Origin of the sequence: Ralstonia sp. RL (genome assembly GCF_001683835.1) — a bacterium.
In the GTDB taxonomy this organism is placed as follows: Bacteria; Pseudomonadota; Gammaproteobacteria; order Burkholderiales; family Burkholderiaceae; genus Ralstonia; species Ralstonia mannitolilytica.
Genome location: NZ_LWRX01000001.1, coordinates 287247 through 402589 on the forward strand (window position 1 = coordinate 287247; position 115343 = coordinate 402589).

The window sequence follows — 115343 nt, forward strand, 5'->3', positions numbered from 1 at the left end:
GTGTTGTTTCATGGGTGTTCTCCTTGATTGAACAGGTGTCGTTGAACGGCTGGCAGGGCGGAGTCCCTCGCCGTACGGTGCACTGCGGCATCGCGCAGATGTGTTCCGTGCACCTTCGTCGGCGCATGACAGCGTTCCTGACACGGAGAACAGAAATTTTTTTGAGTTTTTTTTTGGGGGGGGAGGGCAAAGAAGGCGAGACGAACCGCCAAGAAAAAAGGCGACCCCAACGGGCCGCCTTCAGGCTGGACAGGAAAAATTTACCGGGCGTGCGCAGCGCGTGTGCGTGCCGCCTTCTTTGCGGCAGCGGAACGACCGGCCGCGCCCTTGGTGGCGGCGCCCTTCTTGGCCGCCGCCGAGCGCTCGCTGCTGGATCGCTTCGACGCCGCGCTATGCGCCTGCTTGGACAGCGACGACTTGGATGCCGCCGAATGGCCTTCCTTCTTCAGCGTGCGTGTCGTGGTCTTGCTGCGCTTGGCCGTGGATTCCTTGCTCGCACTGGCGTGGCTAGTCTTCTTGCCGCCAGTCTTGCTGCCGGCCTTGACGTCGTGTTCTGCCTTCTTGCGGGTGGCGGCTGACGCCTTGCCTTCCCCAGGCGGCTTGACGGCAACGCCGGAGCGGCGCGCCTTGGACAGCCCGATCGCAATGGCCTGCTTGGTGTTTTTCGCACCGTGCTTGCCTTCGCGGATGTGATCCATCTCTTCCTTCACGAAGTTGCCTGCCTGCGTCGAGGCGGCCTTGCCGTGGCGCTTGTCGGTGCGCGCACGTTCTACGGTCTTGCGTTCCGGCATGATGTCCTCCGTTGGGTTGGAGCGTCGGCCGGGCGGAGCAGTGGATCAACAGGACAAACCGGCCGCGCTTGCACTTGCAACCACGCAACAGGCGTACCCGCACGGCGCGGGCATCAGCCCACGCGGAAATGTTCGATGCTCTGTCCTGCGTTGACGGCGCGCTGCAGCCAGTCTGGCATTTCGCCGGTGCCGTCCCAATGCTGGCCGTCGGCGCTCATGTAGACCGGCCCGGCGGGCGGGGGCGGGGCGTCGAAGCAGCCGTGCGCCTGCAAGTCTTCGACGGACAGATCGTAGGTTTGCATTTGCTCCTGGATCCAGGCAATCGCGGCTTCGCGGCCTGGTTCCGGCGGGTGACCTTCCTTCATCTTGTGCGTATGTCTGGAGTTCTTCTGTCCGCCGGCTGCCAGAGGAGGAGAGAGGCAGGCGCAGGGCGCGCCGGGGCGCCAGCGGAAAACGCACAAGAATAACAGCAGTTTGGCGCCGCTTCATGGCGGAGCCAAACTGCGTCCCGAGCCTCGCGCTACTGGGCGGCGGAACCCGTGTGCCCGCGCAGCCACCGGTATGGAGACCACCCGAGGTTCATGCCCGCGGCCGCCAGCAGGATGGCCGTCGCCCCCAGGAACTGCGCAAGCTGCAGCCGATGCCCGAAGGCGACGATGTCCACGATGATCGCCACGATCGGATAGATGAACGACAGCGAGCCGGTCAGATGCGTCGGCAGCCGCTGGATGGCGCCGTAGAGCAGGATGTACATGAGCCCCGTATGCACGACGCCGACGGTGATGAGGATCACCCATGTGTGCGCATCGGCAGGCGGATGCGACAGGTTAGCGAGCGGCGCCAGCATCAGCACGCCCACGCACACCTGGATGAGCGCGATCAGGTGCGGGGGGGTACCAGCCAGCTTCTTTGTAATGATGGCCGCCACCGCGTAGGCGAACGCGGCGCCCAGCGCCAGGGCAATGCCCGTCAGGTAGTCCGATCCGGTGCTGGCCGCAGGCCCCACCTGCACGATCAGCACCACGCCGATGAACGCGATGGCCAGCCAGGTCAGCTTGGTTGCGGTCAGCCTTTCCGACAGGAACAGCGCGCCGAGCCCGACGAGCATGAACGGCTGCGTGTTGTAGACCGCCGTGGCGATCGAGATGGACGCCCGCGGATACGCTGCAAACAACAGCAGCCAGTTGATGACAATGGCCACGCCGCCCAGCGCCGCGATGCCGGTGCGCCGCCACGTGATGGCCCCGCGCAGCAAACCGAGCGCCGCACAGACCGCCAGCAGCGCCAGCGCGCCAAACGCGCAGCGCCAGAACACCACATCCATCACCGGTTGGCCCGAGCGGACGACGAACCAGCCGATCGTTCCGGAAATCGTCATGGCGGCGGTCATTTCCACCGTGCCGCGTGTCTTGTCGTTCATGTGGATTGCCTCGTATGTCGATGTTGGAAGGATCGCATGCGACTGGGCTGCCTTCCATGTGTTTTCTGAGGCAAAATTCCGCTTCCTGCTAATGAAATAAGGCAAAAGTCCTCTGGAGGCGCGATGAACGCAATCGACGACGTGGACCAGCGGATCCTGGACGTTCTGCTGACCGATTCCCGCATCTCGCTCAAGCAGCTGGCGGAGCAGGTCGGGCTCTCGGCGCCGAGCGTGTCGGAGCGGCTGCGGCGGCTGGAGGAGCGCGGCGTGATCCGGCAGTACACGGTCGACCTCGACCCGAAGGCGCTCGGCTACCCGCTGCAGGCCATCGTGCGGGTACGGCCGATGCCCGGCAAGCTGCATATCGTGCAGCGGCTCATCGAAGAGATTCCGCAGATCAGCGAATGCGACAAGGTCACCGGCGAAGACTGCTTCATCGCCCGGCTCTTCGTGCAGTCCATTGACCAGCTCGACCAGATTCTCGACCGCGTGGCCGATCACGCCGAGACCAACACCGCCATCGTGAAGGCCCAGCCGGTACGCCGCCGCGCACCGCCGGTGGCCCGGGGTGGCTGAACCGACCGGCGGCGCGGCAGCGGTGCGGCGGCGCGATTCCGCCTGCCCCCACGCGGAACGTTCGGCGTGCATCGGCGGCGCGGTGCGTCAATACGGGGATGAGGCTATAGTGCGCGAGCGCGCGGCCTGATAACGTTCGCGCGCCAATAACACGCACGCCGGCACAACCGGCGTCCATGAAGGTACCGAAGGAGCTCCTATGCAGAATCCAAGAACAGGCATGCGGTGGATCGCCGCCGCCATCGCGTCGGTCAGCATCACAGCCGTCGCCCCGTCGTACGCCGCATCCGTGGCGCCGGTGGCCGCAGAAAACGGCATGGTCGTCTCGGCCCAGCATCTGGCCACCAAGGTCGGCGTGGATGTGCTCAAGCGCGGCGGCAATGCCGTGGACGCCGCCGTGGCCGTGGGCTACGCGCTGGCCGTGGTCTATCCGGCCGCAGGCAACCTGGGCGGCGGCGGGTTCATGACCATCCAGTTGGCCGACGGGCGCAAGACCTTCCTCGACTTCCGTGAAGTCGCGCCGAAGGCCGCCACCGCAAACATGTACCTGGACAAGGACGGCAACGTCATCAAGGGCGCCTCGACCAAGGGCCACCTGGCCGTGGGCGTGCCGGGCACCGTGTCGGGCATGGAATACGCCCGCCAGAAGTACGGCACCATGCAGCGCGCCGCGCTGGTCGAACCGGCCATCCACCTGGCCGAGAAGGGCTTCGTGCTCGACCAGGGCGACGTCGACATGCTGCATACCTCCACCAAGGACTTCCAGGAAGACGCCGCCACGGGCGCGATCTTCCTGAACAAGGGACAGCCGTTCCAGGTGGGCGAGAAGCTTGTGCAGCGCGACCTGGCCAAGACGCTGCGCGAGATCAGCAAGAAGGGCACCGACGGCTTCTACAAGGGCTGGGTCGCCGAGGCCATTGCCGCATCGAGCAAGGCCGGCGGCGGACTGATCACGCAAGAAGACCTGGCCAGCTACAAGACCCGCGAACTCGCGCCGGTCGAGTGCGACTACCGCGGTTATCACGTGGTGTCGGCCCCGCCCCCGAGCTCGGGCGGCGTGATCATCTGCGAAATGCTCAACATCCTCGAGGGCTATCCGCTCAAGGAACTGGGCTGGCATTCCGCGCAGGCCACGCATTACCAGATCGAAGCCATGCGCCACGCCTATGTGGACCGCAACAGCTACCTGGGCGACCCCGACTTCGTGAAGAACCCGCTGGACCGCCTGCTGAGCAAGGACTACGCGGCCAAGATCCGTGCCGTGATCGACCCGAAGAAGGCGGGCGTGTCGAAGGACATCAAGCCAGGCGTCGAGCCGCATGAGGGCAGCAACACGACGCACTACTCGATTGCCGACAAGTACGGCAACGCCGTGTCGGTCACGTACACGCTCAACGACTGGTTTGGCGCCAAGGTCACGGCCGCCAAGACGGGCGTGATCCTGAACGACGAGATGGACGACTTCACCGCCAAGGTCGGCGTGCCGAACCTGTACGGCCTGGTGCAGGGCGAAGCCAATGCGATCGCCCCGGGCAAGCGCCCGCTGTCGTCGATGAGTCCGACCATCGTCACCAAGGACGGCAAGCCCGTCATGGTGGTGGGCACGCCCGGCGGCAGCCGCATCATCACGGCCGTCATGCTCACCATGATTAACGCCATCGACTACGGCATGAACGTGCAGGAAGCGGTGGATGCGCCGCGTTTCCACCAGCAGTGGTTGCCGGACGTGACCAACGTCGAGCCGTACGCACTGTCGCCCGACACGCGCAAGATCCTGACCGACATGGGGCACAACCTGGGTGCACCGCAGCCGGCTAACCATCTGGCGGCGATCATCATCGGTGCGCCGTCGCTGGGCGGCAAGCCGGTCGGCAACAACCGCTTCTATGGCGCGAATGACCCGCGTCGCAACACGGGGCTGGCAGCCGGCTATTGATCGGCATTGCAGCACCCGCAGTACGAAAAAAAGCCCGCCGAAACCTGGCGGGCTTTTTTTGTTTGCGATCAATGCAGCGGGCAGTCTCGCGCGATCACGTCGCCCACCATGGCAGCGGTCGCGCCAGACAGCGTCCAGCCCAGGTGCCCGTGGCCCGTGTTGTAGAACACGCGCGCGTGCCGCCCACGGCCAACGCGCGGCATCATGTCCGGCATCATCGGGCGCAAGCCGGCCCAGGGCACCACACGCGATGTGCCAATCGCAAAGTTGCGGCGCGTCCATGCCACCAGCGGTTCGATGCGGTCCGCACGGATGTCGCGGTTGTAGCCATTGAACTCCGCCGTGCCCGCCACGCGGAAGCGGCCTGCGCCCAGCCGGCTTGTCACGATCTTCGCGCTCTCATCGAGCAAGCTGACCCACGGTGCGCCTTGAACGCTGGCATCGTCGTCCAGGTGGACCGTGATCGAATAGCCCTTGACCGGATACACGTTGATGCGATCGCCCACCAGCTGTGCGATATGCCGACTGCCCACGCCCGCGCACACGACCATCGCATCGGCGGCAAGGTCCTGTATGACATTCGCCGCGCTGGTGGAAAGGCGGTCATCGAGCGTGGTTTGCAACAGCAGGCGCACGCCGCTTGCGGTGGTTTCCACATCGCGCACATCCACGCCGTGCATGAACCGCACGCCGCGCTTCTCACACGCCTGCGCCAGGCCGCGCGTGAATTTGTGGATGTCGCCCGTGGCGTCGGATGCGGTGAAGTAGCCGCCGTAGTAATTGCCGCGCAGCGTCGGCTCAATGGCGGCAATCTCCTCGGGGCTCACGGCGTGGCGCTCAAGCCCGCCGGCGACGAGCAGTGCGTTGGCCTTGCCTGCCGCCGCAAAGCTGGCCTTGTCGTGATAGACGTGCAGAATGCCGCGCTTCTGCAGGTCGAAATCGATCTGCTCCCGTTCGGCCATCGCAAACAGATGCTTGCGTGCCTCGATGGCCATGCGCGTGGTTTCGATGGTGTTGCGCCGGTAGTGCGCGATGTTGGCGACGAACTCGCCGATCCAGGAGTATTTGTGCCACGAGGGCTTGGGGTTGAGCAGCAGCGGAGCGTCGTTGCGCAGCATCCATTTGATGCCCTTGAGCAACGTGCCGGTGCTGTTCCAGACTTCAGCGTTGCTGGCGGAAAGCTGGCCGCCGTTGGCGAACGAGGTTTCCATGGCCGGATACAGGTGGCGGTCGAGCACCGTGACCTGATAGCCGAGTTGCGAGAGCGTGTAAGCGGTCGTGACGCCGGATATGCCGGCGCCGACGATGACGATGTGCGTCATGGCGATCCCTATGGAGTGATGTCATGACCGGACGATCCGGTCGGCTCACCCCATCTGTCTTGGGACCTGAGAGCTTGGGCATCAGCAGCGCTGGCGCCTTCCCCTTCGGTGGGCGCGCGTGCACGCCTCTCTCCAGATTCGCAGTCGACGCCACAGTCCTTTTGCCTGAGAGTTTCCGGGGTGGTTGCTCCATCGGCGCCGGGCGGTGCGCGTATGCGCGTTGGGCCCGGTCTCTCCTGCGGCGTGTTGCAGCTGTCGTTGGTGCGTCAGCCGCGCCTGCGTGCTGCCGGTGTGGGCAGCGGGAGGGAGTGTGTCATGGGCTCTGCCGTTCGGCAAGTCGGGCCGTACCCGAGGCAACCGCAGGAACGGGTGGGGTATCGTCCTTCAGGTCGACGCCGCTGCGGCCGAGCGCCAACGCGCCGTTGAGCAGGAACACCAGCCGGCTCGCTGCCTGGTCATAGGACAAACCTGCCGGCCGCACATTGGAGATGCAATTGCGTTCAGCATCGGAGCGGCCAACACGCGGCGCGTAGGTCAGGTAAATGCCCAGGCTGTCAGGCGAACTCAGCCCCGGCCGCTCACCGATCAGCATCACCACCTGCCGCGCGCCCAGCAGCGCACCGATCTCATCCCCCAGCGCAACGCGGGACTGCTCGGCGATGGCGACTGGACCGATCGACCGGCCGGCCGGCAGACGCTCACGCACGCTGCAAAGCAGCGGCACGGCATGGCTTTGCACCGCCAACGCGGAGAGCCCATCGGCAATCACGAACACCACATCGAACGGCTGCGCTGGCCGCAATGCGCTGAGTCTTGCGCGGCTGGCTTCGTCAAGACGGCGGCCAAGGTCGGGACGGCGCAGATATTCCGCGCGATCCGCAGCCGCGCTGTGCGCCGTCACCGCTGTGAAGCCCGCTTCCCCAAGTGCGACCGCAACTGCTGCGCTATCGAGCGGCAGGTGCACGGCATCGCGCGCCTGGGCATGCGCTACGCCGAATGCCAGCACGGCGTCGGTCGTCTGGCTGTTGCCGGCGCGGCCCAGCGCGATACGGGCGTCGGTAAAGGCGCGCAGGTGCGCCCACGGATTGGGTTGAACGAGCGGGTGTTTCGGCATGTTCGGCTTCTCCACCGAGTTCACAGTGCGTGAGCCAATTGCAGCAGCGGTTGCCGCGCCGTGGCGTCTTGCAGGCGGCCGGCAGCATCGACGATGCCCATGCTTTGCAGCCACGCCTCGAACTCCGGTGCAGGCCGCAGGCCGAGCGTGTCGCGCAGATAAAGGGCGTCATGAAACGACGTGCTCTGGTAGTTCAGCATGATGTCGTCAGCGCCCGGCACGCCCATGATGAAATGGATGCCCGCCACGCCAAACAGCGTCAGCAGCGTATCCATGTCGTCCTGATCGGCCTCTGCGTGGTTGGTGTAGCAGACGTCGCAGCCCATCGGCAGGCCCAAGAGCTTGCCGCAGAAGTGGTCTTCCAATCCGGCGCGGATGATCTGCTTGCCGTCGTAGAGGTACTCCGGGCCGATGAAGCCGACGACCGTATTCACCAGCAAGGGCGAGAACGCCCGCGCTACGGCATAGGCCCGCGCTTCCATCGTTTGCTGATCGACGCCGTGGTGCGCGTTGGCCGACAGCGCGCTGCCCTGGCCGGTCTCGAAATACATCACGTTGTTGCCGACCGTGCCGCGCGAGAGGCTTTGCGCTGCGTCATGCGCTTCGCCCAGCAATGCGAGGCTGATGCCGAACCCCGCATTGGCTTGCTCGCTGCCGGCCACCGACTGGAATACCAAGTCGACCGGGGCGCCTTGGTCAATGGCGCGTATGGTGTTCGTCACGTGGGTCAGCACGCACGACTGCGTGGGAATGGCGTAGCGGTTGCGCATCTCATCCACCAGTTGCAGCAGCGAAACGATGGCGCCGAGATTGTCGCTGGCGGGGGTGATGCCGATGGTCGCGTCGCCGCAGCCGTAGAGCAGGCCATCGATGATCGACGCAGCAATGCCTTTGGGATCATCCGTCGGGTGATTGGGCTGCAGCCGGACTGACAACCGGCCCGGCAACCCGATGGTGTTGCGAAAGCGCGTGACCACGCGGCACTTGCGGGCTACGGCGATCAGATCCTGGTTGCGCATCAGCTTGCTGACCGCGGCGGCCATTTCCGGCGTGATACCGGCGGCGACGCTCGTCAATGTCGCGCTGTCGGTCTCGTGCAAGAGCAGCCAGTTGCGAAATTCGCCCACGGTGAGCGAGGCGATCGGCTCGAAGGCCTGCGCGTCGTGCCGATCCAGAATCAGGCGCGTGACCTCGTCCTCTTCATACGGCACCAGCGCTTCGTTGAGGAAGACCGACAGCGGCACGTCCGCCAACGCCATCCGCGCAGCCATGCGTTCGCCCTCGCTGGCCGCGCCCAGGCCCGCCAGGTAGTCGCCGGAGCGAGCTGGGCTGGCTTTGGCCAGGAGCGTCTTGAGATCGTTGAACACATGACGCTGTGCGCCAATGGTGTGGGCAAAGTGCATGATGGGATACGCGGCAGAGTCCGATGACGGTGACGGTGACGGCGAGGCCTATCCTGCCACTTTAGTGGCCTTCCAAGCCATGGCGGCAATGTTCTAATACGCGTTTCTTAAACATCGATATCCCGCCCCGATGACCGCTTCCGCCACACCGTCCCGTACACATCGAGCGGGCTCTGCCATGGAAGTGCTGACGGTCTTTCTCAAACTGGGCCTCACGAGCTTTGGGGGCCCTGTGGCGCATCTGGGGTACTTCCGCCGCGAGTTCGTGGAACGGCGCCGCTGGCTCGATGACGAGGCCTTCACCGACCTCGTCGGGCTGTGCCAGTTCCTGCCGGGGCCGGCCAGCAGCCAGGCGGGGTTTTCCATCGGGTTGCTGCGTGCGGGCTGGCTGGGCGGGCTGGCTGCATGGTTCGGTTTCACGCTGCCTTCTGTCTTGCTGCTGCTGGCCTTTGCCATGGTCGCGCCCAAGCTCAATGGGATGCTCGGAAACGGGCTCGTTCATGGGCTCAAGCTGGTGGCCGTCGCCGTCGTCGCGCAGGCGGTCTGGGACATGGCCCGGCGGCTGTGCCCGGATCGCAGGCGCGCCGCCATCGCGCTGATCACCTTGGCATTGCTGGCCCTGCTGACGACGGTCTACGCCCAACTCATCGTGATCGCCGTCGGGGCTCTCCTTGGCTGCGCGTTGTGCCGCCCTTCGCAGCCGGTGCCGGCAGCGCAAGGAGGAGCAGGGCAGAGGCACGCATTCCACGTCGCGCATGCAGCGAGCATCGGCAGCCTGATGTTGTTCTTCGCGCTGCTGTTCGGCCTTCCTGCCCTGACGCAGGCGTACCCGCTGCTGCCCGCCGAGGTATTCGGTGCGTTCTACCGTTCAGGCGCGCTGGTCTTCGGCGGCGGCCACGTCGTACTGCCGCTGCTGGAACAGCAGACCGTCGCCACAGGCTGGGTGACATCGGCAGACTTCCTGGCCGGCTACGGCGCCGCGCAGGCCGTGCCGGGGCCGCTCTTCACCTTCGCGGCGTTCCTGGGCTGGACGATCGGGCCCGGGCTGAACCACTGGGTGGGCGCCGCACTCGCGACGGCGGGCATCTTCCTGCCCGGGTTGCTGCTGGTGGTGGCGGCGTTGCCGTACTGGCAGGCACTGCGCGCTCGGCCATCCATGGCGGCATTGCTCGCCGGAGTGAACGCAGCGGTGGTCGGACTGCTCGCCATGGCGCTTTACTCGCCGGTGTGGGTGAGCGCGGTGCGTTCGGGCCGGGATTTCGCCATTGCGGCGGTCGCGCTGTTGCTGCTCACGCGGTGGAAAGCGCCACCGTTGCTGGTGGTGGGGCTTTGCGCTGCGGCGGGCATTGCGCAGGCGGCATTTGGGTGAAGACGGTGCCGGCCGGCCATGTCAATGAGGCGGGGGAGAGCGTCCGGGCTGTATTTAACATAAGACAGATTATGCGAAAAAAGGTACCAATTCTCCCGATGCGAACGGTGCGCGTGTCAAGGCAGACCACCACCTCCGCAGAGCTGTTGCGCGCCGAACACGCGCCGGGATTTCTCTGTGCATTCCGAAACGCATTGCATAGACTCCCTTTTCAGGCCGTCTCCTCACCTTGTTTGAAAGGCAATGCATCATGTGTCGCTGGCTGGCGTATTCGGGCAACCCCATTCAGATGGAGACGGTGCTGTTCCGGCCCCGGCACTCACTGATCGATCAGAGCCTGCGGGCGCGCCTTGGCGGCGAGATCACCACCAACGGTGACGGCTTCGGCATCGGCTGGTATGGCCGCCATTCCGATGTGCCGTTCCGCTATCGCTGCCTGCATCCCGCCTGGAACGACACGAACCTGCGTGAAGCCGCCCGCGCAATCCGTTCCCCGATGTTCATCGCGCACGTGCGTGCCGCCACCGATACGCCCGCGCAGGAAACCAACTGCCACCCGTTCCGCTACGGCAGATGGCTCTTCGCGCACAATGGGCTGATCCGCGAATATCCGATGCTGCGGCGCGCGCTGATGATGGAAGTCGCGCCGGAACTGTTTCGCTGGATCGAGGGCTCGACCGATTCGGAGATCATGTTCTTCCTCGCGCTGACCTTCGGCCTGGACCGCGACCCGCGTGGCGCGCTGGAGCAGATGGTCGGCCTGATCGAAGACATCGGCCATCGCCACGGCGTGGAATACCCGCTGAACATGACCGTGTGCGCCACGGACGGCACCCAGATCGTCGCCGCACGCTACTCCAGTGAGCGGGAATCGCGCTCGCTCTTTCACAGCACCTCGTTCAAGCACCTGCACGAGCTCTATCCCGAAGGAACAGCCATCGACGAGGCGGGCGAGGATGCGTTTCTCGTGCTGTCCGAACCGCTGATCGACCTGCCCCACGCCTGGGCCGAGATTCCGGAGGAAACCATCGTCATCGCCAAGGACGGGGTTGTGCAGCACCACCGGTTCGTCCCCCGGCGGCCGGGGCCAGACTTTGCCCTGCCGGCCAACCAGGCGTCTTACGGGCGAGCGGCCAGCTGACGCACCTGAGGAAAGTGGTCACAGCACCACTTCTGCCTCGCTGCCTTCCTCCGCCTTCCACTGAAAGCTCCTGACAAAACGCTGTCAGGAGCCCTGCGCTACCCTCCCCGCCCGGGATTCGTTTCACGCACGAAGCGGATCTCAAGAATCCGTTACAGTTTACGGCTCGAATTCTGATTGCCAGGGCGGCGCGACCGTGTCTCTGCGCTGGCAATTTCCCCTACCTCCAAGGAACACCCTCCATGTCCTCCGGTGTCATTCGCCTGCGCGGAGCCCGTCAGCACAATCTCAAGAACCTCGATCTGGACCTGCGCACGGGCGAGATGACCGTTGTCACCGGCCCGTCCGGCTCCGGCAAGTCCAGCCTGGTGTTCGACACCTTGTACGCGGAAGGCCAGCGCCGCTACGTCGAGACCTTCAGCGCCTACGCGCGCCAGTTCCTTGACCGCATGGACCGGCCGCAGGTCGAGCACGTGGAAGGCGTGCCGCCCGCCATCGCCATCGACCAGACCAACCCGGTGCGCAGCTCGCGATCGACGGTCGGCACGATGACGGAGCTGAACGATCACCTCAAGCTGCTGTTTGCCCGCGCGGCGCAATTGTTCGATCGGGAAACCGCGCTGCCCGTGCGGCACGACACGCCGGAAACCATCTATGACGAGCTGCTGGCACGCACGCGCGAGGCTGATCCGCGCCTGGTCGTGACGTTCCCGGTGGAGCTGCCGGCCAACACGAGCGCCGAGGAGATCGCGCAGTGGCTGTCGGTCAGCGGCTATACGCGCGTGCAGGCCGAGCGCGTGAGCGGCGAACGCAAACTGCTCGACGTGGTCGCAGACCGCTTCCGGCTGCAAGGCACCGAACGCGCCCGCGCACTGGAGGCGATCGAGTCGTCGCTCAAGCGCGGCGGCGGCCGGGTCAACGTCTACGTATTGCCCGCCGACGATGCCGCCGAGCCCGAGATCTGGCGCTTTTCGACCGGCCTGCACTGCCCGGAGAGCGACCTGCGCTACGCCGATCCGCAACCCGCCCTCTTCTCGTTCAACTCTGCGTATGGCGCGTGCGATGCCTGCCGCGGTTTCGGTCGCGTGATCGGCGTGGACCTCGGCCTCGTCATCCCGGACGAGCGCAAGACGCTGCGCGAAGGCGCCATCAAGCCGATGCAGACCCCGGCGTGGAAGGAGTGCCAGGACGATCTGATGCGCTATTCGGCGGCGGCCGGCATTCCGCGCGACACGCCCTGGGCTGAACTCACGCAGGCGCAGAAGGATTGGGTCATCCATGGCGACCCCACGTTCAAGCGCGGCGGATGGAACAAGCAGTGGTACGGCGTGCGCCGGTTCTTCGATTACCTGGAATCGAAGGCGTACAAGATGCACATCCGCGTGCTGCTCTCAAAGTACCGCAGCTACACGACCTGCGAAACCTGCGGCGGTGCACGACTGAAAACCGAATCGATGCAATGGCGCCTCGGCACCAAGGAAAACGCCGATGCCGTGCTCGCGCCCGAACACCGCTTCATGCCGCGCGGCGTGGCCTGGAGCCGCGCCCAGCTCGAAGCCTTGCCCGGCTTGACCGTGCACGACCTGATGCTGCTGCCGATCGAGCGCATCCGCCGCTTCTTCGATGAACTGACGCTGCCGTCCACGCTGCTCGACGACGCGCTCAAGCTGCTGCTGGACGAGGTGCGCACGCGCCTGGCCTATCTGTGCGACGTCGGCATCGGCTATCTCACGCTCGACCGCCAGAGCCGCACGCTGTCGGGCGGCGAAGTGCAGCGGATCAACCTGACGACGGCGCTGGGCACATCGCTCGTCAACACGCTGTTCGTGCTGGATGAACCCAGCATCGGTCTGCACCCGCGCGACCTGGATCGGATTGTCCAAGCCATGCAGCGCCTGCGCGACGCCGGCAACACGCTGGTGGTGGTCGAGCACGACCCTTCGGTGATGCTGGCGGCTGACCGCCTGATCGACATGGGCCCCGGCCCCGGAGAGCGCGGCGGCAATATCGTCTTCGACGGCACGCCGGCGGCGATCCGCCAGGCGGACACACTCACGGGCGCGTATCTGTCGGGCCAGCGCCGCGTGGCCGATGCGACGGACTGGCAAGCACGTCCCGTTAACGATGCCACGCCGCGCTTGGTACTCGAAGGCGCGTCGGAACACAACCTGCGCGATGTCACGGTCGAGATTCCGCTGCAGCGCCTGGTGTGCGTGACCGGCGTGTCCGGCTCGGGCAAGTCGACGTTGATTCAGGACGTGCTGCACCCCGCGCTGGCGCGGCACTTTGGCAAGGCAACCGAATCGCCCGGCGCATTCCGCGCGTTGCGCGGCGCCGATCAGATCAGCGACGTGGTGTTTGTGGACCAGTCCCCGATCGGCAAGACCGCGCGTTCGAACCCGGCCAGCTACGTGGGCGCGTTCGATGAAATCCGCAAGCTGTTCGCCAAGGCGCCGATGGCGCTGCAGCGCGGCTACACAGCTGGCACGTTCAGCTTCAACTCGGGCGACGGCCGTTGCCCGACGTGCGGCGGTTCGGGCTTCGAACATGTCGAGATGCAGTTCCTGTCCGACATCTACCTGCGCTGCCCCGATTGCGACGGCACGCGCTATCGCGCCGAGATCCTCGAGGTGAAAATCGCGCGCGCCGGCCGTGCATTGTCCGTGGCCGATGTGCTCGAGCTGACGGTGAGCGAAGCCGCCACCGTCTTCGCCGATGACGCTGATGTGCTGCGCGTGCTGCAGCCCATCGTCGATGTGGGCCTGGAATACGTGAAGCTCGGCCAGCCTGTGCCGACGCTCTCGGGCGGCGAGGCGCAGCGCCTGAAGCTGGCGGGCTTCCTCGCCGAAGCCGCGCAAACGGCCCAGGCGGCCGCACGCAAGCGCGTCAAACCCGATGCGCCTGCCAATGCCGGCCGGCTCTTCATGTTTGACGAACCGACCACCGGGCTGCACTTCGACGACATCGCCAAGCTGATGCGCGCGTTCGGCAAACTGCTCGACGCCGGGCATTCGCTGATCGTGATCGAGCACAACCTCGACGTGGTGCGTGCGGCGGATTGGATCATCGACCTCGGCCCCGAAGGCGGCGATGCCGGTGGCCTGCTCGTGTGCGCCGGCACCCCCGCTGCGGTCAAGGCGTGCGCCGCTTCGCACACCGGTGCGGCGCTCAAGCAATACGAGGCCAGCATCGGCAAGCCCGAGGCCACCGAAGGCGTGCCGCTGCAAACGGCACTGGCCGACCGCCGCGCCAAGCGCACGGCGCTGGCGGAAGTCCAGGGCGAGAACGTCGTGCGCATCGTCCACGCGCACGAGCACAACCTCAAGGGCCTGAACGTCGATATTCCGCACGGCAAGTTCAACGTGGTGACGGGCGTGTCGGGTTCGGGCAAGTCGACGCTGGCGTTCGACATCCTCTTCCACGAGGGGCAGCGTCGCTATCTTGAATCGCTCAACGCGTATGCGCGTTCCATCGTGCAGCCAGCGGGGCGGCCGGAAGTCGATGCCGTCTACGGCATTCCGCCCACCGTGGCCATCGAGCAGCGCCTGTCGCGCGGCGGCCGCAAGAGCACGGTGGCGACCACGTCCGAGGTGTGGCACTTCCTGCGCCTGCTGTATGTGAAGCTGGGCGTGCAGCACTGCATCCACGACGGCACGCCGGTGTCGGCGCAAAGCCCGGAGGCGATCTTCGCGCAGCTCATGCGGGATCATCGCGGCCAGCACATCGGCCTGCTTGCGCCGCTGGTCGTGAACCGCAAGGGCGTCTACACCGACCTGGCCAAATGGGCCAAGGCGCGCGGCTATACGCACCTGCGCGTCGATGGCGAGTTCCTCACCGTCGACCCATGGCCGCGCCTGGACCGCTTCCGCGAGCACACGCTGGAACTGCCCGTCGGCGACATCGTTGTCGCCCCGGAAAACGAAGCCGCGCTGCGTGCCTTGATGGAACAGGCGCTGGAATACGGCAAGGGCATCATGCACGTGCTCGCGCCGCTCGACGGCCTGCAGCACGCCATGCACAACGGCGACACGGCGCATGTCGGCAGCGTCAAGGTGTTCTCGACCAAACGCGCCTGCGCGACGTGCGGCACCAGCTACCCCGAGCTGGATCCGCGCATGTTCTCGTACAACAGCAAGCACGGCTGGTGCGCGAGCTGCGTCGGCACGGGGTTGGCGTTGACGCGCGAGCAGCGTGCCGCGTTTGACGATACGGTGCTCGGCGGCGACGACCGCGGCCGCGAGCAGACACTGCCCTCGGAGGAAGTCGATCCGGAAGGCATGACCGACCTGCCCTGCCCCGACTGCCACGGCACGCGCCTGAACCCGACGGCGCGCGCGGTGACCTTTGCCGACAAGCCCATCGTCGACATTGCGCAGTGGACGGTCAGCCAGACCCGCCGCTGGGTCGAGGGCTTGGACCTGACCGGCCGCGACGCCGACATCGCCCGCGACGTGGTGGCCGAGATTCACAGCCGTCTGTCGTTCCTGGAGGAAGTCGGCCTGGGCTACCTGAGCCTGGATCGTGCCGCGCCGAGCCTGTCGGGCGGCGAAGCCCAGCGTATCCGTCTGGCGGCGCAACTCGGCAGCAATCTGCAGGGCGTCTGCTACGTGCTGGATGAGCCGACCATCGGCCTGCATCCACGCGACAACCAGATCCTGTTGGACGCGTTGCGCAAGCTGGGCGACAAGGGCAACACGCTGGTGGTGGTCGAGCACGATGAAGACACCATCCGCCGCGCCGACCACATCATCGATATCGGCCCGGGTGCCGGCAAGCGCGGCGGCACGCTCGTCGCGCAAGGCGGCGTGGCAGACCTTGCAGCGCAGCCGGATTCGCTCACGGGCCGATTCCTGTCGCAGCCGATCGAGCACCCGCTGCAGCCGCGCCGCCAGGTGATTGCGCCGCGTGCCGGCAAGCAAGCCGTGCCGGAGCAATGGCTGACGGTGCACGGCGCCAAGCTGCACAACCTGCGCAACGTGACCGCAACGATGCCGCTGTCGCGTCTGGTGGCGATTACGGGGGTGTCAGGCTCGGGCAAATCGACGCTGGCGCGCGATGTGTTGATGACAAACCTGCTCGATGCGGTCGGCCGTTCGGTGCTGTCTTCGCCGGCAACCCGCCGCGCACGCAAGGCCGCGCAGGCTGAGACGCCTGAGGCGAAGATGCCGCGCAAGCTCGACGTCAAACACGACTGGCATGGCTGCGACAGCGTCACCGGCTGGGAAACCATCGACCGCGTGCTGGAAGTCGACCAGACGCCGATCGGCAAGACGCCGCGCTCGTGCCCCGCCACGTACATCGGCGTGTGGGACACCATCCGCAAGCTCTTTGCCGACACGCTGGAGGCCCGCGCACGCGGCTACACCGCCTCGCGCTTCTCGTTCAACACCGGCGACGGCCGCTGCCCCGCCTGTGAAGGCCAGGGCGTGCGCACCATCGCCATGAGCTTCCTGCCCGACGTGAAAGTCGCATGCGACGTGTGCCACGGCCAGCGCTTCAACCCCGAGACGCTGGCCGTCACCTGGCGCGGCAAGAACATCGGCGAAGTGTTGACCATGGAGATCGACGAGGCGGTCGAATTCTTTGGTGCGATGAACAGCATCGCCCACCCGCTGCAACTCATGAAGGACGTGGGCCTTGGCTACCTGACGCTGGGCCAGCCGTCGCCCACGCTATCCGGCGGCGAAGCACAGCGCATCAAGCTCGTCACGGAACTTGCCAAGGTGCGCGACGACATCACACGCCGCGGCCAGAAGGCCCCGCACACGCTGTACGTGCTGGACGAGCCGACCGTGGGCCTGCACATGGCCGACGTGGCCAAGCTGATCCGCGTGCTGCATCGGCTGGCGGACGGCGGCCACAGCGTGATCGTGATCGAGCACGACCTCGACGTGATTGCCGAGGCGGACTGGATTCTCGATCTCGGCCCGGAAGGCGGCGACGGAGGCGGCACGATCGTCGCGGCTTGCGGGCCGGAGGCGCTCACGCGGGTGAAAGCCAGCCATACCGGTGCGGCACTGGTGCCGGTGCTGGCGCGTGGCAAGCAGGTCGATCCGAGCAAGGAAGGCGCGACGGTCTAGCCTGGCGCGCGGCGGTGTCCACCTTGGGGGCCATCGGCCCTGCCCAGCGCTTCGTGTGGGGCAGCCCTGCCTTCCGCTGAAAGCAGAGTCGCCCTGTTTTTAGGTGGACAGGGCTTTTCAGTTCGGGGGGTGATGGTTCCGCTGCGAATACCGGCCGTCGGGGCTACGTAGCGCATACGACTTGCTGCGTTGGTGTGCAGTGGGCCGAGGCTGTCCTAGACCGCACGCATTTCCTTATCGATGGACGGGCGCTCGCATGCCGGCAAGCGCCGACCTCGAAGCTGCCAAGCCTCCAGTTCTACTGTTGTGGCTTTCCCCACAACGGGTTTTTGTTATCAGAGCCCAACACCTGGGCGAGCACTTCTGCATCGCCGTCGCTCGCCACCGGAGCGCCTTTGCGCGCGCGGGTAATCTTGGCTCGCTTGCCGTGCTTCTTTGCGTGCACGGCCTTCTTGATTCCGCTTTGCGTGGCATCGCCTGATGCCGGCTCGGTGGAGGTGTGCTGGGCGCAGGTGCCTGCGGTGATCCAGGCGGTGGTGAGGAGGGCTACGGCGAGTTTGTATTGCAGGTTCATTTGAGAGAGTCAGGTTGTTTTAGGGTTGAATTCACAACGACGTCGCCCGGTCATCCGGAAAACGCGTCAATGCTCTTCTGGTTGGTGTTGTCACAAATCCGCTCAGCCCGTACACCTACGGGGACGCCCGTGGAGACCGTTCTCTGGTCTCCGCCGAGAAGGTTCTGTGTCAGAAACTGCTCCGCGGCAACGACGCCACCATCCAAAAAATACAATCGAACGTTACGGACAGATGCTTGCATAGCCCGTGACGTCGCCCCTTGAAAGGCGGGAACGCTTACGCTTGCCTCGTGCCAACGGGCCGGATCGTCCAGCGTCTGCCAGCGCACTGTAAGCGGCGCTTGGATGTCCAGCAGCGCACTGCCAACAAAACTCGAACGTCGATCGCACGGCGCTTCAAAAACGCGCTCATTGTCAGTTCCAATCACCAGAGTCTGACCATCGATCTCAAGTCTCGCCAAACCTCGCGGGTATTGATCGGACAGATAGAAGGACACGACATTGCCCACCAGGCCCTGTAGTTCATCCAATTTCGATGCGTCCAATCTACCAAGCCCTGGCGCGACGTCTACATGATCGTAGTAATGAAAGTACTGATACACCAGCAAGTCGCTCTCGCGAAGGTCCCACCGAAGTGTGCCGAGATCTGGGTATGGGCGTAGCAGCAGTGGGCGCGGGCGTACCGCAACAGGTTGTCCTGCCTCGTCCGTATCGGCGTAGGCGTATGAATGCTCGCTCTCACGCAGGCGGCTTCCCGTATATGGAAAGCGCCCCTGGTTGACGTCGTCTTCCTCAGGATGACGTATGAAGCCGGCAAACCTTGCCTCTGGCCCCGACAGCAACGGCATACGCGGCCATGAACCTGCGCCTGTCTGAGCGCTGCCTACTGCAAGCCACAACGGTCTTCCGCTGAAGTTGACATGCAGTTCCCGGATGTCCGGGTGCGCTTCACTGAACCACCTTCGCGCTGTGTCCTGCACTCCCACTCCAATCGGAAGAACGCCCAACGCTGCCAGCGTTGGCAGAAACATGGCTGCATGCAACTTCGCCGGCAAGGGTGTTGATGCGCGACGCCGATACGTGAACCACGTAAGCAGCAAAGCTAAGCTCAGCGGAACACCGACCACGATGGCCACTAGGATGAGCATCACCACGCCGTAATCGAGATTCGGCGTGAGGAGCGCAATCAAGCTCAGCGTGCTCAGTAGGATCGAGAGGGCTGCGCTAAGGGTAATGCCAAGCCGATAAGGTTTCAGGGATAAATGCCGCAGGCCTTTTCCTGTGGCGTCGGCACTGCTCATGGCGGGACTTTCAAAAAGATTTTCGCGGTCACAGCCTTGGAATACCCCCACCGGTAAAGCGATCTAACGTGTCTTTCGCGCCACGAATAAGGCTCTCTTTACCGGCTTCCAAGATTTTGCCTGCGGCCTCCGCCGCCTTTTCCTCAGCGCTATGCGCAACGTCCTTGGCTTTATCCGTGATCTTGTCGGCGACTTTTCCTGGAATCTGGGACGCCTTGGTCCACGCCGCCTGCGCGCGCTCGCGCACAGTCAGTGTGGGAGCAAAGTGGGTTCGCCAGCGCAGATAACCCCACACAGAACTGAATTCGCGGCCTGTTTTTTCCAGTGGTAGAGAGCCGTCCTTCAAATACCGGTCCAAGTCGGTGCGGTCCTGACCGACCAGCAGCGGCGGATATATGTCGCGCTGCCCACCCTCGTCGACCGGCGCGAAGCGCTTGCGCACCCCCTCCGGATCTCGCGCGGATGCCGCATTGATTTCGGCTCACTGGGCTTTCCACTCGGCGTCCTTGCGCTTCAGATCTTCCAAGCGTGCCTTTTGCCGGCGCTTCCAGACCTCCTCGTTGGTGGCGCCGGTTGGTTTGAACCAAGCACGTGAGTCGTGGACGTAGTCATCGAAAAATTTGACGATGCGGGCATCTAGCGGCGATGTGTCATTCCAGTATGACTTGACCTCCCTCCATTGCTTGACTTTCTCACCCCAGACGAACTGCTGGATCTCGGCAACCACCCCGCCCGGGCCCGGAACGTTCCGAAAAACCTTGCCCATCCAGCCATCCGAGTAGACAGGAGAGCTCTCCATCTCCGCCATGATCTTGGCTTCTTCGCGTAGCTCTTCGTTAGCACCGGCCAAATCTTGTGCACACTGGGCACTGAACTTTTGCGCTCGCTTGAAGAAGGGCTGATTCTCGAAGGCCTGCGCGCCCGCGTTCAAGCGTAGGCGGCGCCACCGCAGGTACAACCCGTATTGCACACGTGCCGCGCCGGTGGTTCCTCCGCCGTGCTTGCGGATCAGTGGATTTACGGCATCGACGTAGTCGTTGTAGTCCTTGATAAGTTGCGGCGATATTTTCAGGGCGTCTAACACTCTTGGCGGAAGGTCCGTTGAAGGCTTCAACGGCACGCCAGCCGCAACCGCTTCGCGGTACATCTTCGCTAACGTGACTTGGGACGTCTTCATACTGTCATCGGGCGTCCCATCGGCACGGCAGCCGCGCCCTTGATCCCCTGGTTGATAGGCTCCTCCCACATCGGTATGGACCCCGGGGTAGGCCAACTCCAGACAGTTCTTGGACTCCGCCTTGTCCAGCGGGAACGAACCGCGTATCTCATGTGAAGAGATGAGATGCACTGTTCGCTCGACGTAATCGGGAATACGCAGGAACTCTTCGTTACCCCAGCCACCATGGCCGCTGGCGATCATGAAGCTCTGGGCGAAGCCCACCGACGCTACGGTGTCGAATATGCCGAGAAAATCCACGCTGACCTTTACGCCCGCCAGCGTCATGTCTTTGCCTAGTGCATCCTGCAGCCAGCTGCAAAAAACACGAGCCTCGGCCGCGCCCCGGGAGAATCCGAACACGTAAAGTCGAATCTTCTTCAGCGTCGGCTTTCGACCATCGATCAGTGGTTTGAGCTTTTGCTCAACAAACTCTCGGCGACGCGCCAGCTCTTGCCGACGGGCCTGATGGTTGGGGGCAAGCGTAGCAGTGTCCAGGGTTCCTGCCAGCGTACCAAACGTGCCAGCGTTGTTGAGTTCATCCACTTCGTCGCTGCCAGCCGAAGCTCGGAGGTGGACCGGGAGATTGATGTCTGTGGACATCTTTCGAACGAGCTTCAGATCGTCGCTCCCCATCTCGACACTAAGAACGCGATTGTTGTATCGCTGATAGAGTGCGTTGGTGATTTGTAGTAATGCCCAATTGATGCGGGCTTCCCCACCCCAACCAGAACCAAGCCCCGCTCGAGCATCGTAGCCTCGACCAGTATCTCCAATCTCCCTATCAAATGTTGTCCCGATGCCTGGCACGTAGAAACGCACTTGATCTGGCGTCGCCTCAAAAATGTCATACAACCGGGCCACGTTGCTGTGAGCCTGTTTTGGCATATCCCGGTCTTTATTGTTGTTGGTTCCATCAAAAAAGAAACCAATACGGAATTCCTGGGTGCATTGCCCCGAAAACTCACCTAGCTGACTTGCCATGCACCTCCCCTTTTCGTCTTGGGTCAGCGCAAAAGGGGTTGCGTCCAGCCGTTCCAACTCCGCCATTTCATCGCTCCTGATTGGACGGTGATATTTTTTGGTGATAGAACTTGGCTGCACACCCTGCATCCGCCATACACACATCGAATGGGAACTTCCAGTCGGCAGGGAACTTGGAATGGCCGGGCCCATAGCTAGATGCGATAGCTTTGATCTTGTTGTCCGACATGAATGCAAGCCACAGCACAGCAGGATGATCTTTTTTCACGTCGTACGGCTCGATCGGCACTTGGGCCTTATACAGTGCGTCACGATCCTTCCGATACAGAGTGTCGTCCTGCCACTCAACTTCTACTCCTAAACCGGGGTGCCACTTAGCGGGCAAGCCAACCGATCCCGCGACGCTCGTGCCTCCTGCATGGTTCCGCATACTGCCAGCCCATACGCCGTTCACATAGACCACGCCAAGCCCTTCGTCCGTGTAGTTGAGTATTTGGATCTGCAATCCAAGATCTTCATCCTGTGGCGCCGCTTGCGCTTGCTGCGAGGGCTTACAGCCGGTAGCGAGCAGTACCAACACGAGTGCCATCCATGTTCGTATTTTCATAAGCATTCTTTATGGGTTACCGCTGTTGGGGGCGCGTGGGATGCGCTGCGGATAAAACGTGGCGGTACACACTGAATTCGCCCGACAAGTGTCTTCCGGATAGTTCCAATCCGCAGGAAACATCAAATGCCCCGGCCCGTAGCTGGACGCTATGGCTTTCATATTGTTGCCTGGCATGAATGCAAGCCACAGCACGGCAGGATGGTCTTTTGTTGCGTCGTACGGCTCAACCGGTACCTGGGCCTTGTACAGAGCATCGTGATCTCTCGAATAGAGCGCATCGTCCTGCCATTCGACGTCCACAGTCAGCCCCGCGTGCCACTTGGCCGGTAGACCAACTGAACCGGCGGCGCCGAAGCCTCCTGCGTGGCTTCGCATACCTCCAGCCCATATCCTGTTCACATACACATCTCCAAGGGGCTCATCCATGTAATTCAGAATTCGAACCTGTAGCGCAAGGTCTTCACTTTGTGAAGCCAACTGTGCCTGCCGCGAGGGCTTGCAGCCGGTAGCCAGCAGCACCAACACGAGTGCCATCCATGTTCGTATTTTGATAACCATTGTTTATGGGTTACCGCTTCTGATCGGGACGCGCTGCGGATAAAACTTAGCCGCGCACGCTTTGTCCGCCATGCAAACATCGAACGGGAGCTTCCACTTCGCAGGGAAATCGGGGTGCCCGGGGCCATAGCCGGACGCGATTGCTTTGATCTTATTGTTCGGCAGGAATGCGAGCCACAAGTCCGACGGACGGTCATCTTTCACATCGTACGGCTCGATCCGCACTTGCTCCTTATACAGCGCATCATGATCCTTGCGATACAAGGTGTCGTCCTGCCATTTGACTTCGACTGTCAAGCCCGCATGCCACTTGGCAGGCAGACCAGCTGATCCAGCGACACTTGTGCCTCCAGCATGACTAGGCATTCCACCTACCCATATTCCATTTACATACACGTCTCCAAGCGGTTCATCCCTGTAGTTGAGTACTTGGACATGCAGTCCAAGATCTTCATCTTGGGGCGCCACCTGCGCCTGCTGCGATGGCTTGCAGCCGGTAGCCACCAGCACCAACACGAGTGCCATCCATGTTCGTATTTTGATAACCATTGTTTATGGGTTACCGCTTCTGATCGGGACGCGCTGCGGATAAAACCTGGCTGCACATGCTGGGTCCGCCATGCAAACGTCATATGGAAACTTCAGCCCGCCCGGAAACTTAGGGTTGTGAGGCGTATAGCGCGACGCAATCGCTCTTATCTTGTTACTAGGCATAAACGCTAGCCACAACGTGGCGGGCTCACCCGTTTCGTAGGGCTCCACGGACACCTGCGTCTTGTGTAGAGCGTCATGGTCTTGTTTATACAGAGTGTCGTCCTGCCACTGAACTTCGACTGTTAGGCCAGGGTGCCACTTTGCAGGCAGGCCAACCGATCCAGCGACGCTTGTGCCTCCCGCATGGTTTCGCATACTGCCAGCCCATACGCCGTTCACATAGACTACGCCCAGCCCTTCGTCCGTGTAGTTGAGTATTTGGATCTGCAATCCAAGATCTTCATCCTGTGGCGCCGCTCGAGCTTGCTCCGAGGGCTTGCAACCGAGGGCAAGCAGCGCCAACAAAAGCGCCGCCCATGTTCGCGCCTTCATGACGATTCCGTCGTGACTCCGGACGGCACCGGTTGCTGTTGCGACTCGAGCAATCCTGCGTCAGTCAATGCACGAGCGACAAGCCGAAAAGATGTCGCATCGTGCTCGACTTCGGTCGCGTCGAACGATTCAAATACTGATCGAATGCACGCATGCGCTTGGGATGGCGTGCCAACAAGTGTGCCGAACCAATGCGCGTTGGTCTGGATGAGCCGCAGGACGCCATCTGGGCGAGCCAGTGCGGCAAACCGGGCCATTTGATGGCGAGTGAAAACGTAGGGGGCATCGGTCGGTTCGAGTGCCCTTGCATCAGTGGTGCCGACGTGCTGCAAAGCGCCGTCGCGCGAAAAATACCACCATTGCAAACTGCCGAGAAAGCGTCTGCGCTGCGCGTCATCAAACACCCGCAACAACATATCGAGCGCGCGCGTATCCGCAAAGCGAATGAGAAACATCTCTCCATCCGGGTCAACCGCTTTCATTTGGTTGACGAGATGTGCGTATGGGTCGCATGTTGATACGCTCGATTGCAGAAAGCTCAGCATCGGGTTGCCCGATGTCTCGCGCAAAGCGATGTCAAGAAAGGCACGCCGCTCGACCGCACGGTCTGGAATGCGGATGATGGAAGGTGCGATTTCCGCCAAACCGGGCCCTTCGTAGCGGCCGGCGTAGAGCGATTGCGGTTGTAGCGTCGGAAACCTTGAGTAAAGCCGCTTGGCGAGACCGCTATCGAATGCGTTGTCAATCAAGGCGTAGACGTTCACTTCCGGCAACGCAGCGTGCAATTGCTCCAGAGCCGCGTCAGGAAAGTCATCAATCCATGCTGGATTGGCTGAGCGCAAACGCTGAGTCTGGTAACGAGTCGCCATACTTCAATGCTCTCTAAGTACACGGCCACGTCAGCCGTTCATGCTGCCAAGCGGATGGCCACCAGCCATCGCTCGCAGCATGCACTCGACGCAGATACTCTGGGGAAAAGACGGCAACGGATAGTTGCTGCTGACCGGCCCCTCAAACTTGCGCTGCGCCGCCTTATACGTAATCGGCCCAGGACACTCCACAGTGATATTCCCACCTTCCAGCGTAATCGACGCCCCGCCCGCCGTAGCAATGCGGACCCGCTTGGCCGCCGCAAAATCCACATTCATATTCGCCGACACCAGCTTCAGGTCCTGCTTGGCCATCAGCTTGAGCACGTCGTGCTGGGCTTGCACGTCGATGTTGTCTTGCCCCGCCGTGAGCTGCAGGCCGATGTTGTTGTCACCTGCCTTCGACAAACCGGCAGCCACGCCGATCGCCTGGCCGGCGTGCATGCGCGTCTGCTTGCCAATCGCGAGGTTGGTGTCCTGCCCGCTGCCCAGCGCGATGCTTTCGCCATTGGCCAACTGCAGGTCTTGCCCCGCCACCATGACGAGGCCCGCGCGGCCGGCCAGGTGTGCGATGGCTTCGCCTTGGTGCGGCACTTTGCCTTGCGCGCTGGCGGCGTTGTCGCTGCGTTGCTTGTAGAGCGCGGTGCCATCGCTCTGGCCGGAGGCGCCCTGCCCGCCTGGTGTGGGCGCAATGCCCGCTTCGCCTTGGCCGTTGTAGAGCGCCGATCACGACGGGCCGGTCAATGTCGTCTTCGCTGAACTTGACGAGTACCTCTTGTCCGATGCGTGGTAGCCATTGCCAGCCCATGCCGGAGCCGGCTTCACTGCTGCGGTTTGCCCCACAACGGGTTCTTGTTGTCCGACCCCAGCACCTGGGCCAGGACTTCTGCATCACCATCACGCGTGCCTGCTTTGTTCTTGCCCGAGCGTGCTGCCTTGGTTTTCTTGCTCGGCTTCTTAGCATGCACTGCTTTTTTCGCTCCGCTTTGCGAGGCATTGCCCGATGCCGTGGACGCGTGCTGCGCGCAGATGCCGGCGCTCATCCATGCGGTGGTCAGGAGGGCTACGGCGAGTTTTAGTTTTCTCTCTGTTTTGTTGTTAATTGAGATATTGAACATTATTCAAATGCTTCTGTGCAATTAATCTTGTTCACCCCTGCCTCCGTCTTTCTTTCGCAAGATGAAGGAAATTTGCTGTATCGCCCCAATTTCCTATCAAAACTATAAGTAATCAAGTTGGACGAATACCCTCCGAGATTGAGCTGGCTGAATTGCTGCGTGGTGGCGAGCTGCGTGCGCAACTGGCCGTCGGATAATTACAAAAGAGCCTGAATTTCTTAACCGGAAGGTGGGTAAATAATTCTTGGCCATGTTGGGCCGCGTAGCGGACAAGCATAAACCCGTCTGGAGACTAAGTAATCTACATAGAAATTCCGACCTCGCGGAGAATGTCAACTATTTTATTAACGTCTGTTCTTTTGAGTCGTTCTGTCTGGTTGATCTCAACGGAAAAACAGCTGACCGCTTTATTGTCGGGGCACGCAATAAAATAGCCCGTTTCCGGAATGGCTGTCTGGTCACCAAAGACTTTGTCGGAATACGCTATTGTTCCGTGCCAGTTCGTCGCCGCGAATTTCTTTTCCCAATTTACTTGGCGCCCATATCGTCCGCCAGCGTCTTGTTCTTGAATAATCGATTTCGGACTTCGTTTTTGCGAGAGAAGGCGCTGAATTGCCGCTGAGTCTCCCTCAAATACGGACGGCCACTGGAGTTTAATTTCGCTGCCCGTTTTTCTGCAAAAAAATGACAATTTGTATTTTATGGGCCTCCTATTAATTTCTGATGTTAGATATAAAACAACCTGCTGATTAAACTCGGACTCGTTGTTGGAAAATGATTTAATGGATGTGATATCTCGTTTCAGGGTGTCACCGAACTCAAAATGGCAGTCTTTCTTGATAAGGTAATAATCAACATTGTTGATGCTTTCCCTTTCTTGGCATAATGCATCTGCTGAGATCAGAAGGAGAAATGTAAGAGCAAGAACCTTAATCCTCATGGCAATTCCCTTCTGTGGAAGTTTTCCGGGGTGGATGATGTTTGTCCATTTTCGGTTTGAAAGGATGATATATCGCAGAGAACCATTAATGAATTAACAAATGACGTCGACCTATCAACCAATCCGTTCATGTTTGGTGATGTTTGCCCCGTTGATGACGGGTAGTTAACGCTGGCAGCGCAATTTACAAAAGATTGATTGTAGTACCAAACTTTAATTCCGGCATTTGTGTTAATGGTTTTTCTGAGGTTGGTGCCGATGTTATCTGCATACTTGTTTGCATTGCCAATTCTCCGATCTGGCAAGCCACGCTCGGCTGCTTGCTGAGGCGTTATTATGGCCTTGTCAGGCCAAATCCAATATGCGCCGGCACTCGCTGCTCCATGTTTCGATGCTTGGCCAATTTCATCCCGCCAGTGGATTTCTTGAGTTGTTGGGGGGGTGTGTGGATTTCTTCCGAGGAACCTGAAGTATTTGTAGTAATTGTTATTTCCTCCTGCAATATTTCCGTCCTTGTTCGTTAATTGAAGAAAGCCGCGACCGTACCACCCAAGGTGCAAACTTGGGTTGAGGCCGCCGGACTCTCTTAAATCCTTGAACCATCCCGTCTCCTGCGTTGCGTTTCCAAAAAAGCAAGCTTGTCGCATTGGCGTTTCAATGGAAAATTTCCGCAGCGATTTGCATAGTTCTATCCGGTGCCTGTCAAGAAAATTGGATGCGGTAGCTATGTTTGGTTGCTCCCATACCCCATTGCTAGGCGAGTTGTGCGAGCCTGGTTTCCGGATAACGTGATCCGGTATTAGCTGCAGCAATTCATTTTTACTGCGCCAGCCGCACTTTCTGAAATGAAAAATAAACTCAAGAGGGTGAAAATGCCAGACGGATCGAGTCAACCCTCCGGTCTTATCCCAGAACGCCATTTTCTGGACGTGGTCCTCGAACGCGTTCCAACTCTCCTGACTCGCCAGCGGCTTCCCGGCGGCTTTTAGTTTTGCGTAGCGAGTGGCGAGATCACTGGCATCCCACTCGCTAGGATGCTTAACCACAAGGTGCTGCAGTTTCTTGCGACCCGAGTCGCTTGTAGTGTTGTTCAGTAGCGTAAGCGCATGCGGGTCATCCACAAAAGCGTCTGAGGGGCTAGCAAGCTGCCCTTCCTCAATCTTTTCCCAGCCTCGCCAAAACGGGAAATCGGCGTCGGATAGCTTGATGACGTCGGCTTGCGCAAGATCAATGTAGCCAACCGCACTATCGCTATAACGCACCAACTGCCAGTTCTGGTTGTGGGTGGTTGTATCGCTGGAAAGAATACGCCCGAAACGCAACCACTCGAATCCTGCGCTGGGGCAATCTGGATACAACGCTGTTGCTAGACGGAAGAGTTCGTACTCATAGTCGGATTGCACCACTGGCGTGCCGGCAGTGCCACTACCCAAAGCGCGATATGCGTCTCCTTGTTTCACATAGGTCGATGCTGTCCGTGTGCCCTTATCCAACCGTACGCTAACAATCAGTTGCTCACTGCTGGTCCCTGCTTGCCCAACCGGAAGGTCATAAAAGTGTTCGGTGTCAAATTCAATACGATGTGGCTGTGCCGCGTTGGGATGCCGTGCGGCAAACGGTTTGTTCGCGGGGATGATGAAGTGGGCTTCCCCATAAAAGTCCTTGCTGGCGGTCTGATTGGTTGCAGTGGAGCTATCTTTCCAGAAGCGAGGCAGATGCTCGTCCGTTGTAAACACTTCAAAGTGAATTCGACGATTGCTCAAGCTGTACTGCAATCCCGGGTAGCCCAGAATGTCGCGGCGATAGACTCTCGCAAGCTTACGCTGGGGAGGGGTGGCTGTCGGTGGAGACTTGGCGTCTGTGCCAATAGCACTGGCTTGCTGGAACAAGGGGATCAAACTACTGACGCGATCTGCGGTTAGATCATCGCGACAGGCCAGATGCATGTACAGCGAGTAGAAAACGACGGGCGTGTTTTCTCCCGTCTCTGTCTCGTGCTTGATCAGCACGAAACTGGTGTCATATGGTTGTCCCTGGTACTGCTCGCTAGCCTTAGCCTGACGGTAAGCAACAATGGTCCCATCCGCGATTGCGCGAATTGGCGTAGCGTTTGTTGCATCCAAGTGCAAGCCGCCATGCCAAACCTTGTACTCTCCGATCGTTTTAGCCGGGTACTGCCCACCCGGATCAGTGGCGCGCGCCAGCATGCGAGCCAGCAACGTTTCCTCAGTATCGTTCGCCTGCGGCGTTTCCAGAATGGGATAGCTAATCAGCATGAAAGCAGAACCAGAGAATCAGGAGAACGGGAACGCGCCCTTGAGGTTGAACGGTGACTGCGGGAAGTTCGGCAGGTCATAGCTCGTACCCTGCGGCCCCTGAAACGTCCGCTGCGCCGCCTTATACGTAATCGGCCCCGCACACTCCACGGTGATATTCCCACCTTCGAGCGTGATCGACGCCCCGCCGGCCGTGGCGATGCGGATCCGCTTGGCGGCCGCAAAATCCACGTTCATATTGGCCGACACCAGCTTCAGGTCCTGCTTGGCCATCAGCTTGAGCACGTCGTGCTGGGCTTGCACGTCGATGTTGTCTTGCCCCGCCGTGAGCTGCAGGCCGATGTTGTTGTCACCCGCCTTGGACAAACCGGCAGCCACGCCGATCGCCTGGCCGGCGTGCATGCGCGTCTGCTTGCCAATCGCGAGGTTGGTGTCCTGCCCGCTGCCCAGCGCGATGCTTTCGCCATTGGCCAACTGCAGGTCTTGCCCCGCCACCATGACGAGGCCCGCGCGGCCGGCAAGATGGACCATCGCTTCCGCCTGATGCGGCACCTTGCCCTGCGTTGACGTGTTGCCCGCGCTGGCGTCCTGCCTGGCAGCGTCGAGCGCCTTGCCATCGACCATGCCGGCAGCAGCCTTGGCCTGCTTGGCGAGCGGTGCTTCGTCGTCCTTGGCGGTGGCCAGTGCCGCGGTCTGGTGCGTGACCGCGCCTTGCCCCAGCGATGACGTCAGTTCCTTGGCTTGCTTGATGAGTGCGATGCCGGCGGCGTTGTCCCCCGTGGGCACGGCCTTGCCGCTGCTGGCGTCGCGATATGTGGTGATCAGCAGGCCCGCTTGCCCTCGCACGGCGGCGTGGCCATCGGTGCGCAGCTCGAAGCCCTGGCCGCGGAAGCTGCCGCGCCGGTTGTCCTGCTGATGGACGAGATGGCCGAGGTTGAGCTGGCTGTGCTGCTGCGTGGTGGCGAGTTGCGTGCGCAACTGGCCGTCGCTGTCGTCGAAGACGAGCTGGTTGTAGCCGCTGCCGCCGTGCTCGGCGCTCTTGAAGCCAGTGTGCGCGGCGGCGTTGCGGTGGCCTTCGGCATCCGCACCCATGCCGTGCCACGCGGGGCTGTGGCCGCCCGCCAGATTGCCCTGTGCGCTGGGCGCGCTGTCGCTGCCTTGCTTGTACAGTGCCGCGCCGTCGCTCTCGGCCGATGCGCCCTGCCCGCCCGGCGTGGGCGCGATGCCGGCTTCGCCCTGACCGTTGTACAGCGCGCCGATCACGACCGGCTGGTCGATGTCGTCTTCGCTGAACTTGACGAGGACCTCCTGCCCGATGCGCGGCAGCCATTGCCAGCCCATGCCGGCACCGGCCTGCCGTTGCGCGACGCGCACCCAGCGGCTGCTTCGGTCGTCCGGGCGCTCGCCCTGTTGCCACGGAAAGCGCACGCGGATCTCACCGGCGGGGCTCGCGTGGTGTTCGCCATCGCCACCGGCCTGGGTCTGTCCATCGGGCCCGACCACGATGGCGCTGTGCACGCCCTGCGCGGTGGGCGGCGCATACAGGCGGCCGCAATCGGGCTCGGTCACGGCGGGACGCCACGGGCGGCGGGCGTCGCTGGCGCGGAACAGACCGGCATAGCCATGCGCTCGCGCCGCGCTGAGCAGGTCGGTGGTGGGCGTGGCGCGTTCAACGCGGCCTTGCGCTTCCTGAAAGCCAAACACGCCCGGCCCGGATTCCGGCGCGCTGGGCGGCGTATCGAAAGTCAGTGCGGCATCGAGGCCGCCCAGGCGTTGCCCCAACGCGACGTGCGTGTCGGCCGTCAGGTTGTTGATGCCGCAGTGCTCAACCAGGTCCATCAGCAGCGGATACGCGCCGTCAACGTCCTGCGGCAGGTGCGGGCAGTCGACGACCTGCAAGCGGGTGCCGCTGCGCAGTGTGCGCACCGTTGCCCGCCCCGAAAACAGCAAGGCGCGCGCCTCGAGACTTTCCATGACCTGCTCGGCGACGCGCTGGGCGTTGGCGGCATCCGGCGCCAGCGATGGGCTGATCGACAGATACGCATCGGGGCTGCCGGCCGTCGTGGTGAACCGAGCGGGGGCATGGGCGCGCAGGCTCTGCTTGCCTTCCGGGTCCCACGCGGCCACGGCCACGCCGCCGGCCGTCGTACGGCTGTGGCAGGCGAGCTGCTGGATGGCATCGCGCTCTTCCACGCTGTGCGCGCGGTGATAGCGGATGCCGCCGGCCGCGGCCGATTCCGCGTCCTCGGGCAGCTGCGTGCTGTCGGCAAAGATCAGCAGCGTGTGGCCGCCGTGCGCCTGGTCGTCTTCAACGGTAGTGAAGCCGAGGCCCGCTTCGGCCAGCAGGCGGGTGATGAAGTGGTAGTCGGTCTCCCGAAACTGCGCGATATGGGCGCGCGTGCCGAAGTCGTTCATGCGCGCTTCGGCGCCGGCGGCGTAGCGCCATGAGGCATACGGCGCATACGGCGCAAGCATCTGCTCGACGATGTCGGCCAGCGGCCGGTTCTGGAAGACCTGGCTGTGCCGCTGTTGCGTGGTCAGCCAGAACCACGGCACGACGGTCAGGCGATAGCGCGTAAGGCTGCCGTCTGCGCCGAGCTTCTCTGCCAGGCGGACCAGGCCCGTGCGCCTGGCCTGTGTGCCATCGGCCAGCGTGGTGACCAGCGTGACGCGCTGGCCGAGCAACGACTTGAGCGCGATGCGTGCATTGGCGCTGACGGCCACCACGCGCCATTCGAACAGCTCGGAGAGTGCTTCACGACCGAGCCAGGCCTCCACCGCGAGGTCCGCGAGCGGCCCGTCGCCTTCCAGCGTGTAGAGGCGGCGCGTGGGTGCGAAGAGGTTCTGAAAAAGGGTCGTGGCGTCCATTCGCTGTCCGATGCCGCAACGGTGGCCCCGTCACGCAGGTGACAAAGGCCAAGCCGACGCGGGCATTTTTATGGGGGCGCAGCCCTGCGTGATATCGCGCCCGCCCCCGCTGAATCGCCCGGCCATGAAAATCACCGGGCGCTCAGGCGGCTATTGCCCCTTGGAATTGGGCGGGTTGATGACTTTATTGGCCGCGTTCTGCGGGGCGAGCAATGCCGCCAGCAGATCGGCATCCGGATCATCCGGCGCCAACGTGCCTTTACGGTTTCTGGCCGATTTGGCCGGCGATTGCGCCTTGGTTTTGGTTGCCTGCAGAGGCTTGAAGGGCGTATCGGTCGATTTGGCAACGAGCTTGGCCGTGGCCGTCTTGCCTTCATCGGTATTGGCCGATTTTGCCGCGGCCGCGTGACTGACCGTCGTTTCGGCATGCGGCGCCTTGCCCAGCTTGTCGATGGCGTGTTCGTCGCTGGGGGTGACGTTGACGATGGTGGCCGGTTGCATCTCGGCAGCGGGTTCGCTGGCCACCGCGACAACCGGCGCCGATGCGGCCGATGGCACTGCCGCCGTATCGCCTTGTGCGGCCGCAGATTGCGTGGCGGCCGGCGGTTGCGCTGCCGCGGGCGCGGCCTGCTCGGCCACCTGGGCGGGCGCGGACTCACCCGTCGGGTTCAGGAGGACCCACGCGCCTACGCCCGCCACGAGCACCGCAATGGCCGCCGCAACGCCGTATCGGCGCCCCGACTTTTTCGGCGCCTTGCCGTTGGCTGAAACCCGCCCTTCCAGGCTCGCCAGAATGCGCGTGTGGCCGGCCTCATCGGTCTCGGACTCAGATTTGAAGAGCGTTGGAGGCCCTTCTTGTTTCAAATCGCCGTTATTACTCATCACGGGTCCAGAATTGAAATAGAATGCGCGGCGAACGTATGGATAAAAACAGCGCCGATTCCGGTAGTGGCTGCCGATTCTAAGTCTGGCCTTGCTGAAAGACAAATGATTGACGTGGGCTTCGGTATTTTGTTTATGGTTTCTTAATATTTCTGCGCAGCGTGCGCCGGATTATTACCGTTCATTAATATTCTTCTAAATCTAAATACAGATATTCATCGGATTGAATTGACGTAGGCGCCCACGGTCCGCAGGTCGGTATGGTTTTTGTCGTTCTGGTTCTCTACTTCGTCGCCATGGTGCTGGCGGCCGCGGTGCTGCTGCTGCCATCGGTGCGGCAGCGGTGTGTGGCCGTGCTGCGGGCGCAATGGCAGCGGGTCAGTGCGGGGGCAGCGGTGGTTGGGGCGCGTTCGGCCGGGTCGTTGCGCGAGTCGGTGGACAGCGCCACTTCTGGCGTGTCGGCGTTCAAGGCGTTTGTGGTGAGGCGGCGGATGCTGCTGCTGGGTGCGCTGGGCGTGTTGTCGGTGCCGCCGATGCTGGCGCTGGCGTTGCGTGAGCAGCAGTCGTTTGAGTTTGACGACGACCAGGTGCGCGAGCCCGATGCGCACATCTCGGCGCTGCTCAACGGTGAGCGGCTGATTCCGCCGCCACCGCTGCCGCCCGAGGTGTTCACCACGCGTGAGGTGGAGCAGATCCGCCCGGCCATCCGCGATGCGAGCCGCGACTGGAACCTGCTCGACGCCGATTTCCGCCAGCGCCTGCTGCTCGTCTACAAGATCATGCGCGACGAACACGGTTACGAAATGGCGCTGCTCGAGGGTTACCGCAGCCCCGAGCGGCAGCAGAAGCTGGCAGCGATGGGCAGCAACGTCACGCAGGCCGGCGCCTTCCAGAGCTACCACCAGTACGGCCTGGCAGCGGACAGCGCGTTCTTCCGCGACGGCAAGCTCGTCATCAGCGAGAAAGACCCGTGGGCCATGCGCGGCTACGAGCTGTACGGCCAGACAGCGGAATCGGTCGGCCTCGTGTGGGGCGGGCGCTGGAAGATGATGGACCTCGGCCACGTCGAACTGCGCCGCAAGGGCGTGCTCGGCAAGCAGCCGGCACCAAGACAATGACGAAAGCGATAGGACACATGGGGAGCATGCAATGACACGGCCCTTCATCCTGCTGGGTGACAAGACGGACCATGGCGGCGTGGTGATCACCGCGTCGGGCAACACAAGCACGGGCGGCAAGGGCATCGCCTGCGTGGGCGACAAGGTGACGTGCCCGAAGAACGGCCACGGCGGCACGACCGTCATCGTGACGGGCGACCCGAACGTCATCATCGACGGCCGGCAGGCGGCGCGCCATGGCGACAAGACGGCTTGCGGAGCCACGCTGCTCTCCAGCCAGGGCAACACCGGCAGCCTCTGAACGCGCACGACATGGTTGCAAGACTCTTCCGGTCCGGGCTGACGCTGCTCGCGGTGTTCGTGGTGGTGTGGATCGCCGTCATCGTGTGGTGGCAGTCCGTCAACCGCATGCCGACCACGGCAGACATCTTTACGTACCTGCTGTTGCTGCCGCTGGGCATGATCGTTGGATACTGGGTGATCAAGCGCGCGGTGGATGGCATCCGCTCCAACGTGGCGGCGGGCCGTGAACTGTCGGCCGCCGCGCCGGCTGCGGCACGCGCCGATGCGCAGCCTGCGGACGCGCAAGACACCACCCGCCAATGGCGCGCGGTGCTGCTGGCCAGCGCGTTGCGCGCCCCTGCGGGCGGCGACGCCGCGTCGGTGGTCGAAGCTGTGCAGGCCAACGCGCAGCCTGGTTTGATCGACGTGCAAGGCGTTGGCCAGCCCGTCTTTGCCGCACCGGTGGATGGCCTGGACACTGAAGACCTGCGAGCCGAACTGCGTGACCAGCATCCCGATCTCGACTGGCCGGATGAACGCCTGCGGGCGCTCGCCCTGGCCGGCCAGGTGGCAGAAGAACTGGCGGCCCATGCCGTCGCCCATGCGCCGCAACCAGCGGAATCCGAAGCGACGCGGCTGATTGTCACCGCGCTGCTGCCGCGCGAGTGGACGCCCCAGCAGCAGGCAGCCGCCGACGCCTGGCTGCGCCAGCGCATCGCGCAGATGTGGCCGGCCGATCATCTGACGATCGAGCCCATTGCCGCCAAGGGCGATGCCGATGCGCTGCTGCTGCTCGACCGCGCCACGCAAGGCGTGAACCGGGCCAGCGACACGCCCGTGCTGCGCATGGTGCTGGTGAGCGATTCTCTCGTCGGCCCGAGTGCGGTCGAGCATCTGATGCAGCATGAGCAGTTGTTCGAGGCACATCGGCAGCATGGCCGCGTGCCGGGCGAAGCCGCCGCCGGTGTTCTTCTGTGCGCGCAGGACATGGCGCAACGCCTGATGCCTGCCGCGCTGGCAGGCGATGCACCACCAGCGGAGTCATTCACCATCACGCGCGCCAGCGTGACGCGGCTCGATGCCCCCACACCCGATCGCGGCCAGCCGCAGCTCAAGGCGCTGGGCGAAGCCGTCGGCCATGTGCTCGATACGCTGGCTGCGGCGGCCGCCCAGTCCACGCACGATGCCCAGCCCGCCGGACAGGCCGATGGCGATGGCGCATCTGCCCCTATCAGCGTTGCCGGCGTGGTGTCCGACACCGGCATGCACCCCGTGCGCACCGTCGAGGTGGCGCGGGTGTTTGCCGAGCGTCTTCCAGCGCTGGATGTTGCAGCCGACCTGCTGCCGGTCGGCACGCCCTGCGGCTACGTGGGCGCGGCCGGGCCGCTGCTGTCCGTGGTCGTGGCGCACCAGTTGAGCCAGCAGACCAGCAAGCCGGTGCTGGCCATTACCGCCAACGACATCCAGCAACGCGGCGCCATCGCCGTGGTGCCAAGCCTGACCTGACCCCGTTCCTGATCCCGATTTCGTCTGCTCACGAGCCGAAGGCAACATGCAACGCTTCCTGAAATTCCTGACCAACACACGCACGCTGTCGATTCTGGGCGTGATCGTGCTGACCATCTTCCTGCTGCTGATGGCGCAGACCTTCGAGATTGGCCTGGTCTGGGCCGGCGTCGTGCTGGGCGTACTGCTCGGGCTGTGGCTGCTGACGTATCTATGGAAGCGCTGGCGCGCGCGCCAGGCCAGCAACAAGCTCGAAGGCGTGCTGGAGCAAGCGGCCGCCGACCAGACCACCACGCCGGACAAGCGCGAAGAAGTGGAAGCCCTGCGCGTGCGCCTGGCCGAAGCCGTCAAGACGATCAAGCGCTCCAAGCTCGGGCAGATGTCAGGAAGCGCCGCGCTGTATGAGCTGCCGTGGTACATCGTGATCGGCAACCCGGCGGCAGGCAAGAGCACGGCCGTGCTGAACTCGGGGCTGCAGTTTCCGTTTGCCGACAAGGGCGGCGCGGTCATCCAGGGCATCGGCGGCACGCGTAACTGCGACTGGTTCTTCACCACCGAAGGCATCCTGCTCGACACGGCCGGCCGTTATTCGGTGCACGAAGAAGACCGCCGCGAGTGGCTGGGCTTCCTCGACCTGCTCAAGCGCTATCGCCCCAAGGCGCCCATCAACGGCATCGTCGTGACGGTGAGCGTGTCGGAACTCACGCAAAACCGCCCCGAATTCGCCATCAACCTGGCCAAGAACCTGCGACAGCGCGTGCAGGAACTGACCGAACGCCTGGAAGTGTTTGCACCGGTGTACGTGATGTTCACCAAGGCCGACCTCATCACCGGCTTCACCGAGTTCTTTGGCGACAGCGAGAAGCAGGAGCGCGACCGCGTCTGGGGCGCCACCCTGCCCTTCGAGCCCGATTCGAAGCCCGACGTGGCCGCCGTGTTCGACCAGCGCTTTGACGAGCTGTGCGACGGACTGAAGGAGATCAGCGTGGCGCAGATCGCGCTGCACCGGAACAACAAGCTCTCGCCGGGGCTGCTGAGCTTCCCGCTGGAATTTGCGTCGATCAAGCCGACGCTGCGTGCGTTCCTGATGACGCTGTTCGATGAGAACCCGTTCCAGTACAAGCCGGTATTCCGCGGCTTCTACTTCACCAGCGCGCTCCAGGAAGGCGCCACCAACAGCGTGTCGGCCGAACGCATCGCGCGACGCTTTGGCCTGTCGACCGACGGCGCCGCACGCACGCGAGAGGTGTTCTCCAAGAACGGCTTCTTCCTGCGCGACCTGTTCTCGAAGGTGATCTTTGCCGACAAGCAGACCGTGCGGCAGTTCGCCAGCCCCGCCAAGACGCGCCTGCGCATCGCTACGTTCTTTGCGCTGGTGCTGGCGCTGGGCGTGATGCTCGGCGGCTGGACGTGGTCGTACATGGGCAACCGCACGCTCACGGCCAACGTACAGGCCGATCTCGACAAGATCGTGAAGATGCAGCAGAACCGCGTGGATCTGCAATCGCGCCTGGAAGCGCTCGATACGCTGCAAGACCGGATCGAACAGCTCGACCGGTATCGCAACGACCATCCGCTCGCGCTGTCGCTGGGCCTGTACCAGGGCGACACGCTGCAGCACAAGCTGCTCGACGAGTACTACAACGGCCTGCGCCAGGTCATGCTCAAGCCGGTGGGCAGTGCCATCGAGACCTTCCTGGCGGAGGTCAACGCGCATCCGGACCAACTTGCTCCGATGGTGCGTCCGCCCGAAACCGGCGCGGTGATCGCCACGTCCGTCACCACGGCAACGGCCACGGTGGGCACGGCGTCGGGCGCCGCGGCCAATGCACCGGCTGCGCCCAACCAGGCCACCGCCTCCACCGGCGCCAAGCGCTACACCGATGCCTCGCCCACGAACGTGGAAGACGGCTACAACGCGCTGAAGACGTACCTGATGCTGTCGGACAAGCGCCACGTGGAAGTCGCCCACCTCACCGACCAGATCACGCGCTTCTGGCGTGGCTGGCTGGAAGACAACCGGGGCAACATGCCGCGCGAGCAGATGATCCGCTCGGCGGAGCGCAACCTGTCGTTCTTCCTCGCACGCGTGAACGACGACAACTGGCCGCTGCTGGAAGGCAACCTCGCGCTGGTGGACCAGACGCGTGAGAACCTGCGCCGCGTGGTGCGCGGCATGCCCGCACGCGAACGCGCGTACGCCGAGATCAAGGCCCGCGCCTCCACGCGCTACGCCCCGATGACCGTCGCTCGCATCGTCGGCGATACCGGGGCTGGCCTGGTAGCCGGCAGCTACGCCGTGCCCGGCACGTTCACCAAGGAAGCGTGGTTCGGCTACGTGCAGCCCGCCATCAAGGAAGCGGCCAACAAGGAACTGCAGACCAAGGACTGGGTGCTGAACGTTGCCGCACGCGACGACCTCACGCTGGAAGGCAGCCCCGAGCAGATCCAGAAGGCGCTGGTCACGATGTACAAGACCGAATACGCGCGCGAATGGCAACGCTTCATGCAGGGCGTGGCGATCCAGGATTTCAGCAGCTTCGACCAGGCCGTCACCGGCATGAACCTGCTGGGCGACCCGACCAACTCGCCGATCCGCAAGGTGCTCGACACCGCGTATGAGCAGACGTCGTGGGACAACCCGTCGATGTTCAACGCCGGCCTGAAGCAGGCCAAGACCGGCGTGCTCGGCTGGTTCAAGCAGCTCTTTGCACGCCAGACGCCGTCGCAGGTGAACGTCAACCTGGAGGTGGGCGGCAATGCCGATGCCGGCGCCATCCCGATGGGCCCGGTCGGCAAGGAGTTTGCGGGCCTGGCGCGCGTGGTGGTGATGCGCGACGACAAATCGCTGCTGCGCGGGTACATGGAGTCGTTGTCCAAGGTGCGCACGCGCTTCAACCAGATCAAGAACCAGGGCGACCCCGGGCCGGGCGCGCGCCAGCTGATGCAGCAGACGCTGGACGGCAGCGGTTCGGAACTGGCCGACACGCTCAAGTACGTGGATGAGCAGATGCTGACCGGCATGACCGACAGCGAACGCGCCACACTGCGCCCGCTGCTGGTGCGGCCGCTGCTGCAGTCGTATGCGGTGGCGATCCGTCCGGCCACGGTGGAGGTCAACAAGGTGTGGAACGCGCAAGTGTATCAGCCGTTCGTCACCACGCTGGCAGACAAATACCCGTTCTCGCCCAACGCCAAGATCGAGGCCAGCGCCGCCGAGATCGGCCAGGTGTTCGGCCCGGACGGGGCCATCGCCAAGTTCGCCAGCACGACCATCGGCCCGCTGTCGGTGCGCCGTGGCGACATGATCGCGGCCCGCACCTGGGGGGACCTGGGTATCTCGTTCGTGCCGGAGTTCACGACCGGCTTCACGCGCTGGATCGCGCCGCTCACGGGTGGCGCGGCCGGCGGTGCGGGCGGTGCAGCCGCTGCGGCCCCGCAGACCGTGTTCCAGATCCTGCCGGTGCCGTCGCAGGGTGCGACGGAATACACCATCGAAATCGACGGCCAGCAACTGCGCTACCGCAACACGCCGCCGCAATGGACCAACTTCGTGTGGCCCAACCCGCAAGGCACGCCCGGCGCGAAGGTGACGGCCACCACGTTCGACGGCCGCACGGTCGAGCTGCTCAACGAGCCGGGCCGCTTTGGCCTGGAGCGGCTGATTGCCACGGCCACGCGCAAGCGTCGTCCGGATGGCGCGTTCGACCTGTCGTGGACGAAGGACAATCTGACCGTGTCGATCAGCCTGCGCATCATCAGCAGCCCGCAGACCGGGGGCACCACGGCATCCGATTCGCCGCAAGGCCAGGGCCTGCGCGGGCTGCGCCTGCCGACGTCGATTGCCGATGCCAGCGCGCCACAGAACACCTCAACGCCGCCCGCGCCGGCCGGTGCGCCGCCCTCGGGCCCGGCGCCGGCGACGACGCAGGCAGCCCGCCACGGCGCCGTCACGGAAGAGCAAGGAGGGACGGCGCAATGAGCCAGACCCAGTTGCAGCTTTCGTACTTCGGCAAGCTGCCCTCGCGCGGCGACTTTGTGAAAAGCGCCAACAACGTCCAGCTGCTCGACACGCTGGACCGTTGGCTGGCCCAGGGCATGGAACTGCTGGCCGAAGCCCCCGATTGGAAGACGACGTACGACAACTGGAAGCCCGTGCAGTTTGCGTTCCTGGGCTCGCAGAGCAAGCTGGCGATTGCCGGTACGCTGATGGCGAGCAGCGACCTGTCGTCGCGCCGCTTTCCGTTCCTGACGGCCGCAGCGATGGAAGTCGAGCGGCCCATCAACTTCATCGCGCGCAGCCCGATTGCGCTGGCCCGCCTGTGGACGCGCGCCGGCCAGCAGATGCTGTCGCTGGGCACCGCGGAAGACGCCACCGAGGGCCTGCGTCTGCTGGCGGAAGGCCAGCACGGCGTGGAGACCGGCGCCGCCACACAGTCGCACGATGCGAGCTTCTCCGATTTCATCGACTTCCAGACTGTTGCCGGCCTGGAGCAGATGCTGCGCGCGGAAGGCCACAACATCTGCCTGCGCCGCACGCTGCTGGCGCTCGGCACGCTGCTGCAGCCCGTGATGGCCAATGGCTCGTCGCGCCTGGAGAAGGGCCTGACGCTTCCCCTGCCCGCTGATCCGCTCTACCGCAGCCTCGTCGCCAGTTTCTGGCTGGAGCTGGTATCGCGCTTCCTGCAGCGTGCGGACTTTGAACTGTCGCTGTTCCTGGGCGAGATCAACGGCACGGAGCGACTCGTCATCGGCTTCAACGGGGCATCGTCGCGCACGCTGCACAGCGTGATGTCGCCGCTGGCGTATGCCGAACAGAACATCAACATCGACGATCCGGAATGGGTCGACCAGCACGTCAGTGGAGAGTACGGCTTGGCAAAGCTCGTGAGTTACCTGGAACAGCCGCAGCTTTCGCTACGCGTGGCCATCGACACCTTCCGCGAAGTCTTCATCGGAGAATGAACATGGGTCTGCATGCAATCAAGCGCGGCTTCCGGCCTGCAACGCTTGCGGCGCGCGCCGCCCTGCTCGCATGTATGAGTGCCGCCCTGCCCGCCTACGGCGCCCCCGGAGATGCGGCACCGGCAGCCGGGCAGGTCGTGGCCGGAGGCATGGTGCCGGACGAAGCCACCAAGGCCACCGTGCTGGCCAGGCTGCGTGAGCTGTACGGCAGCGCCAACGTGGTCGACCAGATCGAGGTGGGCAATGTGGTGTCGCCGCCGAACTGGTCGGCCAACGTGCAGAAGATCCTGTCGCCGGCCATCAAGCAGGTGAACCGCGGGCAGTTGAACATCGACGGCACGCAGATCGCCCTGCACGGCGACGTCGGCAACGAAGCCCAGCGCCAGCAGATCACCAGCGACATGGCGACGACGCTCGGCCAGAGCTACACGATCAAGAATGGGCTGCGCGTGGCGGCGGTGTCCGAGCAAGGGCTGCTGGACCAGACGCTGGCCAATCGCATCATCGAGTTCGAAACCGGCAGTGCCACGCTCACGCCCAAGGGCCGCGCGATTCTGGATGAAATGGCCGCCGTGCTGCCGCGTCTGAACGGCCGCAAGATCGAGATTGTCGGCCACACCGACAACTCCGGCAGCCGCGCCATGAACCTCAACCTGAGCCAGGCCCGCGCAGAGACGGTGAAGAACTACCTGATCGCCAAGGGCGCCGAGCAAGGCACGCTCACCGCGATTGGCGTGGGACCGGACCAGCCCGTCGCCCCCAACAACACCGACGAAGGCCGATCGCGCAATCGGCGGATCGAGTTTCGGGCGAGCAAGTGACGCGGGAGGATGCTCGCCGGCGGGCACGGTTGCGTGAACCGTCGCCTGCTGCACCATTGCAGCCGGGTGATGAACGGCGTGCCTCCACCCAGATCCGCCTCGAGTACCACGACCCCACCAGGAGACGGTCGCAGCCAATCGCGCAATTTTCTCCGGTGAAAGAGCGCATCTGGTGGCTCTGGTGCCACCTGGTATGGGCTTGGCAACAGCTTGAGCACTGGCTTGCCAGTCGGCGACGGGGGGCGCCTGTCGCGATCGTCAGCGGCATCATTCGCTCAGTACAGGTGGATAGCGCAGCGTTCAAGGCCTACGAGGCCATGGGATTAAGCGTTGATGCCAATGCGCACAGCGCATATGACTACACCGACGACATCTCGCGGGATACCTACTATCGCGTGACTCCCGTCGTCATCACGTTGACCGACGATCGGGTTATCCACTTCTGCGAATACCAGGTCACAGACCGTCGGGTTTCGTCCAATGCACCTTATTTCGCGGGCCTGAACGGCATGCGCGTGCTTGCTGCAGGCTGGTGGGACAACGGCTGTTTTTCCGCGTGGGGCATGCGCTTGTCCGGCCGCCGTGAGCCACAGACTGTCTATGTTGCAAAGCGCCCTCGAAACTTGCCCGAACCGCTGGAGACCATACTGTCGCGCAGGAACTCCGGCCTTAGCGAGGCGATCGGCCTTCTCGGTTATTTCAGTGCGCTGATGCTCGTGGTCATGCTTTTTGTGGCAGGTAGCGAATTGGGCCTGGAAGGTGCCAGTTCCCTCACGGGGATGATGGTCGGGATGTTTACCCTCGCGCCGATGTTGTTCGTGATCATTTCACAGACGCTGATGCGCCTGATGGCGGGGCCCTTGCGCTCCATCCCAGAAATGATGGCGGCGGGTGAATACGGCAACCGCCATCTCCGCTTGCGCAGCTTTGACTTCGGCCGCTGTGAGCGTGCTGTGTTTCAGGTGCTGGAGCGACCGCAGCAAGAGTAATCTTCGAGAGCGGCCATTCCTGCCTCCCGGCGGCGTGCCTCTCGGCACATACGGCGGACACCAAAACAGATGACATCGCCCACCCCATCGACCTCTCCCGATTCCGTCTCCTCACTCCAGGCCGCTGCGACGGATGAGGATAGAGAAGCCTGCCTGCTTCGGCTGAGCGCGTATTCACCGGACGCGCCCGATGCTCCAGTGCCGTTCAGCCAACGTCTGGCGGACGCTGAAGGATGGTCGCGCTTATATACGCTGACCGTCATCGAGGAATACAAGCGCTTCGCGTATCTGGCGGTGTTTGCAGGGCACCCCGTCACGCCCTCCGAGGCGATCGATGCCGCCTGGCATCTCCATCTGCAATATTCGAAAGAGTATTGGACGGTGTTTTGCGGGGAAGTACTACGCGCGCCGCTACACCACGCGCCGGGGATTGGCGCACCGGACGAAGACGACGCCTACGCACAGCATTACGCGCAAACACTGGAAAGCTACCGGCGCATGTTCGGCGAGGAGCCGCCAGCCGACGTCTGGCCGAGGCCGGAGCAGCCCGAGGCAGCCAAGGCGCCGGAAACTGTCGTCCACACACAGCATGTGCCGGAGCCGGTCATGCCGCCGCCCGCATCCACAGCGCACTCATTCATGCCATCCGTATGGCTTGTGATCGCCGTCATTCTCATCGCCATCACCACAAATGTCGCCTCGGATGTCGATGTGCTCAGCTATTCGGGGCCGCGCTTTCTCGCGTTCTATCTGGGTGTGTGCGTGATGGCATGTCTGCTGATCCGGGGCCTGCATCGCGCTGCCTACAGCCGGAACCCCTGGGGTGCCGCGGCTGGCAACGTGCCGCGTCAGCTGACACCTGCCGAGGCGGCGCTCATCACCGGCGATGCCGCACGAATGGCGCAGGTCGCGGCGTTGACGCTGCTTGATGCGGGTGCGATCCGCATGGCCCCTCCGGCTAAACGGAAGCGCGACCGCAACACCTACGTGGTCGCGAACGAAGATCGAAGGCCGGAGCGTCACGTCAACGCGTGGACATGGCTCGCCCGGCAAACGCAGCAGCGCTCGCCGTGGCCGAACTTTCACAATCGGCTCGTCGATGAAGCGTCCGACATGACAGATCGGCTGCGCAGCGAAGGATGGCTGTGGACCCGCGGCGCGATGCGCGGAACGACGCTCGCAGCGTGGGCCATTGTGCTGGCGACGCTCTGCCTGGGCGTGATGAAGGTCTTTGTAGGCCTGTCTCGCGAGCGTCCGGTGATGTGGCTGCTGATCGAGATGGCGCTGTTCGCCATCGTGTACTGGGGCGTGACGGCGCGGCTGATCGGCGTCGGGCGTGCCGGCCCCACTGCGGGGGCCAACGCCGCGCTCGAGGTCTATCGCAAGCGCGGCCAGCAGGGGCCACGCGCCGGTTTGTCGACGCACGACCTACTGTGGTTGACCGCGTTTGGCGGCACCAGCGTGCTGGCCAACACAGCATGGGCGCGATACCGATCGATGATGGGACCACCCGCCGGCGCCAGTTCCGGCGGCTCCGGAGGCGACACGTCGAGCAACTGCAGTTCAAGCAGCAGTAGTTCCAGCAGTTGCAGCTCGAGTAGCTGCGGATCCAGCGGCTGCGGCGGCTGCTCGAGCAGCTAGCCGAATCAACTGGCGCTTTCCGAGGGCGGATCGCCCAGGCCCAGCAGCTCCTCGATCTGCGACAGCGTCGCATCGTCCTTGACCACCGTGCGCAGCCAGGCATGCAGCGGCATGTCGCCCCACTTCGCGGCACGTGCGGCGAGGTAGGCAACGGGGCTGTGCGGCTCGGTCTGGCGGAAGAACTCGGCCACATCGCGCAGCTGGTTCAGCGCCTGGGCGCGCGTGCGGATGGGGCCGGAAACCACCGTTTCGATGACAGTGCCGGCGGCAGACTGCGTCGCCTGTTGCGAAGCGTCCTTCGCTTCCACGGCGGTTGGCTTGGGCTCCGGCTTGCCACCGAAGCGCTCAACCAATGCGCGCACCGCTTGCAAGGCTTCGCGCGCCGGGCGGAAACTCGGCGCGTGATCACCCGCCCGTGCATCGAGCACGGATTCCAACCGCAGCAGTGCGGCGCCGCAGCCGACCACATCGTCGTGCAGCGTCTTGTAGAACGCAGGCGGCGTGGCCCGCCGTGCGGATTCAAACTGCTCCTGCGTGATTTTTCCGCGCGACAGCTCGTCTGCCTGCTCCGGATCTCGGCGGATGGCTTCGACCAGGCTGGTGGCGACCTCCCAATCGACCAGGCTATAGCCGCCCTTGCCCGCCTCCACCAGCGGGACCTCGCGAATGAGCTGGCTCGAACGCGTCGCAAGCCACGCCATGCTGCCCATGCGCGCTTCAGGATCGTCGGCTTCCGGCAGCGGATAGAGGTGCTCCCAGAACTGCTCGCACAATCCGGCGATCAATTCGTAGCCCTCGCGCAGGCCGGCAAAGCCACGCTCCTTCGACAACGCCTCGGCCAGCCATGCGGCCAGGCGCAGATCCTTCGTGCGGTTTTGCAGCAGCGACGTGCTCTCGGCGATGACGGCGCGCCAGTCGGCTTCCTTGATCTCGGTCACCCAGTCGCCCTGGTCCAGCGACGGGTCGTCAAAGCGCCGCGCCTCCTGGATGCTGTCGAATTCTGCTGAGAACAGCATGTCTTCGCCGCAGGGTTGGGCACCGGGCAACGGCGCGAGGAGTTGGTCGAATGGGAGAGCAGCCATGGTGTGAAACGATGAGCCGTGTAATGCGAGGGTCAGGGTTTGGCGATGCGGCAATCGGCCAGCACCAGCGTCAGGCCAACGAACTGCCGGTTCAGGCAGTCCAGCGTGATGTCCTTGCTGGGCTTGTACGCCGCAAGCTTGTGATCGGGAAACAGCGCCTTGAGCGCGTCACGCTGATCGTCCTGGAACGGCGCGCCCACCTTCAGGTCTTCCGTCACGGCCAGCGTGTTCAGACTGTCGTCGGACAGCGGATAGACCTGACCCTTGAAGACCAGGCGGCGACCGTCGTATTTCTTCGACGCGGTCGGCGCGTCCTTGAAATATTCGGTCAGCACCTGGCGGTACGAAACCTGCAACGGGGTGTCGTCCTGGGCGAATGCGGGCGTGACGAGCAACGCGACCCCAGCAGAAGCGGCGGCGAGGCAGGACAGTGCGTTCATATCAGCGTGCGTGAATGAGACGTCCGCGCGCGCGGGGCGGACGGTGGAGATGCTACGCAGGCTTGGGGCGGTTGGGGGGATTGTTTCTAAATCTTCATGTGGCCCCACTCCCCACAGCCGGCCGTAGAGGTCTCTGCGAATATCGGCGGCTCAGACCGCTTCAGGTACCTTGGCCGGCCAGGTGAGCGGCTGCTCTGGTCCGATACCGTTTTCCCGCCTGGTCTGGCCAACCTCGCTGTTCCACCCCACAGGAAAGACCGGCCAGTAGCACAGGCACTCCGCCAGCCAATTGAGTACGTGGTCGGGGTTGCGGCCTTTGTGTAGCCATTCGCTCGGCATGGCGGGAGCTTGCACGGCGTCCATGCCCTTCTGCATGAACGTCTGTATGTAGCACCAGAGACGCTCGCCACTGTTACGCGGCCCAACCCAGATCAGATCCTCTCCGCGTCGTTGCGGATCCGCTGCGTCCAGCGGCGGCCAGTACAGAAGCAGGCAGCCGCCGTAGTCTTTCTTGCGCCGCTTCTCGCGCGCTTCGTCCGACAAGTCATAAGCGGGCACGCCAAAGCCAGTGACCAGATCCAGCAGTCCCGCGATAGCAAGACTGCCATCCACTTCGCTACCGCTTTGCCTCGACCAGTTCACCTCTCTTCGGAGCTGCTCAGCCCTATCGTTGAGCGAGCTCGCGTACTCCTGGCTTTGCTCAGATTCGGCGGGCGGCACCCAATGTACGTGGGCTTGGACACGTGACCAGTCGAGTACTGCATTGCCGCCCCACCGCCCTGGCCGCAACACGTACACCTTCCCTGTGGTTCGGTTGAAGCGATAGCGTGCGCAGCGCGCCGTAAAAACGTAGCTTTGAAACTCGCGCCAGAGCAGGGATGCCATGGGTACGCCTAGCACCGCGAGGAGCAACATCCCCAGGAGCACCCCGAGCTCCTTGATGGAGTTCGGTGGAAACGGTATCTGCGGATCGCCAACGAACGCGACATCCCACAAGAACCACAGTGTTCCCCCGCTCAATAGCAAACATAGCGGTATGAAACACATAACGACGACCAAGCCAGCCCAACGCGGCAGCTCATCGTTGCGCAGATTGCTCAGTTCCAGGAAGTGCTCGTTCAAGTCGAGGACTGTCGGCTCAGAAGGCCACAGGATGGCCAAGTCGGACGAAGTGCCATCAAGCGGGTGCTGCATAGGGGCATCGCGCAAATCGGCATAGTCTTCAAGGGCCTTGACCATGCCGTGCTTGCGGCGATAGCGATGAAAGGCAGCTTCAAATGTGAACATCGTCGGATGCTGTTATTCAGTGCACTTCAATTCACGGACTCGGTGGTGCACATACGGCACGGTGCTTTTCGAGGGTATCCGCCGCCTTGGCCTGGTAACTCAGCTCCCTCTGCATCGGACTTGAGGTATGGAAGCCCTTGTGCGGCGATTCATACCCAATGGATACCGGCACCTTCCTGGCACGAGAAAACTAAATTCGCTGAGTTAGGCCGGTTTGCGAAACGATCTCTGCCGGCCACTTTGGCTCCGGCGCAAGGCGTTGTCCGACGTACTCGAAAATACCCGCAGGAAGAAACAGCCAAAACAGCGGGATCCCAACCGCCGTCAGCAGCACCAACTCAACCACGTGCATATTGGCGCGCAGCCGTGCGCCTTCTTCTGTCCGGTCAAACAACGGATAGAACTCCAGCAGGCACCGTCGGAAACTGATATCGCGCGGGAACGGCCTGATGTCTCGCAAGTTCTTTGGCCCCTCACTCATGAAGCAGCGGATATACGCCCACATCTGATGCAGCACGAGTGGAGTCGCCACCTGCGACTTCACGATGATCCGATCCTGGACCTTGGTCGTATTCGCTTCGCACTGCGCCAAAATCAGCCCATAGCGCACCGAGTATGTCTTGCCGTTGTATCCGGCGATCTTTCCAATTTCCGCTTCGACGCGCGACCAATCCAGCTCCTTGATCACGGTCTTCCATGTGGCGAATGGATTCGCCTTGGGCACATACTCAAACGCAAAGACCTTCCGATTTTTTCGATCGAACAGAACCGGAAGGTCTCGTGGCGTCCTGACCCCTCTCTTGATGAGGTGAAGCAAAAGAACCGCAAGCCCGAGCAGCATCAAGGCCAGCACCGACGCGATGACCGGCGACTCTTCAGGGTGGCCCTCCTGATACATCTGGCCGATGAACGGCAGCATGGCGACAAACGCGACGGAGACGCCCACCCCAAACATCAGACCAAAACCACGCTGGATGGACGACGCCCGGGACAACTCAAATACGTCTTCATTCACGTAATTGAGGTCGAGTGAGAGGTTCGGTTGATCATTCTTGTCGCTGGACCTGAGCGGCACGGTTGGGCCGGGCAAGTCTTCATACCAGTAGGGGCTCTGCGGCTGCAGCTTCGACCCAGTTTCTTGCATTTCAATCACTCACTGTCATCAGCTTTTCTGCCCACCCTTCAGGGTCGCTCTTGTCCGGCCAATACTTCACCTCGATCTGGGCCTTCTTGAAGATCTTGGTGTTGACTTCAATGCTCTCCTCGATGGTGTAAGACCCAGCTCCTCGTTGCGCCGTACCTTGACGGTTCCGATAGCGCGACGACGTATCGATGATCTTGCTGGGCATCGCCTTGAATTCGGGTAGCACATCCGGGTCTTCTCCGCCCGCCATGATCAGTTCCGCTCCCCCTCGTCCGTCGATCGCCTTCACCTTCCATTCATACACAGACCGCTTGGAGTCGTAACTGGGGAAAGTCAACTTGACCTTCAACGTGTCGAATCCAGTTGCCATTTCTCTCCAATCATCATTGAAACCCAGCTCCACGCCGAGGCCCAGCACCAATGCGTTCAGGTCAGCGATCTCATCATTCACCTGAGCATCGGTCCACTTGCCCTCTTTGCGCTGCCCCTTGCCCCAGTAGCACCGGTCCAACCAGATTTCTACCGGCGTACGCTCTGCGTTGACTGCATACCATATCAGCCCGATCCCGATTGCGGTGAGCAGCAGAATCCAGCCAAGGGGTCCGAGTATGAACGCCCCAGTTAGCGCGGAAGAGAATCCCGTCAGGAAACCGATGGCCGCACCGGCAACGAACGTGGCTGCCGCACCGGCATACGCCCATCCTGCCTTCGACTCACCTTGCCGGAATGCTCTGACAGCAGAAAATGCGGCCTGTATGCCGTCCACAAGCAGGGATAACGCCCCCAATGCTGCACCGGCCTTGATGAGTTTCTCGCCTACAGTTGCACCAAATGCCTTCAGCGTTGCCCCGGTCAGTTCGAAGGAAGCACCAATGAACCCGAGCGTGGCGGACACAACCGGCAGCTTGGCCTCCCACCCGCCTTGCTCACCAAGCGTCGCGTCCATCTGCTTGCGCGCATCGCGAAATGCCCACCCCTGAAGGACAAGGGAACTCAGAGCCAGAAGCGGCTCACCGCTTGCGCCAATCCCTCGAAGGCTTTTCGTGAGCAGCGACCTTCCCAGATTCTTTGCCGCACCTGGCAGCAGAGCCACGCTCCGCTCTAGTGGCCGCAGTATCTGAACCGCATCTCGACTCAACGTGACTGCCGCAATCTTGAGCGCGCTAGCGGCGTGTCCAGTCAGATCGACTGCTTCACGCTTTGCCTTGGCGATAACGGCCTCAATGTCCTTCTTCAGCTCGTCCGCCTTCTCCAGTGTCCATATGGTGACTTCGATGATCGTGTCCCGGACCTTGGCATTCGGAATGGAAAGCATGCCACCGATGAGCACACTGCGAACCTTCCGCCCGGAAACGTCGGCGAACTTCTTACCAGCGGCCGCCCCTTTTCGGGAAAATTCGTTCAACAGATCGACATACTGGCCGATCGTCATTTTCACCTGGATGAATACCGGGCTCACGTTGGCATAGAGCCTGAGCGCAGCCTGCACGACCATCTTTACTTTGGTGTCGACTGCATCGGCCGCCTTGTCTGCCAGCTGTGAGACTGCCCCATTTACCGCCGCGACAAGATGTGAAGCTGCCACCTGTACTTTCGTATCCATCAGGCGCTTGAAGCGTTCCGGGCCGTCGACCTCCTTGGAGGCAAGGATGGCTTTCAAGGTATCGTGCAGCTTATCGCCCTTGTTCAAGTCGGAGCCGGAGGGCAGCATGGCAGTCAGCAAATCCTTGCGCCCACCTGCGATGGCAGCATACGGAATCGTGAAACCCGTGGGATTGGCGGCATCCTTATGATTGCTTAGCCACTCGTCCCATAACTTGATCCCGGCTTCGCCCTGCGGCCCGCCCGCCAATGCCGGAGCACACATGGCCATGAGCCTAGTGTTCTCGTGGAGCTTCTCAGTGTCGTAGTCGCCGAGCCACGTTTTCCATTCCGCTGTGCGCGCCCAGGTGGCCCAATCCTGATCGCAATCCGATATCTGGTTGGCGAACTCGCACATTTGATTGGTATAGCGTTGTTCGAACTTCTCGCGTTCGCCCTCGTTATACGAATCCTTCAGCTTGTCCCACGTCTTCTTCTGCTGCGTGGAGACACGCTCGGCGCGCGTCGTCGTTACCGTCGTCCTTTGAGTTTGGCTCGGAAGATCGTCGGGAAAGATATAGGTCTCGCTGACCGTGTCCGGGACTTTGCGCTTTGCTTCGTCTTCCTCAATTGCCGACTTTGTCGCCGTCTCGATCTGCTTTTTCAGCCCGACGATCGCCTGCGATACAAACAGCGGCCGAGCCACGGCAGTGTTGTACGCCTGCCGCCATTCGACGCGGTCGTGAATATGACCATTCAGCTCTTTTACGATGCCCACAGGATCGTGGACGGCAAAGGCTGCAATCTTGCCGGGCTTGCCCATCGCTTTGCGCTTGTCTGCAACGTTCTTGGCATAGCCGGTCAGGGCAGCCGACTGCCCTGACCGAGCGAAGTTGCCATGAAGACTTTGCCACGCATTGTTCTTCTTCGTTGCCTGATTACCCCGCTGATCCCAAAGCCCCCCGCTATACCCACGGCGCGCCAGATACTCTTGGTCCTGCGCGACATACTCGAACACCATCTCATGCAGACGCGTGTTATCGGGGCCGATCTCAAAACAGTGCTTGGTGGTGTCAGGATTCGACGCCACTTTTTTGATTTCACACAGTTGCATGCGCTTAGCAGGGTCGCCCTCATATTTCCCACGCACTGTGCTATTCCAGACGTTCTCTGAAAAGGCGATCCAGACCTTCTCGTAGCCGTGCGGAATCGTAATGAAACTCGCCGGGATATTGTCGCCGGCACGCTTACACGCTTCCGTCAACGGCCGCTCGGTCTTCCAGTCCGGATCATCCGGATCCGCCAGAACACGCAGATAACCATCTTCGGTCACAACGTAGCTTTGCCACATGCCCGCCTTACCGAGATAGACGTGCACGAAGCCCTTTCGCAGGATCCGAAGCGCGTATTTGTTCGCTTTGAGTTTCTGACTGTCGAACGCATCAAGCATCGACACTGCACTAAGCGGCTTGACCCCGGATGCAGCCACATAATTCGGTAACACCGCATAACGAACCGGCAGAATGGGATACCCATCGCGCTCGCAAAAGCCGCATTTACCAGTCTTGTTGTTAGGCGCGCACTTCTGCGCAGTCTGGGCGTTCTTCTTGATCGCCTGCGCGCCATTGCCGGGCGCAGGAGCGGTCGTCTTCGCAGCAGTTGCCGGTGTAGTCGCCATATCGAACTCTTATTACTGAAGTGACACGGGGTCGATGCCGTATGAAGCGATTTCGTCGAGAACCACGTCGGGCTGCGCCGCGATAGTCTCGGCGAGAGAGTCCTCACTACCCGTTCGTATGTCCTGCAAGATAGTCTGAACGTTAGGGTGCTCGTACCAGAAGGGACTCAGCGTGAGGCAATTGAGCACGAAAAAAATCACGTCCTGCTGGCCGCGTAGCCCTTGCTCGTTTGCGAGTCGAACCAATCCGTCAAGCGTCTTCTCTGGACGCTCGGGAATGCTCAGATCGGACTTCTTGAGCGCCATCAAAACCCTGCGGGCATCGGCAATACGGTCATGCTGCGCCCACATGGCATGCAACTGCTGAACAGACGCCGGTTTTGCAGGGTCAGTCTCCGGCGCCGATAGGGAACGTACCGTCGCAGCAGCATCGATGAACCACCAGTGCGTTCCCGGGGGAAGCAGCGACGGCAGGATGTCCGCATCATCGTCGGCAAGGAGTGCCAACCGGTGCGGCTCGAACCACGGCAAGACTCTCCGGCCCGTCAGCGGATTGGCAACAACGCACCTCGCCGCGATCTGGGATGCCAGTTCGTCTGCGTTCGCCGCGCACGCTACCCATCCGCATACGTAAGCACCATTCACGCTCGCGCTACGCTCGATTGCACGATCAATTGTCTCGCTGAGCAACGCCTCATCCGGATAACCGTGATCCCCTGGGCTGAATACCGTGACAAGCAGTGGGCAGATGTCGGGGTCATGCTGAAAATCCGGGCGGTCAACGCGCGCCCAGCGGGTCTTGGGCTTGCGCTCCAGCAAATGCTCCGGATGCAGCAGGTCAAACGGCGCAACGGGGTGGTTCGGATCCAGGATGACATGAATGTGGTATGCCGGATGCGACTCCCGAACCTCGAACCAGTCGGCGTACAGTCGCTGCAGTACATCCGTCTTTCCAGGCGTAAAAGCTTGATCTGCGTGCATCACGATTTCCATTCGCATTCGGCAAGCTGGCCCGGTTTCGTCGAATTACTAGCCCCCGCCCCACCCGGCCCCACAAACCGATGCCCCGCCCCCTTAAACGTCACCATCCCAGGCGCATGCAGCTCAATCGTTCCATTCGTCACCTTGATCTGCGCACCGGCCGCATTGACGAGCACGTGCTGCTTCGCCTCCGCAGTGACGTTGCCCTGCGTGGAGGCGACCGTCACGGCCTTCTCCGCCACCAGATGGGTCTCGCCCTTGAGGCTCGAAAGCCCGACCTTGCCGCTTGCGGCATGCATGGCGATGCCCGGCGTGGCATCCCCGGCTTGCCCGAGCGATTTGCCGTGCGCGTACAGGCTCACGCCCTCGGCCACGGCGACGGACAGGTTGCCGCCCACCGCCACGTTGGCATCCTGCTTGGCCGCCAGCGTCACGTGCGTGCCGGCAACCAGCACGGCATCGGCCGGCGTGGTCGCCAGCACCCCTTTGGGCGCCGACACCTGCAGATGCGGTTCGCTGTAGGCAACGGCTTCGGCGCCTTCGCCCGCGCGTTCGGTGTGGCGCAGCACCTCGGTGGTATGGCGCAGTTGCTTGAGCGCGGGGAGCTCCTTGGCGGCCGGCTCGTCGGAGATGCCGGCCTTCTGCTTCTGTGCGGCATCTGCGAGGGATTCGGCGAGGTCGCTGGCGGCCTCGATCTGGCTCGCCGCGGCTTCGCTGTCCTGCAATGACGTGCTGGTGCCCGCGCTGTGTGCGGTGAGCAGCAGGCCGGCCCCGGCGCGCACGGCACCGCTGTCATCGGTGGCGAGCGCGGCGCCGTGGCCGAGGTCTGCCTGGCGGGCGCTGTCGCTTTGCTCCTTGTGGTGGCCGAGCACGAGTCCGGTGGCCGCCTGGGTAGTGCTGAGCTGCGTGCGGCCCTGGCCTTCGGTGTCATCGAACACGAGCTGGTTGTAGCCGGACGTGCCCGACTGGCTGCCGGCCAGCGCCTGCGTCTTGATGCCGGACAGCACTGCGTTGTGGGCGTAGGCGCCCTGGCTCTTGCTGTCGCCGGCAAACCATGCGGGAGCGTTGCCCGTGGCGCCGGCCGCGCCGGCCTGGTTCTGGTTGTATTGCGCGTCGGTCTGGCCGCTGCCGTTGTAGGCCGCGCCCACCACGACGGGCCGGTCGATGTCGCCTTGCAGGAATTCGACCAGCACCTCCTGGCCGACGCGCGGCAGTGCCACGCCGCCCCAGTTCGGGCCGGCCACGGGCGCGGTCACGCGCACCCATGCGCCAAGGCCTGCGCTGGCGCGTGCGTTGTCGTCGCCTGTCGGATGCGGCTGGCGGCTGGCCGAGCGTGCGCCGCGCTGCCAGTGGAACTGCACCTTGATGCGGTGATCGCGGTCCGTATGCACGGGGCCGTCTGCGCCCACGACCAGCGCGGTCTGGCTACCGATAACGGTTGGACGAGGGTGCAGCGCGCGGCCCTGCGCGTCGGTCTGCTGCGGGCGCACGGGCACGTTGTCGCGCACGACAGTGAAGTGGTTGCGATAGAACGGCGCGTCGTCGCCTGCGGCATGATTGCTTCCCCCGGCCAGCACGTCGCCGCCGCGCAGTGCGCCTAGCGTTTCGGTCAGTACCTGGCCGAAGCGGTCGTCGAAGTTGTTGCGCGCCTGGTGCTTCACGGCCAACACGGCAAAGCGCTGCTCGCCATCGTCATGATCGAAGTGATCGAGCAACTGGAAGCGCGTGCCGGTCGCCAACGTGCGGGCTGTGCCTTCGCCGTCGAACTGCTTGTCGCGCAGCTCCAGCGCTTCCATCATCAGCCGCGCCACACGCTGCGCCTGGTTGTTGTCCTCAAACCAGTACTGACCGGGGTAATCGGTGTCTTGCAACGTCAGTTGCGGACCGTCGTTGCTTTGCTGCTGCGCGCCGAGTTGCGCCGTGCGCTTGGCGTTGGCGCGGTAGTCCCAACTGGCGATCGATACGGCATTGGTCTGCCAACGGCGGGCGCCTTGCCAGCGATCGATCACGTCTTCAGTGGCGGTGGCATCTGCACGGCCAAAGCGGATGCTCGCCTGTGCGTTGTCGGCAAAGACGTCATTCGAATCTGCAATGACCATGCGGTGTACGCCCAGCGCATCGCCGTCCTTGGCTTCGTGCTCGAAGAAATAGAAGAGCCCTTCTTCGGCCAGCAGGCGCGTGACGAAATCGAAGTCGCTTTCGTCGTATTGCGTGATGACGCTGCGGCGCGTGTAGACCGAGCTGTCGCGCAGCGCCCATCGCCACGCGGGCACGAGCCGGCCCTGGCCCTGATAGTCCCCAAACACGCTGTCGACCACCTCGATGACCGACATGTCCTGGAACAGGAAGCTGTCCTGCCGATGGCGCAGGAACGCGAGCCACGGTTCGATCACGAGCCGATAGCGTACGAGCCCGCCGTTGGCGCCCAGTTGCTCGAAGCGCGTCACGTGGCCATGGAACGGTCGAAGCGCGCTGCGGCTTTGCTGCGTCAGCAGGTCCAGCCGCACGGGCTGGCCGAGCAGCTTGGCGGAATCGATGTCGGCGTTGTCGGACAGCGCGGTGAGCTCGATCCGGAAACCGCCCGCGTCGATGTGCTCTGCGGCATCGAGTTTCTCCGCCAGCAGCGCGTTGGGCCCCAGCGGCGTTTCCAGCCGGAGCAGCCGGTCGGCCTGCCAGAACGACGCGCGCAGCAAGTTGGCCAGTTCGGTCGGAGAGACCATGGTGTGCTCGCTTATTGGATGCGGTACTTGAACTCGCCGTTCTTGCCGACGCCGACCTTGATCTTCTCGACGCTGCCGCCTTCGGCCATGCGCGTCAGCACCGACTCGGCAATCTGCGGCAACAGCGTGCCGTTGAGGATGTGGTCGACCGCGCGGGCGCCGGCGTCCACTTCGGTGCAGCGCGCGAGCACGGATTCGACCAACGCGTTGTCCCACTGGAACGTGGCCTTGTGGTTGGCCGCCACCCGGTCCCGGATGCGACCGAGCTTGAGCGTGATGATCTCGGCCAGCACGTCGTCGGAGATCGGGTAGTACGGCACCACCTTCATGCGCCCGAGGAATGCCGGCTTGAACGCCTTGTACAGCGTCGGGCGCAGCAGCTCGGCCAGCGCATCGGCGTCGGGCAATTCGTCGGCCGCCTTGTTCAGGCACGCCTGCATGATGGCCGATGACCCGACATTCGACGTGAGGATGATGATGGTGTTGCGGAAGTCGATCGGGCGGCCTTCGGCGTCGTCCATCTCGCCCTTGTCGAATACCTGGAAGAACATCTCCAGCACATCGGGGTGGGCCTTCTCTACCTCGTCGAGCAGCACGACGCTGTACGGGTTGCGACGCACCGCTTCGGTCAGCACACCCCCCTCGCCATAGCCGACGTAGCCCGGCGGCGAGCCCTTCAGCCCCGACACGCTGTGCGCTTCCTGGTACTCGCTCATGTTGATGGTGATGAGCTTGCGTTCACCACCGTAGAGGATGTCGGCCAGCGCCAGCGCCGTTTCCGTCTTGCCCACGCCGGAAGGGCCGGCAAACAGGAACACGCCGCGCGGCTTGTTCGGGTCTTCCAGGTTGGCGGTGGCGGTGCGCACGCGCTGCGCGATGGCATCCAGCGCGTGGTCTTGCCCGATCACGCGGGCGGCCAGCAGCGGCTTGAGGTTCAGCACCGTGCGCAGTTCGTCCTTGACCATGCGGCCGAGCGGAATGCCGGTCCACGCCGAGACGATCTCCGACACCACATGGCCATCCACCTGCAGCGGCACCATGGGCGATTCGCCCTGCAGCGCGCGCAGCTCTGCGAGCAGCGTGGCCAGTTCGTCCTGCTCGTCTGTTTTGTCGGCAGCGCGCTTACGCTTGGGGATCGAGACGACGTCGCTGTTGGCGGCCACGGGCAATGCGTCTTCCTCGCCGGCCTGGGCGGTACCGCTTTCGCGCGCCTCGCGCAGCGCCTGAATGCGAGCGACCAGCGCGCGCTCCTGCGCCAGACGTTCGGTGTTCTGCGCGACGCGTTGCTCCAGCTCCGTGCGCCGCTCGTTCAGCGCCTTCAGGCGCGCGTCGTGCCCGGCACCGCCGCTTTGCTCGCGCTCCAGCGCGTTGATCTCGCCTTGCAGACGTTCCAGCGTTTTCTGGTCGTCTTCAATGGCACCCGGCGTGGCGCTCTGGCCCAGCGCCACCTTGGCGCACGCCGTGTCGAGCACGCTGACGGCCTTGTCCGGCAACTGGCGGCCGCTGATATAGCGATGCGACAGTCGCACCGCTTCGGTAATCGCTTCGTCCAGCACGCGCACGCCAAAGTGGCGCTCCATCAACGGCGCCATGCCGCGCAGCATGGCGGCTGCCAGCGCCTCGCTCGGCTCTTCCACCTTCACGACCTGGAAGCGCCGGGCCAGGGCGGCATCTTTTTCGAAGTACTTCTTGTATTCGCTCCACGTGGTGGCGGCGATCGTACGCAGCTCGCCGCGCGCCAGGGCCGGCTTGAGCAGGTTGGCTGCGTCGTTCTGGCCGGCTTGCCCGCCCGCGCCGATGATGGTGTGCGCTTCGTCGATGAACAGGATGATCGGCTTGGGGCTCTTCTTCACCTCGTCGATCACGTTCTTCAGGCGGTTCTCGAACTCGCCCTTGACGCTGGCGCCGGCCTGCAGGAGGCCCATGTCGAGCGTGCGCAGCGTCACGCCCTGCAGCGGCGGCGGCACGTCGTTGGCGGCCACGCGCAGCGCCAGCCCTTCCACCACAGCGGTCTTGCCCACGCCCGCCTCGCCGGTGAGGATCGGGTTGTTCTGGCGGCGCCGCATGAGGATATCGATGACCTGGCGGATCTCGGCGTCGCGCCCGACCACCGGGTCGATACGGCCGTCGCGCGCCGATTGCGTGAGGTCAACGGTGAACTGGTCGAGCGCCGGCGTGGCCGTCAGCGCTGCGGCAGGCTTGGTGCCGTCGCCTTGCGTTCCGCCTGCGCCGGCATCGGCCATGTCGACGGCCTGCTCCTGCTCGCCCGAGCCGGCGGTCATGCGGTCGAAATCGTGCTTGAGGCGGTCCGCATCGATCTGCCCGAACAGGCGCGAGCCGCGCTGTGCGAGCGCCGAGAGGCTCGGTTCCGTCAGCAAGGCCAGCAGCAAATGGCCAGAGCGGATGCGCGTGATTTGCGAATCGAGCGAGGCGATCAGCCAGCCGTGCTCGAACAGCTTGGGCAGATACGGAGAAAACGCCGGCGTGCGCGTATTGCCGGTCTGGAAGCGGCCGATCTCGGCTTCAAGGTCGCGCTGCAGCGCGGCCAGGTCGATGCCGCTGGCGCGCGCAGCCACGGCAAAGTCGCTGCGGGGGTTTTCCAGCAGCGCGAGGAACAGGTGTTCGAGATCCACTTCGTAGTTGCCGCGCGCCATGCACAGCGACGCGGCGCGCTCGGCGGCCTGCCGGCTCGTCGCATTGAGCTTGGCGATCAGGGTTTTGAGTGGGATGGCCATGGCGGCAGCGCTCCGAAAGAATCGATGAATGTGTCGGTGTCAATGCAGCGGCGCGAGGGTGTATTGCGCATCGCTGCGGTCCTGCTGCGCGGGGCGGGAGCACAGGAAGGTGTCCCAGCCGAGGCGGCCGTCGTTGCTGCCGCCGCGTGTGCCGAGCGTGCTGCCCGCCACGTCCTGCTGGCGCAGGATCAGCTTGATCTCGAACTCCAGCGTGGTGCCGCACAGGATGGTCAGCATCTTGCGCAGCGCCAGCGAGCCCGGCGCGCCCGGCAGGAAGTTGCGATACTGCGCGCGCTTGAGCGGCCCGACCCACAGGCGCACGCGCAGATCCCGCTGCCAGACGCGCGCGCCGGCCAGCGCGGTGGCGCCGAGCACGTTGTTGGTGCTGCCCAGCCGCGTGTATTGCGACGCCGGCACGCGGTACCACGCGCCGACGAACTGCTCGACGCGCACAGGCGCCTGGAAGTAGTCCGACAGCACGCGCTGCAGGTACGCCGCAGAGACCGGCCGATGCCGGATCGCGGTGGCATAGCCGGCCAGCGCCTCATCGAGGATGGGCCCGGGCGTGGCGGAAAGATCGCGGCGCAGCGACTTGTCGCCGGCGCCCGCGAGCGACAGCAACAGCGGCAGGTAATGACGGTTGTTGTCGACTTCGTACTGGAATGGCAGGCGGTATTTCTTCCACGCGAGGTAGAACAGCGCGGTGGCGCGGTTCGAGAAGATGTCGAAGAACGCGCGCGCGGCGCGGTCGCGCCATACGGTTTCGCGCTCGGCGACGATCTCGGTGTAGCGCAGCGGCAGAGCGCCCTGCCCGCCCAGCATGCCGAAGAACGTCGGCGTGATGGCAAGCGTATCGAGCGCGCCCTCTTCCCATGCGGCGATGAAGGCGGCGTCGTTCTCGAGCATGGCGGGCGTAACGCCCTCGGCCTCGATCCCTTGCAACTCGCTCGGCGGGAATGCCAGCGACAACGTATTGCGAAAGCTCAGCCGCGTGGCCAGCGCCTGCTCGGGCGCGATGCCGCCCCTGCGCGCGAAGAGCTGCTCCAGCAGGCGCACTGCCTGGAAGAACTCGTACCGGTGCGGCTGCTGCAGCAGCCGGCGGATCACACCAGGATCGACTCGCCGCTGCGGGGTGCGCATTTGATCAATTCCTTGCCACTGCGGCGGGACACCGCAATCAGCTGCACAAAGCTGTTCATGTGGACGTACAGCCCGAAGAAGTGGTCCAGCACGCGGATGAACCGATGCAGGCCCGTGCCGACAAAGGCGTCTTCATCGAGCGTGAGCCGCACTTCCAGCCCGCGCACGAACGTGGCGAACGGCTTGCCGGCCAGCCACTGCGTCGTGGGTCGGTAGTCCAGGCCGACAATCCCTTCGATCTGCCGGGCAGAGATGGCGCTGCGCGGCAGGTCGTGCAGGCGCAGCATCTCTTTCAGCGTGGGCAAACCGTTCTGCACCAGCGACAGATGATTGAGCGCGAGCAGCGAGATCTGCCGCCACTGCGCCGCACGCCCGCCGCCAAAGCGCATCGACGGCGTCGGCTTGCGCAGGAAGGTGATGTTGCGTGCAATCGAGCTGCCCTCCATCGACAGGTCTCCATCGGGCTGGCCGAACGCCAGCGTCGAGGGCAGGTCGCGGTTGGTGCACGTGACGGTCAGGCTGAGCGTATCGGTCTGCGGGCTGACGGGGTCGAACTGCGTGTCGACGATGGAGATTTCCGTCTCGAACCCGGGGCTGCGCTGCGCGACGAGTTCGTTGCGGCGCGCGAGCCAATAGTGGCCGGCACGGCCGGGTTCCTCGCCGTGATGCAGCGAATAGAACGGCCGGAACTCCGTCACCTTCTCGTGCGCGGCGGTCTCGCGCACCAGCTGCACGTTGTCGATGGAGTAGATGTCAAAGCCGTGCGCGCGCCGGCTGTCGGCCACGACCGGGTAGGCGCTGGCGGTGTGCTCAATGCGGATCGGGTCGGCCTTCTGCTGGAACAGGTTGACCACCGGTGTGCAATGCAGGCGCAGGTGCTCGGGCTGCAGGTTCTCGAGCAGGCGCGCGGCGTGCGAATCGCTGCGCACGTCCTTCAGCACGAGATGCAGCGTCAGCCGGCGCACCGGCACGCCGGGCGTCATGCCCCCCCGTACTGCGGCGAGGTCGATGTCGAAGAAGTTGAACTTCTCGGCAAAGCTGAAGTGCTCGGTCAGCAGCCGATAGGCCGGGTGCGAGCGGGCCGGGCAATCGATCAGCGATTCGCTCTCGGCAAAGCCCACCTCGTGCAGCGGCACGCGGACGAGGCGTTTCCACACGCCGGCGCGTTCCGCTTCGACGTACGCGGCGGCGGTATGCAGGAACAGGGCATCGCCCAGCGCGGCAACGAACGACGGCTCGCCGTCCATGTAGACGCGCAGCCTGTCCATCGCCAGGGACTCGAAGCCGCCGCGTTCGCCGGCATATTCCAGCGTGAGAGCGATGGCGCCCGTGGCGCCCTTGGGCAGCTGCACTGCGGCCGGCGCGGAAACTGCGCGCTCGAACGTTGCCTGCGCGATGCGCACGGGGGCGAACGTCACGTCGTACGCCGTACGGAAGCGGCACTCGACCTTGCGCACCACGCGCGTGGTCAGGAACGTGCCGCGCGGCACGGTCACGGGCGCACTCAGCTGCGAGGCCACGCCGCGCACATCGAAATGCGCCACCGAGCACGACGGAAACGGCCGCAGGTAGTGCGGATACAGCACCTCCAGCAGCGCCTCGGTAAATTCCGGATAGTCGTCGTCGAGCTTCTTGCTGACCCGTGCGGTGAGGAAAGCAAACGATTCGATCATCCGCTCGACGTGCGGATCATCGCAGCCGTCGCCGGACATGGCGAGCCGGCCGGCGATCTTCGGATACCGCTCGGCGAAGTCGCGCGAGTACCGGCGCAGGAAGGCCAGTTCTCGTTCGTAATAGGGCAGCAGCTCTTCCATTTCGTGGCGGTCCGGTGTCGGCCCTGCCGGCGTGATGCCGCGCAGCGCCGTGCAATCTCAGCCGCGTCCGCGCGACACGGAATAGCGCAGCGTGGACGGTTGCAGCATGGCATCAAAACTCACGGGTTCGCGCGCAGGGCCCACCAGCAGCACGGCGCTGATGCCGAAACACAGCGCATTGGTTGCCCGCTCGTTGATCTCCAGCGACACGTTCACATGCTGCAGGCGCGGCTCGTGCCGCTCGATCGCCTTGGTGAGCGACTGGCAGATGTAGTTGCGGTCGTAGAAACTCGCGAGGCTCAGGCCGGCAAAATCGTTCAGCCCATATGTGAGCAACGACCGCTTGCACTCGGGCAAGCCTTGCAGGTCGTCTTCCTCAAGCACGATGCGCGTGTTGAGCAACGACTCGATGTCGCGGGCCACGGTGCTCTTGAGTTCCTCCAGCGACAGCTGGCGCAATGCGGTGGGCATGGGCGCGTGGGGCTCGTCGTCGAAGAGCTTGTCGAGCAGGCTGGGTTCGAAGCCTTTCATGTTGCGTACCAACGCGAGCACCGCAGCGCGTGGCTGCGGTGCTCGCCGTCAAGACACCAAACGTTAAACCGAGTAGGTCTTGTCGTTCTTGGTGAGGCTCCAGGCGCCCTGCGAATTGCCGCCCTGGCCGCCGGCGCCCTTCTGCTGCGTGTACTTCCACTGCACGGCGGCGTAGCGCAGGCTGAACTTGTCGCTCGGGATGCCCTCGGCCACGACCTGCGAAGCCACCTCGCTGATGATGGCGTTCTTCAGCTTGATCTCGAGGTACTTCACGCGGTTGCCTTCGCCGTCTGCACGGAAGAACTCGACGGTGACTTCACCGAAGGTCGTGCCGCCGGAGGCGTGCTGATACAGCAGCGGGCTGACGACGTCGAGGTCCTTCGTGAAGACCATGTCGCGGTGCTCGCAGCGCTCGGCGGTGTGGCCGCCCGCGGTGGACGCGGTGGCCGAACGCGGCTGGACGATGTCCTGCGACCAGCTGTTGATCTCGATCCAGTCCTTGTGATCCTTGTCTTGCGACTCGCCTTTGATTGCCGGGCTGTCGAACTTGACGTAGATATCCTTCATACAGAGACCCTCTTCAATAGATTGGTTGTTGGTACTGCAACGGGTAACGAGCGTAACGAGTGGTTAAGCCCGAACATTCCCCCCCGGGGAGAGTCCGGTCAGGAATCAAGCATCAAGCGTTGGCCGACTTGGGCAGATCCGCCACCAGGCGCAGCGAGATCGACAGCTCGTCAAGCTGGAAGTGCGGCCGCAGGAACGCCACCGAGCGGTACGTGCCCGGCTTGCCCGGCACTTCCGACACCTGGATCGAGGCCTCGCGCAGCGGGAACTGCGCCTTCTGTTCTTGTGTGGCGTTGTCGTCCAGCAGAACGTATTGCGAGATCCAGCGGTTGAGGAACGTCTCGACGTTCTTGGCCGAGGCAAAGCTGCCGATCTTGTCGCGCATCATCGCCTTCAGGTAATGCGCCACGCGCGAGACCGAGAAGATGTACTGCAGCTGCGCGGACAGCACGGCATTCGCGTTGGCGCTGTCGGTGTCGTACTTCTTGGGCTTCTGCACCGATTGCGCGGCAAAGAAGGCGGCGTAGTCGGAGTTCTTGCAATGCACGAGCGGGATGAAGCCGAGGTCGCTCAACTCCTTCTCGCGGCGGTCGGTGATGGCGATTTCGGTGGGGCACTTGAGCGCGATCTCGCCGTCGTCGGTCTTGAAGGTGTGTGTCGGCAGATCCTCGACCAGGCCGCCGCCCTCCACGCCGCGAATGGCCGCGCACCAGCCGAAGTCGTCAAACGCCGCGGTCAGGCGTGCACCGAACGCCCAGGCGGCGTTGCACCACAGGTACTTGCTGTGATCGGTGCCGTCCACGTCTTCAACAAAGTTGAAGCTCTCGACCACGGTGCCGTCCTTCGGGTTGTACGGCAGGCGGCCCAGGAAGCGCGGCAGCGTCAGCCCCACGTAGCGCGAGTCTTCCGAATCCCGGAACGACTTCCACTTGGCGTACTCGACCGTGTCGAACACCTTGGCGAGGTCGCGCGGTTTGCCCAGGTCGGCAAACGACTCCAGACCAAGCAGCTCCGGCGATGCCGACGAGATGAACGGCGCGTGCGCAGCCGCGGCCACGTGGGCCATCTGCTCGATGAAGTAGACGTCTTCGGGCTGGCGCGTGATCTCGAAATCGCCGATCAGCGCACCGAACGGCGCCCCGCCGAAGGTACCGAACTCTTCTTCGTAGACCTTCTTGAACAGCGCGCTCTGGTCGAAGTCGATGGCGGTCTTGAAATCCCGTACGAGATCGCGCTTGGTCGCATTGAGCGCCTTGATCTTGATCATCGTACCGGTCTGCGTTTCCTTGACCAGGTAGTTCAGGCCGCGCCAGGTCGATTCCAGCTTCTGGAATTCCGGCGCATGCATGATCGCGCTCAACTGCGACGAGATCAGGCGATCCAGCTCGGCCACGCGTGCATCGAGCGTGGCAGAGAGGTTGTCGGACACCACCACGGTGCCGCTCAGCACCTGGTTGGCAAGCTCGCCGATGATGTCCTTGGCGCGCTCGCGCTCGGAGTCGGACTTCGCGACGCGGCTCTGCTCGACGATGCTGTCAAGCAGGCTGACTTCCTCGGCAACCGAGGCGCCCTGTGCAGCGGATTGGTTCTCAAGCATCGTCGCCTCCGTTCTTCCTGGCGCTCAGCTTCTTAGCGTTTTCGGTGTTCTTCAGGACTTCCGACAGCAGGTCTTCGAGCTTGTCGTTGCCTGCCATCTTGTTGCGCAGGTCGGCCAGCTTGGAGCGGGCCTCCAGCAGCTGGCGCAGCGGCTCGACCTGGCTCACCACGGCTTCGGGGCTGAAGTCTTCAAGCGAGCGGAACTTCAGGTCGACGCCAAACTTGCCGCCCTCTTCCGTCAAGGTGTTCTGCACCTGGAACGCCGCGCGCGGCTCCACGGCGGCCATCACGTCGTCGAAGTTGTCGCGGTCGATGTTGACGAACTTGCGGTCGCGCAGCTTGGGCTGCTGCACTTCCGACTGTCCCGACAGGTCGGCCACCACGCCCACCACGAACGGCAGTTCCTTTTGCTCGATCGCGTCGCCTTTCTCCACGTCGTACGTCAGTTGCACGCGCGGCGGGCGCACCTTCTGCAGACGCTTCTGCACACTTTCTTTCTTGGCCATCACGTTCCTCCAGGGAGCAGAACCAGTGCAGCGGTTCAGCGCAGCGCGCCGAACGGGTCGCTACCGCCGGCGGCGGCACCGGTGGCGGCGGCCGGCGCGGCAGAGCCATGGTTGGCGGCTTCGGCGGCCGGCGCGGCACGGCGGGTCACGCGGCGCTTGACCGGCGGCCGGGCCGGCTGCTCCGCCGGGAACAGCACCTGTTCGCCCAGCGTGTCGCGCAGCATCTTGGCCAGCACCTGCGCATCGGTCTTGACGTCGCCGGCCAGCGCGCTGTCGGCACGCAGCTCCTGCAGCGAGCGGCGGGCCACGCGCAGGCCGCTCACAGCCAGGATGCTCTTGGCCTGGCGATCGGCGTTATCGCGCTGCAGCGCTTCTTCAGCGGCCAGGATGGCCTGCGGATATTTCTCGGAGCCGAACTGCAGCTGCGCGATGCGCACCCACGGCTCGTCACGCGTGGGGTTCTGCTTGGCGATCTGCTGATACAGGTCGATGGCCTTGTCCTGCTGACCGCCCTTCGCGGCGGCTTCGGCCTCCGACATGCTTTGAGTAAAGGCCTCGTCAGTCTGCGGCCCGGGATTGGACGTTGCGCAGCCCGTGATGAGGGCGGCGGCGCCAGCCAGCACGATGAGGGAACGGAGAAGACGGGAAATGGGCAGGGTTTTGGCCACGGCGAGACTCTTCAGAAGTTCAAAGTGGTACGTCGATATCCAATCGAATTCGCCGGAATCGGCGAGTTAAATGTTGGTCTCGACTGGCGCGAAATAGTACACTCCGCTCGTCGCCGTTGACAACCAAAAAGACATTATTAAGAAACCGAAACATCCCTTTGAATTCAAGCGCTTACCGAAGCGCCTTGCGTCGGGTTTCGATTATTAAGAAACCGAAATATTTTCGTGTTGCGTTTATTAAGAAATCGAAACATTGGCCACGGATGGCCGGTTTTGGTGTATGTGTCGCAGCGGGACAGAGAGAATTAAATAATCAATAACCCAGGCATGAACATAATGAAATTCGGTGCGAGTTGGCGGCATTCTGGGGCGCAGCGGGGCTGCGGCAGCGCCCGCCAGCACCGCCTCGCCACGGCATGGAAATGCGCGCTGGCGACGGCCGTGGTGGTCGGCATGGCGGGGTGCTCCACGGGTGCGAGCGTGCTGGCCGGTGCCGCCAACGGTGCACTCGAGGCGATGGGCCTGAAGCCGTCGAACGTGCCCGACGCGCAGAAGCCGCCGCGCGAAGTGCCGCTGAAGATGACCGCCGGTGCCAATCTGAATGCCGCCAACGACCGTCGCCCTGTCGCGCTGGTGGTGCGCCTGTATTCGTTGAAGGATCCGACCAGCTTCCTGCAGGCGCCGTACGACACCTTCATCGACCCCGCACGTGAAAAGCAGACGCTCGGCGCAGACCTGGTCCAGGTGCGCGAGATGACGCTGATCCCGGGCCAGCGCTACGACTTCACCGAGAAGGTCTCGCGCGAGGCCTCGACGCTGGGCATCGTGGCGCTGTTCCGCAGCCCCGCCGCCCAGCGCTGGAAGTTCGCCTTCAACACGGAGAAGAACGAGAAGTCGGGCATCGTCATCGGCCTGCATGCGTGTGCCATGACGCTCACCACCGGCACGGCAACCACGCCGGCCGGTGCCGTGCCGCTGACCGACCTGAACCTGCTTTCCCCCGCAAGCTGCGGCAGCTGAACAACAAGGGCCAACGTGAGTTACTCCGCAAAGATTCTCTGGGGCGAGGGGCTGTTCCTGCGCCCGCAGCATTTCCAGCGCCAGGACGCCTATCACGAGTCTCGCCTGCACGCGACGGCGCAAATGATCCAGCCCTATGGATGGGGCGTCCGTCATGCGCGCTTCGACACCGATGCGCTCGCCAGCGGCGTGCTGCGCGTGATCGAGCTGTCGCTGTTCTTCCCCGATGGCGAGCTGTATTTCGCGCCGCAGGCCGATACGCTGCCGCCGCCACTCGTGCTCGATGCCATTCCGGCCGGCGTATCGGAGCTGACTTTCCACATCGCGCTGTACCCGCTGCAGGACAACGGCGGCAACTACCGTGAGCAGGTCGAGGGCGCATCGGTTTCGCGCTTCGTCGGCATGGAGGAAGAAACGGCCGACCTCTATACCGAAGCCGAGCCGGCGTCGATCACGTACCTGAAAAAGTCGGTCAAGCTGATTGCCGAGACCGAGCCGCGCGACCAGTTCATCTCGCTGCCCGTCGTGCGTGTGCGGCGCACGGGCACCGGCGGCTTCGAGCTGGACGAGAGCTTTGTCGCGCCGAGCCTGTCGATCAACGCATCGGCCGTGCTATATCAGCGCCTGCGCCGGCTGCTCGACGCGCTGCAGGCGAAGGTGAACGCGCTGTACGGCTTTCATCGCGAGCCGACCAAGAACATCATCGAATTCCGCTCCGGCGACATTGCCTCGTTCTGGCTGCTGCATACGGCCAATGCGGCGTTTGCGGCGCTGTCGCACCTGTATCACCACCCGGACCTGCACCCGGAGCGCCTGTTCCAGGAGATGCTGCGCCTGGCCGGCGCACTGATGACGTTCACCAAGAGCTACACGCTGGCCGACCTGCCCGCCTACGACCACGACAACCCCGGCCCCGTGTTCGCCAAGCTCGACACCATCGTGCGGGAGCTGCTCGATACGGTCATCTCGACGCGCTACTTTGCGATTGCACTGGAAGAGACACGCCCGTCGTTCCACCTCGGCCGCATCGACTCCGGCAAGATCGACGACGAGACGAGCTTCTATCTGTCCGTCTCGGCCGACATGCCGGTGGCGGAGCTGGTGGAAGCCATTCCGGCCCGTTTCAAGGTGGGCGCGCCCGACGACGTGGAGAAGCTCGTGCTGTCGTCCATGCCCGGCGTGCCGCTGACTTACACGCCGCAGGTGCCGCCAGCCATTCCGGTGCGCCCGGGCGCGTGCTATTTCGCCGTCGAGCCGCGCGGCATGCTGTACGAGCGCATGCTGCAGGCGCAGACCCTCACCATCTATGCCCCGGCCGGCATCCGGGAACTCAAACTTGAACTGATCGCGGTGACTTCATGAGCGCTACCACCACCCCTTCGCTGTTTGGCGGCTCGGCTCCCGGTTCGGGCAATGCAGGCAACGCAGCGGCGGATGCACGTGAATCGAACATGCATGCGCGTACGCTGCTGGACCTGCTCTACGACGGGTTCTTCATGCTGTTCCAGCTGCGCAACGGCCAGCAGCCCACCAGCGCGGAGGATTTCCTCTCGCGCGTGCGCGCCTTCCTTGAAGATTTCGACCGGGGCGCCAAGCGGCTGAACGTGTCGGCCGAGGACGTCTTCGATGCCAAGTACGCGTTCTGCGCGGCCGTGGACGAGACCATCCTGTCGTCGAACTTCTCGATCCGCCCGGCATGGGAGCGCCGCCCGCTGCAGCTCGTATTGTTCGGAGAACAGCTCGCCGGCGAGACGTTCTTCGTCAAGCTCGAAGAACTGCGTGCGCATGGTGCGCCGCGCCTGCAGGCGCTGGAGGTGTTCCACATGTGCCTGCTGCTGGGCTTTCGGGGCAAGTACATCCTGGAAGGGCCGGAGAAGCTCGCTTACCTTACCGCGCGCCTGGGCGATGAGATCTCGGCCATCAAGGGCAAGCGGGCTGCGTTTGCACCGCACTGGCCGCTGCCCGACAAGGTCGCGCACACCCTCAAGCGCGAAACGCCGCTGTGGATCTTCGGCGCGGTGTTCGCACTGATCGCGCTGCTGGCCTTCCTGGGGCTGTCGCACACGCTGCGCACGAAAACCAACGAAACGCTGGAAGGCTATTCGCAGGTCATCAAGCTCGGGCCGCGCTTTTCGCACCTGACCATTTCGCTGCCGTGATGGCCACGATGGGCCGCGTGCCCATCCTTCTGCAGAACCGCAACACGAACCCCAGCGCGACGCTGTTCCGATGAAGCCCTTGTCCAACCTGCCGGCCGCCGTGCCACAAGCCGTTCTGGGCGCGCTGCTCGGGCAGCAGACCCGCCAGATCACGCTGGAGACGGCGCTCGCCTCCGACAACCTCGTCGTGGAGCGCTTTACCGCCACCGAAGCGGTATCGGCCTCGTTTGTGCTGCACGTCGATTGCCTGAGCCCATCGGCGCATCTGGACACCGCCAAGCTCGCCTCGCAGGAAGTCACGCTGCGCCTGCTGCAAGCCGACGGCAAGCGACGCGCGTGGCACGGTTACGTGGCCGATTGCGCATCGCTGGGCGGCGATGGCGGCCTCGCACGCTATCGGCTGCGCGTCGTGCCCTGGCTCGACCGCCTGCGCACACGCAGCGACTGCTTCGTCTACCAGGACAAGACCGCGCTCGAGATCATCGAAGACGTCTTCGCCGACTACCCTGTCGCGCACTACCAGATTGCCGTCACGCAGCCGTGCGCCAAGCGCTCGATCTGCTGCCAGTACCGCGAGAGCGACTACGCCTTCGTGATGCGCCTGCTGGCCGAGGAAGGCCTGTCGTTCCGCATCGAGCACGCGCAAGGCGACGAGAAACAGCAAGGCAGTACGCAGTCGCGCCACACCGTCGTCATCTTCGACAACGCTGCGCAGCGGCCCACGTGCCCGCAGCCCAAGATCCGCTTCCACCGTGTCGACGCGACGGAAAGCGAAGACGCCATCGAGCGCCTCTCCCACACGCACAGCGTCGGCACGAATGCCGTCACGTTGGCCTCATGGGACTACAAGGCCCTGGCCGCTACCGCAGCACAGGCGACCGCGAGCGACCCCGGCGGCGAACTGCCCACGCTCGAGCGCTTTGAAGCCTCGGGGCCGTATCAGTTTGCCGATGCGCAAGGCGCCAGCCTGGCCGCGCAACTGCGCATGCAGGCACACGAGGGTGCCTACCTGCGCTACGAAGGCCAAGGCAGCGTGCGCCAATTGGGCGCCGGCCAGCGCTTCACGCTCACGCAGCATTTCGACAGCAAGCACAGCGAGTTCGTCACGCTGCAGGTGGAACACGAAGCCGCCAACAACCTCGGCGCAGACATCGCCCGGCTGCTCTCCACTACCGAGATCGAGTCGGGCAGCTACCGCAACCGCTTCGTGGCCGTGCCGGCCGAGGCCCCGATCGTGCCGCCGTACCGCCGCCGCCCGACCGCACCCGAGGGCCAGGCCGCCGTGGTCATTGCCGAAGAAGGCGCACCGCTGACCACCGACCGCGACCACCGCGTGCGCGTACGCTTTCCGTGGCTGCGCGCGCCGGAAGCCGGCGCGTTCTCCGACCCGGCCGGCAACGACCGCACGCAGGTCACCGCCTGGGTGCGCGTCGCCACCGCCAGCGCGGGGCCGAACTGGGGCGGCCACCACCTGCCGCGCGCCGGCACGCAGGTGCTGCTCACCTTCATCGATGGCGACATCGACCGTCCGATGGTCGCCATGCAGCTGCACAACGTGCAAGACGCCCTGCCCTGGGCACCTGCCGATGCGCCGCTTGGGCAAGCCCTTTGCGGCTGGCATTCACAAGGTCTTGGCGGTGACGGCTACAACCAGTGGGTCGTCGACGATCATCCCCGCCAGTTGCGCACGCGGCTGGCAAGCTCCACCGCCAACAGCCAGCTCACCCTCGGCTACGTGACCTCGCATGGCGCCACCGGCGGCGAGCGCGGCACGTGGCGCGGCACCGGCGCTGAGCTGCGCACCGATGCCTGGGCCGTGGTGCGGGCCGGCGCGGGCCTGCTGCTCTCGACCACCGCACGCCCTCAAGCCACCGGCACGCTGCTCGACGCACACGAGGCGCGCGGACAACTCACAGCCGCGCAGAAGACCGCGCAACGACTGTCCGATGCCGCATCGAGCCAGCAAGCGCTGCCGCTGGCTGCCAACGAAGCATTCGAGCCGATCGACAAGGCACTCGACCCCGCTCAGGACGGCAAGTACCCGAACAGCGTCAACGGACAGGACACGCAGCAGCCCGTCGACAGGTTTGGACAGCCGCTGCTGGTGGCCGAATCGCCTTCGAGCATCGCCCTCGCCTCGCAAGCCACGACCACCGTGTATGCGGGCCGCCATCTGCACTGCACGGCGCAGGCGGATTGGCATCTTGCAGCGGGCAATGTCATCGCCGCTGCGGCCGCCAAGGGCGTGAGCCTGTTTGCACAGCGCAACGGCATCCGCGCGATTGCGGAGGGCGGGCCGGTGTCCATTCAGGCGCATACCGATGCGCTCGCCGTGCTGGCGGACAAGGCGGTCACCGTGACTTCGTCAGCGGATTCGGTGGAGATCCTCGCGCAGCAGAACATCGTGCTGCATGGCGGGGATTCCCTGATCCGGCTGGAAGGGAATGCGGTGACGTTTGAGACGTCGGGGTTGTTGTCGGTGAAGGGGGCTGGGCATCCGTTTGAGGGGCCGGGGGGGCAGGCGGCGGCGTTGCCGGCGTTGCCCACTGGCGCCACAGATCTAAAGCACTGGATCGAGATCAACCATCGCGACATGGAAGGCGAGCCGTTCGCTGGCCAGAAATACAAGATTCACTTTGAAGACGGGCAAGTCATTTCGGGCCAGCTCAACGCCGAAGGCCACGCCCGCCACGAAAACGTGCCGCAGCGCGCTGCTCGCGTCGAATACGAGATGCCAACTCCCGGTAACGATGAGCCCTGGGAACAAATCGCCAAACTAATCCAAGCCTCTCGCTCCAAGCTGGGATAAAGACAATGTGGGACGAACTTGAGAATGCGCTCGCGTGGTTCAAGAGCGCGCCGGCCGGCTGGATCGCCAGCGGTAAGCAAAATCTAGCTTCTGCTGCTGAGTGGATCTGGGTGGTCATCCAGGGGGACTTCGCTGAAGAGCAGTCAACGGGACAAGCCGTCACTGGAACGGTCATCTCCATGATTCCTTTCGTCGATCAGATCTGCGATGTGCGCGACGTAGTCGCAAATTGCCGCAAGATCAACAGCGATTCCTCGGATAAATGGGCATGGATAGCACTAGTCCTTACGCTGATCGGATTGTTCCCAGTACTCGGCTCTCTGGCCAAGGGCTGCTGCAAGATCATGTTTGCCTATGGTCGCAAGTCTGTATTTCGCGTGGGTAAGGTGGCGCTGGACAGCGATTTTTGGAAAGCCAGCAAGCCCTTCGTCGAAACGGGCATACAAACGCTCAACAGACATCTGCAATCGCCAGCGGTACGCCGAGGGCTACGCGCTATCAAGGTTGCAAATCCCTATCACTGGATTGCAGGCAAAGTACGCGAGGTGAATGGCAAACTGACGGTAACCGAGCTTATCCGCGCGTTCGACAAGGTGTTTGAAGCACTGCGCTACTTCGTGGACCTGATCCAGCGTTGGGGCACGACGGCCATGGCAAGTCGAGCTGGAGAACTCCTGAAGTCGATCACACGCATCAGAGAAATGATGAACAAGCGCCTGGGCGAAGTCCTTGCGCCGGTCAACCAATGGCTGAAAAAGTTGGAGCGTCGATTGGAGATCGAGGGCGACATGCTCTACCGAGCCAATGTCAACGCGGTGAATCCTCACAAATACACGTGGTTAAAGCCGGATGACGAAGTGGCCTTGCTGGACAAGCACGGCGCTAAATGGGTAGACAAATCAAAACGCCTGCCCTACAAGCCGCTGGGCAACTTCACACCGGTTGCAAACTGGCCTGACCTAAATCCGATACTGAAGCCCGGTGAACGGCACCCGCTCAAAGACGCGTACGCAACCTTCCATAGCGCCAAGCCTGTCACCATTCCGCCCGGCGAAGTGCTATACCGTGTGGTCGACCCATCATCCGCCGACAACAGCATCTGCTGGATGCGTAAAGAGGAATTTCTGAAATTGAAGAGTCGCGAGGACTGGCGTCGCCGCTTTGCCGTATGGCGTCATTGGAACCGCAACGGCGAATACCTGACCTATACCGTGCCACCCGGCGCTGGCTTGAACGTATGGGAAGGTCCTGCCGCCAGCCAAACACTGAAGGGGCATCCCTACGTACTGGAGGGCGGAGCCAACCAGATCGTTCTAGACCCCACACATCTGCAGCCGGAGGCTCTGAGCAAGCGGCAGCCCACAAACTGGGGCTATACAGACTTCCCTGGCGAAACCGATGAATTCCTTGGCTTACCCAAGCTGACGAACAATTTGAATTCCTACAATCTGCCGCCCAATCACCCGATGCGAAATTCCAAATGAGCACGCCGCTTTATCCGCAGGAAATCTATCTGCTCGAACGCTACACCTCTGTCGAGTACTTCGGCGCGATGCGCGATGCGTGGCGCGCGGCGGTCAACCATGTGGAGGACTGCCTTGCTCGATTCATGACAAAGCTCCCAGCGGACTATCGCAGTCGCCCGCAACCTCTACAGCCGGACATTGTTTGGGGACAGCGTGTGCTTCCGAATTTCCGCCAAACGGTGCTCATGCTCGACGACAGCTTCATCCGGTTGACACATCACGATTATGACGCGTTGCTGACTGCGGACGCGGTAACCGACGATGTCCGCGGACAACGGGATTTCTCTACGGACTGGTTAGATGAAGTGCAGCCGAATGCAGCGTCACGGTATGAAGAACTTCTGTATCGGGCTAACCAATATGCGATCAATATTAGCCACACGATCCATATCGGCTGGAATGCAACGACTTTGTCAACAGGTTACAACGCGACCGCCAGAGGTCCGTTGGATGCGCCAGCCGCTTGGCCGCGCTACGAATTGGATCCAACGTTTCAGGTCAGCACAGGCAAGACGATCATTGAATCAGGCATCTATCTACCCGACTTGGATGAATCCAGCGCTCAGTTTCTGTGCGCCGGAGACGAAGCCCCGACGGCCCTAGTCGGTTACGACGGTCAACAAAACACATCCGAAGCGCCAGCGCTTTGGACTCGCATCCGCCGCGTGCCAGGCTCTACCGCCTCAGATGGGCTACTTGATCTCCTTCCGCAAAATAGCCACAGGCCGGTGGGGCGCGCACCCGGGGGGGATACGTGCCCACGCAGCGGCTGGTGGTTCACGCCTGCAGCAGCCAATTCGCGCCGGTACTTCAAGCAAGGTGAAGTCATGCCCACCATATCGTCCGACTACGGCAGCGCCATCTGGCAATGGGATACGGATCAGGGCGAGCCAAAACTCTAGGGCTACAGCCCAGTTTCAGGAACAAACTATGGGCTTACTGAAAAAACTCTTCAGCCGAAACGCCAGCGCCCGGGACGCCAACCCGCCCCCACCGCCGAAAGACGACGATACCTCGCCCGACATCGCCCCCGAACTCGCCGCTGCCTTGGAGGCCTACCAACAAGGCCAGTACGAAACGGCCATCACCGCGGCAGCACCCTACGCTGATCGCCACGCCGACGCCAATCGCCTATGCGCGCTCGCCTATTCGGACATGCGCCGCTATCCCGAGGCCTTTCCTTACTGGCTTGCATTGTTCGAACAGGAACCCAGCGCGCACAACGCACTGCAGCTGGCGACGACGTCCGTCATGTGCGGCGAACTGAAGCGCGGCGAAGCGTGGTTGATGAAGTTCGACGAGATCAACGAGCAGACGCACGAGATGTCCAGCGTCACGGCTCGCACGCAGTTCATCTCGTCGCTCACGCAGAGCGGGCACGTGGCCGAGGCATTGCCGTATCTGGATTGGCTGCGCGATGTCTACGCGCACGTTCGCATCACCGATTCGCACTTCCTGTACATGCGCGGCATTCCGTTTTTCCCGAGCTTTCTGGAAAACAGCCTGCCGATTCTCAAGGCCACCCTGCCGGCCGAGGCGGTCGCTCAGTGGTATGGCGTGTTGTCGGGGCAGTTGGATGAGGAAGGCGAGGCGCAGCTCGGGGCGTGGCTGCAATCGTTGAGCGTCACCGCAGAAAGTTGAGCTGCGCCGGCAGTTGATAGCCGACTGGGCTTCTCGGAAAGCGCCAGGTCGGCCAAGGTCTTCAGGTCCGCCGCAAGACGCAATGAATCGATCGCGCCGCACCGCTCAGGAGTGGCAGACACCCGCCTGTCACTCCCCGCCTCCCGGCGCCAACACCTCACGCTGCCCATTCCGCCCCATCGGCGACACCAGCCCCGCCGCTTCCATCTGTTCGATGAGCCGCGCGGCACGGTTGTAGCCGATGCGCAGTTGCCGCTGCACGGAGGAAATCGACGCGCGGCGCGTGTTGAGCACAAACGCCGCCGCTTCGTCGTAGAGCGGATCGGCTTCTGCATCGCCGCTATCGCCACCGAACAAATCGCCGCTCGCGGCGGCTTCTCCCGGATCACCGGCGAGGATGGCTTCGTCGTATTCGGGCTCGCCAAACTGCTTCCAGTGTTCGACCACGCGGTGCACTTCTTCATCGGCAACGAACGCGCCGTGCACGCGCTGCGGATACCCAGTGCCCGGCGGCAGGAACAGCATGTCGCCCTGGCCGAGCAGCGATTCGGCGCCCATCTGATCGAGAATCGTGCGCGAGTCGATCTTGGAGGACACCTGGAACGCCACGCGCGTCGGAATGTTCGCCTTGATCAGGCCGGTGATGACGTCCACCGACGGACGCTGGGTCGCCAGAATCAAATGAATGCCGGCGGCACGGGCCTTTTGTGCGAGGCGCGCGATCAGCTCTTCGATCTTCTTGCCGGCCACCATCATCAGGTCGGCCAGTTCGTCGATGACGACCACGATCATCGGCAGCGTCGAGAGGGGCTCGGGCGCATCGGGCGTCAGCGAGAACGGATTCGGCACCTTGCGGCCGGCCTGTTCTGCCGCGCGGATCTTCTGGTTGTAGCCGGCCAGGTTGCGCACGCCCAGCGCCGACATCAGCCGGTAGCGCTTTTCCATCTCGCCCACGCACCAGTTCAGCGCGTGCGCGGCCTGCTTCATGTCGGTCACCACGGGCGCGAGCAGATGCGGAATGCCCTCGTACACCGAGAGTTCCAGCATCTTCGGGTCGATCATGATCATGCGCACGTCGTCGGGCGTGGCCTTGTACAGCATCGACAGGATCATCGCGTTGACGGCAACCGACTTGCCGGAGCCCGTGGTGCCGGCCACCAGCAGGTGCGGCGCGCGGGCGAGATCCGTCACCACCGGGCTGCCGGTGATGTCTTTGCCCATGGCCAGCACAAGGTGCGACGCATGCGACTGGAAATCCGCCGCGTTCACGACCTCCGACAGGCGGATCATTTCGCGGCGGGCGTTGGGCAGCTCCAGGCCCATGCACGTCTTGCCAGGGATGGTTTCGACGACGCGGATGGACGTCACGCCCAGCGCGCGCGCCAGATCCTTCATCAGCCCGACAACCTGCGCGCCGCGCACCCCTACCGCCGGGTCGACTTCGAAGCGCGTAATGACCGGCCCCGCGGAGGCGCCGACCACCGTGACAGGCACCTTGAACTCTGCCAGGCGTTGCGCGATGAGGTTGCTGGTTTCCTCGAGGTGTTCGGCAGAGACCGACTCCGCGTTGCTCGAAGCCGCCGTCAGCAACGCAGTGCTCGGTAGCCGATAGTCCCGTGGCACGATCGGCTCGGCCTGGCTGGCCGGGGCCGGCGCAGCGCGCGACACCACTTCGCCCACCACGGCGGGCAGCACGATGCGCGGTTTGGGCGCGGGCGGTGCCGCCACCGGAGCGACGGGCTCGGCCGGCGGTGCAGCGGGGACGGGTCCGGCTTGCGGCAGCGCTTCATCCGCAAGAACCGACTGCGCCCCGGGCGCTGCCGCGTGCGGCTCGGGCGTCGTTGCGGTGGGTGGCAGCAGCTCCCGCAGTTCGGCCAGCAAGGCCTCGGCCTCCTGGCGCACGGCGTCCAGATCCACCACGGGGGGTTCGGCCGCAGGTGCCGGCGGTTCCACGGGTGCCGGCGGCACCGGTTCGGCGAGCTGCGCGGGTGCGGGCGCCTGTGCGGGTGGGCTGGGCGGCGCCGCGGTCTTCAGCCCCAGCTGCGGCTGATGAAACGGGCTGCTGACGATGGTGGCACGCGGCTTCGGGCGATCTTTCGGTGCGGAGGCCGGCACCGCAGCGGACGCGGCGGCTGCCGGGGGCATTGGCTTTGCAACTGCCGGCGCCTCGCCGGACGCGGCTTTCTGCGCATCGAGCAATGGCCAGATCTCTCCGGGCTGGGGCGGCGACGGACGCGTGCGAGGCGGTGGCTGCCAGGCCGGCTGGCGACGTGCGGAAACGGCTTGGATGCCGCGATGCCGGACTGCCGGTTGCGCGGTGCCTGCGCTGCCCGTCCAGCGCACGGACGCTGCCCCGCCCAAGCCCAGGGCGGTGGGCTTCAGGACGTCTTCATGCGGTTCGTCGCGCGGTTCGGCGGGTGTGTCGGGGGATGCATCCAGCGTGCGGCTGCGCGTGACGAGCTGGCGCCACGAGCGCCCAAACACCATCGGCGCCACCCAGATCAGCACGCCGAGCATCAGCACAAACGCGCCCGTCCATCCAAGCAGCTGCGAGAACACCGAAGACAACGCCCGTCCGACTGCACCGCCAGCCTTGTCCTGTGGGTCGGCGCCGGACGTCAGTGCCTCGAGCGCGGCACTGGCGCACAGCACCACGAGCGTCACCAGCCAGAGCCTGACGGTGCCCCGGCCCCTGAGCACGTGGCGCTCCCCTGCCAGCATGCGCACGGCATACCGCCACGCCAGCGGCAGCAGCCATACGGTGGAAATGCCAAACCAGCCAAGCCCCATGTCGAACGCCATCTACAAATGCCAGGCCGCGATTGTAGCGGGGCGCGCCGCAGCCATGAGAAACGGGCCGGCCGAAAAGCACTGGCCGGGCGAGCGCCGTTGCAATACGGCCTCGCCGATATGGGCTCTTCGATGGCAGACCGCCTGGTCCACGCCATGCACGCCGTCCTGCGCCCGGCGTCCATGCAGGTAACGTTGGGGCGACTTCCCACGGGGCAGGCCCCGCATTTGCTTGCGCCATGGGGAACCGCGTTTCCCGAGGAGGAGGCCCCATGTCACTCATCGTCGCCGCACGTTTCGACACGTTCGAGCGCGCCGAAGCCGCTGCGCGCACGCTCTTCGCAGAGCGTTTTTCCGAGGAAGACGTGAACGTCTTCTTCGTCAATCCGTCCGGCCAGCACGCGGCCTACCCCATCGGTGGAGACCGGAATGCCGACCCCGGCGCCGCCCGCGCACATGCCGGCGCGGGCAAGGGCATGGCCATCGGCGCAGCGATAGGCGCGGTGGCTGGGGTGGTGGTGCTGATTGCGCTGCACGTGGCCGTGCTGTTTTCCGTGGTGGCGGCCGGCGTGGGCGCCTATATCGGCTCGCTCGCCGGCGCGATGATCGCCATGCGCGACGAACCGCAGCCCAGTCAGCCGCCCGACGCCACGTTGCGCACGCGGCATTCGGGCGTGCTGCTTGCCGTGCGCGTCATGCCGGAGCGCGAGGCCGATGCAGCGCGCATCCTCGCGGCTGCCGGCGGCATGGACGTCGAAGAGGCAGCGGGCCGTTGGCGCAACGGCGAGTGGGTCGACTTCGACCCGCTCAGCCCCGCGAGGATCAACCCGAAGGTCGGCGCCCGCGCAGCGTAGTCCGACGCGTCAGGCCGCCTGGCTCGATGCAGTGCCGCCCGGCTGCACGGGCACGGGCCGCGCCTGCTTGTCGTTGAGCATGGTCCACACCACGAGGGCCGCGACGATATCGAACACCGCCAGCGCCACGAACAGTGGGTTGTAGCCGATGGTGGCCGCCAGCGTGCCAACCGCCAGCGAGAACAGCATGCCGCCCAGATAGCCCGACATGCCTGCCAGACCTACGGCGGTACCAAGCTCGTGCTTGCCGAACATGTCGGACGTGAGCGTGTACAGCGCACCCGACAATGTCTGGTGGGCAAAGCCGCCCACGCAGAACAGCGCAATCGCCGTGTACGGGCTGGTCGCCAACCCGATGCAGGCGGGGCCGATCATGCATACGCAGCCCGTCACCATCACGAGCTTGCGCGACGTCACCAGCGACACCTTGAACCGCTTCTGGAACCACGGCGCGAGGTAGCCGCCCAACACGCACCCCACGTCGGCCGCCAGGAACGGCAGCCACGCGAACAGCGCGATCTCCTTGAGGTTCATGTGGCGCTCGGTGGCCATGTACAGCGGAATCCAATAGTTGAACGTCTGCCACGCAGGCTCCGAGAGGAAGCGCGGCACGGCAATCCCCCAGAACCGCTTGCTGCCGACGATCTTGCCCCACGAGGGCTTGGGCGCGTCGGCATCGTCGTCGGGCGCTTCCTGCCCGGCGCGGATGTACGCATGCTCTTCGGCCGACAGGCGATGGTGCTTGGCCGGCACGCGATAGAGCACGAACCACAGCACGCTCCACACCAGCCCCATCGCGCCGATCACGGCAAACGCAAAGCGCCAGTTGCCGTGCAGGATGCACCAGACCACCAGCGGCGGCGCCACCACCGCGCCCACTGAGGAGCCGATGTTGAACCAGCCGGTGGCAATCGAGCGCTCCTTGGCTGGAAACCACTCCGACGTGGCACGCAGCGCAGACGGAAAGCCGGCCGCCTCGGTCATCCCCAGCATCGCGCGGAACGCCGCCAGCGAGAGCCAGCCGCCGGCCGTGCTGTGCAGGATGCAGACGGCCGACCATGCCGCCGCAAACAGCGCAAAGCCCAGCTTGGTGCCGAGCACGTCGAGCACGTAGCCCGCCACCGGCTGCATCACCATGTACGCCGCCTGGAATGCCGCGACGATGTAGCCGTACTGCTGTGTGCTGATGTTCAGTACCTTGTTGACTTCAGGCGCTGCAACGGCGAGCGCATTGCGCGCGAGGTAGTTCATGATCAGGCCGCTCAGCACGAGCCCGATGATCCACCAGCGCAAGCCTTTGATGGGTTTCATGTGTTGTCTCCTAAGAGCTCCCCGGTGTGTTCTTCTATGTGGGGCGTACTGCGGTTCAGAGGTGTAGAACGGGTTCCGGGAGTCCGGTCACCCCCGGGCGCACTGCAAACGTGGCGCCCGAGAGCGAGTCGCCGCCGATCATGATCGACGTGACGAACAGGGTGTCCAGCCCCGGCCCGCCAAAGGCGCACATGGCGGGCTTGGGCGTGGGAATGGCGATACTGCGATCGAGCTGGCCGTCCGGCGTGAACCGGTGCACGACGCCCGCATCGTTGCCGCAGATCCAGTAGCAGCCGTCGGCGTCGACCGCCGCACCATCGGGCCGGCCGGGGTGCGCGTTCATGTCGATGAAGACGCGGCGGTTGTGCGGCGTGCCGGTGTCGACGTCGTAATCGAAAGCCCAGACCGTCTGACGGCTTGCATGCGAATCCGACAGATACATCGTCTTGCCATCGGGGCTGAACGCCAGGCCGTTCGGGACGATCAGGTCATCGATGACGGAATCGACGCGCCCAGTGCGCGCGGCATCTGCATCAAACCGATACAGCTTGCCCAGCGGCAGACCCAGCGAAGTGTCCAGCACCATCGTGCCGGCCCAAAACCGGCCTTGGCGATCGCAGCGACCGTCGTTGAAACGCATGTCGGGGCGAGCATGCGCCACCGTGGCGAGGCGCTGCAGGGGCCCAAGTGCGACGCCGGCGCTGGGCGGTGGCGCGAGAAAGATGCCCGTTTCCATCGCCATCGCCCAACCGTTGGGCGCCATGGCTATACAGCCGGCCATCTCGGGCAGCGCCCAGTTGTCCGCCTGGTCCGAGAAGACGTTCCAGCGCCACAGCTTGCGGCCCGGAATGTCCGTCCAGTACAGCGCCTGCTCGCCGGCATGCCAGACGGGGCTTTCTCCCACGCCGCATCGCATGGTGCCGATGCGTTCGACGTTCAGGGACATCGCGTCAATCTCCGAACGGGCCGGCCTTGACGAACGCGCCACCCTGGTACACCGCCGCCGGATCGTCAGGCGGCAGCGGGGGCTGAGCCTCGACCTGCGCGCGGAAGATCTCGCTCGTCTGCGTGGGCTGGTAGCCGAGGTGCGCGGCGTGGCGGTTGTCCCACCAGCGGTCGCGATTGTTCGACATGCCGTAGACCACCGTGAAGCCGACGTTCGGCACGAACAGGGCGCGGCGAATCAGCTGCTCCAGGTCGTCGTAGCCGAGCCAGGTGACGAGCATGCGGCGGTCCTTCGCTTCCGGAAACGACGAGCCGATGCGGATGGCCACCGTTTCGATGCCGTAGCGGTGGAAGTAGAAGCTGGCGAGCTGCTCCCCGAACACCTTGCTCAAGCCGTAGTAGCCATCGGGCCGGGTCGGTACCGTGCTGTCGATCACCTCGCCCTGCTTGTAGAAACCGATGGTGTGGTTCGAGCTGGCGAAGACGATGCGCCGCACGCCATGACGACGCGCAGCTTCGTACAGGTTGTAGGTGCCTGCGATATTGGCCGGCAGGATCTCTTCAAACGGCCGCTCGACCGACACGCCGCCCAAATGCACGATGGCGTCGGTGCCGGCGACGAGCGCATCGACGGCTTTCGCATCAGCCAGGTTGCACGGCACGATCTCCTCGCCGGTGCGTGCTTCGCCCAGATTTGATATATCAGACAAGCGCAAAGAATCGGCGTACTTGGGCAGGCGCTCGCGCAGCACCTTGCCGAGGTTGCCGGCGGCGCCAGTCAGCAGCAGGCGGTGGCAGCGTGTTGTCACGCCGTCGAGCGGATCGTTTTGAAGGTTGATTTCAGGGGTCATATCAGGTCACCGGGGCGGGGTTGAACAGGGCCAGCGCGTTATGCAAACCGAGCTTGTCGGCGCAGACTTGTTTGCGGCCGCTCGCCACGTCAAGAATCAGGTGGAACAGTTCCCAGCCGATATCGGCAATGGTGGCTTCGCCGGTGGCGATGCGGCCGGCGTCAAGGTCGATCAGGTCATGCCAGCGCTCGGACAGCGCCTTGCGCGTCGACACCTTGATGACCGGCGCCATGGCCAGCCCATACGGCGTACCGCGGCCGGTCGTGAACACCTGCAGGTTCATGCCGGAGGCCAGCTGCAACGTGCCGCACACGAAATCGCTCGCGGGCGTCGCCGCAAAGATCAGGCCCTTGCGACGCACTTTCTCACCGGGGCCAAGCACATCGACGATGGGCGTGCTGCCCGACTTCACGATCGAACCCAGCGCTTTTTCCACCACGTTGGAGAGCCCGCCCTTCTTGTTGCCCGGCGACGGGTTGGCGCTGCGGTCGGTCTGGCCACCGCTGAGATAGTTGTCGTACCAGGCCATCTCGCGCAGCAGCGCGCGGCCGACGTCTTCATCGATGGCGCGCGGCGTGAGCAGATGGATGGCGTCACGCACCTCGGTCACTTCCGAGAACATCACGGTGCCGCCTGCGCGGACGATCAGGTCCGCCGCAAAGCCGACCGCCGGATTGGCCGTCACGCCCGAGAACGCATCGCTGCCGCCGCACTGCACCCCAACCACGAGGTCGGATGCCGGGCAGGTTTCGCGCTGGCGCTTGTTGAGATGCTCCAGGCGGCGCTCGGCCATCTCCATGATGGCGTCGGTCATGCCGATGAAGCCGTCGAAGGCTTCGTCCTGCAGACGCAGCACCGGCGAATCTGCGGTGCCGGCCACTTCGATCGGAATGCGGCCGCCCGGGGCCAGCTTTTCCGGCACAAGGCGTTCCGGGACGAGCTTTTCGCAGCCCAGGCCGATCACCATGATCTCGCCGCCAAAGTTCGGATTCAGCGCCAGGTTCTGCAGCGTGCGGATCGGCACGATGGCGGCCGGCGCGTTGATGGCGACACCGCAGCCGTACACATGGTTGAGCGCGACCACATCGTCGACGTTGGGGAAGCGCGGCAACAGCTCGCGCTTGATGCGGCCGACCACGTAATCCGTCACGCCTGCCACGCACTGCACGCTGGTCATGATGCCCAGCACGTTCTTCGTGCCCACCGTGCCGTCTGCGTTGCGATAGCCCTCGAAGGTGTAGCCCTCCAGTCTGGCGAGCTTCGGATCGGGGCGCGTGGCCAGCGGCAATTCATCCAGCGCGGGCGCAGACGGCAGCTTGACCGCATGCTCGTTGACCCAGCTACCGCGCGGCAGCGGCTTCACGGCATAGCCGATCACTTCGTTGTAGCGAATGATCGCGTCACCTTCGGCCAAGTCGACCAGCGCCACCTTGTGGCCTTGCGGCACGCCTTCGACCAGCACGGTGCCATCGGCCAGCGCCGTGCCGGCGGGCAAGCCGCGTGCGTTGACGACAATGGCGACGTTGTCACCGTCGTGCACTCGGATCGTCAGCGCCTTTTCAGTTGCGTTGCCGGCCTCAGGGGCCAGCGTCGGTTCAGACATCACAGACTCCGTGATTGATTCAAACTCAAACGGGCTTCTTTTCAGCGCCCCAGGCTCGGGCGCTTCGGGTCATACGTCCAGCCCGGCACGAGGTATTGCATGGCCATGGCGTCATCACGCGCGCCAGGGCCCAGGGTCTTGTACAGCGCATGGGCGGCCATGACGCGCTCCATGTCGATTTCGATGCCGAGGCCCGGCCGCTCCGGCACGGCCACGTGGCCGCCCTGGATGCGCAGCGGCTCGTACGTCAGCCGCTCCTCGCCCTCCTGCCAGATCCAGTGCGTATCGATGGCCGTGATGTTGCCGGGCGCGGCGGCAGCCACATGCGTGAACATCGCCAGCGACACATCGAAGTGGTTGTTGGAATGCGAGCCCCACGTCAGGCCCCACTCGTCGCACAACTGCGCCACGCGCACGGAGCCTTGCATGGTCCAGAAATGCGGATCGGCCAGCGGAATATCGACCGCGTGCAGCTGCACGGCGTGGCCCATCTGCCGCCAGTCGGTCGCGATCATGTTGGTGGCCGTCGGGATGCCGGTGGCGCGCTTGAATTCGGCCATCACCTCGCGGCCCGAATAGCCGGCTTCGGGGCCGCACGGGTCTTCGGCATAGGCCAGCAGATGCCCTTGGCCCTTGCACAGCGCAATCGCCTCGTTGAGCGACCACGCGCCGTTCGGGTCCAGCGTGACGCGGGCGTGCGGAAAGCGCGCCTTGATGGCGGCAATCGCTTCCATCTCATCCGCACCGCGCATCACGCCACCCTTGAGCTTGAAATCGGCAAAACCGTAGCGCTCGGTGGCGGCTTCGGCGAGTCGTGCGATGGCGGCGGGTGTCATGGCGGCTTCGTGGCGCAGGCGCAGCCAGTCGTCGGTGCCGTTCGCGCCATCCAGATACGGCAGATCGGTCTTGCGGCGGTCGCCCACGTAGAACAGATAGGCGAGCATCGGGGCGCTATCGCGCTGCTGGCCGGCACCGAGCAGCTCTGCCACAGGCGCCTCCAGAAACTGGCCAAGCAGATCGAGCAGCGCCGCTTCCACCGCCGTGATGACGTTGTCCATGCGCAGGTTGATCTCGTGCGGCTGGCGCAGTACCGCCGCTTCCGACGCGGAGGTCACCTGGTGCACGGCCGCCTGATGCGCGGCATTGCCGCCACCGGCCAGCGCGCGGCGAATGCTGTTCAGCACGCCGTTGGTACGACCGATCGATTGACCGACCACCAGCGGAATCACGCGCTCCAGCGCCTGGCGGATGCCCTCCCCGCCCGGCACCTCGCCCACGCCGGTGCGCCCGGCGTTGTCCTTCAGGATCACGAGGTTGCGTGTAAAGAACGGAGCATGCGCGCCGCACAGGTTCAGCAGCATGCTGTCGCGGCCCGCGACGGGAATCACCTGCATCTCCGTCACCCGCGGCGTGTGCGTGCGTGCGCCGGACTCGATCGATTGCAACGTCACTTACGAGGCTCCCGTGGCTTACAGCGGCTTGAGTTCCACACGCTTGATCTCGCCGACCATGAACAGGTAGCAGACGATGGCGACCAGCGCGTGGATCCCGACGTACACCAGCGCACCGTTGAACGAACCCGTTGTGTTGACGATGTAACCGATGGCGATGGGCGTGGTGATGCTCGACAGGTTGCCGAACGTGTTCATCAGCGCGCCCGACAGGCCGGCGATCTGCTTGGGCGCCGTATCGGAGTTCACCGCCCAGCCGAGCGCACCGAGCCCCTTGCCGAAGAACGACAGTGCCATCACCGCCACCACGATCGACTGCGCGTCGACGTAATTGCAGATCACCATGCTCATCGACAGCAGCATGCCCAGCACGATCGGCACCTTGCGCGCCACCGACAGCGAAGCCCCGCGGCGCAGCAGCGCGTCGGAAATGATGCCGCCCAGAATGCCGCCCAGGAAGCCGCACACCGCCGGGATCGACGCCACGAAGCCGGCCTTCAGGATCGACATGCCGCGCGCCTGCACCAGGTACACCGGGAACCACGTGATGAAGAAGTACGTGAGCGCGTTGATGCAGTACTGCGCGATGTACACGCCCATCAGCATGCGGTTGGTCAGCAGCTGCTTGACGTAGCCGAGGTTCGGGCCTTCGGTCTTGGCCACGCCCGCGCGGTCCATGTTGACCAGGCCGCCGCCGGCCTCGATGTAGTCGATCTCGGCGCGGTTGACGCGCGGGTGATCCTTCGGCTCGTGCACGGACATCTTCCACACGAAGGCCATGGCGATGCCGATCACGCCCATCACGATGAACACGTGGTGCCAGCCGAACTCGTGCACCAGCCACGCCATCAGCGGCGCAAACACTACCGTGGCCGCGTACTGCGCGGAGTTGAAGATGGCCGAGGCGGTGCCGCGCTCGTTGGCCGGAAACCATGCCGCCACGATGCGGCTGTTGGCCGGGAACGACGGCGCTTCAGCCGAGCCCACCAGGAAGCGCAGGCAAAACACCATGGTGACGGCCGCCGCGCCGGTAAAGAAGCCGACGGCGCCCTGCGCCAGCGTGAACACCGACCACAGCAGGATGCTGAACGTGTAGACCCGCTTGGAGCCGAATCGGTCGAGCAGCCAGCCGCCCGGGATCTGCGAGATCACATAGGCCCAGCCGAACGCAGAAAAGATGTAGCCCAGCGAGACGGCATCGATGCCGAGCTCCTTCTGCATGGCTGAGCCGGCGATCGAGATCGTTGCGCGGTCGGCATAGTTGATGGTCGTCACGATAAACAGCATCGCGAGGATCATGAAGCGCACGCGGCTCATGCGCTCGGCGCGCGGTACGGCCTGTGCTCCCACGGCGGGGGCTTTGATGTCCATCGTCTCCTCCTTGGCCGGCGCCCGTCATGCGCCGGTCGGTTCAGGTTGCCGGGTCCTGAACGGCCCGGCTTTTTTCTTCTTTCAGATACTTACTTCCACTGGCCGTCGACCAGACGGCGCAGTTGCAGCGGATTGCCGTCTTGCAATGCGTCGGGCAGCAGTTCTGCGGGCAAGTCCTGGTAGCACACCGGGCGCAGGAAGCGCTCGATGGCTGCCGTGCCGACCGAGGTCGTCCGCGCGTCGGTCGTTGCGGGCCAGGGGCCGCCATGCACCATGGCATGGCAGACCTCCACGCCGGTCGGCCAGCCGTTGGCCAGGATGCGGCCCGCCTTGCGCTCCAGGATCGGCAGCAGCGAACGCGCGATCTGCGTGTCGCCCGTGTCCAGGTGCAGCGTGGCCGTCAACTGGCCCTCGAGCGATTCGGCCAGCGTGCGCAGTTCTTCCGCGTCGCGGCAGCGCACGACCAGCCCGGTCGCCCCGAAGACTTCGTCGTGCAGCGCAGGCTGGGCCTGGAAGCTCTTCGCGTCGGTGGTGTAGAAGCCGGCCTGGCCGCGATTGGGCTCGCTGCTGCCCTGCCCGCGCGCGACGCAGCGTACGTTGGCCTCGCTCGCCAGCTTGTCGACGCCGCGCGTGTAGGCGGCGTGGATGCCGGGCGTCAGCATGGGCTGTGCGGGTGCCTGGTTCATGGCCTGCGCGGCGGCAGCCTCGAACGTGTCGAGATCCGGCCCCTCGATGGCGAGCAGCAGCCCCGGGTTCGTACAGAACTGGCCCGCGCCCATCGTCAGCGATGCCACGTACTGCTGACCGAGTGCAGCAGCGCGCTTGGCCAGGGCGTCGGGCAACAGGAAGACGGGGTTGATGGCGCTCAGCTCGCCATACACCGGAATCGGCTGCGGACGCGCCTGCGCAATGCGCAGCAGCGCCTGGCCGCCCGCGCGGGAGCCGGTAAAGCCCACTGCCTGGATGCGCGGATCGGCCACCAGGGCACCGGCCACATCGTTGTCTGCGAGGATCAGCGAGAACACGCCTTCCGGCAGCCCGCACTGCTCCACCGCGGCCTGAACGGCGCGGCCAACGAGTTCGGACGTGCCCGGGTGCGCCGGGTGCGCCTTCACGACCACCGGGCAACCGGCAGCCAGCGCCGATGCGGTATCGCCGCCAGCCACGGAAAACGCCAGCGGAAAATTGCTCGCGCCAAACACGGCCACCGGGCCCAGCGCGATGCGGCGCATGCGCAGGTCCGAACGCGGCAGCGGCTTGCGCTCGGGCAGCGCGGGGTCGATGCGGGCCCCCACGGCATCGCCCGCGCGTACGACGTTCGCGAACAGGCGGAGCTGGTTGCACGTGCGAGCGCGTTCGCCTTCAAGCCGTGGGCGCGGCAGGGCCGATTCCGCCATCGCGCGTTCGATCAGCGCGTCGCCCAGGGCCTCGATCTGGCTGGCGATGGCGTCAAGAAACGCGGCACGGGCTTGCGGCGCGGTCTCGCGGTAAACATCAAAAGCCGCGGCGGCCAGTTCAGCGGCACGCGCGGCCTCGGCCTTGGAGGCCAGGGTGAATTCCGGTTCGAGCCATTCCCCGGTGGCGGGGTTCATGGCGCGAACCTTGCCGGCACCACCCGCTACGCGGGCGGCACCCAACAACAGTTCGCCGCTCAATTGCATGAGAATTCCTCGTGTTTTCGGTTGCGCTCAGGCCGCAAGCTTCTCGACTTCGGCAATACGCGACACCAACGCTGACAGTTCTGCCATCTCGGCGTCGGTCAAGTCGGTCAACGGAGCACGGACCGGACCTGCATCACGGCCGATGACCTTCATACCGGCCTTGACGATCGACACCGCATAGCCGCGCTTGCGATTGCGCAGCTGGATGTACGGCAGCACGAACGCGTTGAGCATCTGGTAGACCTTGGCATTGTCGAATGCGCGCACGGCGGCGTAGAACTCTAGCGCGAACTTCGGCACGAAGTTGAAGATGGCCGACGAATACGTCGTCACGCCCATCGTCAGGTACGGCAGCGCGAACGTCTCCGCGGTCGGCAGGCCGCCGACGTAGGTGAAGCGGTCACCCAGGCGGGCGTAGATGCGCGTCATCAGTTCCAGGTCGCCCACGCCGTCCTTGAAGCCGACGAGGTTCGGGCAGCGGTCGGCCAGGCGCTCGAGGTGGTTCTCGTCGAGGACCTGGTTGGCGCGGTTGTAGACGATCACGCCCAGCTTGGTCGATTTGCAGACCTGCTCCACGTGCGCGGCCACGCCGTCGGCGGACGCTTCGGTCAGGTACGGCGGCAGCAGCAGGATGCCGTCGGCGCCGGCCGCTTCTGCGGCCTTGCAGTAAGCGATCGATTCGGCCGTGCCGCGGCCAGCCGGCGCAATCACCGGGAGCTTGCCGGCGGTTTCGGCCACGGCCGCGCGCACGACACGGTCGGTTTCCGCGGCGGTGAGCGAGAAGAATTCGCCGGTGCCGCCCGCGGCAAACAGGCCCGCTGCCGGGTGGCTGAACAGCCAGCTCAGGTTGGCGCGGTACGCCGCCTCATCGAACGACAGGTCGGACGGCTTGAAATGCGTGACCGGGAAGGACAGCAGGCCGGAGCCGATCTGTTGGGCGAACTCTTTGGGGGTATATCGGGACATGTCTCGCTCGACTGAATGCAGTGTGGTTGGTGAAGCAAATTCTTGCATCGCGATTGATTCAAGTCCAAAACAACTGCTGATTCGATTGATACAGAATTTGTATTGATACAGGGTCTTCCCTAACCGGAAGATTCAATGCTGCGGCCGCACGTGGCGACACGGCCGCGCAGCCGTCGGCACGGCATCACACCGCGCCTTCGGCCTCCACATACAGCGCGTACAGCGAGTGGGAACTGGCCATGTACAGGCGGTTGTTCTTGGGGCCGCCGAAGGTCAGGTTGGGGCAGCGCTCGGGCAGGTGGATGAAGCCGATCGGCTTGCCGTGCGCGTTGAAGACCTTCACGCCGTCGTGATCGGCCGAGTTCACGCCCACGCGCCCATCGGAGCCCCAGCCGCACCACAGGTTGCCGTCCTTGTCGACACGAAAGCCGTCCAGCGCGCCGGGGCCGTTGGCATCGATGAGCTTGGTCTTGTTGCTGGCCGTGCCGTCGGGCGCGATGTCGTAGCTCCAGATGCTGCGCGACGGCGTGCCCTTCCACTCCACGACGTACAGCTTCTTCTCGTCCGGAGAGAACGCGAGGCCGTTCGGGTTGACGAGGTCCGTGATGACCGCGCGAATGCTGCCGTTCGGGTCGATGCGATAGACGTTGGTGGTGGCCTGTTCGGGCTGGGCCTTGAAGCCCTCCCAGTTGCCGTTGATGCCGAACGTCGGGTCGGTGAACCACACGCTGTCATCGGACTTGACCACCACGTCGTTCGGCGCGTTCAGGCGCTTGCCCTGGTACTGGTCCGCCAGCACGGTGATGCGGCCGTCGTGCTCGGTGCGGGTGACGCGGCGCGTGACGGAGTGCTCGCAAGTGACGAGCCGCCCCTGCCGGTCGCGCGTATTGCCGTTGGCGTAGTTCGACGGCTCGCGGAACACGCTGAACGCGCCGTTCGTCTCGTCGTACTTCATGATCCTGTTGTTCGGGATGTCGCTCACCAGCAGGTAGCGGCCGGCCGGAAAGTACACCGGCCCTTCGGCCCAGCGCATGCCCGTGGCGAGCTGCTCGACCGAGCTGCTGTAGAGCCGGTACTTGAGGAAGCTCGGATCCAGCACCTCGACCGCCACATCGGGGTAGCGCGCGTTCGGCTTGAAGCCTTCGATCTTCTGCGCAGCCGCCAGGCCGCTGGCCGCCGCCAGGCCCGCGCCCGCCATGCGTTTGAGAAACGTGCGGCGACCGACTTCCGTGCTTTCCATGGACATGCTTGTCTCCAGAGTTGTCGTCAGCCCTCCTGTTCCAAGGGCGAGCCGATTCTTGCACCGCCAATCTTTCCGCTTCAAGATAAGGTCTGACTCAATCCATACCCGTTTTGAATCGATGTTTGAACTGAGCCAACTCCGCTGCTTCGTCGCCGTGGCCGAAGAACTGCACTTCGGGCGCGCGGCGGAGCGCCTGCACATGACGCAGCCGCCGCTCTCACGCCAGGTGCGCCTGCTCGAACACCAGGTCGGCACCGAGCTGCTCGAGCGCAACAGCCGCTCGGTCAAGCTGACGGCGGCCGGGCGCAGCTTTCTGCCGGATGCGTCGCGCATCCTGCGCCTGGCAGACGAAGCGGCAGCCACGGCACGGCGCGTGGCCACGGGGGCCGCAGGCGCACTGGCGATCGGTTTCACGGCATCGGTGGGGTATGGAAAGCTGCCGTCGCTGGTCAGCGCGGTGCGGGCCGCTTCGCCCGGCGTGCGATTGACGCTGAAGGAAATGGTGAGCGGCGCGCAGCTGGCCGCGCTCGATGCGCGGGAAATCGACGTGGGCCTGCTGCGCCCGCCGGTGGAGCATGGCGAGCTGGTTGCGACGCCGTGCTCGCAGGAAGCGCTGGTCATTGCACTGCCGGAAGCCGTGGCCGACCGATGGCCGCAGCGCCCCAGCCTGCGCGATTGCGAGGGCCAGCCGCTGCTGATGTATTCACCGTACGAGGCGCGCTATTTCCACCAGATGGTGAGCGGCCTGTTCGAACGCGCGGAGGTGCTGCCCGACATCGTCGAGTACGTCAGCCAGATCCATTCGATGCTGGCGCTGGTGCGTGCGGGCATTGGCGTGGCGCTCATCCCCGCCGCCGCCTCGATGCTGCATTTCGAAGGCGTGGTCTATCGCCCCGTCCGCACCACGCCCGCCAAGCCCGTCGAACTGTGGATGGCCTATCGCAAGGACAACGACAACCCGGTGTTCAACCTGCTCAAGGGCGTGCTGCACGCGGCGCTGTCTGAGCGGCGCTGAGCTCACGCGGCACTGCGCTTGCTGCACCCGATGGCGATTCCCACTCGTGTGGAGACGCCATGATTGACGCATCCCTTTCTCTTCGACGCCCAACCTTGTGGGCGCTCGCCCTGACGGCCGGGCTTGCAGCCGTGCTGTCTCACCCCGCGCAGGGCAAGCTGCCGCCGCCGTCCCCTGTCGAGCAGGCGGCCGCAGCGCAGCAGGCCGAGACCGAACGCGCCCAGAAAGCCCAGGAACAGGCCAAGCTGACCGAGGTACAGGACCGCCTGGCGGCCCGCTTCGGCAAGAGCGGCAACCAGGCTCCCGATGCCGTGACATCGACCACCGAACTGCCCAAGGCGGTGGCAGAGGCCCCAGGCTCCACCGGGCCGCATGGCGGGTCGCGACCGAGCGCAGAATCGCACTCGGGCAGCGCACGCTAGGCCGTCAGCGGAAACCCCGCGTCAAACGTGGACGCCACGTCCAGCCGCTGTTTGAGCAGCCCGACCTTGACGTAGAAATCGGCCGTGCGCTGCTGCTCGGCAATGATCGATGCATCGATGGGGCGCCACACCGTCTGACGCCGCGCAAACTGCAGCCGTGCGGCCTCCGGGGCAATACCGATGATGCGCGCCAGCGTGGCCGAGAAGCTGTCGACATGCTGGTACGACCACGCCTGCGCACGTACCGCACGCTGCAGGAAATCGCGCAGCACCTCGCGCTTGGCAGCCAGCGCCGCGTCGGTGGCGGCCAGGTAGCTCAGGCCCGACCACAGCCCTCGCCCGCTCACCAGCACGCGCGCGTGGCGGGCGGTCTCGGCCATCGCCGTGTAGGGCTCCCAGGTCGACCACGCATCGATCGAACCGTTGACGAGCGCCAGCTTGGCATCGGCGGGCGGCAGAAAGCGGAAGTTGGCGTCGTCCGGCCCCAGCCCGGCAGATTCCAGCGCCTTGAGCGCCACGAAATGCCCGATCGACCCGCGATTGGTGCCGATCGATTTGCCCTTCAGATCAGCCGCCGTCTTCAGCGCGGAATCGGGCCGCACGAGCACGGCGGTGCCGTATGGGTCCGACCGGTTGGCGCCGATCAGCTTGATGCGCGTGCCGGCGGCCAGCGCAAAGATGGCCGGTGCATCGCCGATCGGCCCCAGGTCCACGGCCCCGGCATTGAGCGCTTCGGCCAGCGGTGCCGCAGCCGGAAACTCCGTCCACTGGATCTCGTACGGCACGCCCTTGAGCGCATCTGCGGCCTCAAGCAGCGCACGCAGGCCGCCTTTCTGGTCGCCGGCCTTGAGGACGGGGCGTGACTGCAGCGATTGCGCGAAGGACAGCGCAGGCGCAGCGGCCAGCGCCAGGCCGGATTGGAGCAAACGTCGTCGGGAAGTGAACATGTCGATGGCCTGTCGGTCTGATGTGTGGGTCAATCAATGAATGAAGCCGCCCTTCACGTAGCGCACGGGCTCGGCATCCATGCGGGCGATCAGGGCGTCGAGGCCGCCGGTGGGCGATCCGACGGTTTCACGGTGGGTGGAGGTGCACAGGAAATCCGCATCGGACCACGCCGTGCCAGGCTGCCCGCGCGCACGCAGCCAGCCGTCGCGATCGGCCAGCAGTTGCGTGCCGGCAAACGCCTGCGGCGCGGTGCCGGCAATGGCGGCGAAGACCGGCCACGCCTCGGGGCTCGCCGCCACGCAGCGCACCTGGAACGGACGCACCGGCGCGGGAAGCTTGCCGTCTGGCGTGACGAGGAGCGTCTGGAAGCGCGGGTCTTCCAGGGGAATCCGGTCCGCCGTGTCGACGGCCACCACGCGCACGCGCTGGCCGTTGCGCCATGCAGCCAGCGGCGTGGGCGGCGCGTCGCCGCAACGTACGGGCAGCGCGGGAATCGCCACCGGCACCGGCCATCCGCCGGCACGCACGCCGCCGCTGGCAGCCAGCACGTTCATGTAGTCGAGCGCGGCCCAGAGGTCTGCGTCGCTCAGTCGATTGGCAAAGGCCGGCATGGTGGCGTTGCCGTGCGCATCGTGCATGCCGTGCGCGATATGCCAGAACAGCTCGCCATCGGCACGGCGACCGAGGAGCGGGCCCACGACCGTGGGCGGCCAGCGTGTGAGCGTGGCGGCCAGCGGCCCTTCGCCGCGGCCGTCTGTGCCGTGGCAGCTTGCGCATGCGGCGTGGTAGACGTGTGCGCCTTGCGTGATCGACGCCAGCGAGAACGCGGTCGGGCTCACATGGAAGCTCGTCGGCACGGCGGCCGAAAACACCACCGCCGAGGGCCAGGGCGCCACCACGAGCAAGCCCGCCGCCACACCAAACGACACCGCGCGCCAGCGACGCACGAGCAAGGCCGTGCACACAGCCAACAAGGCAAGTACCACAACGATCAGCGTGAGCCCGAGTTGCCGTGCCTGCCCGAGGTCGATCAGCAACGTCTCGCCGGCAATGCGGACGGCCCAGGGCCACGCGGGCTGGCCATGCACGTCGCCTGTCAGCCCCAACGCGCGCCAGACGGTGAGCACACTGTGCTGCGCCCATTGCAGGAAGACGAGCAGCGCGTTGAGCCACACCGTTGGCGGCGGGCCGCTCATGATGCTTCGGTCATCTACCAGCTCTCGGCCAGCCCGAGATGGCGGAGCGCCTCATGCCGCAATGCGCCGAGCCTCGGATCGCCACGGTGGCGCGGATACGGCAGGTCGACCGTCAGCTCCGCCGCGATGCGCGCCGGGCGCGGGCTGAAGATGACGACGCGCTGCGCCAGGAACAGCGCCTCTTCCACATCGTGCGTGACCAGCACCGTCGAAAACCGCGCACGCTGCCAGAGCGACACGAGCTCGCTCTGCATGGCCAGCCGCGTGAGCGAGTCCAGCTTGCCCAGCGGCTCATCCAACACCAGCAGCTGCGGATCGTTGACGAGCGCACGGGCCAGCGCCACACGCTGCGCCATGCCGCCCGACAGCTCGTGCGGAAACGCGCGGTGGAAGCCGCCGAGGCCAACGCGCTCGAGCGCATCGTCCACGCGGTCGCGCTCGGCCTTGAGCACGCCGCGCGCCTGCAACCCGAGGGCCACGTTGTCCCACACGCGCCGCCACGGGTACAGCGTCGGATCCTGGAAGACGACGATGCGCGATGGGTCCGGCGCGGTGATCGGCACATCGTCCTGCAGGATGCGGCCGCGCGTGGGCGGCTCCAGCCCGGCAATCAGCCGCAGCAGCGTCGACTTGCCGCAACCGCTCGGCCCGAGCAGCGCGACGAACTCGCCGGGCTGCACGGTCAGGCTCACGTTGTCGAGCACCTGCAACGGATTGGCCTGGCTGCCGAACCAGTGGCTCACGTCCTGCACGTCGATCCGCGCCCCGTTCTTCGACGATGGCACCGGCGCCTCGATCGTCGCCTCGCGTTCGAGCACGGCTACCATTTCAGCGTCCCCTGCTGCCAGACCAGGGCGCGGTCCCGCACCTTGAACAGCAGCGTGATGATGCTCGAGAAGAGCAGCGCCATGACGATCAGTGCGGCATACATGTTCACGTACGAGGCCCAGCCCTGTGCCCACGTCAGGTACCAGCCCAGGCCCGATTTCACGCCCATCATCTCGGCGGTCACCAGCACGGTGAACGACGCACCCAGGCCCATGAACAGGCCCACGAACACCTGCGGCAGCGCCGCCGGAATCGCCACGCGCAGCACCAGGAAGGCGTTGGATGCCCCCAGCGTGCGCGCGACGTCGTAATACCGCTTGCCCACGCCCGCCACGCCCGACCACGTCAGCACCGCCACGGGAAAGCCCGACGCCAGCGCAATGAGGAACGCCGCCGCCGAATAGCTCGACGGAAAGAAGTAGAACGTGATCGGCAGCAGCGCCGTGGCCGGCAGCGGCCCCAGAACGCGCAAGACCGGATGCACCCAGTAGCCCACGGCACGCGACCATCCGATCGACACGCCCACCAGGAAGCCCGTGAGTGCGCCGAGGAAGTAGCCGATGCCCAGCAGCTTGAGCGTGTTGACCACGCTGCTGCCCAGGCGCGGCCAGTCTTCGGTATAGACCTCGATCAGCGCCTGGGGCGGCGCGAAGAACGGCGTGGGCAACACGCCCGACTTGGCCGTCAACGCCTCCCACAATGCCAGCACAGCGGCCACCGCAACCAGCCATGGACCCGCCGGCTGCACTGCCTCCTGCACGGCGCGCAGCGGCACGACATACGCCCCGGCCACCGCAAGCACGAGCAGCGCAATGCCGGCCGCCAGCGCCGTCATGCCAAGCTCGGTCGTGAACGCCCAATCGCTGAAGCCCACCACGTGGTTTGGCCAGCGCCACGTCACCAGCCCGAATGCCGCCCACGCGATGGCCGCCGCCACGCCCGTGCGCCAGACACGGCCGCCGGCTGCGGCGCCCGCCAGCGGATGGGCCAGCGCGCCCGGTGCCTCCAAGGTTTGGGGGATCGTGCTCATGTCGATGTGCTCCTCATGTGCGCAGGGCCGGCTCAGGCCAGCACGTTGACGTACACGTGCTGCGCCAGGCGCTGCGGGTCGGTCGTCTTCTTGATGACGCCAATGCGGCGGAAGTCTTCCGCATAGAAGGCGATCTCGTCGCGCAGGTCGACGCCCGTGGGGTGATGCGTGTAGGTGAGCGTGGCGTAGAGCTTGCGCAGGTCGTCCAGCGCCACCTTGGGCGAGTACTTGGCAAACACCTTGGCCGCCTCGTTCGGGTTTTCGTTGACGAAGTCGGTGGCCTGCACGATGGCGCGGGCCAGTGCGGAGGCCGTCGGCCGGTCGTTGCGCACGAGCTCGCCGCGCGCGCCGATCACGCAGCAGACCTTGCGGGCGTATTCGCCGGAAAGGTTGGTTGCCAGCTCCACATAGGCGCCATGGGTCCGCTTCTCGAGCAGGTAGAGGTTCGGGTCGCCGTCGGCAATGGCCTGGATCTCACCCTTGTCGACGGCCACGCCCAGCAGGTCGGCCGGGTATTGGCGCCACGTGATGTCGCGGTCGGGGTCGATGCCGTTCTTGGCCAGGAGGATGGTGAAGAAATGCTTGCCCGGCGCGGCCAGGTCGCTCACGCCTACAGTCTTGCCCTTGAGCGCCTGCAGGCTCGTCACGCCCGCCGCCTTGGCCCCGACCAGACGCACGCATCCGCCGTGCGAACTGCCGATGATCTTCACGTCAAAACCGGCCTCCAGCGGCTTGAGCCAGCGGTGGATCATGCCCACGGCAGCATCGGCCTTGCCGGTGGCAATGGATTCGAGCAGCTGGTCGGTCGAGCCGCTGTAGTTGATCAGGTCGACCTGCAGGCCGTTCTTCTCGAAGAAGCCCCGCTCCTGGGCCACCACGATCGGCGTCAGGCAGAACGAATTCTGGTTCCACGCAAACGTCAGCTTGCGCGGCTGCGAGTAGGCCTTGCGGCCCAGGATCAATGCCGGCCCCGCCAGCGCCGTGGCCGCCGCCGCATGCAATACCTTGCGGCGAGACAGATCCGCTGTGTCTTGGCTCATGAATGCTCCCCGTGATGATGCGTTTGGTGTCTTCTGTGCAGGTTCAATCGAGCAGGTCCGGCTCGGCGGCGACGAGGCCGGCGTAGAGGCTCTCGAAGGCGTGCAGTGCGCCCTCCTGTCCGCCCACCTGGCTGTGCGTGCGGCGCGCCGTGGCGGCATCGATGGGCTGCGGCGCGTGCGTCCTGCCGGCCGCTTCGGCCAGCAACTGCGTATGCGCAGCGTTGTCCAGCGCGATGTACCACCACGCTGCGGCTTCCACCGTCGGCCCGGCGGTGAGGATGCCGTGGTTCTTCAGGATGACGCCCTTGTGCGTGCCGCCGTCCGGCTTGCGCAGCGCGTGGGCGATGCGGTCCCCTTCGCTCGTGTCGACCACCATGCCGGTGAAGTCGTCAAAGAGCGCGTGGTCTTCGTAGAAGGAGCACGCGTCCTGCGTGAGCGGATCGAGCAGCCGGCCCAGTGCAGACCACGCCTTGCCGTACGTCGAGTGCGTATGCGCCGCGGCCACGATGTGCGGATGCGCTTCGTGGATCGCCGCGTGGATCGCAAACGCCGCCTTGTTGAGCGGGCGGCTGCCGATAACCGTCTCTCCGCGCGCATTGACGAGCAACAGGTCCGAGACCTTGATGCGCGAGAAATGCACGCCGAGCGGGTTGACCCAGAAGTGGTCCGTCAACTCCGGATCGCGCGCGGTGATGTGGCCGGCCAGGCCAAGATCGAAGCCATGCCGCGCAAAGATGCGGAAGGCGCCGGCCAGCCGTTCCTGCCGGTGGCGCCGCTCCGCCTCCAGCGTCGGCCGTGTGGCGGGCGGATCAAACCAGAACTTCTGCTGCGGAACGGCGTTCAGCTTGAGGGCGCCCGGCGCCGGCCGGTCGATGCACAGAACGGCGCTCATGATTACGCCGCCTTGCGTTGCGCATCGCGCTGCGCAACCAGCTCGCGCACGCGCGGGATCAGCGTGCGGCCGTAGTCCACCACGTCTTCCAGCGGATCGAAGCCACGGATGAGGAACGTCGTGACGCCCAGGTCGTAGTAATCGAGCAGCGCGTCGGCCACCTGCTCCGGCGTGCCGACCAGCGCGGTGGAGTTGGAGCGCCCGCCGGTTTCCTTGGCGATGGCCGTCCACAAGCGCTTGTCGACGCGCTCGCCCTTGTCTGCTGCAGCGAGCAGGCGCCGGGCGCCCTCGCTCTGCTGCGGGCCGCCACGGCTGTAGCCCTGCTGCACGCGCAGCGCGCGCGTGCGTTCGAGGATGCCCTCCGCACGCTTCCACGCAGCGTCTTCCGTCTCTGCCAGGATCGGGCGAAACGATACCGAGAAGCGAATGCTGCGCCCATGCCGCGCGGCCTCCGCACGCACACGCGTGGTCAGCTCACGCACCTGGTCGAGCGACTCGCCCCACAGCGCATAGACATCGGCGTGCTTGCCGGCCACTTCGATCGCCACATCCGATGCCCCGCCGAAGTAGATCGGCACATGAGGCTTCTGGGCAGGCTTGACCTCCGAGAAGCCCTGCTCGAAGCGATAGAACTGGCCTTCATGGTCGAACGGTTTGGCTTCCGTCCAGATGCGCCGCAGGATGCCGAGGTATTCGTCCGTGCGTGCGTAGCGTTGGTCGTGGTCGAGGTAATCGCCATCGCGGCGCTGCTCGCTGTCGGAGCCGCCCGAGATGAAGTGCACGCCCAGGCGTCCGCCGGTGAACTGATCGAGCGTGGCGATCTGTCGCGCGGCCAGCGTCGGGTTGGTGAAGCCCGGCCGGTGCGCGAGCATGAAGTGGATGCGCTCCGTCAGCGCGGCCGCATACGAGATCGTGAGCGTGGCGGAAGGCCCGGTCGAATGATGCGGCACCAGGATGCGATCAAAGCCGGCCTGCTCGTGGGCCTGGGCAAAGGCCCGCACATAGTCGCGGTCGACCACCGGCCCGTTGGGATCGGGCGGATGGATTTCCGACTGCTTCTGGGTCTGGATCATGCCGATGAAATCGACGCTCATGGTGGCTCCGTTTCCGCATATCGTTAGAAGGCCGGCGGGCATGCCGCGCCCTGCCGTGAATGCGAACGAAGTTACGCCACCGCCTGCGCTGCCAGAACGAATAATTTCAACGCTGCATATTCGGCATCGGTCGTTCGCCGCATCGGGCAACGCCGATACGCTGTGCGCCATGTCACTTGCTTACTTCGCTGTGTTGCCATGTCGTCCGTCCCCTTGCATCGCCTGCCCACACCGCCCGAGCGGCTTGCCGAAGTGCTGGCCGGAGTCACGCCGCAGCTTGCTGCTTCCGCGGCCGAACACGATCTGCACGGCACGTTTGCGCACGAGAATTTTGCAGCACTGCACGCGTCGGGTCTCATTGCGCAGGTCATTCCGCAATCGCATGGTGGCGGCGGTGCCGACCTGAAGACCGCGCGGCAGATCGTCTCCAGCATCGCCCGCGCCGATGCGGCCACCGCCCTCGTGCTGACCATGACGTACCTGCAGCACCGCGCCATCAGCCGCACGGATTCGCGCTGGCCCGAGCACGTGCGGCAGCAGGTGTTTGCCACCGCATTGAACGAAGGCGCACTCATCAACTCGCTGCGGGTGGAGCCCGATCTCGGCTCGCCGGCGCGCGGCGGCTTGCCGGCCACGGTGGCCACGCGGGTGGGCAACCGTTGGCGCATCCGTGGCCGCAAGCTCTACAGCACCGGCAGCCCTGCGCTGCGCTGGCTGGCCGTGTGGGGGCGCACCGACGAACCAGAGCCGCGCGTCGGCTTCTTTCTCGTGCCGCGCCCTTCGGCCGACACGCCCGGCATCCGCATCGAACAGACGTGGAACCACCTTGGCCTGCGCGCCTCGGGCAGCCACGACGTCGTACTGGAAGACGTGGAGATCCCCCTCGACCACGCCGTGGACATCCGCCCGCCCGCGCAGTGGACGGCGCACGGCGCCCAACAGGCCTACACCACGGACACCGGTGCGCAGCTCGACCAGCAGGCATGGATGACGGTGCTGCTTGGCAGCCTGTACGACGCGGTCGCGCAGTCTGCGTGGGATTGGCTCGCACAGTTCCTGAACACGCGCGCGCCGGCCAACCTGGGCGCGCCACTGGCAACGTTGCCGCGCGTCCAGGAAACCGCGGGCGACATCGCCGCCGCGCTGCGCACGAACCGCGTGCTGCTCGACCACGCCGCAGAGGCCGCAGATGCCGGGGCACCGCTGTCCATCACAGACAGCGGGTTGCTCAAGTACACCGTCACCACCCATGCCATTCGCGCGGTGGAGCTCGCCCTGCAGCTTTCCGGCAACCACGGCCTGTCGCGCCACAATCCGCTGGAGCGCCACTACCGCGACGTGCTGTGCAGCCGCATCCACACGCCGCAGAATGATTCGATCCTGGTGGCCGCCGGCCGCGCCGCGCTTGGGGTTTCACTGGACGGCGCGCGCCAACTCCAGCAAGATCGTTCCGCTTCCATCGCCAGAACCGGATCATGAGCCCACCCGCCCTTGCCGCTGTGCCGCCGCCAGCGCAGTCCATCGCGCCGCTGCGTGATTTCGTGATCGCGCTGTCGCGCCTGCTCGAGCAGCAGCCGACCGAGGCCGAGATCCTGTCGCGCGCGGGGAGCCTGCTCGGCGCGCTTGTCGCCCGCGACGACTGGCTGCCCGCCGAATACGCGCAACCGCACCCCGAGCACTTCCAGCAATACCTGCTGCATGCCGACTCGGGCGAGCGCTTTTCCATCGTCAGCTTTGTGTGGGGCCCCGGCCAGCGCACGCCGATTCACGACCACACCACATGGGGCCTGATCGGCATGCTGCGCGGCGCTGAATACTCGCAGCCGTTCACGCTCGACGCGCGCGGCGTACCGCAGCCGCATGGCGCCGCCGTCCGGCTGGAGCCCGGCGACGTTGAACGCGTCTCGCCGCGCGTTGGCGACATCCACCGCGTGCACAACGCGTTTGACGACCGCACGTCGATCAGCATCCATGTGTACGGCGGCAACATCGGCGGCATCCACCGCTCGGTCTATACCGAAGAGGGCGAGCGCAAGCCGTTCGTCTCGGGCTATTCGAACACTCACCTGCCCAATCTCTGGGATCGTTCCAAGGACACGTCTGCATCATGAGCATCGTCATCGACACGACTGAATCCCCCGTGGCCGCCCCGCTCGCGGAGACCCACGTGCCCACGCTGACCTACGCCGAGGTGCGCGCCGCCCTGCTCGCCCGCAAGGAGATCGCGCTGCTCGACGTGCGTGAAGAAGACCCCTACGCGCAGGGGCACCCGCTATGGGCGGTGAACCTGCCGCTCTCGCGCCTGGAGCTGGAGGCGTGGTCGCGCATTCCGCGCCGCGATACGCTGATCGTGCTGTACGGCGAGCACGACGGCGTCGACCTCGCCACGCGCGCCGCCGCGAGGCTGGCCGAACTCGGCTACACGCGCGTCTACCTGCTCGAAGGCGGGCTCGACGGCTGGCGTGCCGCCGGCGGCGAGGTCTTCCAGGACGTGAACGTGCCAAGCAAGGCCTTCGGCGAATACGTGGAGGCCCAGCGGCACACGCCGTCCTTCAGCGCACAGGAAGTCAAGGCGCTGATCGACGACAAGCGCGATGTGGTCATCGTCGATGCGCGCCGCTATGACGAGTTCCAGACCATGAGCATTCCCACCGCGACGAGCGTGCCGGGGGCCGAACTCGTGCTGCGCATCCGTGAGCTGGCGCCGGACCCGAACACGCAGATCATCGTCAACTGCGCCGGCCGTACGCGCAGCATCATCGGCACGCAATCGCTGGTGAACGCCGGCATTCCGAACCCGGTGGCGGCGCTGCGCAACGGCACCATCGGCTGGTTGCTGGCCGATCAGGTGCTGGATCACGGCGCCAGCCGCCGGCATCCGCAGACCGTGTCCGAGGCAACACGCGCGCAGGCGCAGGCCGATGCACGCGCCGTGGCCGAACGCGCGAACGTGCCGCGCATCGCACTGGCCGACGTTGCCGCGCTTGAGGTGCCCGACCGGACGCTGTACAAGCTCGACGTGCGCACGCCCGAGGAGTACGCCGCCGGCCACCTGCCCGGCTTCGCCAGCGCGCCGGGCGGCCAGCTCGTGCAGGAAACCGACCACACCGCCGCCGTGCGCGGCGCGCGCATCGTGCTGGCAGACGACGACGGCGTGCGCGCCGACATGACCGCCTCGTGGCTCGCGCAGATGGGCTGGGAAGTCTATGTGGTGGATCCGGTCGACGCCAGCCAACGCAACGTCACTGGCGCATGGCAGCCCGCCGTGCCGGCGTCACCGGCCGTGCGTACCGTCGATGCGCACGCGCTGGCGGGCTGGCTGGAGGCCGGCGATACCGCCGTCATCGACGTCACCCGCAGCGCCAATTACGTGGCGCGGCACATCCCGGGCGCCTGGTTTGCCGTGCGTTCGGATCTGGCCGCCGCGCTGCAGCGCATTCCGCCCGCGCGGCGGTACGTCCTGACCTGCGGCTCGAGCCAGCTCGCGCGCTTTGCCGCTGCCGACCTGGCGGGGCTCACCCAGGCCGAGGTCTGGGTGCTCGATGGAGGCACCGCTGCGTGGGTTGCCGCCGGCCTGCCCGTCGAAACCGGCGAAACGCGCCTCGCCTCCGAGCGCATCGACCGCTACCGCCGCCCGTACGAAGGCACGAGCGCGCCGCGCGCGGCCATGCAGGCGTATCTCGACTGGGAGTTCGGCCTGGTGGGGCAGCTCGCACGGGATGGAACGCATGGCTTCCGTGTGATCTGACCGGGCACGAGCGCCGCGCGCGCTCACGTGCTTGCTAACCCCGCTCACAACGAGCGATAACAAAACTCGTTTTGCGCATAAGCGTGCCTTGAGTAGCATCGGGGCTTCCTCGCCGAGGTCCCGCCATGTCGCCGTTTATCGCTCTGTGCCTGCTCATCACGTACGTGGTGTGGGGCACGACCTATCTCGCCATCCGCTTTGCGCTGACCGATCTTCCGCCCTTCCTGATGATGGGTTCGCGGTTTCTGGCTGCGGCGCTGCTGCTTGCACCTGTCGTCATCCTGCGCCAGCACGAGCGGCCGAGCGGGCGGCAAGTGCGCAACTGCGCGCTGATCGGCGCGTTCATGCTGGTGGGCGGCATGGGCATGACGGCCGTGGCCGAGCAGACGATCTCGTCAGGGGCCACAACGGTCATGATTGCGTCGATGCCGCTGTTCTCGACGCTGTGGACGCTGCTCGCGGGCGGCCGCCTGCGTGCGTATGAGATCGGCGCCATCGCGCTGGGCACCATCGGCATTGCGGTGCTGTTTCGCGGGGCGGAGTTCCAGGCCAGCACCGTCGGCGTGCTGGCGCTCACGGCCGCCATTGCTTCGTGGTCGTTCGGCTCGCAACTCTCCAAGCGCATCGACATGCCCAAGGGCATGACGGCCTTCGTACTCGAGATGGCCTTTGGCGGCGTGGCGCTGGTGCTGCTGAGCCTCCTGACGGGCGAGAGCTGGCCACGGCATGTCGGCATGCAGTCCGCGCTGGCGTGGGGTTATCTCGTGGTGTTCGGCTCGGCGGTTGCCTTCACGGCCTACATGGCGCTGGTCGAGCGCGTGTCCACCGTCATGGCGACGAGCTATGTGTACGTGAACCCGCCCATCGCCCTGCTGATGGGCGCATGGCTGGCCGATGAGCAGGTCGCGCCGCAAACGCTCGGCGCAACGGCCATCATCCTGGCGGCGGTGGTGGTCCTGACGGCCGGCGCAACGCGAGCGGCGCGCCGCGCCGCAGCGTGAGCCCTATCCGGCCAGGGAAGACGGCAAGGCCCCAAGCGGCACCCCGCCGTCTTGCGGCTCGGCACGGCTGCTGTCCTGCGCCTCATTGCCGAGCCGCCTGACCCACGCTATCAGCGATGGCGCGTCCAGCGGCCGCGAAAACAGATAGCCCTGCCCCAGATCGCATCCGGCCCGGCGCAGCAGTGCGAGCTGGTCGGCGCCTTCCACGCCTTCGGCCACCACCTGCATGTTCAGGCTGTGCGCCATGGCGATGACGGCGCTGGCAATCGCTTCGCCGTCGCCCGGCATGCGCTGGACGAAGCTGCGGTCGATCTTCAGCTTCTGGATCGGGAAGCGCTGCAGATACGCCAACGATGAATACCCTGTGCCGAAGTCGTCGATCGACAGGCTGATACCGGCCGCGTGCAGCGATTCGAGCAGCGTGATGTTGGTCTCGATATCTTCCATCAGCACGCTTTCGGTGATCTCGAGTTCGAGCAGATGCGGCGGCAGGCCGGTGTCGCGCAGCACGTCCATCACGCTTTGCACCAGGCTCGGATCGCGCGTCTGCCGCGCCGACAGGTTGACCGATACACGCAGCGTGACGCCGTCTTCGCGCATCCAGCGGGCCACTTGCGCGCACGCGGTGCGCAGCACCCACATCCCGAGCGGCACGATCAGGCCCGTTTCCTCGGCCACGGCGATGAACTCGCCGGGGCCGATCACGCCGATCTCCGGATGGCGCCAGCGCACCAGCGCCTCCACACCGTGGACGTTCGATGCGGCGATCGCAGCGTCGTGCGCGCCGTCGGTGCGCAGGCGCAGTTGAGGTTGATAGGCCAGCAGCAGCTCGTCGCGGTCCAGTGCGCGGCGCAGGTCGGCCTCCACACGAAGGCGGCGGCGGGCCTGCTGGTCCATCTCCGACGTGAAGCTGGCGGCGGCGTTCTTGCCGTGGTTCTTGGCGTGGTACATCGCCGTGTCGGCATTGCGCGTGAGCACCTGCACGTCGCGCGCGTCATGCGGATACAGGCTCACGCCCACGCTGGCCGTCACGTAGATCTGGTGCAGATCGAGCGCAAACGGCGCCGCGAGGGCCGCCAGCACGCGCTTGGCCAGCCCATCGGCCAGCGCGGCCGCATCGGCTTGCGTGATCTGCGCGCGCCCCGAGAGTTCGGCGATGACGGCAAACTCGTCCCCGCCGATGCGGCACAGCACGGCGCGCAGGTTGGCTTGCTCGATCACGTCGTTCAGCCGGCGAGCAACCTGGCGCAGCAGACGGTCGCCGTTGTTGTGGCCGAGTGTGTCGTTCACCACCTTGAAGTTGTCGAGGTCGAGCAGAAGCAGCCCCACGGCGCCCACCTGCCCCGCGCGCTTGAGCGACACGTGCAGGCGTTCGTTGAACGCGTGCCGGTTCGGCAGCTCCGTCACCGAATCGATGTGGGCGAGGTAGTCGAGGTGTGCCTCGGCCTGCAGCACGGCACGGCGCATGCGGGCGATGACGAGGTACGCGAGCCCCATCGCGCCGATGCCCACCGATACCGTGAGCACGGCGTAGCCGAGCAACTGCATGTAAAGCTCTGCGAGGCTGGAGCGGATGACCACGTAGCCGATCACGCGCCGCTCGGATTCCACCGGCTCGACCACCTGAAGCGTCGTCAGCGTCGACACATCGGACTCGCGCAGCATGGCGGCATCGGGCGCGGCCACCGGTGCGGCATTGCCGTGCTGGTACAGCGCGAGCGGCTTGCGCAGCGCGCTGAAGATGCCAGCCGCACGCAGCGACGGCGAAGCCTCCAGCGCGGCGAGCGTCTCTTCGGCCGCGCGCCGGTCATTGAACAGCAGCGCCGCCACGCTGTTGGCGCCGATGATGCGCGCCTGCACATGCACATCGCGCACCAGGGCGGCGTGCAGCGCGATGAACTGGAACACGATCAGCAGGAAACCCGCGATGGTCAGGGCCGCGCCCGCGCCGGCCATGTTGGCGCGCACCACGGAATGCCCAAGGCGCGGGCGCGATGTCGTCAACGCTTCGCTCATTGCACGCTCCTTGCCAGCCGCAGCAACTGCGAACTGAGCTCCAGACGAGCCTGGCGCGCAGCCGCCGCATCGATGTCGAAGACCACGCGATCCCCGTCCAGCGCCAGCGAGATCACCGGGTCCGGGCCGCTGCCGCGTGGGGTCCGGGGCTGGTCGGAGATGACGAGCACGGCGGCAGCCGGATCGACCCGGACACCGTTGGCCGCCCGCGCGTCGATGACGAGCACATGGCAGCCGGTGGCCGTACTGTCGTTGAGTCTGCGGATTTCCAGGCGGTGTCCTCGCACGGGTTTTCCTGTCAGTTTTTCCAGCGCCGCCTGCAGCGGGTGATCGGGTTTCACACAGACCACCATGGGCCCGTCGGGCGGCATGGCGTCGGGCGGCCAGGTGGTGAACAGCGCAAAGTTGTAGACGAACGCCGCCTTGACCTGCGTCTCGCTGGCCTGCTTCTGCGCGCAGGCGGTGTGCATGCCCGCCGCGCCGGCCAGCACGATCCCCAGCGCCGTACAGAGCTTGCGCGCGCTCGGCCATCGGGCGCTTCGTGCGAGGTCGTGCCGGACGGTCATCGGAAGGTGTACGTGAACTTCACGCCCAGGCTGCGGCCGTCCTGCCGGATGGACGGCTGCTCCAGCTCCGGCCCGGCCGGATCGGCATAGCGCCGGCCGAACACGTTGTAGATGCTGGCCGACATCTCGAGGTTGGGCAGCAGCCGCGCCGCCGCCACGGTCAGGTTGGCGATCCAGTAGCCGCCCACGCGGCCCAGCGGCGCGTCCGACGTCGTGAGCCGGCTGCTGATGTACTGCGCCTCCACGCCCGCACGCCAGCCTTCGCGCCACACTGGCACGGTGGCATTGAGCTTGAACATGTGGCGCGGCGAGTTCGACAGCGTCTGGCCGGTATCGATGTCCTCCGAATGCTGGAAGCTGTAGCTCGTGCGCAGGCGCGTGCCGCCCGGCCAGCGCTGCTCGTAGCCGAGTTCCACGCCGCGCGTCCGCACGCGGGCCACGTTGCTGAAAAACAGCAGGCCGGTGTTGGGGTCTACGCTCTGGCTGATCAGGTCCGACACGTTGTTCTGAAACACCGACACGGTCGCCTTGCCGCCTGCCGCCACGCGCTGTTCAAGCACAGCCTCATACGTGCGGATGCGCTCGGCCGAAAGGCGCGAGTTCAACTGCTCTCCACCGGGCGCGCTCGTCTGGTAGTGCAGCTCATAGTCGTTGGGCGCGCGGTAGGCCATGCCGTAGATCGCCTTGACGGTGGTCGACGGCGTGGCGTGCCAGATCAGGCCCACGCGCGGGCTCAGCATGCCCGGCGCAAAGCTGGTGTGGTCGTAGCGCAGGCCCGAATCCAGCAGCCAGTCCGGGTGGAACGCGAACTGGTCCTGCAGGTACAAACCCATGCGGTGGTTGCTGCGGTGGTCGTCAAGGTAGCTGACATACGGCACCGTGTCGAAATTGCGCATGGCGTCGCGATAGTCGCGCTGCAGCTCGGCGCCCACGACCACCGTATGCCGCTCGATGCGCCGGGTCACCAGCTTCAGCTCGGTGCCGTACCACGCGGTGTCGAACGCGTCGCGGTTGATGCCGGCCGGCGGCGGGTTGTATGCGTAGTCACCCTCCGACACATAGCGGCCCCAGTACAGCCGCGCCGATACATCGGTCAGCTCGTCCAGCGCGTGCTGCCAGGTGCCGTTGACCATGTATCGCGTGTCGACGGTGCGCGAGCGCGGGTCGTTGAAGCTCTGATCGTAAGGCGCGGTGGGCACGCCCTTCGTGCGATCGGCGTAACCGAAGCTCAGGCCGAACTCGCCAAAGCCGCCCTTGGCGAACAGCCGCCTGGCACGGTCGAAATCCATGCCGCGTGCCACGCCGTCGCTCACGCCGGGCTGGTTGAACTCGCCGAAGTACAGGTCGCGGCCCGGCGCGTCGTTCATGCTGGCAGAGAGCAGCCATTCAGCGCCGTTGTCCGCGCGCTGGCCCCAGGTCACGCGGCCTTCGCGTCCATTGGGCGCATTGGGGCTGCCCGTGAAGCCGCTGACCTGCACGCCGCCGATGTCGCGCCCGCGCTTGGTGATGACGTTGATGACGCCAAACAGCGCATTCGAGCCATACACCGCGGACCCCGCCCCGGGCACGTATTCCACGCGCTCGATAAGGTCGACGTTGAGCTGCGCATCGGTGCCGACGGCGGCCTGGTCGAAGATGGGGTCGTTCGCGCGGAAGCCGTCGATCAGCAGCAGGAAGCGCGTGTCGTAATCGCCCGCCCGCAGAAAGCCCCGCGCGCCAAGCGTCGTGTAGTTGCGGTCGTAATTGGTGTAAAGCCCCGGCAGGCTGCGCAGGATGTCGGCCAGGGTGCGCCAGCCGTGCGCCTTGATGTCGTCTGCGGTGATGACGGAGACATTGGCCGGCGCATCGTCGGACGCCTGCGCGTATTTGGAAGCACCGGTCACGACCTGTACCTGCATCAGCTGCTCGATAGGCAGCTCCGTCAGATCGGTTTCCGCGTGGCTGGTTGAGCAAAGCAACGTACACAGCACCGCAAACATTTGCGCGTGGCCCCTGCGCCAGCCGGGCGCGAACGGCGTCACGGCCAGGCGGGTCCGGCAATACCGTGCAAGGGCACGGGCAATCACTACATGCGGCGGCATCAGCAGAACCGAGCGTGTCTGCTCGGGCGTTCGGCGGGTTTCGGGTGTTCTGCTTTAAAACGGAGGCCCGGCGCGGTTCTTTACCCCACAGTGGGTGGGGCGACAGCGTGATGCGATTGTGGTGGACGGCTCAGCGACGTTTGCGCAAACGTTCGATGGCGGCCAACTGGGCCACGGCCTCCGCCAGTTCGGCCTGGGCGCGGGCGTAGTCGAACTTGCTGTGGCTGTTCTGCATGTGCTCTTGAGCCGCTCTGCGCGCCTGCTGGGCCTTGGCTTCGTCGAGGTCGTGCGCGCGCACGGCGGTATCGGCCAGCACGATCACCTGTTCGGGCTGCACGTCGGCAAAGCCGCCGGCCACGAACAGGATCACCTCTTCATCGTTTTCCAGCGTCACGCGCACGGTGCCGGGGCGCATGCGCGTGAGCAGGCGTTCGTGGCCAGGGAGGATGCCCAGTTCCCCTTCGGTACCGGGAATGACCACGAACTTGGCGCGGCCTTCGTACAGCCGCTCTTCTGCCGTGACGACGTCGACCTTCAGCACCGGCATGGTGTCTCCTGTGTTGCACGCGTTGGCTGACAAGGTAGCACGAGCGGCGCCAGCGGCCCTCCCTTCGGATGCCCGTCTCGGAACATGGCTTCCGCTCCGGCACGCGTGGCACACCGTAAGGTTTCACCGCATGTGGCGTCACAAACGCTGCCTAGACTGCGCTTCCAAACACGAAACGGAAACACGAGCATGCTGGGCGATCTGTTGATGTCGTTCTTTGAAGTGGCCCGCCAGGGCAGCGTCACGGCGGCCGCCAAGCAATTGCGCCTGTCGCAGCCGACGGTGACCGGGCGCATCCGCCAGCTGGAAGAGATGTACGGCGTCGAGCTGTTCCACCGCCGCGGTAGCCGGCTCGACCTGTCAGACCTCGGGGTGAGCCTCATGCCCATCGTCGAGCGGCTTGCCCAGCAGGAAGGCGACGTGGACTTCCTCCTGCGCAACGCCGGCGACCTGCGCACCGGCAACCTGCGCGTGGGCGCCACCGGCCCCTACTACATCCTGCCAAGCGTGGCGGCCTTCCGCACCCGTCACCCGACCATCGAGATCACCATCGAGTTCGGCAACTCGCAGCAGATGCTCGAGGCGCTCTCGGAGGTCCGCATCGACCTGGCCGTCTCGTCGCACGCCGTGGACGACGAGCGGCTGCACCGCATCACGCTGGCCGAAGACGCCATGGTACTGGCCGTGCCGGCGGACGACCCGCTGGCGCGGTGCTCCCACGTGGCGCTCGCCGACATCGCCTGCTGCCAGCTGCTGATGCGCGAGCCGGGCTCGATCACCCGCCGCGTGACCGAAGAGGCGTTGGCGGCCGCCGGTGTCGAGCCGGCGGGCATGAGCATCATCGGCAGCCGCGAGGCGATCTACGAGGCGATCAGCCTCGGCCTCGGATGCAGCATCGTTCCCGCGCGCGAGGCGCCACGCCGGCCCGACGTGCGCGTGCTGCCCTTTGCCGCGCACGCGCCCGTCATCCATGAGTACCTGTACTTCCTGAAGGAGCGCAAGGATGCGCGGCTCGTGCGCGCGTTCCTCGATTGCCTGACCCCGCTGCACGCACACGCCCCCCGGAAAAAGACCGATGCGCTCATCGCCAAAGTTGTGGCGATGGACACGGCCGCGACGCGCTAGGACCTTAAGCTCGCGGTTTTCCAACCGCCGCCCCTGTTGTATGCAATCGCTCGCCCTGTTCGACCTGGACCACACGCTGCTGCCCATTGACAGCGAATACGAATGGGGCCGCTTCCTCGTTGCCCAGGGCGCTGTCGATCGCCACGTCTTCGAACAGGCCAACGAGCGGTGGATGCGTGATTACCGCGAAGGCACGCTCGACTTTGCGCGGCACGCGCGCTTCTCGCTCGGCTTGCTGGCGCACCACCCGCGCACGCTGCTCGATGCATGGCGCACGATATTCCTGCGCGAGGTCGTCATGCCTGCCATCCGGCGGCCTGCCAGGGAGCTCGTGGATGCACACCTGCGCGCCGGCGATCTCTGCTGCATCGTCACCGCCACGCACCGCTTCCTGACGGAGCCGATCGCCGACGCCTTCAACGTGCCGCACCTGCTGGCAGTGGAAGGCGAAACCGTGGGTGGCACGCCCGATGGCGAATTCACGGGCAACCTGCTGGGTACGCCCAGCTTTGGCGCGGGCAAGATCGCACGCGTCACGGAATGGCTGGCGCAGCGCGGCCAGCGCATGGCGGATTTCTCGCGCACCGTGTTCTACAGCGATTCACGCAACGACCTGCCGCTGCTCGAAGCGGTGTCGCACCCGGTGGCCGTGAGCCCGGATGCGACCTTGCGGGCCGTGGCCGAATCGCGAGGCTGGCCGGTCATCGAACTGTTCGCCGCGTAAGCGGAAAAACGCCCGCACGGCGCCAGCCCTGCGGGCGGGATTCGCGCACGCGCCGATTCAGGCAGCCGCGGCCACCCGCTCCGTCGCGGGCGGCGTCCAGCGCGGCAGCGCCGTGCCATTCACGAGCGCATCGATATGGCGATGCGCGAGCGCAGGCCCCACGCTCATGCCGATCCCGCTGTGCATCAGCGCGACGGTCGTACGGTCGTCGACGCGCGTGATCGAGAACGCGCCGCTGCCCGGCACGCGGCATTTGGCGCCATAGACGCCCTGCCAGCGCTCCACCACTCGCAGCTTGCTGCCGAACGTGTCGCGGGCGAGGTCCAGCAGGAGGTTGTCGACCGATTCGGCGTTGAACGGGACGGCGTCCTGGCGGTAGTCGTGCGAATCGCCCACGATCCAGTCGCCATACGGCGTGGGGCTCACCAGCAGGTGAATGCCGTGGCGCGCCAGCTCGGGGCGCTCATGCTCGATCTGCATGGCCAGCGCCTGGGCAGTCGGCAAGTCCGCAAACGCGCCGTAGTGCGTGCATGACAGGCCGGTCAGCACGGCGTGCTCCAGCCGGAAGGCGTCGTCGGGTGTGACACGCAGCATCTGCAGGCGGCAAACCTGCGGCTGCAGTACGCGAAGCTGATCGGCGCACAGCGTCTGGTAATCGTGACCGCTACAGACGACCACTCGCTGGGCGTTGCACACGCCGGCGGTGGTCTCCAGCCGGCCGCCTTCCACGTGGCGCACGAGCGTACCGAAGTGGAAACGCACGCCCTGCGCGGCAAGCCACGAGGCCAGCGCCGGAATCGCTTCGCGCGAATAGAGCTGGACATCGTCGAAGCCCTGCAGCGCCGCACGGTGGCGCATGAAGCGGCCATCGTAGAGATTCGCCAGGTCTGCACCGCGCAGCAGCTTGACGCGGTAGCCGAAGGCCTGTGCGCGCGTCGCCATGAACTCGTCCAGCACGGCCTCTTCTGCGGCATTGCGGGCAAACAGCAGGGCACCGTTCGCGCGCGCAAAGATGCCGGCCTTGTCGGCCCAGTCGAGATACAGCCGGCGGCTTTCGCGCGCGAGGTCGAGCATGATGCCGGGCGGCTGCCCCGTCACGAGCATCTGCCCGAAGTTGCGGATCGATGCACCGAGCGCGATTTCGCTGCGCTCGAATACCGTCACGCGCAGGCCGCGTTTGGCGGCGGCGGCTGCGTGCGCCAAGCCCAGAATGCCAGCCCCGACGATGGCGACGTCGGTGCTGGCATCCAGGCTCCCTGGGGATACGGGAGCGTCGGTCACTTACTTCTTCTCCGACTTGCCGTCGTAGCGCTTGGTCCACTCGGCCAGGATGCGGTCGCGGTTGGCGCTGGCCCACGTGAAGTCGTTCTTGATCAGGCGTTTCTCGTAGTCGGCCGGCAGGAGCGGATCGGGCTTGGAGAAGCCCGGGGTTGCCACCACGGCAAAGTTCTTCTCGTACAGCGCCATGGCAGTGGGGCTGGCGGAGAAGTCGGCCAGCTTCTTGGCGGCCTCCAGGTTCTTGGTGCCCTTCATGATGGCGGTCGCTTCCACATCCCAGCCCAGGCCTTCGGAGGGCAGCACGATGTCGATCGGCGCGCCTTCCTTCTTCGACTTCACCGCGCGGTATTCAAACGCAATGCCGATCGGGAATTCGCCCGACGCCGCCATCTTGCAAGGCTTTGAACCCGAGTGCGTGTACTGGCCGATGTTCTGGTGCAGCGCATCCATGTAAGCCCAGCCCTTCTGCTCGCCCATCGTCTGCAGCCAGGCGCTCACGTCCAGGTAGCCCGTGCCCGACGATGCCGGGTTCGGCATGACGATCTTGCCGGCGTACACCGGCTTGGTGAGGTCCGCCCACGACGTCGGCTTTGGCAGGTTCTGCTTCTGCGCTTCGACGGTGTTGAAGCAGATGGCGGCGCCCCAGGCATCCATGCCCACCCATGCCGGCGGGTTGGCCTTGTCGCGGTACGTCGCACCGATCTTGGCCAGGTCGGCCGGCGCGTACGGCGTCAGCATGCCTTCCTTGTCGAGGATGGCCAGGCTCGATGCGGCCAGGCCCCACACCACGTCGGCGCGCGGGTTGTTCTTCTCGGCCAGCAGCTTGGCGGTGACGACGCCGGTGGAGTCGCGCACCCACTTGATGTCGATGTCCGGATTGGCCTTCTCGAAGGCATCCTGATACGCCTTCACCTGGTCGGCTTCCAGCGCGGTGTACACCGTCAGCGTGGTCTTGGCGAAGGCCGACGTGGCGAAGGCCATGGCGGCTGCAGCAGCCGCCGTCGCAAAGAGAGAAAGACGTGCAGTCATGGTTTCCTCGGTAGGTGTGATGCAACGGATGGGACTACGGTAATCAGGCGCCCTGCGGGCGTTCACCGCGCGCCAGGCGGTGGTTGATATCGGCCACGACGGCAGGCAGATCGGCGATGGTGTCGATCTCGTAATGCGGGCGGCAGGCGGCAAAGCCAGCCGAGATGGCCACGCGATGGCGTGCGCGCTCGTCGGCAGACAGCGCTGCGTATTGCGCGTACGGCAAGCCGAGCGCGTTGCCCGACATCAGCAATGCGACGGTCCACATGCCTGCGCGGCGGCCTTCCTCGATGCCGGGCACGGTGTCATCCACCTTCACGCAGGCCGCCACGTCGCCAATGGCGAGATCGACCACGCAGCGCAGCGCCTGGGCCGGCCACGGGCGCGCGCGCGGCACCTCGTCGCACGCGACGACGCAGTCGGGCGTGTAGCCGGCCTGGGCGGCCAGGTCGACCACGCGGTCCATCACCACGCGCGGGTAGCCCGAGCATGTGCCGATCTTCAGGCCGGCTTCGCGCAGCGCGGCCACGGTCTCCAGCGCGCCGGGAATCAGCGCCGAATGCGCCCCGACCTTTTCGATCTGCAGCGGCATGAAGCGGTTGTAGATGGCGGTGACGTCGTCATCGGTCGGCATGCGGCCGTGCGCGAGCGAGAAGCGCGCGGCGATCGCGCCGTCGTTGCACAGCGTACGGATGTGGTCCCACTTGCCCAGGCCCATCGGGCCGCGCGCTTCGTCCAGCGTGATGGCCACGCCGAACTCGGCAAACGCTTCCACAAAGATCTGCGTGGGCGCAAAGGAGCCGAAATCGACCACGGTACCGGCCCAGTCGAGCACGGCGGCCTCGAGGCGCAGCGGCGTGGGGCGGGCAGCGCCCGAGGCACGGCCCATCATCGGGGAAACATCACCCATGTCTTGCTTTCCTTGTCTTGGCTACGAATTCAATGGGGGGCCGCTCGCCATGCCTGCGTGCGCCGCACGATGCCGCGTGTGGCCAGCTCAAGAAGCAGCGATACGACGATCGACGTGGCAAGAATGAGCGTGGACATGGCCGCCGCCGGGCCGATGTCGCCAGCGTCGTCCATGTTCAGCACGGCCACGGAGGCGAGCACGGTGTCGGGGCTGTAGAGGAAGATCACCGCCGACACGGTGGTCATGGCCGACACGAACAGATAGCGCGCGCACGACAGCACGGCGGGCAGGCACATCGGCAGCGTCACGCGCCAGTAGGTGCGCAGCGCCGACACCTTGAGCGAAGCCGACACCGCCTCGAACACCGGATCAAGCTGTCCCAGCGCCGCCACCGACGTGAGGTGCGCGGCCGTGGCGCAATGCATGATGGTGCACAGCACCATCAGCGCCATGCCGCCGTACAGGCCGTTGAGCGGATTGGCCGGATGGTTGAAGAAGAACACGTAGCCCAGGCCAAGCACCAGGCCCGGCACCGCCATCGGCAGCAGCACGGCAAACCGGATGGCCGAGTGCAGCCACGCCGCCGTGCGCGTTTTCTCGACCAGCCACGCGCCGGTAAAGATCAGCGCCGTACCGAACACGGTGGTGAGAGCAGCCAGCTTCAGGCTGTTGCGATACGCAAGCCAGCCGCCACCGTCCATGTTGTCGAAGTCGTAATTGCGCAGCGACAGCTCGAGGTTGTATGGCCAGAGCTTCACCAGCGACGCACCCACCGCCGTGGCGAGCATCAGCAGGATCCCGCCGACCACGAGCACGCTCAGCAGCAGGAAGACACCGTCGCGCAGGCGGTCCGGCTGCGGGTGATACGGTTGTGCGCGGCTGGCCAGCGCGGCGTGCTGGCGGCGCTGTACGAGGCGCTCCACGGCAAACGTCAGCAGGGCCGGCAGCAACAGCATCAGGCCGATCACGGCGCCGCGTGCAAACTGCTGCTGCCCCACCACCGCCTTGTAGGCCTCTACGGCCAGCACCTGGTAGCTGCCGCCCACCACGGTCGGCACGCCGAAGTCCGTGGCGACCAGCGTGAAGACCAGCGCAAAGGCACCGAACAGCCCATAGCGGGCGCCCGGCAGCGTCACCGTGCGGAACGTGCGCCACGGCCCCGCTCCCATCGCGCGGGCCGCGTCATACAGGCGGCCGTCGGCCAGCGTGAGCGTGGCCAGCAGCAGCATCAGCGCATACGGAAACGTGTAGAACACCTCGCCCAGCACGATGCCCCAGAAGCCGTAGATGCTGCCGCCGTGCAGCCACGCCTTGAGCAGGCCCTGGTTACCGAACAGGTAGACCAGTGCAATGCCCGGCAGCAGCGACGGCGCAAACAGCGGCAGCATCGCCAGCGTGCGCAGCGTGCCGCGCAACGGCATGCGCGTGCGCTGCACTGCGTAGGCCAGCGCAAACGCAAGCGGCACCACCAGGGCGGCGACCGCGCCGGACACCGCCAGCGTGCGGCCCACCATGTCGAGGAAGTTCGGCCCGCGCACGACGTGCAGCACCAGCGCCAGGCCATGCTCGTCTGAACTGCGCGCGCTGGTGACGAGGCCTGTCGCCTGCAGCAGCATCATCGCCGTTGGCAGCAACAAGCCGATGCAGAGCAACAGCAGCCAGCCGAGCTTCATGCCGGTGAGCACCGGCACATCCGTACGCCAGAAGGGCGTGCGTGTCGGGCGGGCGGCTTCGGATGGCGGGGCCGTGATGACGTTGGCCTCAGGCGGCAGCATCGACATGGCAGCCTCAGGCACGGTCGTACGGATACAGGCGCAGCCCATCGCGCTCGAGGGCGATCCACAACTTGCTGTCGCCCAGCCCGTGGCGCAGCACGCCGGATGCGACTTCCGCCACCAGCGGCACATCGGCCAGACCGTCGATGGCGAGCATCACCCGCGTGCGGCTGCCCAGATAGATCTGGTCGACCACGCGGGCCAGGTGACGGTTCGGGGCGTCGTCGTCGGGATGCAGCGTGACGGATTCGGGACGGCAGAACAGGCGGCCGTTGTCGCCGGCGCGGTCGGAAAACGCCGGATCGAGCAGCAGCGGCTGGCCGGCCAGCGTGGGCGTGCCGTCTTCCGCGCGCTCGAGCGGCAGCCAGTTGGCCTGCCCGACAAACCCGGCGACAAAACCGGTGGCCGGGCGCGAATAGATTTCGGCGGGCGAGCCGGTCTGCTCGATGCGGCCGTTGGACATCACGGCAATGCGATCGGCCATCGCCATGGCCTCGTCCTGATCGTGCGTGACCATGAGCGTGGTCACGTTCAACTTGCGCTGCAGGCGGCGCAGTTCGATGCGCAGGTGTTCGCGCACCTGGGCGTCCAGCGCCGACATCGGCTCGTCGAGCAGCAGCAGCGACGGCGCGGGCGCCAGCGCGCGGGCCAGCGCCACGCGCTGCTGTTGGCCGCCGGAGAGCTGCGACGGATATTTCGCCTCGCTCCCGGACAGACCCACCAGCGCCAGCATCTCGGACACACGCTCGTGCAGACGCGCCCGGTTGCCGTTGCGCGTGTCGAGCCCGTAGGCAACGTTCTGCGCGACCGTCAGGTTCGGAAACAGCGCGTACGACTGGAAGACGATGCCGTAGTCGCGTTCACGCGGCGGCAGGTTCGAGATATCGCGGCCGCCGGCAACGATCTGGCCGGCATCCTGCGCCTCGAGCCCGGCGATGATACGCAGCAGCGTGGTCTTGCCGCAGCCGGAGGGCCCGAGCAGGCAGACGAATTCGCCCCGCGCCACGTCCAGCGATACGCCTTCGAGCGCGGTGAATGCAGCCGCGCCGGTGCCGAAGCGGCGCGTGACCTGCCGCACCGAGAGAAACGGCGTGGCCAGACCCGTGGTCGGGTGGGAAGCGGACTGAGGCATCGTCGGGGCCGGTAGCGAAAACGGTCGCCACTGTAGCCAGCCGACATGTAGCCCATGTGGCAGTTACCCCAAAAACGCCAATGTGCGCATTTCCGGATTTTGGTTGGGGGATGGCCGACTACGCCACCGGGCGGACTTCCCCCAGGAACGCGGCAATCAGCCGTGCATCCTTGCGGTCCTGCAGGCAGTACAGGTATTCGCTCAGCTCCGGGGCGCCGCCTTCGATGCCCTCAAACGGCAGCACGCGCAGGTCGGCATGGCTGGGCACCTCCTGCCGCGCGATCACGCTCACACCAAGGTTGCGGGTGATCGCCTCGCGGATGGACTCCCGGCTGCCGATCTCGACCGTGGACGCCGGCGTCACGCCCGCCTGCGCCATCATCGTTTCCGTCATGGCGCGCGTGGTGGACCCGACCTCGCGCACGAGCAGCCGGCATTGCGACAGCACGCTCACCGGCACGCTGGTCTGCGCAGCCAGCGGGTGGCTGCGATGCACGACCAGCACCAGCGGATCGCGTG

At 64.9% G+C, this 115343-nt stretch carries 92 protein-coding genes, 1 pseudogene and 1 riboswitch (2 of these 94 cut by a window edge); of the genes and pseudogenes, 29 read left to right on the plus strand and 64 right to left on the minus strand.

Annotation, left to right across the window (positions count from 1 at the left end; genetic code table 11):
• The 4 genes from A6M56_RS01250 to A6M56_RS01265 form a co-directional block, all read right to left on the minus strand.
• Window positions 1–12 carry the 5' end (the start) of a BufA1 family periplasmic bufferin-type metallophore gene (locus A6M56_RS01250; protein ID WP_027679010.1) on the minus strand. Its footprint begins 255 nt before the window's first position, so only the first 12 of its 267 coding nucleotides appear in the window; it begins with the start codon at window positions 10–12; its stop codon lies off the left edge, out of view.
• Window positions 13–260: 248 nt separating this feature from the next.
• The gene (locus A6M56_RS01255; RefSeq protein WP_062739555.1) at window positions 261–791 is read right to left on the minus strand and encodes a hypothetical protein; all 531 of its coding nucleotides are present in this window, start codon (window positions 789–791) and stop codon (window positions 261–263) included.
• Between the two features lie 113 nt (window positions 792–904).
• A complete protein-coding gene (locus A6M56_RS01260; RefSeq protein ID WP_063394406.1) occupies window positions 905–1156 on the minus strand; it encodes an H-NS family nucleoid-associated regulatory protein in 252 nt (83 codons plus the stop codon).
• A 155-nt stretch (window positions 1157–1311) separates the two neighbouring features.
• Entirely contained in the window at window positions 1312–2211 is a 900-nt protein-coding gene (locus tag A6M56_RS01265) for a DMT family transporter (RefSeq protein WP_102079391.1), read from the minus strand.
• A 123-nt stretch (window positions 2212–2334) separates the two neighbouring features.
• On the opposite strand from A6M56_RS01265, the gene A6M56_RS01270 reads away from it, so the two are divergent.
• Both A6M56_RS01270 and ggt read left to right on the plus strand, forming a co-directional pair.
• Window positions 2335–2787, plus strand: a complete 453-nt coding sequence (locus A6M56_RS01270) for an Lrp/AsnC family transcriptional regulator (RefSeq protein ID WP_062739552.1) — start codon at window positions 2335–2337, stop codon at window positions 2785–2787.
• 199 nt (window positions 2788–2986) lie between these two features.
• A complete protein-coding gene (gene ggt / locus A6M56_RS01275) occupies window positions 2987–4723 on the plus strand; it encodes a gamma-glutamyltransferase (RefSeq protein WP_164491332.1) in 1737 nt (578 codons plus the stop codon).
• A 68-nt stretch (window positions 4724–4791) separates the two neighbouring features.
• Here the strand turns inward: ggt and A6M56_RS01280 are convergent, their stop codons facing one another.
• The 3 genes from A6M56_RS01280 to A6M56_RS01290 form a co-directional block, all read right to left on the minus strand.
• Window positions 4792–6045, minus strand: coding sequence for a D-amino acid dehydrogenase (locus A6M56_RS01280; RefSeq protein ID WP_102079389.1), 1254 nt, complete (start codon window positions 6043–6045; stop codon window positions 4792–4794).
• A gap of 143 nt (window positions 6046–6188) precedes the next feature.
• Window positions 6189–6294: riboswitch (glycine riboswitch) on the minus strand.
• 64 nt (window positions 6295–6358) lie between these two features.
• Window positions 6359–7159: an ethanolamine ammonia-lyase subunit EutC gene (gene eutC / locus A6M56_RS01285; RefSeq protein ID WP_102079470.1), complete on the minus strand. Its 801-nt coding sequence runs from the start codon at window positions 7157–7159 to the stop codon at window positions 6359–6361.
• A gap of 20 nt (window positions 7160–7179) precedes the next feature.
• Window positions 7180–8562, minus strand: coding sequence for an ethanolamine ammonia-lyase subunit EutB (locus A6M56_RS01290; RefSeq protein WP_286757640.1), 1383 nt, complete (start codon window positions 8560–8562; stop codon window positions 7180–7182).
• A gap of 130 nt (window positions 8563–8692) precedes the next feature.
• Between A6M56_RS01290 and chrA the strand changes: the two genes are divergently transcribed.
• From chrA to uvrA, 3 genes are all read left to right on the plus strand, one after another.
• A complete protein-coding gene (gene chrA, locus A6M56_RS01295; RefSeq protein ID WP_102079387.1) occupies window positions 8693–9931 on the plus strand; it encodes a chromate efflux transporter in 1239 nt (412 codons plus the stop codon).
• Window positions 9932–10181: 250 nt separating this feature from the next.
• Window positions 10182–11072 carry a class II glutamine amidotransferase gene (locus A6M56_RS01300; RefSeq protein WP_102079386.1) on the plus strand — a complete coding sequence of 297 codons (891 nt, stop codon included), beginning with the start codon at window positions 10182–10184 and terminating at the stop codon, window positions 11070–11072.
• Between the two features lie 242 nt (window positions 11073–11314).
• Entirely contained in the window at window positions 11315–17152 is a 5838-nt protein-coding gene (uvrA, locus tag A6M56_RS01305) for an excinuclease ABC subunit UvrA (RefSeq protein WP_102079385.1), read from the plus strand.
• Window positions 17153–17450: 298 nt separating this feature from the next.
• Here the strand turns inward: uvrA and A6M56_RS01310 are convergent, their stop codons facing one another.
• The 15 genes and pseudogenes from A6M56_RS01310 to A6M56_RS01380 form a co-directional block, all read right to left on the minus strand.
• Entirely contained in the window at window positions 17451–17726 is a 276-nt protein-coding gene (locus tag A6M56_RS01310) for a hypothetical protein (RefSeq protein WP_045220126.1), read from the minus strand.
• A 50-nt stretch (window positions 17727–17776) separates the two neighbouring features.
• Window positions 17777–19027, minus strand: coding sequence for a hypothetical protein (locus A6M56_RS01315; RefSeq protein ID WP_102079384.1), 1251 nt, complete (start codon window positions 19025–19027; stop codon window positions 17777–17779).
• Between the two features lie 28 nt (window positions 19028–19055).
• A complete protein-coding gene (locus tag A6M56_RS01320; protein ID WP_257983865.1) occupies window positions 19056–19469 on the minus strand; it encodes a hypothetical protein in 414 nt (137 codons plus the stop codon).
• A gap of 39 nt (window positions 19470–19508) precedes the next feature.
• Window positions 19509–21293 carry a T6SS phospholipase effector Tle1-like catalytic domain-containing protein gene (locus tag A6M56_RS01325; RefSeq protein ID WP_257983864.1) on the minus strand — a complete coding sequence of 595 codons (1785 nt, stop codon included), beginning with the start codon at window positions 21291–21293 and terminating at the stop codon, window positions 19509–19511.
• A 1-nt stretch (window position 21294) separates the two neighbouring features.
• On the minus strand, window positions 21295–21816 hold the full coding sequence (locus A6M56_RS01330; protein WP_257983863.1) for a DUF3304 domain-containing protein: 522 nt from the start codon (window positions 21814–21816) through the stop codon (window positions 21295–21297).
• Window positions 21817–21843: 27 nt separating this feature from the next.
• Window positions 21844–22371, minus strand: a complete 528-nt coding sequence (locus A6M56_RS01335) for a DUF3304 domain-containing protein (RefSeq protein ID WP_257983862.1) — start codon at window positions 22369–22371, stop codon at window positions 21844–21846.
• A 27-nt stretch (window positions 22372–22398) separates the two neighbouring features.
• The gene (locus tag A6M56_RS01340; RefSeq protein WP_257983861.1) at window positions 22399–22920 is read right to left on the minus strand and encodes a DUF3304 domain-containing protein; all 522 of its coding nucleotides are present in this window, start codon (window positions 22918–22920) and stop codon (window positions 22399–22401) included.
• Window positions 22921–22947: 27 nt separating this feature from the next.
• The gene (locus tag A6M56_RS01345) at window positions 22948–23481 is read right to left on the minus strand and encodes a DUF3304 domain-containing protein (RefSeq protein ID WP_102079380.1); all 534 of its coding nucleotides are present in this window, start codon (window positions 23479–23481) and stop codon (window positions 22948–22950) included.
• On the minus strand, window positions 23478–24350 hold the full coding sequence (locus A6M56_RS01350; protein WP_102079379.1) for a DUF4123 domain-containing protein: 873 nt from the start codon (window positions 24348–24350) through the stop codon (window positions 23478–23480). The genes A6M56_RS01345 and A6M56_RS01350 overlap by 4 nt, the downstream gene beginning before the upstream one ends.
• 30 nt (window positions 24351–24380) lie before the next feature.
• A pseudogene (locus A6M56_RS01355) lies at window positions 24381–25022 on the minus strand (DUF2345 domain-containing protein); the annotation flags it as partial.
• 149 nt (window positions 25023–25171) lie between these two features.
• On the minus strand, window positions 25172–25468 hold the full coding sequence (locus A6M56_RS01360) for a hypothetical protein (protein ID WP_102079378.1): 297 nt from the start codon (window positions 25466–25468) through the stop codon (window positions 25172–25174).
• A 301-nt stretch (window positions 25469–25769) separates the two neighbouring features.
• Window positions 25770–26408, minus strand: a complete 639-nt coding sequence (locus A6M56_RS01365) for a hypothetical protein (RefSeq protein WP_145997153.1) — start codon at window positions 26406–26408, stop codon at window positions 25770–25772.
• Window positions 26405–28684 carry a M23 family metallopeptidase gene (locus A6M56_RS01370; RefSeq protein ID WP_145997152.1) on the minus strand — a complete coding sequence of 760 codons (2280 nt, stop codon included), beginning with the start codon at window positions 28682–28684 and terminating at the stop codon, window positions 26405–26407. Before A6M56_RS01370 ends, A6M56_RS01365 begins: the two co-directional genes overlap by 4 nt.
• 18 nt (window positions 28685–28702) lie before the next feature.
• Window positions 28703–31552, minus strand: coding sequence for a type VI secretion system Vgr family protein (locus tag A6M56_RS01375; RefSeq protein ID WP_102079377.1), 2850 nt, complete (start codon window positions 31550–31552; stop codon window positions 28703–28705).
• A 150-nt stretch (window positions 31553–31702) separates the two neighbouring features.
• Complete coding sequence (locus A6M56_RS01380; RefSeq protein ID WP_096746048.1) at window positions 31703–32434, minus strand: hypothetical protein; 732 nt, start codon at window positions 32432–32434, stop codon at window positions 31703–31705.
• A gap of 260 nt (window positions 32435–32694) precedes the next feature.
• Here A6M56_RS01380 and A6M56_RS01385 point away from each other — a divergent pair, with 260 nt between their 5' ends.
• The 8 genes from A6M56_RS01385 (at window position 32695) to A6M56_RS01420 (ending at window position 43756) form a co-directional block, all read left to right on the plus strand.
• Entirely contained in the window at window positions 32695–33552 is an 858-nt protein-coding gene (locus tag A6M56_RS01385) for a M15 family metallopeptidase (RefSeq protein ID WP_102079376.1), read from the plus strand.
• 31 nt (window positions 33553–33583) lie between these two features.
• The gene (locus tag A6M56_RS01390) at window positions 33584–33853 is read left to right on the plus strand and encodes a PAAR domain-containing protein (RefSeq protein ID WP_102079375.1); all 270 of its coding nucleotides are present in this window, start codon (window positions 33584–33586) and stop codon (window positions 33851–33853) included.
• Window positions 33854–33864: 11 nt separating this feature from the next.
• Complete coding sequence (locus tag A6M56_RS01395; RefSeq protein WP_102079374.1) at window positions 33865–35340, plus strand: hypothetical protein; 1476 nt, start codon at window positions 33865–33867, stop codon at window positions 35338–35340.
• A gap of 46 nt (window positions 35341–35386) precedes the next feature.
• A complete protein-coding gene (gene tssM / locus A6M56_RS01400; protein WP_102079373.1) occupies window positions 35387–39322 on the plus strand; it encodes a type VI secretion system membrane subunit TssM in 3936 nt (1311 codons plus the stop codon).
• Window positions 39319–40305, plus strand: coding sequence for a type VI secretion system-associated protein TagF (tagF, locus tag A6M56_RS01405; protein WP_062739535.1), 987 nt, complete (start codon window positions 39319–39321; stop codon window positions 40303–40305). The genes tssM and tagF overlap by 4 nt, the downstream gene beginning before the upstream one ends.
• 2 nt (window positions 40306–40307) lie before the next feature.
• Entirely contained in the window at window positions 40308–41126 is an 819-nt protein-coding gene (locus A6M56_RS01410) for an OmpA family protein (RefSeq protein ID WP_062739534.1), read from the plus strand.
• A 29-nt stretch (window positions 41127–41155) separates the two neighbouring features.
• Entirely contained in the window at window positions 41156–42115 is a 960-nt protein-coding gene (locus A6M56_RS01415; RefSeq protein WP_180964195.1) for a hypothetical protein, read from the plus strand.
• Window positions 42116–42184: 69 nt separating this feature from the next.
• A complete protein-coding gene (locus A6M56_RS01420) occupies window positions 42185–43756 on the plus strand; it encodes a TIGR04222 domain-containing membrane protein (protein WP_102079371.1) in 1572 nt (523 codons plus the stop codon).
• Window positions 43757–43761: 5 nt separating this feature from the next.
• Here the strand turns inward: A6M56_RS01420 and tssA are convergent, their stop codons facing one another.
• The 15 genes from tssA to A6M56_RS01495 all read right to left on the minus strand — a co-directional run bounded on the left by tssA (window position 43762) and on the right by A6M56_RS01495 (window position 64226).
• On the minus strand, window positions 43762–44838 hold the full coding sequence (gene tssA, locus A6M56_RS01425) for a type VI secretion system protein TssA (protein ID WP_102079370.1): 1077 nt from the start codon (window positions 44836–44838) through the stop codon (window positions 43762–43764).
• A 32-nt stretch (window positions 44839–44870) separates the two neighbouring features.
• Window positions 44871–45278 (minus strand): hypothetical protein, encoded by a 408-nt coding sequence (locus A6M56_RS01430; protein ID WP_197742991.1) that lies wholly within the window; start codon window positions 45276–45278, stop codon window positions 44871–44873.
• A 150-nt stretch (window positions 45279–45428) separates the two neighbouring features.
• Window positions 45429–46565 (minus strand): hypothetical protein, encoded by a 1137-nt coding sequence (locus A6M56_RS01435; RefSeq protein ID WP_102079369.1) that lies wholly within the window; start codon window positions 46563–46565, stop codon window positions 45429–45431.
• A gap of 190 nt (window positions 46566–46755) precedes the next feature.
• On the minus strand, window positions 46756–47709 hold the full coding sequence (locus A6M56_RS01440) for a DUF6708 domain-containing protein (RefSeq protein WP_102079368.1): 954 nt from the start codon (window positions 47707–47709) through the stop codon (window positions 46756–46758).
• 1 nt (window position 47710) lies between these two features.
• Window positions 47711–50968 carry a T6SS effector BTH_I2691 family protein gene (locus A6M56_RS01445; RefSeq protein ID WP_145997150.1) on the minus strand — a complete coding sequence of 1086 codons (3258 nt, stop codon included), beginning with the start codon at window positions 50966–50968 and terminating at the stop codon, window positions 47711–47713.
• A 12-nt stretch (window positions 50969–50980) separates the two neighbouring features.
• On the minus strand, window positions 50981–51961 hold the full coding sequence (locus A6M56_RS01450; protein WP_145997149.1) for a hypothetical protein: 981 nt from the start codon (window positions 51959–51961) through the stop codon (window positions 50981–50983).
• The gene (locus A6M56_RS01455; protein WP_286757643.1) at window positions 51949–54669 is read right to left on the minus strand and encodes a type VI secretion system Vgr family protein; all 2721 of its coding nucleotides are present in this window, start codon (window positions 54667–54669) and stop codon (window positions 51949–51951) included. The genes A6M56_RS01450 and A6M56_RS01455 overlap by 13 nt, the downstream gene beginning before the upstream one ends.
• A gap of 11 nt (window positions 54670–54680) precedes the next feature.
• On the minus strand, window positions 54681–57404 hold the full coding sequence (gene tssH, locus A6M56_RS01460) for a type VI secretion system ATPase TssH (protein ID WP_102079364.1): 2724 nt from the start codon (window positions 57402–57404) through the stop codon (window positions 54681–54683).
• A 39-nt stretch (window positions 57405–57443) separates the two neighbouring features.
• Window positions 57444–58544 (minus strand): type VI secretion system baseplate subunit TssG, encoded by a 1101-nt coding sequence (gene tssG / locus A6M56_RS01465; protein ID WP_102079363.1) that lies wholly within the window; start codon window positions 58542–58544, stop codon window positions 57444–57446.
• Entirely contained in the window at window positions 58508–60358 is a 1851-nt protein-coding gene (gene tssF, locus A6M56_RS01470; RefSeq protein WP_102079362.1) for a type VI secretion system baseplate subunit TssF, read from the minus strand. The genes tssG and tssF overlap by 37 nt, the downstream gene beginning before the upstream one ends.
• Before the next feature lie 57 nt (window positions 60359–60415).
• Window positions 60416–60889 (minus strand): type VI secretion system baseplate subunit TssE, encoded by a 474-nt coding sequence (gene tssE, locus A6M56_RS01475; protein WP_062738273.1) that lies wholly within the window; start codon window positions 60887–60889, stop codon window positions 60416–60418.
• A 63-nt stretch (window positions 60890–60952) separates the two neighbouring features.
• Window positions 60953–61456, minus strand: coding sequence for an Hcp family type VI secretion system effector (locus tag A6M56_RS01480; protein ID WP_062738242.1), 504 nt, complete (start codon window positions 61454–61456; stop codon window positions 60953–60955).
• Between the two features lie 112 nt (window positions 61457–61568).
• Window positions 61569–63053, minus strand: coding sequence for a type VI secretion system contractile sheath large subunit (gene tssC / locus A6M56_RS01485; RefSeq protein ID WP_062738241.1), 1485 nt, complete (start codon window positions 63051–63053; stop codon window positions 61569–61571).
• Window positions 63046–63558 carry a type VI secretion system contractile sheath small subunit gene (gene tssB, locus A6M56_RS01490; protein ID WP_062738240.1) on the minus strand — a complete coding sequence of 171 codons (513 nt, stop codon included), beginning with the start codon at window positions 63556–63558 and terminating at the stop codon, window positions 63046–63048. The genes tssC and tssB overlap by 8 nt, the downstream gene beginning before the upstream one ends.
• 35 nt (window positions 63559–63593) lie before the next feature.
• Complete coding sequence (locus A6M56_RS01495) at window positions 63594–64226, minus strand: outer membrane protein assembly factor BamD (RefSeq protein WP_062738239.1); 633 nt, start codon at window positions 64224–64226, stop codon at window positions 63594–63596.
• Window positions 64227–64562: 336 nt separating this feature from the next.
• Here A6M56_RS01495 and tssJ point away from each other — a divergent pair, with 336 nt between their 5' ends.
• The 7 genes from tssJ to A6M56_RS01530 all read left to right on the plus strand — a co-directional run bounded on the left by tssJ (window position 64563) and on the right by A6M56_RS01530 (window position 73381).
• A complete protein-coding gene (gene tssJ, locus A6M56_RS01500; protein ID WP_373271721.1) occupies window positions 64563–65246 on the plus strand; it encodes a type VI secretion system lipoprotein TssJ in 684 nt (227 codons plus the stop codon).
• 15 nt (window positions 65247–65261) lie between these two features.
• Window positions 65262–66608 (plus strand): type VI secretion system baseplate subunit TssK, encoded by a 1347-nt coding sequence (gene tssK / locus A6M56_RS01505; protein ID WP_102079361.1) that lies wholly within the window; start codon window positions 65262–65264, stop codon window positions 66606–66608.
• Entirely contained in the window at window positions 66605–67405 is an 801-nt protein-coding gene (gene icmH / locus A6M56_RS01510) for a type IVB secretion system protein IcmH/DotU (protein ID WP_062738236.1), read from the plus strand. The genes tssK and icmH overlap by 4 nt, the downstream gene beginning before the upstream one ends.
• 70 nt (window positions 67406–67475) lie before the next feature.
• Complete coding sequence (locus tag A6M56_RS01515) at window positions 67476–70214, plus strand: type VI secretion system Vgr family protein (protein ID WP_286757645.1); 2739 nt, start codon at window positions 67476–67478, stop codon at window positions 70212–70214.
• A 5-nt stretch (window positions 70215–70219) separates the two neighbouring features.
• Entirely contained in the window at window positions 70220–71698 is a 1479-nt protein-coding gene (locus A6M56_RS01520; RefSeq protein WP_102079360.1) for a hypothetical protein, read from the plus strand.
• On the plus strand, window positions 71695–72642 hold the full coding sequence (locus tag A6M56_RS01525; RefSeq protein WP_102079359.1) for a hypothetical protein: 948 nt from the start codon (window positions 71695–71697) through the stop codon (window positions 72640–72642). The genes A6M56_RS01520 and A6M56_RS01525 overlap by 4 nt, the downstream gene beginning before the upstream one ends.
• 28 nt (window positions 72643–72670) lie before the next feature.
• Window positions 72671–73381, plus strand: a complete 711-nt coding sequence (locus A6M56_RS01530) for a tetratricopeptide repeat protein (protein ID WP_102079358.1) — start codon at window positions 72671–72673, stop codon at window positions 73379–73381.
• Window positions 73382–73510: 129 nt separating this feature from the next.
• Here A6M56_RS01530 and A6M56_RS01535 read toward each other — a convergent pair whose 3' ends face one another.
• Complete coding sequence (locus tag A6M56_RS01535; protein ID WP_102079357.1) at window positions 73511–76183, minus strand: FtsK/SpoIIIE family DNA translocase; 2673 nt, start codon at window positions 76181–76183, stop codon at window positions 73511–73513.
• A gap of 260 nt (window positions 76184–76443) precedes the next feature.
• Between A6M56_RS01535 and A6M56_RS01540 the strand changes: the two genes are divergently transcribed.
• Complete coding sequence (locus tag A6M56_RS01540; RefSeq protein ID WP_102079356.1) at window positions 76444–77025, plus strand: hypothetical protein; 582 nt, start codon at window positions 76444–76446, stop codon at window positions 77023–77025.
• Between the two features lie 9 nt (window positions 77026–77034).
• Here the strand turns inward: A6M56_RS01540 and A6M56_RS01545 are convergent, their stop codons facing one another.
• The 9 genes from A6M56_RS01545 to A6M56_RS01585 form a co-directional block, all read right to left on the minus strand.
• Window positions 77035–78336: an MFS transporter gene (locus A6M56_RS01545; RefSeq protein WP_102079355.1), complete on the minus strand. Its 1302-nt coding sequence runs from the start codon at window positions 78334–78336 to the stop codon at window positions 77035–77037.
• A 55-nt stretch (window positions 78337–78391) separates the two neighbouring features.
• A complete protein-coding gene (locus A6M56_RS01550) occupies window positions 78392–79282 on the minus strand; it encodes an SMP-30/gluconolactonase/LRE family protein (protein ID WP_102079354.1) in 891 nt (296 codons plus the stop codon).
• Between the two features lie 4 nt (window positions 79283–79286).
• Window positions 79287–80132 carry an NAD-dependent epimerase/dehydratase family protein gene (locus tag A6M56_RS01555; RefSeq protein ID WP_062738227.1) on the minus strand — a complete coding sequence of 282 codons (846 nt, stop codon included), beginning with the start codon at window positions 80130–80132 and terminating at the stop codon, window positions 79287–79289.
• 1 nt (window position 80133) lies between these two features.
• Window positions 80134–81735: a galactarate dehydratase gene (gene garD, locus A6M56_RS01560; RefSeq protein WP_102079353.1), complete on the minus strand. Its 1602-nt coding sequence runs from the start codon at window positions 81733–81735 to the stop codon at window positions 80134–80136.
• Between the two features lie 41 nt (window positions 81736–81776).
• Window positions 81777–83186 (minus strand): enolase C-terminal domain-like protein, encoded by a 1410-nt coding sequence (locus A6M56_RS01565; RefSeq protein WP_102079352.1) that lies wholly within the window; start codon window positions 83184–83186, stop codon window positions 81777–81779.
• Between the two features lie 18 nt (window positions 83187–83204).
• Complete coding sequence (locus tag A6M56_RS01570; protein ID WP_102079351.1) at window positions 83205–84557, minus strand: MFS transporter; 1353 nt, start codon at window positions 84555–84557, stop codon at window positions 83205–83207.
• An 89-nt stretch (window positions 84558–84646) separates the two neighbouring features.
• Window positions 84647–86218: an aldehyde dehydrogenase (NADP(+)) gene (locus tag A6M56_RS01575; protein WP_062738223.1), complete on the minus strand. Its 1572-nt coding sequence runs from the start codon at window positions 86216–86218 to the stop codon at window positions 84647–84649.
• 27 nt (window positions 86219–86245) lie between these two features.
• The gene (gene kdgD, locus A6M56_RS01580; protein ID WP_062738222.1) at window positions 86246–87184 is read right to left on the minus strand and encodes a 5-dehydro-4-deoxyglucarate dehydratase; all 939 of its coding nucleotides are present in this window, start codon (window positions 87182–87184) and stop codon (window positions 86246–86248) included.
• Between the two features lie 184 nt (window positions 87185–87368).
• Window positions 87369–88430, minus strand: a complete 1062-nt coding sequence (locus A6M56_RS01585; protein WP_082062876.1) for an SMP-30/gluconolactonase/LRE family protein — start codon at window positions 88428–88430, stop codon at window positions 87369–87371.
• 115 nt (window positions 88431–88545) lie between these two features.
• Between A6M56_RS01585 and A6M56_RS01590 the strand changes: the two genes are divergently transcribed.
• Window positions 88546–89442, plus strand: coding sequence for a LysR family transcriptional regulator (locus A6M56_RS01590; RefSeq protein ID WP_045218256.1), 897 nt, complete (start codon window positions 88546–88548; stop codon window positions 89440–89442).
• Between the two features lie 59 nt (window positions 89443–89501).
• Complete coding sequence (locus A6M56_RS01595; RefSeq protein WP_045218258.1) at window positions 89502–89864, plus strand: hypothetical protein; 363 nt, start codon at window positions 89502–89504, stop codon at window positions 89862–89864.
• Here A6M56_RS01595 and A6M56_RS01600 read toward each other — a convergent pair.
• From A6M56_RS01600 to A6M56_RS01630, 7 genes are read right to left on the minus strand one after another with little or no spacing between them, the layout of a single operon-like run.
• Window positions 89861–90811 (minus strand): ABC transporter substrate-binding protein, encoded by a 951-nt coding sequence (locus A6M56_RS01600; protein WP_102079350.1) that lies wholly within the window; start codon window positions 90809–90811, stop codon window positions 89861–89863. The genes A6M56_RS01595 and A6M56_RS01600 overlap by 4 nt on opposite strands.
• A gap of 33 nt (window positions 90812–90844) precedes the next feature.
• Window positions 90845–92008, minus strand: coding sequence for a c-type cytochrome (locus A6M56_RS01605; RefSeq protein WP_045218262.1), 1164 nt, complete (start codon window positions 92006–92008; stop codon window positions 90845–90847).
• 14 nt (window positions 92009–92022) lie between these two features.
• Window positions 92023–92835 (minus strand): ABC transporter ATP-binding protein, encoded by an 813-nt coding sequence (locus A6M56_RS01610; protein ID WP_045218268.1) that lies wholly within the window; start codon window positions 92833–92835, stop codon window positions 92023–92025.
• Window positions 92829–93866 carry an ABC transporter permease gene (locus A6M56_RS01615; RefSeq protein ID WP_045218274.1) on the minus strand — a complete coding sequence of 346 codons (1038 nt, stop codon included), beginning with the start codon at window positions 93864–93866 and terminating at the stop codon, window positions 92829–92831. The genes A6M56_RS01610 and A6M56_RS01615 overlap by 7 nt, the downstream gene beginning before the upstream one ends.
• Before the next feature lie 32 nt (window positions 93867–93898).
• Window positions 93899–94906, minus strand: a complete 1008-nt coding sequence (locus A6M56_RS01620) for an ABC transporter substrate-binding protein (RefSeq protein ID WP_045218275.1) — start codon at window positions 94904–94906, stop codon at window positions 93899–93901.
• 43 nt (window positions 94907–94949) lie between these two features.
• Window positions 94950–95798: a class II aldolase/adducin family protein gene (locus tag A6M56_RS01625; protein WP_045218276.1), complete on the minus strand. Its 849-nt coding sequence runs from the start codon at window positions 95796–95798 to the stop codon at window positions 94950–94952.
• A gap of 2 nt (window positions 95799–95800) precedes the next feature.
• Complete coding sequence (locus A6M56_RS01630) at window positions 95801–96892, minus strand: LLM class flavin-dependent oxidoreductase (protein WP_045218278.1); 1092 nt, start codon at window positions 96890–96892, stop codon at window positions 95801–95803.
• Between the two features lie 198 nt (window positions 96893–97090).
• Here A6M56_RS01630 and A6M56_RS01635 point away from each other — a divergent pair, with 198 nt between their 5' ends.
• From A6M56_RS01635 to A6M56_RS01650, 4 genes are all read left to right on the plus strand, one after another.
• Entirely contained in the window at window positions 97091–98371 is a 1281-nt protein-coding gene (locus A6M56_RS01635) for an acyl-CoA dehydrogenase family protein (protein WP_102079349.1), read from the plus strand.
• Window positions 98368–99003 (plus strand): cysteine dioxygenase family protein, encoded by a 636-nt coding sequence (locus A6M56_RS01640; protein ID WP_045218282.1) that lies wholly within the window; start codon window positions 98368–98370, stop codon window positions 99001–99003. The genes A6M56_RS01635 and A6M56_RS01640 overlap by 4 nt, the downstream gene beginning before the upstream one ends.
• The gene (locus tag A6M56_RS01645; protein WP_045218283.1) at window positions 99000–100640 is read left to right on the plus strand and encodes a rhodanese-related sulfurtransferase; all 1641 of its coding nucleotides are present in this window, start codon (window positions 99000–99002) and stop codon (window positions 100638–100640) included. Before A6M56_RS01640 ends, A6M56_RS01645 begins: the two co-directional genes overlap by 4 nt.
• Window positions 100641–100765: 125 nt before the next feature.
• Complete coding sequence (locus A6M56_RS01650) at window positions 100766–101641, plus strand: EamA family transporter (protein WP_062738215.1); 876 nt, start codon at window positions 100766–100768, stop codon at window positions 101639–101641.
• Window positions 101642–101644: 3 nt separating this feature from the next.
• Here the strand turns inward: A6M56_RS01650 and A6M56_RS01655 are convergent, their stop codons facing one another.
• The 4 genes from A6M56_RS01655 to A6M56_RS01670 all read right to left on the minus strand — a co-directional run bounded on the left by A6M56_RS01655 (window position 101645) and on the right by A6M56_RS01670 (window position 106851).
• Window positions 101645–103657, minus strand: coding sequence for a putative bifunctional diguanylate cyclase/phosphodiesterase (locus A6M56_RS01655; RefSeq protein WP_045218285.1), 2013 nt, complete (start codon window positions 103655–103657; stop codon window positions 101645–101647).
• Window positions 103654–104223 carry a YfiR family protein gene (locus A6M56_RS01660; RefSeq protein WP_045218286.1) on the minus strand — a complete coding sequence of 190 codons (570 nt, stop codon included), beginning with the start codon at window positions 104221–104223 and terminating at the stop codon, window positions 103654–103656. Before A6M56_RS01660 ends, A6M56_RS01655 begins: the two co-directional genes overlap by 4 nt.
• A complete protein-coding gene (locus A6M56_RS01665) occupies window positions 104220–106202 on the minus strand; it encodes a TonB-dependent receptor plug domain-containing protein (RefSeq protein WP_257983956.1) in 1983 nt (660 codons plus the stop codon). The genes A6M56_RS01660 and A6M56_RS01665 overlap by 4 nt, the downstream gene beginning before the upstream one ends.
• Before the next feature lie 232 nt (window positions 106203–106434).
• The gene (locus A6M56_RS01670) at window positions 106435–106851 is read right to left on the minus strand and encodes a F0F1 ATP synthase subunit epsilon (protein ID WP_045218290.1); all 417 of its coding nucleotides are present in this window, start codon (window positions 106849–106851) and stop codon (window positions 106435–106437) included.
• A gap of 189 nt (window positions 106852–107040) precedes the next feature.
• Between A6M56_RS01670 and A6M56_RS01675 the strand changes: the two genes are divergently transcribed.
• Both A6M56_RS01675 and A6M56_RS01680 read left to right on the plus strand, forming a co-directional pair.
• Window positions 107041–107976: a LysR substrate-binding domain-containing protein gene (locus A6M56_RS01675; RefSeq protein ID WP_102079347.1), complete on the plus strand. Its 936-nt coding sequence runs from the start codon at window positions 107041–107043 to the stop codon at window positions 107974–107976.
• Window positions 107977–108016: 40 nt separating this feature from the next.
• A complete protein-coding gene (locus tag A6M56_RS01680; RefSeq protein ID WP_102079346.1) occupies window positions 108017–108700 on the plus strand; it encodes an HAD family hydrolase in 684 nt (227 codons plus the stop codon).
• Between the two features lie 57 nt (window positions 108701–108757).
• On the opposite strand, the gene A6M56_RS01685 is transcribed toward A6M56_RS01680, so the two are convergent.
• From A6M56_RS01685 to A6M56_RS01710, 6 genes are all read right to left on the minus strand, one after another.
• On the minus strand, window positions 108758–109981 hold the full coding sequence (locus tag A6M56_RS01685; protein ID WP_102079345.1) for a TIGR03364 family FAD-dependent oxidoreductase: 1224 nt from the start codon (window positions 109979–109981) through the stop codon (window positions 108758–108760).
• Complete coding sequence (locus tag A6M56_RS01690; protein ID WP_045218298.1) at window positions 109982–111007, minus strand: putative 2-aminoethylphosphonate ABC transporter substrate-binding protein; 1026 nt, start codon at window positions 111005–111007, stop codon at window positions 109982–109984.
• A gap of 43 nt (window positions 111008–111050) precedes the next feature.
• Entirely contained in the window at window positions 111051–111917 is an 867-nt protein-coding gene (phnX, locus tag A6M56_RS01695) for a phosphonoacetaldehyde hydrolase (protein WP_045218299.1), read from the minus strand.
• A 29-nt stretch (window positions 111918–111946) separates the two neighbouring features.
• The gene (locus A6M56_RS01700) at window positions 111947–113698 is read right to left on the minus strand and encodes a putative 2-aminoethylphosphonate ABC transporter permease subunit (protein WP_045218303.1); all 1752 of its coding nucleotides are present in this window, start codon (window positions 113696–113698) and stop codon (window positions 111947–111949) included.
• Between the two features lie 7 nt (window positions 113699–113705).
• Window positions 113706–114824, minus strand: coding sequence for a putative 2-aminoethylphosphonate ABC transporter ATP-binding protein (locus A6M56_RS01705; protein ID WP_102079344.1), 1119 nt, complete (start codon window positions 114822–114824; stop codon window positions 113706–113708).
• A gap of 118 nt (window positions 114825–114942) precedes the next feature.
• Window positions 114943–115343, minus strand: partial view of a LysR family transcriptional regulator gene (locus A6M56_RS01710; protein ID WP_102079343.1) — the final stretch only. Its footprint extends 472 nt past the window's final position; only the last 401 of its 873 coding nucleotides appear in the window; its start codon lies off the right edge, out of view — the gene reads right to left on this strand; the stop codon is at window positions 114943–114945.

What these genes read in the sequence shown, in the direction of transcription:
- A6M56_RS01370 (WP_145997152.1), bottom strand. Translation starts at nt 28,684, where the DNA reads ATGCTGATTAGCTATCCCATTCTGGAAACGCCGCAGGCGAACGATACT.
- A6M56_RS01570 (WP_102079351.1), bottom strand. Translation starts at nt 84,557, where the DNA reads ATGGACATCAAAGCCCCCGCCGTGGGAGCACAGGCCGTACCGCGCGCC.
- A6M56_RS01585 (WP_082062876.1), bottom strand. Translation starts at nt 88,430, where the DNA reads ATGTCCATGGAAAGCACGGAAGTCGGTCGCCGCACGTTTCTCAAACGC.
- A6M56_RS01435 (WP_102079369.1), bottom strand. Translation starts at nt 46,565, where the DNA reads ATGTTCACATTTGAAGCTGCCTTTCATCGCTATCGCCGCAAGCACGGC.
- A6M56_RS01635 (WP_102079349.1), top strand. Translation starts at nt 97,091, where the DNA reads ATGTCGTCCGTCCCCTTGCATCGCCTGCCCACACCGCCCGAGCGGCTT.
- A6M56_RS01630 (WP_045218278.1), bottom strand. Translation starts at nt 96,892, where the DNA reads ATGAGCGTCGATTTCATCGGCATGATCCAGACCCAGAAGCAGTCGGAA.
- A6M56_RS01265 (WP_102079391.1), bottom strand. Translation starts at nt 2,211, where the DNA reads ATGAACGACAAGACACGCGGCACGGTGGAAATGACCGCCGCCATGACG.
- tssH (WP_102079364.1), bottom strand. Translation starts at nt 57,404, where the DNA reads ATGGCCATCCCACTCAAAACCCTGATCGCCAAGCTCAATGCGACGAGC.
- A6M56_RS01670 (WP_045218290.1), bottom strand. Translation starts at nt 106,851, where the DNA reads ATGCCGGTGCTGAAGGTCGACGTCGTCACGGCAGAAGAGCGGCTGTAC.
- tssJ (WP_373271721.1), top strand. Translation starts at nt 64,563, where the DNA reads ATGAAATTCGGTGCGAGTTGGCGGCATTCTGGGGCGCAGCGGGGCTGC.
- A6M56_RS01260 (WP_063394406.1), bottom strand. Translation starts at nt 1,156, where the DNA reads ATGAAGGAAGGTCACCCGCCGGAACCAGGCCGCGAAGCCGCGATTGCC.
- A6M56_RS01445 (WP_145997150.1), bottom strand. Translation starts at nt 50,968, where the DNA reads ATGGCGACTACACCGGCAACTGCTGCGAAGACGACCGCTCCTGCGCCC.
- A6M56_RS01430 (WP_197742991.1), bottom strand. Translation starts at nt 45,278, where the DNA reads ATGAACGCACTGTCCTGCCTCGCCGCCGCTTCTGCTGGGGTCGCGTTG.
- kdgD (WP_062738222.1), bottom strand. Translation starts at nt 87,184, where the DNA reads ATGTCCCGATATACCCCCAAAGAGTTCGCCCAACAGATCGGCTCCGGC.
- A6M56_RS01525 (WP_102079359.1), top strand. Translation starts at nt 71,695, where the DNA reads ATGAGCACGCCGCTTTATCCGCAGGAAATCTATCTGCTCGAACGCTAC.
- A6M56_RS01450 (WP_145997149.1), bottom strand. Translation starts at nt 51,961, where the DNA reads ATGGAAATCGTGATGCACGCAGATCAAGCTTTTACGCCTGGAAAGACG.
- A6M56_RS01395 (WP_102079374.1), top strand. Translation starts at nt 33,865, where the DNA reads ATGGTTGCAAGACTCTTCCGGTCCGGGCTGACGCTGCTCGCGGTGTTC.
- A6M56_RS01655 (WP_045218285.1), bottom strand. Translation starts at nt 103,657, where the DNA reads ATGAGCGAAGCGTTGACGACATCGCGCCCGCGCCTTGGGCATTCCGTG.
- A6M56_RS01605 (WP_045218262.1), bottom strand. Translation starts at nt 92,008, where the DNA reads ATGAGCGGCCCGCCGCCAACGGTGTGGCTCAACGCGCTGCTCGTCTTC.
- A6M56_RS01440 (WP_102079368.1), bottom strand. Translation starts at nt 47,709, where the DNA reads ATGCAAGAAACTGGGTCGAAGCTGCAGCCGCAGAGCCCCTACTGGTAT.
- A6M56_RS01640 (WP_045218282.1), top strand. Translation starts at nt 98,368, where the DNA reads ATGAGCCCACCCGCCCTTGCCGCTGTGCCGCCGCCAGCGCAGTCCATC.
- A6M56_RS01330 (WP_257983863.1), bottom strand. Translation starts at nt 21,816, where the DNA reads ATGGCACTCGTGTTGGTACTGCTCGCTACCGGCTGTAAGCCCTCGCAG.
- A6M56_RS01615 (WP_045218274.1), bottom strand. Translation starts at nt 93,866, where the DNA reads ATGAGCACGATCCCCCAAACCTTGGAGGCACCGGGCGCGCTGGCCCAT.
- A6M56_RS01590 (WP_045218256.1), top strand. Translation starts at nt 88,546, where the DNA reads ATGTTTGAACTGAGCCAACTCCGCTGCTTCGTCGCCGTGGCCGAAGAA.
- uvrA (WP_102079385.1), top strand. Translation starts at nt 11,315, where the DNA reads ATGTCCTCCGGTGTCATTCGCCTGCGCGGAGCCCGTCAGCACAATCTC.
- A6M56_RS01385 (WP_102079376.1), top strand. Translation starts at nt 32,695, where the DNA reads ATGGTTTTTGTCGTTCTGGTTCTCTACTTCGTCGCCATGGTGCTGGCG.
- A6M56_RS01645 (WP_045218283.1), top strand. Translation starts at nt 99,000, where the DNA reads ATGAGCATCGTCATCGACACGACTGAATCCCCCGTGGCCGCCCCGCTC.
- A6M56_RS01555 (WP_062738227.1), bottom strand. Translation starts at nt 80,132, where the DNA reads ATGACCCCTGAAATCAACCTTCAAAACGATCCGCTCGACGGCGTGACA.
- A6M56_RS01515 (WP_286757645.1), top strand. Translation starts at nt 67,476, where the DNA reads ATGAAGCCCTTGTCCAACCTGCCGGCCGCCGTGCCACAAGCCGTTCTG.
- A6M56_RS01550 (WP_102079354.1), bottom strand. Translation starts at nt 79,282, where the DNA reads ATGTCCCTGAACGTCGAACGCATCGGCACCATGCGATGCGGCGTGGGA.
- chrA (WP_102079387.1), top strand. Translation starts at nt 8,693, where the DNA reads ATGACCGCTTCCGCCACACCGTCCCGTACACATCGAGCGGGCTCTGCC.
- tssE (WP_062738273.1), bottom strand. Translation starts at nt 60,889, where the DNA reads ATGAAAGGCTTCGAACCCAGCCTGCTCGACAAGCTCTTCGACGACGAG.
- A6M56_RS01390 (WP_102079375.1), top strand. Translation starts at nt 33,584, where the DNA reads ATGACACGGCCCTTCATCCTGCTGGGTGACAAGACGGACCATGGCGGC.
- garD (WP_102079353.1), bottom strand. Translation starts at nt 81,735, where the DNA reads ATGTCTGAACCGACGCTGGCCCCTGAGGCCGGCAACGCAACTGAAAAG.
- A6M56_RS01340 (WP_257983861.1), bottom strand. Translation starts at nt 22,920, where the DNA reads ATGGCACTCGTGTTGGTGCTGGTGGCTACCGGCTGCAAGCCATCGCAG.
- tagF (WP_062739535.1), top strand. Translation starts at nt 39,319, where the DNA reads ATGAGCCAGACCCAGTTGCAGCTTTCGTACTTCGGCAAGCTGCCCTCG.
- A6M56_RS01530 (WP_102079358.1), top strand. Translation starts at nt 72,671, where the DNA reads ATGGGCTTACTGAAAAAACTCTTCAGCCGAAACGCCAGCGCCCGGGAC.
- A6M56_RS01410 (WP_062739534.1), top strand. Translation starts at nt 40,308, where the DNA reads ATGGGTCTGCATGCAATCAAGCGCGGCTTCCGGCCTGCAACGCTTGCG.
- A6M56_RS01625 (WP_045218276.1), bottom strand. Translation starts at nt 95,798, where the DNA reads ATGAGCGCCGTTCTGTGCATCGACCGGCCGGCGCCGGGCGCCCTCAAG.
- A6M56_RS01700 (WP_045218303.1), bottom strand. Translation starts at nt 113,698, where the DNA reads ATGTCGATGCTGCCGCCTGAGGCCAACGTCATCACGGCCCCGCCATCC.
- A6M56_RS01650 (WP_062738215.1), top strand. Translation starts at nt 100,766, where the DNA reads ATGTCGCCGTTTATCGCTCTGTGCCTGCTCATCACGTACGTGGTGTGG.
- A6M56_RS01610 (WP_045218268.1), bottom strand. Translation starts at nt 92,835, where the DNA reads ATGGTAGCCGTGCTCGAACGCGAGGCGACGATCGAGGCGCCGGTGCCA.
- A6M56_RS01705 (WP_102079344.1), bottom strand. Translation starts at nt 114,824, where the DNA reads ATGCCTCAGTCCGCTTCCCACCCGACCACGGGTCTGGCCACGCCGTTT.
- tssA (WP_102079370.1), bottom strand. Translation starts at nt 44,838, where the DNA reads ATGGCTGCTCTCCCATTCGACCAACTCCTCGCGCCGTTGCCCGGTGCC.
- tssC (WP_062738241.1), bottom strand. Translation starts at nt 63,053, where the DNA reads ATGCTTGAGAACCAATCCGCTGCACAGGGCGCCTCGGTTGCCGAGGAA.
- A6M56_RS01375 (WP_102079377.1), bottom strand. Translation starts at nt 31,552, where the DNA reads ATGGACGCCACGACCCTTTTTCAGAACCTCTTCGCACCCACGCGCCGC.
- A6M56_RS01255 (WP_062739555.1), bottom strand. Translation starts at nt 791, where the DNA reads ATGCCGGAACGCAAGACCGTAGAACGTGCGCGCACCGACAAGCGCCAC.
- A6M56_RS01310 (WP_045220126.1), bottom strand. Translation starts at nt 17,726, where the DNA reads ATGAACCTGCAATACAAACTCGCCGTAGCCCTCCTCACCACCGCCTGG.
- A6M56_RS01455 (WP_286757643.1), bottom strand. Translation starts at nt 54,669, where the DNA reads ATGGTCTCTCCGACCGAACTGGCCAACTTGCTGCGCGCGTCGTTCTGG.
- A6M56_RS01280 (WP_102079389.1), bottom strand. Translation starts at nt 6,045, where the DNA reads ATGACGCACATCGTCATCGTCGGCGCCGGCATATCCGGCGTCACGACC.
- A6M56_RS01345 (WP_102079380.1), bottom strand. Translation starts at nt 23,481, where the DNA reads ATGAAGGCGCGAACATGGGCGGCGCTTTTGTTGGCGCTGCTTGCCCTC.
- A6M56_RS01420 (WP_102079371.1), top strand. Translation starts at nt 42,185, where the DNA reads ATGACATCGCCCACCCCATCGACCTCTCCCGATTCCGTCTCCTCACTC.
- A6M56_RS01520 (WP_102079360.1), top strand. Translation starts at nt 70,220, where the DNA reads ATGTGGGACGAACTTGAGAATGCGCTCGCGTGGTTCAAGAGCGCGCCG.
- A6M56_RS01540 (WP_102079356.1), top strand. Translation starts at nt 76,444, where the DNA reads ATGTCACTCATCGTCGCCGCACGTTTCGACACGTTCGAGCGCGCCGAA.
- A6M56_RS01350 (WP_102079379.1), bottom strand. Translation starts at nt 24,350, where the DNA reads ATGGCGACTCGTTACCAGACTCAGCGTTTGCGCTCAGCCAATCCAGCA.
- A6M56_RS01380 (WP_096746048.1), bottom strand. Translation starts at nt 32,434, where the DNA reads ATGAGTAATAACGGCGATTTGAAACAAGAAGGGCCTCCAACGCTCTTC.
- phnX (WP_045218299.1), bottom strand. Translation starts at nt 111,917, where the DNA reads ATGGGTGATGTTTCCCCGATGATGGGCCGTGCCTCGGGCGCTGCCCGC.
- A6M56_RS01335 (WP_257983862.1), bottom strand. Translation starts at nt 22,371, where the DNA reads ATGGCACTCGTGTTGGTGCTGCTGGCTACCGGCTGCAAGCCCTCGCGG.
- A6M56_RS01680 (WP_102079346.1), top strand. Translation starts at nt 108,017, where the DNA reads ATGCAATCGCTCGCCCTGTTCGACCTGGACCACACGCTGCTGCCCATT.
- tssM (WP_102079373.1), top strand. Translation starts at nt 35,387, where the DNA reads ATGCAACGCTTCCTGAAATTCCTGACCAACACACGCACGCTGTCGATT.
- A6M56_RS01300 (WP_102079386.1), top strand. Translation starts at nt 10,182, where the DNA reads ATGTGTCGCTGGCTGGCGTATTCGGGCAACCCCATTCAGATGGAGACG.
- icmH (WP_062738236.1), top strand. Translation starts at nt 66,605, where the DNA reads ATGAGCGCTACCACCACCCCTTCGCTGTTTGGCGGCTCGGCTCCCGGT.
- A6M56_RS01365 (WP_145997153.1), bottom strand. Translation starts at nt 26,408, where the DNA reads ATGAGGATTAAGGTTCTTGCTCTTACATTTCTCCTTCTGATCTCAGCA.
- tssB (WP_062738240.1), bottom strand. Translation starts at nt 63,558, where the DNA reads ATGGCCAAGAAAGAAAGTGTGCAGAAGCGTCTGCAGAAGGTGCGCCCG.
- A6M56_RS01270 (WP_062739552.1), top strand. Translation starts at nt 2,335, where the DNA reads ATGAACGCAATCGACGACGTGGACCAGCGGATCCTGGACGTTCTGCTG.
- A6M56_RS01545 (WP_102079355.1), bottom strand. Translation starts at nt 78,336, where the DNA reads ATGAAACCCATCAAAGGCTTGCGCTGGTGGATCATCGGGCTCGTGCTG.
- A6M56_RS01325 (WP_257983864.1), bottom strand. Translation starts at nt 21,293, where the DNA reads ATGGCGGAGTTGGAACGGCTGGACGCAACCCCTTTTGCGCTGACCCAA.
- A6M56_RS01620 (WP_045218275.1), bottom strand. Translation starts at nt 94,906, where the DNA reads ATGAGCCAAGACACAGCGGATCTGTCTCGCCGCAAGGTATTGCATGCG.
- A6M56_RS01575 (WP_062738223.1), bottom strand. Translation starts at nt 86,218, where the DNA reads ATGCAATTGAGCGGCGAACTGTTGTTGGGTGCCGCCCGCGTAGCGGGT.
- A6M56_RS01535 (WP_102079357.1), bottom strand. Translation starts at nt 76,183, where the DNA reads ATGGCGTTCGACATGGGGCTTGGCTGGTTTGGCATTTCCACCGTATGG.
- eutC (WP_102079470.1), bottom strand. Translation starts at nt 7,159, where the DNA reads ATGCCGAAACACCCGCTCGTTCAACCCAATCCGTGGGCGCACCTGCGC.
- A6M56_RS01665 (WP_257983956.1), bottom strand. Translation starts at nt 106,202, where the DNA reads ATGTTTGCGGTGCTGTGTACGTTGCTTTGCTCAACCAGCCACGCGGAA.
- A6M56_RS01675 (WP_102079347.1), top strand. Translation starts at nt 107,041, where the DNA reads ATGCTGGGCGATCTGTTGATGTCGTTCTTTGAAGTGGCCCGCCAGGGC.
- A6M56_RS01690 (WP_045218298.1), bottom strand. Translation starts at nt 111,007, where the DNA reads ATGACTGCACGTCTTTCTCTCTTTGCGACGGCGGCTGCTGCAGCCGCC.
- tssG (WP_102079363.1), bottom strand. Translation starts at nt 58,544, where the DNA reads ATGCGCACCCCGCAGCGGCGAGTCGATCCTGGTGTGATCCGCCGGCTG.
- A6M56_RS01290 (WP_286757640.1), bottom strand. Translation starts at nt 8,562, where the DNA reads ATGCACTTTGCCCACACCATTGGCGCACAGCGTCATGTGTTCAACGAT.
- tssF (WP_102079362.1), bottom strand. Translation starts at nt 60,358, where the DNA reads ATGGAAGAGCTGCTGCCCTATTACGAACGAGAACTGGCCTTCCTGCGC.
- ggt (WP_164491332.1), top strand. Translation starts at nt 2,987, where the DNA reads ATGCAGAATCCAAGAACAGGCATGCGGTGGATCGCCGCCGCCATCGCG.
- A6M56_RS01360 (WP_102079378.1), bottom strand. Translation starts at nt 25,468, where the DNA reads ATGTTCAATATCTCAATTAACAACAAAACAGAGAGAAAACTAAAACTC.
- A6M56_RS01595 (WP_045218258.1), top strand. Translation starts at nt 89,502, where the DNA reads ATGATTGACGCATCCCTTTCTCTTCGACGCCCAACCTTGTGGGCGCTC.
- A6M56_RS01480 (WP_062738242.1), bottom strand. Translation starts at nt 61,456, where the DNA reads ATGAAGGATATCTACGTCAAGTTCGACAGCCCGGCAATCAAAGGCGAG.
- A6M56_RS01315 (WP_102079384.1), bottom strand. Translation starts at nt 19,027, where the DNA reads ATGAGCAGTGCCGACGCCACAGGAAAAGGCCTGCGGCATTTATCCCTG.
- A6M56_RS01660 (WP_045218286.1), bottom strand. Translation starts at nt 104,223, where the DNA reads ATGACCGTCCGGCACGACCTCGCACGAAGCGCCCGATGGCCGAGCGCG.
- A6M56_RS01600 (WP_102079350.1), bottom strand. Translation starts at nt 90,811, where the DNA reads ATGTTCACTTCCCGACGACGTTTGCTCCAATCCGGCCTGGCGCTGGCC.